Origin of the sequence: Lactococcus ileimucosae, from assembly GCF_943193185.1 — a bacterium.
In the GTDB taxonomy this organism is placed as follows: domain Bacteria; phylum Bacillota; class Bacilli; order Lactobacillales; family Streptococcaceae; genus Lactococcus; species Lactococcus ileimucosae.
The window spans coordinates 1-103,643 of sequence record NZ_CALPDE010000005.1; the positions used below are offsets into that span (position 1 = coordinate 1).

The following is a 103,643-nucleotide window of genomic DNA, read 5'->3' on the forward strand; positions in this document are numbered from 1 at the left end:
ACTTTTAGATTTTCATTACAACTACATTTCTAATGTTACGTTTACTTTCTGAGTCTATAGTATAAAAAAAAAAAAAAAGGTCAAATGAAATGAGTGTTTGATGAGAAAAGCGAGGAAGAATTTGACGAGTTGGTGACTTTGTAGCAGTTAAAAAAGTAAATTTATCGGAGAACAGTAAAACGCTCAAACTAGCTTGAGCGTTTATTTATAGCTTATAGACGATAGAAAATTCAGTTCACCTTTACTTCATGAGCATTCACTACAGCTTCTGCTTCAGGTTTAGAATTTAGAATTAAGTTAAGAAGAATGGCTGAAACTGTACTGACGACAATCCCATTAGACAAGAAGATTTGAGCCCAGTTTGGCAGGCTAACAAATAGATTACTTGAGTTAAATCCAACCCCCATGCCTACTGAAATAGCAACAATAAACAAGTTTTGGTTGTCCTTGTAATCAACTGTCCCAAGCATTTTTATCCCTTGCATGGCAACCATACCAAACATAATAAGCATAGCACCACCAAGCACAGGTACTGGAATAAGTTGTGCGATAGCAGCAAATTTAGGAATCAATCCCAAAGCAATTAAAAAGACTGCGGTAAAATAGATTGGCTTACGTGATTTGATTCCTGACATTTGGACCAAACCTACATTTTGCGAGAAACCAGTATAGGGGAAGGTATTGAAGATACCGCCAAGCAAAACAGCAAGCCCTTCTGAACGGTAGCCGTTTCGTAAACGTTTCTCAGATAACTCTTCACCTGTCAAATCAGATAAGGCCAAGTAAACGCCTGTTGACTCCACCATAGAAACAATAGCGATGATAATCATCATCAGGCAGTCGATTAAATAAAAGCGGGGCATCGCTATACGGAAAGGGACTGGCAAGTGTGCCCAAGGGGCTTGATTAATGGCTGAAAAGTCAACCATATGTAAGCCAGCTGCTAAAACAGTACCTGCAACTAAACCAATCAAGATAGATATCGAGCGAATAAAGCCTTTAGCAAAAATGTGAACAAGGAGAATCACTAATATAGTAAATCCTGCAAGCAGTAAACTGTTAGTTGTCGGTGCTGCTTCGTTATTTCCCATATTTCCAACCGCAACAGGAATCAAAGTCAGTCCTATCGTTGTAATAACTGAACCTGTGACTAAAGGAGGGAAAAATTTCCTTATTTTAGAAAAAACACCTGCAACTGCAATAACAAAGACACCTGATGCGATTAAGGCACCAAACATAGCGCCATCACCATGTTTTTGCCCAATAATAATGAGTGGAGCAACAGACTGAAACGCTACGCCCAGAACAACAGGAAGACCGATACCAAAATTCTTGGTCATCTTAAGTTGAAGCAGGGTTGCCAGACCGCACATAAAGATATCCGTTGAAATCAAATAAGTCAACTGCATTGCACTGTAGTTGAGAGCAGAAGCAATCATAATAGGTACCAGAATTGAGCCTGAATACATCGCAAGGAGATGCTGTAAACCTAAAACTGCTGCTTGACCGTTGGCTTGTCTTTTTATCTTAAACATTATCTTTTCTACTCCTTCTTAATCCCAGACAGCATCATCTGCTGGCGCAAATACAACTTTGCCTGACTCAAATTTTTCGATGCGAGCCAAGGAAGTTACTGTTAAACCTTTATCAATCAGAAGTTGCCGCCCTGTTTGAAAGCTCTTCTCGATGACAATACCAATGCCTGCCACTTGCGCCCCTGCTTGCTTGATGAGCTCCTCTAACCCTAATGCAGCTTGACCATTGGCCAAAAAGTCATCAATAATCAATACATTATCCTCTGAAGAAATAAATTTACGAGAGATTGAAACTGTAGAAGTCACTTGTTTCGTAAATGAAAAGACTTCTGTTGTCAGTAGCTCTTCGTTCATTGTAATATTTTTTGATTTTTTTGCAAAAACCATTGGTACACCGAGTGCTTCAGCAGCATAGAGTGCTGGCGCAATGCCACTGGCTTCGATAGTTACAACTTTAGTAATATCTTGGTCTTTATAGACCTGAGCAAAACGTTGTCCGATTGCTTTCATCAGTTCATAGTCAACCTGATGAGTAAGAAAGCTATCAACTTTTAAAACTTGATCTCCAAGGACTTGTCCATCACGTACGATACGATTTTCCAATAACTTCATGATTTCTCCTAAATGTTTATACCTAAGAACTGCTCGTCTCTAGCAAATACAAAAGCCCTACCTGGTAAGGTAGAGCATTTCTAAACGACAAAAGAAGATATGATTTATAAGGCATCACTCAAGACATGAACATTTACATTCAAAGCCATACTGCACAAATAAAAAACCCTCTTATTGTCCTGCTTTTACGGTGCAGGGTAGAGACACTCAGCCATATTCTAAGTATAAATAAGATTTTTTAATATTGATATAGTATAACGTATTTTATTTTTTTAATCAAGAAAAGATCGCGATAAATAAATTTTTTTCAAATATTTATAAATATTGTTCGGAAATCACTTATTGTTTAACTGCATTCATCAGTTGAGAAACTTCTTTTTTACTTAAACGACGGTAACGACCTGGTGCTAGTCCCTCTAAATTTAAGGGGCCATATTGGACGCGGCTTAGTTTTTGAACCGGTAAGCCAACTGCCGCAAACATTTTTTTAACTTGATGATTTTGTCCTTCATGGATAGTCAAACTAACCAGTGAACTATTCTTCACCTTATCTTGTCTCATAATTTCATAACGTGCTGGACTTATTTTTTTCCCGTCAATAGTCATCCCCAGAGTTAAAGGACGAAGATTTTCTTTATTGGCTTGCCCTTCAACTTTAGCAATATAAACCTTTTCAACACCGTGTCGAGGGTGTGTCATCAGGTTTGTAAATTCTCCATCATTTGTTAAGAGTAAAAGACCGCTCGTGTCCCAGTCCAGACGACCTACAGGATAAATGCGTTCTTTTCCTTTAGGAAGCAAGTCCATAACGGTTTGACGTCCCTTGTCATCGCTTGAACTAGAAATATAGCCACGTGGTTTATTAAGCATATAATAAACAGGTTCTTCATTATAAACGGCAATACCGTTGACTTCCACACGATCTCCTGCCTCGACTTGATAAGCCAAGTTGGTCATTATGACGTTATTAACAGATACTTTTCCTGATAAGATGAGCTCTTCTGCCTTACGTCTACTGGCTACACCTGCATGCGCCAAAAATTTATTGATTCTCATTTATTTCCCCATTTTCATTAAATAATACCTGCTGCTCCCCCACAAACTGACTTTCATCAACTTCTGGTAACTCTGAAAGATTATTGATTCCGATATAGTCTAAAAAGAATTCTGTCGTCTCATACAGCCCTGGACGCCCAACAACCTCAAGCGTGCCTGTCTTTTCTACTAAGTTGTAGGCCCGGAGAGTAGAGAGGGCTCCGCTGGAATTCACACCGCGTAACTGGTCAATCTCTAACCGTGTGATTGGCTGTTTATAAGCAATAATCGAAAGAACTTCCAAAGCAGAGCGTGAGAGACTTTGGTTAAGTGGTGTTTTGGCATAGTTTTTAAGAATATCAGCAAATATATCTTTTGTGGCTAGCTTATATTTTCCAGCTGTTTCAATAATCGTCAATGCAGATTCTTTGTCTGTTTGATATTTTTCAACCAAACGCTCTATTTGTTGTTCACAAGCAAACTTACTCATACCAGAAAGCTCTGACAGCTGATTCAACTCAAGTCCTTCTTCACCTGCAACGAAAAGCAAAAGTTCTAAAACAGCTGTTTTATTTAGCTTGTCCATCTTGACCTCTTTCTAATAGAATTTCACCAAAAACTTCATCTTGCCTGAACGTGATTTGTTGTGTTTTTATTAACTCCAAAAGTGCCATAAAAGTAGTAAGCAATTCTTCCTTGGATGTTTTTTTCGAAAATAATGAGCTAAAGGTGTAAGAGCTTTTCTTCAAAAAGAGACCTGATAATTCGGCAATTTTGTCAGAGATGGAAAATTTTTCTGCTTCTATCTTTGTGTTTTCATCTGTGAAAGACTGTTTGTGCAACTCCAAAACATTGTTAAAAGCCAAAAACAAGTCCAAACTGCTATAATCTTGTAAAAGTACAGCATCTTCACCAATAATTTCTGTTTTTTCTTTGGAGTAAAATCGGCTACGTTCTTCATGCATTTGTGCAATATCTTGTGACAAGGCCTTGTATTTTCTATATTCATCAATTTGAGCCAAAATATCCTGTTCAAGCTGTTCCGTATCTTCGATGAACTCTTCTGCAACTGTAGGCAAAAGACGGCGAGACTTGATGAGCATAAGTTGGCTCGCCATTACCATATATTCACTGGCAACTTCTAACTCTAAAGTCTTCATTGTCTTCAAAAAATTTAAATACTGCTCAATAATCGGAACCAAAGGCACTTCAAAAATATCAACTTTATATTGTCCAACCAAATGCAAAAGTAAATCGAGAGGACCTTCAAAATCATTGATTTTTATCTTTATTTCTTCAATCATTTATAGTATTTTTCCAAAGTTGTAGTTGTAGATAAACCTAGAGCTTCTGCCAACTCATAGACATTTTTCCCCGCTCTAACCTGCTTCAAGATATACTGTTCTCGTAACTCTTTTGCCGTCAAATCTGTATACTTTCTAAGCTCAAGATAGAGAAACTGACGTGACTTGACAAAAAGTTCATCTGCATTAGTAATTCTCTGTGTATAGAGAGCAAACTTATCCCGAATGGGTAATACTCTCTTCAAGCCCGCTTTTTCTACCGTCAAAATTTTGAATTTCCAGTTGAAATTTTCCCAACGTAATTGCTGAATTTCTGCAAATGTCAAGCCAAATTCCAGAATGAGAAAAGCTAAAAAGTGCCCTGGCGAGATTACTGGTCGATAAATCTCTGACAGGTTCTTGAGCTCAGCTTTTTGTTTTGTTGCTTTCTTTTTTGTGCTCACTTGCTGAATCTTATGAGATTCTTTCAGCAAATTTTTTTCATACAAGTAAGACAGAAACTGATTAGCGCTTGATATTTTACGGCGTTGTGCAGCTACTGCCAATTTTTTTAAGGACTGACGATAAAGTAAGAGCGACTCTCGAGAAATGCTTTTCTTTTCAAAAAATTCTGCAAAATTTCGTAGATCGTAAAGATAATTTGATTTTGTATTTTCTGAGAAGTTTTTACTGGCTAAAAAATTAGGGATTTCGTTTGATAATATCATAGTCTTTACTAAATTCATGGGCAAAAGCATTGATAGCTTTCAAGATTTCTTGGCGTGCAATAATACCAACAAATTCTGTTCTTTTTACTACAGGTAAGAAAGGTTCTTTAACTAACTTATGTAGAATTTCCTCAAGTGATGCAGACGGGCTCACTGTTTCTACTCCAGTATCTACAATTTCTGAAATAGGTGTGCTCATTGATTTTTCATAAAAGAAATCTTCTCCCATTTCGAATTCAACGATATCTGCAAGACCTACAACTCCAACATACTCTTTATTTTTATTAAGCACTGGAACCCTAGAATATTTGTACTGACTTAGTAAAAGTTTTGCATGTGAAACATTGTGCTCATCAAACAAGACAGCAACATCATCAGCAGCTTTTATAAAAGTTTCACTCTGCCCCAAGAAATATTTTTCAATAGCTTTATCAATCATTTTTACCCTACCTATTTTTCTACAGATTAAAAGTAAACTGTAAGTCTGGAATTTTCTTATGCTCCAAATCATGATAAGAAACGTTATAACCGTTGTTAAATATCGTAACAACAGCATACATTTTTATATTTATTTCCCCACGCGGCTGACTGACAGAGCCTGGGTTAATAAACAAAGTCTTTCCTATAATCTGTGCAACAGGTTGATGTATATGTCCAAAGAGCGCAATATCGGCTTCCTTCTCTTCAGCAAAATAGGAATAACGTTCAAGTCCAAATCCAACATAAAATTGGTGTCCATGAGCGATAAGGACTTTCTTTCCTTCAACCTCCACCATTTTCACTTCTGAATAGCCGTCATCATAGTCACAGTTTCCTGAGACTACAGTAATGCCTTTCCATATTTCATCATTGCTCGGTAACTCAGAATCGCCACAATGAAATAAAGCTGAAGCTGTACCTTCATACTTTTCTTTGATTTTTTTAACTGTCTCACGATTAGTGTGTGAATCACTCATTACGATAAACATCAAGAAGACTCCTTTCAGCTAACTTCACACCCGTTCTATTTTTTAAGGCTTTCTAGCCATTTTGGCAATTCAGCCATTAGTTTTTGCAAAGCTTGCCCACGATGTGATGCTGTATTTTTTTCCTCAGCAGAGAGCTGAGCAGCTGTTCTATCGGACTCTCCAACTAAAAAGATAGGATCGTAGCCAAAACCATTTTTTCCTTGCGGTGTTAGACCAATACGACCTTGCCAATCTGCTTCAACCACTAAACTTTCATGTCCAGGATAAGCAGCAACTAATGTCGTATGAAAATGCGCGATACGCCGTTCTGGCGTAATTGCAGTTGATGCAAGCTCATGGAGAAGTTTTGCAATGTTTTCCTCATCCGTAGGATTGGGACCAGCAAAACGATGGCTCCAAACTCCTGGTAATCCTCCGAGAACATCGACACACAAACCCGAATCATCACCGATTACGACTTGACCAGTGATTGCTGCAATTTGCTCTGCTTTCAAGCGTGCATTTTCTTCAAAAGTCATCCCAGTTTCTTTGATATCTGGCAGTTCTGGATAATCTTTGAGATTCTTGATTTTATAACCAAACTCTTCAAAGAGACGCTTAAATTCTTGTGTTTTTCCATCATTCCGCGTTGCGATAAGTAGCGTTCTTTCTGAAGAAAGTTCAGTATGTTCTGCTCTTATCTTTCCTGCACCGAGCCACCGGTCAGCCATTACTTGGAAAGCTCCTGCATCACCCGTTGTGTAGAAACAATGTCTAATGCTGTCGCGTTCCTCACCATTGAGAGCAAAATAGTTAAGTAAAACAGTAACATCACGCACGGTTTCTGAACCACTGTCGATGAGTTGAACATCCTGTCCCATCTCTTTTTGAATAAGCTTGCGTAGCAATGGATAGTGGGTACAACCTAAAATCAAAGTATCCACTTTACCAACCATTGGTTTCAGAGTTTCTGCAACAATGTTTTTCGCGGCTTCTGTGTCAACCTGGTTTGACTCAACCAAGGGGACAAAGTCTGGGCACGCTAAACTGAGGACCTCAACACTAGATGACTTAAACTGAATAACTTTGCGGTATTGTCCAGAATTAATTGTCGCTTGCGTTGCAATCACGCCTACTTTCTTATTGACTGTTTTCTGAATTGCACTTGAAGCACCCGAAAGAATAACGCCAACAACAGGAATATCCAAGGCTGCTCTGACTTCATCCAGAGCTACCGCTGTTGCTGTGTTGCAAGCAAAAACAATCATTTTTACATTTTTGGAAAGCAAAAAATTGACCATATCCCAAGTGAAAGCAGTAATCTGCTCATTTGAGCGTGACCCATAAGGCGCACGTTGCGTATCACCGATATAGACAATTTCTTCGTTTGGTAATTGACGGAGAATCTCTCGAACAACGGTCAAGCCCCCAACTCCTGAGTCTAGTAAGCCAATAGGTCTGTTGTCCATAAACACCTCCAAAATTTACTTTTTCTTAGTGTCTGCTTGCTTTGCTGCACTACGAATTTGACGAAGTACTTGCTGTACTTGTGTTTCTGATGGTTTGCGTCCCATAGATCCCATCATCATACGCACTGCATCTTCATTCAATGGTGGATTTTCCATCAAGAGCTTTTTAGTTTGCTTTTGTGTAAACCAAGCACCACCTGCAAAACCTGCAACAGCAAAGACAAGCATAAGTAAAATTGCAACAAATAAATTCATTAATACTCTCCTACAAGAAAGCTATAAAATCGCTTTCGAAATTTTTCTCCTTATTATATCAAATTTAGGCTCATTTGTCGTGTTCTTTGTATGTTTCAATTGTTCATTGGAGCATACCACAGCCCACAACAACTACTCCTTCTATCACTTCTCACAGAAAGAAACTTTTCGCTGAGGCCTAGTAAGACTCTAAGCAAAGCCCCAGAGGGCTTTGCGTTTGACCGTTCTCGCTTTAGCGGGTTACGGGCATTGAGTATTAATCCACCTTATAAATCCAGCCCTCTGGCGCTTCTTTGTCACCAAACTGTATCCCAACTAACTCATCATAAAGCTTTTGAGTCACAGGACCAACTTCTGTTTCTGAATAGAAAACATGGCGTTTTCCTTGGTCATCAATAGCACCAATAGGAGAAATCACGGCAGCTGTCCCACATGCCCCCGCCTCAACAAAATCATCAAGCTGATCAACAAAGACATCTCCCTCAATGGCTGTCATTCCTAAACGTTCTTCTGCCAGTTGTAACAATGAATATTTTGTAATTGAGGGCAAAATAGAAGGGCTCAAAGGGGTAACAAATTCATTATTTTTTGTGATACCAAAGAAATTAGCAGCGCCAACTTCTTCAATTTTAGTATGTGTTGCAGGATCAAGATAAATCACATCTGAGTAGCCTGCTTCATGTGCTTTTTGTCCTGGCTCGATGGATGCAGCATAGTTTCCACCAACCTTAGCTGCACCTGTACCATGTGGCGCTGCACGATCATAATCTCTTGAAACTAAAAAGTTTGTCGGAGTAAGTCCACCTTTAAAGTAAGAACCAACAGGAACGGCAAAAACAGTAAAAATATATTCATCCGCTGGTTTTACACCCACAAGACCGCCAACACCAATTATTAAGGGGCGAATATAGAGTGTAGCTCCTGTTCCGTAAGGAGGAACAAACTCTTCGTTGGCTCTTACCACTTGCTTGACAGCATCAATAAATTTTTCTGTAGGTACTTCTGCCATACGCAAGCGACGCGCTGTTGCTTGGAGACGCTCGGCATTGCGGTCAGGGCGAAAGAGATTAATGTCCCCTGACTTTGTTCGGTAGGCTTTCAGTCCTTCAAAGCCTTGCTGACCATAGTGAAGCGCAGGTGAAGCTTCTGACAAATGCAGTGTTGCATCACCTGTTAGTTTCCCTTCATCCCACTTTCCATCCTTAAAGTGTGATATATACCGAAATGGCAGTTCTCGATATTCAAAACCTAAGTTTTCCCAATCCAATTTAATTGTCATTGTATTCTGTCCTCCCTCATTTTTCCATAGGTGCTTTAATAAAAAGTTCATCACCTAAAATTTTTTTAGTATTTGCTATAATTATTAATTATAAGCTATTTTGAATGTGATTTCAATGTAAATTCAGAAAATTACAGAACAAGCACATGAAGAATTTATGAGAACCCGAAAACCTCTCTCATGTTGTTTCATTCTAAAACCATGAAAACTTGTCCCTCATAAAATAATCAAATTCCGCCAAAATCGTTCTTCATGCGTTTGTCACAAAAAATTATAGAAATGGAAATAAAATGAATACTTTTAGAATTAATTTTCAAGATTTAGGGCAGCTTCTTCTTGATAAACTCATTTACGTTGTTTTAGTCAGTCTTTTGTTCTTTATCTTATATCGTATCAGTATCCGAATTGTCGACTATCTTTTTAAAAATTACAGCAAGCGCTCTTGGGCTGACTCTTCTCGCATCATGACCTTGGCTCGTTTAAGCAAAAGCGCCTTGACTTATCTCACAGCCTTTCTATGGATCTATACAATCCTTTCACTTTTAGGTGTCCCTGTAGCTAATGTTCTTGCTGGAGCCGGGATTCTAGGTGTTGCGCTTGGTTTTGCTGGTCGAGATTTGGTGGCTGATATCATCAATGGTTTTTTCATTATTGTCGAGCATCAAATTAATGTTGGTGATTGGATTCGGTTTGAAAACTTGGATATTGAAGGGGAGGTCACATCTGTAGGTATCCGGTCCATTACCTTAATTTCAGATGATGGAGCGACAGCCTTCATACCTAATCGTAATATCGAATCATTGAAAAATTTTTCTTATAAAGATCGTACAATGAATCTTGATATCCCTGTAACCGCAGAAAATTTGGAAGAAATGAAAATCAAAATACTTCAGGTAAATGCTGACTACTCTCAAGTTATTTATGATGGCATCATCACTCGTGGTGAAAGTATTTTCCTTAGAAGCCGTTTAACTGCTGCCTTAGATGAAATAGATGGCTTGAGATTAGAAATCATGGATAAATACTATACAAAATAAGCAAGTCATTCTGTAGTGACCTGCTTATTTTTCTATCATTGTTCTAACGGGCTCATAAGTTTTACGATGTATAGGTGTAACACCGAAGGTTTTAAGCCCAGCCAAGTGTTTGGCTGTACCATAACCGGCATTATGTTCAAAGTCATAATGTGGGTACTGCTGCGCATACTGTTCCATGATACGATCTCGTGTCACTTTAGCGATGATGCTTGCTGCTGCAATACTTGCTGATTTGGCATCTCCTTTAATAAGGCTAAGTTGTGGTGTATCAATGTCCAACTCCATTGCATCAATCAAAAGGTAGTCGGGTTTCAAGTCTAACTTTTCTACTGCTTGTAGCATAGCTATTTTAGTTGCTTGATAAATGTTCACTCGGTCAATTGTTTCATTATCCACTAAGCCTATACCTATAGCCAGTGCTTTTTCTCGAATTTCATTAAAAATGGTCTCATGTTTAGATTTAGGAATTTTCTTGCTGTCATTTAGCCCCTTGATTTTACAGTTTTTAGGTAGGACAACAGCGGCTGCTACAACTGGACCTGCTAGAGGTCCCCGCCCAACTTCGTCTATTCCTGCGACTAAATTAAAGCCTTGCATATAGGCTTGTCGTTCAAAACCAAGCATTATTTCAAGACGTTCTTCTTCGGCTTGTTCTGCTAAAATCTCTTTTTTACGGCGTTTAACAGCTGCTTTAACCCCTGCGCGAGGATCTTCAAGAAAAGCCTCCACATCACTAATGCACGTTAAACGAGCTAAATGTTCTTTTATTTCTTTAATCGTGTGCATAGTCATCTACCTTGTCCAAACAGTATTCGCCCATCCTGCCATCCCGAACATCTTTAACAAACATCTGATAAAATCGGTCATAGTCATCACGAAAACCGAAACGCTTTGTGAGCTCCATAATCAACTCTGGCATTTCCAAGACTGTGTCTTCTTCTTTCATTCGGAGCTGTTTCATTGTTGGCTCTTTATAATTCTTCAAAAAATATTGCAGTCCAAAGATAGTAACGTCATCCATTGGCAAAAGTTGATCTTTAATGGCTCCTGTTAACGCAAGCTTCAGGCCCACTTGCTCATCTTCAAATTTTGGCCAGAGTATCCCTGGCGTGTCAAGAATTTCCAGTTCTTTATTGGTACGCAACCATTGCTGTCCTTTTGTGACCCCTGGTTTGTTTCCTGTAACAGCGACCTTTTTTCCTGCCAAGCGGTTCATCAAAGTTGACTTCCCGACATTAGGGATACCAACAATCATCGTACGTAATGCACTGTTCTGAATGCCACGTTCAGCATTTCGGGCAATCTTTTCAGCCATTAACGTTTTTGCAGCAGTAATCAAACGTTTTACTGTATGTTCTTCTTTCGAGTTAATAGCTAGGGCGATAACGCCTTGCTTTTCAAAAAAGTCGAGCCAAGATTTCACGGCATTTCTGTCAGCTAAGTCCGCTTTGTTTAAAGCGATAAGCCGTGGTTTATCCCCAATGATTTTATCCAACATCGGGTTACGTGAACTGATCGGCAAACGTGCATCTACCAGCTCAATCACAAAATCAACATATTTTAAATTTTCCTGTACTTGACGGCGGGCCTTGGACATGTGCCCTGGGAACCATTGGATTGTACTCATATCTAAACCTTGCTGTAACAGGAGTTACAGCCTTTCATTTTTTGTTTTTTCAAGCGAGGAATTGTTTTTTCACAACCTCTTTTTCTTTCAAATCATTCTCTTGCAAAGAGCTGCTAATGCTCATCCAGTTAACACATTCCTCGTATTGCTTAAAATATTCTATCCACTACATAGTTTTGTTTCAACCCTATTATTCTATCATTTTTCAGCACCCTTCGCCATTATGTATTTGTGTTATTTTTGACGCAATAGATTTTCCAAAATTATCTCACAGTATCTCTAAACAAAATTAATAACTTCTTGCTCCAAATATTTCTCATTACGCTTTTTCATTTGCTAATATTTCACCCACTGGCTTCTTCTGCATTAAAAAGCACTGATTTTTACCAGTGCTCCAAATCTGTTTTCTCCCAAAGTTTTCTTGTAACTAAACGCTCTCTCTCTAATTATTTTTCCTTCCTAACTCCATAGGCAAAGCGAGCACTTCCAATTTCAGCAGCATTTTTCATTAACTCTAAGTTCAACCAACCTGCAAGCTCATAAAAAGGCTTATTTTGAAGCGGCCATTGTCCTACTTTGGAACGTGCAAACTCTTCCTCTGACATTTCGGCTATACACTTGACCCACTGACTTTTTAGGTCTGCCAAGTGTGAAAATGCTGTACTCGCATCTCGTGGCCAGTCAATTTCCTCCATCGTCAAGCGCCCATTGCCAAAATTATAGTCCAGCGCCATTGACCACCAAAAATCTATGTGCCACAATGTCCAAGCAATGGTTGGCATGCCAATATCATAAGCTTCTGTCTCTGGAAACCCTTTGGTTGATAAACTCGGACGTGTTACTTCAAAATTCATTTCATCCACAGATAGATCTTTCAAATGATACTCCAATAAAGCCCATGAAACCTCAAGTTGCGACAACAAGCTTTCTTTAATCATCTTAAAACTCCCTTTTTTAAGCAATTTTTCATATTTTGATCCTTCTATACTGGCCTCTTTTCAGAGATTAAAAACAATAAAGTCCTTCCATCGAAAGACTTTACTAACGCTCATTTATTCTGGCAACTCTGATTCAGCAAAAGCATAGTAATTTCCATCTGGATCTTGAAAGTTAAAGTTAACCATACCTTGGAAATTATTGATAGCGCTGACTTTATCCGTAGCGGCAGAGACACGCGCATGCCAGTCTTCTAAATCATCTACAGTAAAAAGGAGTGAGCCTTTCATATCGGCCACCTCAGGTGAATTTTGTCGAATAAATTCAAGATTCCAAAGTTGAATACGTGCACTTGGAGCTTGTGAATCTACAGCAAAAATCACAGTTTCTTCTTGGCCTGAACCTTGCCGTCTGAGCTCAGTTAAGCCAATCTTAGTCCAAAATTCGGAATGCTTTTGTACATCTGATACATAGAGCATATTACAGAGATTGATCATTATGTTTTTCTCTTTCCTTAAATAAATTATTTCTTGCAACTCTTGCAAATTCCAAAACAATACTCATCTACTTATTTAGCCGCTTCATAAAAGCAGCGTTTAGGAGAAACCAGTTCTCCTTCTTTTTTCAGTTTAGCAATATGTTTACTTACTTCTGATTTTTCAATTCCAGTCACGTCAGCTACAGCTTTTGCATCTAACATTTCTGATGAGTTTTTGAATGTGTGAAGCACTTTTTCCTTATTATCCATACGGGACTCCCTTCTTTATACATTTCTTTTTTTGTAACACAAACGTCACAATAATATTATATCATTTTTCAGTATAAAATTGACAGTGTTTTCACCCACTGGTAAAAATAAAATTTTTACCTTGATGCTTGTTTTTTCTTCAAAAGTTTTCACCTCCATTTCTTTCTAAACATTCTCTACTCACTTATTTTTCAGACAATATCTTCCTCAAGAGCTTTCTTCCTGTGCTATACTAAAATTATAAAATTTCGCGATTAATGAAACGGAGGTTATGATTTGACTCAATTTAATTTTCTGTCAAAAGGTTTTAATGTCATCATAAAAGTTTGTTTAAGTTTGCTCGGACTGGTTATTACCTTTCTTATGTTTAAAGAAATCTGGATGCTTCTTTCATCCTTTTCTACAGGCTTTATTGATTATAGCTTCTATGACATTATTGATCGTATCTTGACCTTCTTCCTCTTCTTGGAATTTCTAGAGTTAATTATACATTATCTCGCTGATAACGATCACCCTACAATAAAAAAATATATCTATATTGCTATAGCTTCTATCGTAAGACTCTTGATTTCAAATCATGAGACCTCTCAACTGAGCCTGTTTTTGCAATGCTCCGCAATCCTAGTCCTCATTATCGGAACTGTTCTTTTGAATCGCTGGGGTGACCTAAAATAAGCACTTAAAAGAAATTGGGAAAAATTCTAAGAACGAAAAACGCTTAGTCATCTGCATGAAACTGCGAGAGCTAAGCGTTTTTGTATGTCATTTGAGCTCAGAACGGTTAGCTTTTTACTTCTGTCCCAAACTTTTTATTTGCTTATTTCGTGCTGCTCTGTGCGATAGTCAAAAGTACGGCTGGCACACGATATGGTGAGCAGGAAACATAGTCTAAACCTATTTTTTTGAGGAAAGTTACAGCTTCGGGATCCCCCCCAACTTCACCACAGACACCAAAGCTGATTTCAGGATGTTCTGGTTTCACAAGTCCAATCGCGGTCTTCATCAATGCTCCAACACCGTCCTGGTCCAAATGTTGGAAAGGATCATCCTTCAAAATCCTTTTTTCGATATACTCAGGCAAGAATTTCACAGAATCATCGCGTGAAAAGCCATAAGTAAGCTGCGTCAAGTCATTGGTACCAAAGCTAAAGAACTGTGCAGCCGTTGCCAACTTGTCAGCTGTCAAACAAGCTCTTGGTATTTCCAGCATAGCACCGATTTTGTAGGCAACCTCGCTCCCTCTTTCCTTAAAAAGCTTTTGAATTTTACTTTCAAGAAGTGCCTTAAGATAAATTAGCTCTCTTTCCTCTGAAATTAAAGGAATCATTATCTCAGGTTTCACTTGCTTTCCTGCCTGAGCCAGGTCTAATGCCGCTTCAATTATTGCTTCAACCTGCATCTCATAGATCTCTGGATACGTCACAGCCAAGCGGCATCCTCTGTGTCCCAACATCGGATTAAATTCTTCTAATTCTTTTCCTCTTTGAACAATAAAATCTACAGACTGACCACACGCCTTTGCAACTTCCTCAAACTCCTCTTTCGTTTTAGGCATAAATTCATGAAGAGGGGGATCTAAAAGTCGAATCGTGCACGGCATACCTTCCGTTAGACTTAAAATTTCTAAGAAATCCTTTTTCTGATACTCTTTTAAAGTTTCAAGGGATTTTTTGCGCTGCATCTCTTCTTCAGACAGAAACATTTTACGCATCTCAAGGATACGTTCTTTACCGAAGAACATGTGCTCCGTCCGTGCTAAACCAATTCCACTGGCACCAAAATCCAAGGCTGTCTTGATATCCTCAACTGTTTCTGCATTGGCTCTAACTTTCATATCGCCTATTTCAGTGGCCCACTTTAGAACTTTTCCTAAAATTTCTAAATCTTGTGCCTTATCAAGTTTAATTTCACCTCGGTAGATATTTCCTGTTGTACCATCTACCGAAACAATGTCTCCTTCCTTTATAATTTGAGCGCCGTACTGCGCCTGCTTCAGTTTTTCATTGACATTAAGTGCTTCACACCCAACAACACAACAAACTCCCATCCCACGCGCAACAACAGCAGCATGCGAAGTCATTCCTCCACGAGAAGTCACAATAGCTTCGCTCACAAGCATGCCTTCTATATCTTCTGGAGAAGTTTCTGTTCTGAGAAGGACGACTTTCTGACCAGATTCATGTGCGTTTTGAGCATCTTGAGCGTTAAAATAAACCCTTCCATAGGCTGCACCTGGACTGGCTGGCAACCCTTTTGCAATTGCTTGATTTTGCGCAAGTGACTGTTCATCAAATACTGGATGTAAAAGCTGAGTAATCATAGAAGGCGCTAAACGCTTCAAACTTTCTTTCTTACTTATTACACCATCCTCTGCCAACTGAGTCGCAATTTTAAAAGCTGCTTTGGCAGTACGCTTTCCATTTCGTGTTTGTAAAATAAAGAGTTTACCTTCTTCTATAGTAAATTCTATATCTTGCATATCTTGATAATGCGCCTCTAGTTGTTGACAGATTTCTTCAAATTGTCTATAGATATCAGGATTATCCTCCTTTAGTTCCTGGATAGGTCGCGGTGTCCGGATTCCTGCAACAACGTCCTCTCCTTGAGCATTCATCAGAAACTCTCCAAAGACACCTCCTTCTCCAGTAGCTGGATTACGTGTAAAAGCCACACCTGTTCCACTTTTTGATCCTGTATTGCCAAAGACCATTTCCTGAATATTCACTGCCGTCCCCAATGTGTCTGGAATATCATGAATACGGCGATAAGTGACTGCTCGCGGATTGTTCCAAGAAGTAAAGACTGCTTCTACTGCTGCATAAAGTTGTTCAGCTGGCTCTTGCGGAAATTTTTCACCGACTTCCTTCAGGTAAATTTCACTAAATTGCTTAATAATCTGTTTCCAGTCTACTGCTTGCATTTCGGTATCAGATGTATAGCCATGTTTCATCTTATAGTCCGTTAAAGCTTCTTCAAAAAGATTTTTATCTACAGCTTTGACAACATCTCCAAACATCTGAATCAAACGACGATAGCAGTCGTAAGCAAACACTGGATTGCCTGTTTTCTGGGCAAGAATTTCAACACTTTGATGATTCAGCCCTAGGTTCAAAATAGTGTCCATCATACCCGGCATTGAAAATTTTGAACCACTTCGTACAGAAACGAGAAGGGGATTTTCATTATCCGCAAATTTTTTCCCCGTTTCTTTTTCTAAAAGTGCAATATGACTTTCTATTTCCTTGATTAGTTCTGCATCCAATTTTTTTGAATTCAGATACTCTAGGCAAGCTTCCGTTGTGATTGTAAAACCTCGAGGAACAGGCAAACCAATGCTGGTCATTTCAGCTAGATTCGCTCCTTTTCCGCCCAAGAGATCTTTTTGTTCTTTTGATCCCTGAGTAAAATCATAAACACGTTTTTTTCCCATTGACATAATTGTCTCCTCTATAAATGTGATATACTATTTAACGAACAATCACATTATATAGTATGTCACATATATTGTCAAGTTTTATGTAATCGCCTTCTTTTTTTGTAGACTTCTATTCATTATCTCCTGCATCTCTATATATTGCTTTTCTACAACAATTCCCCTATAATATATAGTATGTCCTATTTATTAAGGAGCACGTATTGAAACTCACAAAAAGACAAACTGAAATTATTAATATTGTAAAATCAGAACAACCCATTAGTGGTGAAAGAATTGCTCAAACTCTCGGCTTAAGTCGTGCAACATTGAGAAATGACCTGTCTATTCTTACGATGACTGGCTTACTTGATGCAAAGCCAAAAGTTGGCTATTTTTACACCGGTCAGAAGATGCATTCTCTTTATTTAGAAAGTTGCTATTCACAAAAAGTAGAAGACTTTATGATATCACCGTTGGTTATCGATCAGGGTATGTCTGTCTATGATGCCGCCACAAGCCTTTTTTTATATGATAGTGGCAGTATCTATGTGAAGAACGAGGAAGGAGAGCTCGCTGGGCTTCTTTCTCGTAAAGACCTCCTACGATTTTCCATTACTGGGAACAATCTGGAAAAAACACCGGTCGCTGTCATAATGACACGGATGCCAAATATTCACACAATCAGTCCAGGTAAAACCCTTCTTGAAGCTGGAAATATTCTCTCACGCTATGAAGTTGACAGCTTACCCGTCGTCGAAAAAGAAGGCTCAAAAAAGGTGGTCGGCAAAATTTCAATCAAGCATATCATGAAAGCCTTCATTCAGACAGGCAATAAGATTCAAGATGAAAACTAAAGGGGACAAAATGCAAAGTATAAAAATTTATTTAATCACAGACTCTGTCGGGGAAACTGCCAAAAAAATTATTTCTGCTGTTGTGGCTCAATTTCCAACTGTGGACTTATCAGATGTCCACCTCTATCCTTTTACAAATGACAAAGAATCACTTCTGGAAATATTAAATGATGCGAAAAAAGAGCAAGCTATCGTAGCGATTACTCTCGTGGATAAGTCTTTAGTAGACTTTGTAGAAGCGTTTTCCAAAGCGCATAACTTGCCCTATGTGGATTTCATGTCTCCTCTCATCCAAATCATCGAAAAGCTATCTGGTGAACATCCCACTCAAGAATCTGGCAGTGTTCATCGCCTGAATCAAGCTTATTTCAATCGTGTATCTGCTATTGAGTTTGCTGTAAAATATGACGATGGCAAGGATCCTAAAGGTTTTTTAAGCGCTGATATTATCCTTCTGGGAGTATCACGTACCTCTAAAACTCCTCTGAGCATGTACTTAGCTAACAAAGGATACAAGGTTGCAAATCTACCGATTATTCCTGAAGTTGAAGTGGCAAAAGAGCTTTTTAAAGTTGATCCTCATAAAATTATTGGCCTAACCAGTACCTCCGAAAGTCTAAGCAATATCCGAAGCTTTAGAGAGCAGACTTTGGGCTTAAAAACAAAATCAATGTACTCTGATGAAAAACGTATACTTGAAGAACTTGCTTACGCTGAAACTCTTTTTGAACAGTTAGGGATTGAAACTATTGATGTCAGTAAGCGTTCAATTGAAGAAAGCTCTATGCTGATTGAGAATCTTATTCAAAAATAAACCGCACGATTGTGCGGTTTATTTTATCTTACAGAAGAGTAAGTTTTTTAGCAGCAAATCTTGTTAAACTAAAGATAAAGAAAACTTAAAAAAGGAGCTTTACATGTCGAAAAAGAAAATCTGGATTATTCCTGTCTTAATTCTATTCATCCTTGGAGGATATTTTACTGTTAGCAAGGTCGTAGCCTTATTTCATCAGCCTGTCCATGGCATAATTTTATACAGCAAAGAGAAAAAAAGCTTAGAAAAAGGACTAGAAAACAATCAATCCTCCATCAAAACTCACATCAATGTCCAAGCAAAATACAACGCCAAAACAGATACATTGGTCTTGAGTAAAAATTCAGCTGAGAAGTTAATAGATGCTCACGCAATTAATTATGTAAATAAAAAAGGAAATGATTTTACTTTCAAACATGTAACATCACTTTCAAAAACTCCCGCACTATGGACATCTGATCTTAAAGCAGTAAGTACTACAGATGAGCGAGGGAAAATTTTTACTGCTGCAACAACAGAATATATTGTCCTGGGCGAGTCAAGTATTACTAAAAAAACACTTGTACTAGACGATAATGATTTCCAAAATTTTCAATCAGCTGCTGAATATATTAGCGTGATTGAAGAAAAACGAGATGCAGCACATGCATTAGCAGCATATAGCTTTGACAAGGCTCAAATTTTCAATTTTACTCAAAAATAAAAACGCTTAATTAAGGTGTTCTTTTACATCTAATTAAGCGTTTTTTAGACCTTTTGTCTCAGTCTTTTTTATTTATTAAAGCTGCCTTCTCTTACCAAAGGCAACCAATAAAACATGTCTATGATTACATCGTGCTAAATATTAGTTTTTAGTTTTTTAATCAAAAAACTCCCAGCACTCCAAAGTAGCAATACGATAATGATAAAAAGAATCAATAGACCAATGGAACCATTCGCAATCGAACGGAAAAGTGTCAGCCCCCCAGCGGCATAGACAAATCCCCAAATTAAATATCCTGGAAGAGCCACAAGTGTGTATTTGCTCCATTTCCAGTTCAGCATACCTGCTCCAAGCTGCACTACAGATTGGAAGCCCACTGTTAAGAAACTTAGAGGAATAACCGGCCAACCATATTTTTGGAGCGCACGCATTCCTGCTTGATTTTCCTCTGATTTCTCTGCATTTTTCCCCCATTTTGTCTTTAGTATTCCCATATGAATGAGTTTTCCTAGTCCAAAAGTCATTTGTGCTCTAAAGAAAACAACAATAAACAAGAATAAAGTTGCTTGCCAAAGCGGCAAACTTGCCACCCAATCGAGCATATTTTCAATCATCTGTTTGTCCTCTCTCATTTATACATCAGCTCAATAATCGAGCCTATTACTATTGAACCATAAAAAATTAAAAAGTCAAACTTTTCCAGCATATTCTACACGGAGATTCTGAAAATTAAACATGCGCACAATAGTTTTTTCTCACCTGAATCCCCGACAAAGTAATGCAGGTAAGATTTTTGCTTTCATTTATATTTTTAGGAAAGTGTGCCATAATCGCCCCTAAACAACATTTTCGTATCAAAGTCTTCTCCACTTTGCACACATGCAAAAAAGCTTCCACCTCGGGAAACTTGAACATTTTATCAAAATTTTATTGGAAGAAAAACTGGCTAAATTCTCTTTCTCAGAGGAAAGAAATTGCTTTTGCTTCCTATTTTTTGACTACGATAACATTACAGGGTGCGTGATTAACGACATAATTCGTTGTTGAACCTACAAGCAAACGGTCAAACATGTCTGTACCCGTTGCACCGATTACAATTAAATCAATCTTATGCTCCTCTTCCTCAGCAAAGTTAACAATACTTAGCTTAGGCTTGGCTGCAACTTCATAAGTTTCATATTCAACTTGCTCGCGGATAATATCTGCACAGTTTGCTAGAATATCTTTCGCCAGTTGATCCAAGCCCGGTGTTTCCAAAATTCCTTTATGAACTGCGCCATAATACTTATTGAGGTCTTTTACTGTAAGTACATGCAATTTGGCCTGATTCAGGCGAGCGATACGCACCGCCTCATCTACCGCTTTATAGGACTGTTCCGAGCCATCAACTGGAACCAAGATATTTTTATAATACTTATCCATTTTATATTCCTCCCTTTGATGTTGTTATCTATAGTTCTATTGTACATTTTATTTTTCCAAAAACGAAATTATTTCCTTTAAAAAAACTTTCATACTCATCGTCTCAAGAATTTTAATCTTGATTTCTTTACAGTAACTTCAGAAAATTTGCTAACAATTTTGTCACTTTATTTTAGTGGATTGTAAACATCATAGAATTTATCTGAATTTTCAAGACCGCTTTTTTGTGCTTTTAAAAAGAATGTGTTACAATGTTATTGGAATTTCGTTATGTTCGTTATAGTGTCCTTTCGTCAATATGAAGAGAAAGGAGAATGCATTATGACATTCACTAACAAAAATAAAAATTTCAAGTATACTGTATCTCTAGATACTTCAAAAGATATTTTTAAAGTATTTTTGGCCAATAATCCAGAAGTCTATGGTCTTGGTCGTACCATTGAAGAAGCAATACATAACTTGGAAGAATTAGCATAAGGAGCTCATAGCAATGGATGAATATTCCTCGTGATGGTATCTACTTCACCGTTTAAGTAGATGCCTTTTTGTTACTTAAAATTTTGACTTTCCTTATAGCTTGTCTTAAATAGATTTACTTCTTCTTAAAAATATGGTTTAATTACATCATGAACACTGGTGAAGAAAAGAGCTTATACAAATGATTTCAAAAAACCTTCAAAGAGCACTACTCAAAGCTAACCAAATTCAGCCAAAAGTCAATAGTTTCCCCTATCTTGTGGAATGCTTTAGGCAAGAAGGCATCGTTAAAAACATTTGGCATCTTCCCTCATGTGATAGCTTCTATTTTTCCGAATCAGAATCACTCATAAATCCTGGCACACCACTAATTGGTCGTGTTGGTCCATGCCCAACATTTGATCAAGCAGCACTCATCAAAGCATTACGTGCAGATCAAGCAGGAAAAACGACTTTTCCTGAATTCCTATCTGCTGCTTGGAAAGCTGGGGTTATCAGATATGAAGTCGACTTTATCAAACGTCAAGTTACTTACTTTAGCGCTTTTGGTGAAGAATATAGAGAAGATTATCCTGCTGTTACTCTTGACAGAGAGGCCACAAAAAACAACCTTTAACATAATTATCTGTAATATATTGATTTCTAACTGGCTCTTCTTCAGTTAGTTTTTTTATTTTTTTTGAGATCTGTTTTTGGGCCTGTCTTTTTTAGTTTTTAACTATTTATATCTATTTTAAAATTAAAAACCGCTCTATTGAGCGATTTCCAGACTTATATAAAGTAGTAAAAACCATACAATGGAGGCGAGGGGAGTTGAACCCCTGTCCAGACACCTTGCTACATCAACGTCTACAACCATAGGACTTTCTCTAGTTTAACAAATTTCCAAAGCCAGTCTCAAACAGCAGAAATTTGCGGTGCTTTGAAATCTCTTTTTTTATGTAAAGCCACCATAAAAACGTATCCGACTAAGGTTTAAAGCTTCAGAACGCCATCGGCGAACGTTCATCAGCTACGCAGGCTGGTGTTTAGGCAGCGAGTGCGTAAGAAGTGTTATTTTTAGCAGTTATATTTATCTGCGATGGATTTAGGTGACATCACCACCAGTTGCAGTTTATGCGCGACAATGCCTGTCGAATCCGTAACGCCCCCGTTACGGTGGAATGAATTCCAGACATTCATTATATCACAAGTTATCTAATATTTCACGCGCAGCGGTCGTGCTAAGATAGCCATAAGTGATAAAAATATAATGCCTAAGCAAAAACCGACTGTCACGAAATTTACTTGGTCTGGCGCATTTAAAACATCAATGGGTGAAAGCAAACTGAGCGGCAGCCATTGAGAAGCATCACTCAAGGTCTGTAGGATAGAGCTGATGACCACGAGCACAAGCACAGAAACAACTGCCAGAAAAGTTTTTCTTGCCCAAACAACAATAGCACTACCAAACACCACCAGAGTAAGTAAAGCCAAAGTTTGAAGTGCACTTGCCGAAAAAACTCTCCCAAAATCCATAGCCGGAAAGAAAACCCAAGTTACATAGACTGCACTGGCAAGGCCCGCAAAGTTACTCAACACAGTTACAAAAAAAGCAAGAATAAGTTTTGGCAATTGCAATATAAAGGAATTTCGCGCCACTGTCGAATAATAAAGTCCTAAAGCACTCTCTTTCTTTATCTTAAAAGTATCAGCAACAAAATAAATTAAGACAAACAAGCCAATTTGAGAAATATTACTAAAATAAGATTCCATCAATGATTTCCAATTAGGGTCTGGCATAAGAATAATCGTGCCCTCTGTCCCACTAAAAGTTGATAAAAACTCTTTCATGTAGTAAATTAAAACAGGCGAAGTAATACCGAAAAAGATAAACAAAAAGAAAAGAATTCCCAGACGACCACTGCGCCACCATATCTTTGTTTCAAGAAAAATTAATCTTTTCATTTTTCGCCTCCCATAATGGCCCGCTCAAAAGCCAGCTCTAGGCTATTACTTGTTGCCCGATAGACACCTATCTTTCCACCTATGTCAGGGAAAATTTGTAAAAGCTTCTCAGTGTATTCACCTTTAACCATCAATTTTCCAGTAATTTCAGGATAAAACTCAATATCATTAACTTGAAGAATGTCCATTACTTCTTGCTTGACTTGTTCACTTTTAATTTCGAGTTCTGCAAAGTCATCCATCTGGCTGTTTTCAATAAATTGATGAAGCTTTCCTTGAAAAATCAATTGACCATGATCCAACACAAGCAGTCTGTCCGCGATATTCTCTATATCTGCAAGGAGATGACTCGAAACAACCACAGTTTTTTCTTGTGCCACTTTCATAATAAGTTGTAAAATTTCAATGCGACCAATAGGATCTAGGGCACTTGTCGGTTCATCAAGAAAAATCAGTACCGGATCAAGCAAGAGCGCAACTGCTATACCCAAGCGTTGCTTCATCCCACGTGAATAGCCTCCGACCTTTTTACTGGTGTAATCTGCCAAACCTACCTTTTCAAGCGTTGTTTCAATTTGTTCTGCATTTTCTGGTTTTTTGTGTAAAGCACAGCTTTGTTGAAGAACTTCTCTTGCAGTAAGATGGGCAGGAAATTCTGGTGTATCTGGACAATAAGCTAGAGCTTGGTTAGCTAACTTTATTTTTCCTCGACTGGCTTTATGCTGACCCAAAATAGCATGAATCAAGGTTGTTTTTCCAGCACCATTTGGACCAATCAAACCAATAATTCCAGGATAAGCCTCAATAGAACAAGTAACATTTTTTAATGCTTCAAAGTTTCCAAACGAAACCGTCAGGCTTTCAATGTCGATGATTTTATTCATGCATATCCCTTCCCAAAGTAAAATAAACTATCCCTCCTAAAGGTATAGAAATAATACAGATTAGTGCCCAGCCCCATTTAGGGAGATATTTCACTTTCGGCCTTGTCAGAAGACTGTAAAAACAGACTCCGAAGTAGATAGCTGTCAAAAGAATAAGCGGTATAATAATGCGTATATCCATTTTTAAACTCCTTTGAATATTTCTTTAAAATTCGTCTTCATCAATTTTCTGGATTTCATGTAAAAGCGCAGTTAAATGTTTATCAGAAGCATATTCTTCCAAAAGTTTATCAATGAGCTGATTTCGAACGACATAATTGGAATAGAGATGCAGTTTTTCTTCATAACCTTCCAAAACTTTTTCTGTACGCTTGATATTATCATAGACGGCTTGACGACTCACATCAAACTCTTCAGCAATCTCAGCCAAACTGTAATTATCTGCATAATACAGTTCAATATAATTCATCTGTTTATCTGTCAAAAGCGTCGCATAAAACTCAAAAAGCGTATTCATACGATTTGTTTTTTCGATTTCCATAATTCCCTGACATTCTAAGAAAATTCCTGTTTTTTTAACATTCATTTTCAAATTTATTCATAACATAATTTCCCTTATCTTTTATAATTTTATCATAATTTTTGCTGTAATCATAAGTACATTGTAGATGTTAGGCTCTTTACAGCTATAACTTGCTCAGCCAAACACAAACTTCTAGCTTTTATTGACAACGTTCTGGCTAAGCATTCATTAAAAAATAGTATCTGCGTTTCAAATGAGATAATAATCAATGATCGTCATGCTACACATATGCTATAATAGAGGAATGAAAAAGATTCTAATTGCGGATGATGATCGTTCGATTTTAACCTTACTTTCTTACAACTTTAGACAGAATGATTTTGAGGTCACAACTGTCAGCGATGGAAAGCAAGCCTTAGAGAAAGCCAAGAAAAATCATTACGACCTCATCTTGTTGGATTTGATGATGCCTGAGCTTTCTGGTATTGAGGTGACAGAGATTTTGCGTAAAAAGCAGAATTTTACACCTATTTTGATACTTACCGCACGAGATGATGAGGAAATGAAACTGGCAGGACTCAATTCAGGTTCTGATGAATATTTGGACAAAGCGACACCTCTAAAAGAGATAATCGTAAGGGTTAATGCGCTCATTCGTCGTCATCAGTACTACAACCAAACTTTGGGAAGTGAAAAGGTTTTGGAAAAAGCCAGATTAAAGTTTGATCGTCTAGAGATAGACTTTACAAAAAAAGTTTGTATATTTGATGAAAAACCTTTAGATTTGACCAAGCGGGAATTCGAAATTTTGGAACTTTTGATTGAGCGCTCGGGCGATGTTATTTCGCGTGAAGAATTGCTTCAACATTTTTGGGGAATATCTTCTGCTGCAGAAACACGAACTATTGACGTTTTAATCAGTAAGATTCGTAAAAAATTAGACAATCAATTTATAAAAACAAAACGAGGATTTGGGTATTACTTCTCTGATGAAAAAAATAAAGCTTAAAAACATTGTAATTTCGACAGTTATTTATCTTGTTGCGACTGTAACTTTGCTCGTTTTTCTCAACATACAGATTCTAAAAACAGATACAAACCGTGTTTTACACGCAATTGAAACGACTAAAGCATTCCTTTCAGAGCACCCTGACGCGGCTCTCCCTAGCAAGTTCCAGTACTGGCCTGCACGCACACAAAATGAGGAAACTAAAAAGATTGATGCAGGAGCTGAATATGCACAATCGGTCACTCGTCACTCTATCGAAATCACCAGTCCGATACGTAAAGACGGTGTAATAACTGCATATCTCCATGCTGTTGATAGCCGTACCTCCCCTTGGTTCACTAATCTGATGGTAGGAGGTTTTGCTACACTCATCTATCTCGCTTGTGCCTTCTATGTTTTTGTTCACGCCAGACGTAACTACCTCTTTACACAGGATATTGTTGCCAAAATAAAGAATATTGAACGTAGTCCTCTGACACAAAGTTATCTGATGAGTGAAAATGACGACAAAGTGACATCTGCTCTCAACTCTTTAGGCGAATATATTCAAAATCAGATTTTATCGCACAGTGAGAAGAAAGAAAATATTTACGAATTTATTGAACTCTTCCAATTTCCCATCTTTATTTACAATGCTAAAGGAAAGATTCGTAAAACAAATGCTGCTTTTAAAAATGAATTTGCAGATACACACAATCTTGATATTTTCAGTCCTTACGCAGACTTCTTAACTTTCTTGGTGGATAAGATGCTTAATCCAACAACTCAAGAAAAAGATTTCTATTTCGAAAATATAAATGCCTATTATCAAGTCCGTATTTCGCCGCTTCCGGATTTGGACAATCGTTTCTTAGTTACCCTACTTGATATCACAGCTTTTAAGCGCACACTTAATGCACATAATGAGCTTATTGCGAACGTAAGTCATGAGTTAAAAACACCGCTGACCTCAATCAAAGGCTTTGCTGAGCTGCTTAAAGACAACTCTCTTTCTGAAGCTGAACGGCAAGAATTTTCGAATATAATCAGTAAGGAAAGTGCGCGCTTGATCGCCTTGGTTCAAGATACCTTACTCTTGACCAAACAAAACATCCATATTGAAAAGAAAAAAATTAATCTTGCAGCTCTTGTCGAGGAAATTCTAAGTTCATCTCAACCGCTACTTGATGAAAAGCACTTGCTCCTCCAGACAAAAATTTCGAATATTTCCCAAGTGACAAATCGTCAAATGGTACACAGTATTTTTGAAAATCTGATTGAAAATGCTATAAAATACACCGATGAGCATGGAAAGATATTTGTCGGTCTCCACAAAGACAAGAAAAAAGTTATTTTTACCGTAACCGATAATGGTCCTGGTCTGACAGAAATCGAAAAATCTAGAATCTTTGAGCGTTTCTATCGAGTGGATGAAAGTCGAACACAAGTGACAGGAACAGGACTTGGATTATCAATTGTTGATAAAAACGTAAGAGAGTTACAAGGACATATCGATGTGATTAGTGTTCCCGGTAAAGGAACAACTTTCACCGTTACCTTGTAAAAAACTTGTGAAAATAAAAAATGGAACCACATAAGCTTATGTGGTTCCATTTTTTATGCGCATGAATAAACCAAGATTTTGCATCAGCGACACTGATAAAGGGCTTTTTGCCCTATCTTTCAAGATAAAATTCGAAACGATCGCCAACATATTGCGACAGCACATACTCAAAGGCACGGCCATCTGATAAGTATGAAATTTGAGTCAATCCTAAAATAGCATCTCCAGATTTTATTTTTAAATATTCAGCTACTTCTGTACTTACCTTTTTAGCTGAAATAATTTGCTGACTATGCTCAATCACATATCCTGCCTGAGTCAAAGTATTAAAAAAGTTAGAAGTGATACTTTTCTTTTCGAAAGGCTCCACCAAATCATAAGGGATGCTTGCTACTTCATAACAAATAGGCACTTGATCTGCATAGCGGACACGCTCCATGCGAATAATTGTCCTGTCTTTAGTAATGTGTAACTTTTCGCACTCAACTTCATTAGGCAATGTCTTAAGGTAACTTAGAAGTTCTGTAGAAGGTGTTTTCCCCTGAGCAGTGACAATCTCTGTAAATGAAGTTGTCCCACGCATCTTTTCGCGCACACGCCGACTCGCTACATAAGTACCGCTTCCCACACGGCGCTCTAAAATTCCTTCGTCAACGAGTGAAGTCACCGCTTGACGTGCTGTCATACGACTCACACCAAACCGTTCAGCCAAATCTCGTTCGCTCGGTAAGCGTTCTCCAATCTTCCAAACTGACTTTTCAACCTCTTCTTTTATCTCATCATGAATCCGTACATAATTCGGAAGGTTACTTCTCTGCATGCTGTCTCCCTTTGCTCCGTTTTCTACTTATTATATACCAATTTCAAATAAAAAACCAGCTACAACGGCTGGTTTACATAATTGGTATAATTATTATTTAGCTGGAACTGTTATTTCACCATCAATAATCTTTTGTTTGGCAGCCTCAACAGCTTTCCATGCTTCGTCTGAGGTATTGTTACGTGCAAGGTCAACACCTGAGTTTTTCAAATCGTATTTAAGAATTTCGCCACCAGGGAATTTGTCATCTTTTACCTTGTTTGAAACGTCTTTAACGACATTTCCAACTTCCTTAAGTGTGGAAGCTAGGACAAAGTTAGATTCTTTACCGTCTTTCGATTTGAAGTTTCCATCTGCTTCTTGGTCGCGGTCAACACCAATCACCCAAACTTTATCTGCTTCGTTTTTTGTTTCATTGAGTACACGTGCTTCTGTAAATACACCTGTTCCTACACCACCTGCAGCTTGATAGATGATATCTGCACCGCTAGAGTACATCGCTGATGCGATTGTTTTACCTTTACCAGCATCACTAAATGATCCTGCATATTGAACATCTACTTTAATGTTTGGATTGACAGATTTAACACCTTCTTGGAAACCGACTTCAAAAGCTGTGATGATGTCTGAGGCGATACCTCCGATGAAACCAACGTGATCTGTCTTGGTTGTTTTAGCTGCGGCAACACCAGCAAGATAAGCAGCTTCTTGGTCAGCAAATGTTGCAGAAACGACATTTTGCTGGTTTTCAATCACAGAGTCAATAATGGCAAACTTAGTGTCTGGATTGTTTTTAGCAGCCTGTGAAGTTGCTTCTTGAAGACCAAAACCAATACCAAAAATTAAGTTATAACCACCAGAAACAGCTGAATTAAAGTTGGCTGTGTAATCAGAGGCTGAATTTGATTGGAAATAGTTGATACCTTTACCTCTTGAAAGGTTATTCTCTTTACCCCAAGCTTGCAAACCTTCCCAAGCTGATTGGTTAAATGAACGGTCATCAACACCACCAGTATCGGTAATCATCGCGACATTAAGATCTGTTTTTGCTTCACCGCCTGAAGCTGCATCACGCCCGCGACAACCAGCCAAAACTGCTACTGATGCAAGTGCCAAGGCACCAACTGCGAAAATACGTTTTTTCATGGAAACGTTTTCCTCCAAATTTAAATTTTTTTAAACTCTTACAAGTAAGAGCTTTTATCTATAAGTTTATTTTAAGCTATTTTATATATTAATTCAAGCTAAAAACAAAAATGCGAAATTTATCCGCATCTTTGTTCGGAAATAGCAAATTTACAGGTAATTTTAGCTTATTATTCCAACTCTTGGAACGAATACGGCAATAATTCTCCAACAGTCGTTGCTTTCACTTCTCTTGACTTCGACAATAAGTAAACAGGCATATCTGTATCACAAAATTCTGAAATCACTTGACGACATGCACCACAAGGACTAATCGGAGCGGCCGTTTCTCCATAAATATACAGACTTGAAAATTCCAAATGCTCTTCGGATACAGCCTTAAAAATAGCTGTTCTCTCTGCACAATTGCTCAAGCCGAAGCTCGCATTCTCAATATTACAGCCTTGATAAACTTTACCCTCCTTAGTTACAAGTGCTGCACCTACAGGAAAATTGGAATAAGGGACATAAGCATGACTGCTCGCTTCACGTGCTGCTTCAATAAATTCTCTAGTAGCTGGCATTGGCAGTTTCACCCTCCATAATTGCGACACCTGATGAACAGCCCAAACGGTTTGCACCAGCTGCAATCATAGCCTTAGCATCTTCAAGATTGCGAATCCCACCTGAAGCTTTGACACCCATGTCAGGTCCAACCGTTTCACGCATCAATTTTACATCTTCAACTTTAGCACCAGCTGTTGAAAAGCCTGTTGATGTCTTGACAAAATCAGCACCAGCACGTTGTGCTGCTTGACAAGCTTTGACTTTTTCTTCATCTGTCAAAAGACTTGTTTCGATAATAACTTTAAGGATGCGGCCATCCTTAACAGCATTAACTGCTGCAATATCACTTTCCACCAAGTCCCATTTACCGTCTTTAGCTGCACCAATATTAATCACCATGTCCACTTCGTCTGCACCTTTTTTGATTGCGTCTGTAGCTTCAAAGGCTTTGACTTCTGAAGTGTTTGCTCCGAGAGGGAAACCGATAACTGTACATACTTTTGAAACTTCATCTTTGAGTTGTTCAGCAGCAAATGCTACCCAGGTTGGATTGACACAAACACTTGCGAATTTGTATTTTTTTGCTTCATCAACGATAGCTTGGACTTTTTCTTGTGTCGCATCTGCTTTGAGGATTGTGTGGTCAATGTATTGATTGATTTTCATTTTTAGGTCTTCTCCTAGTTATTATTTATAGTGCGGGCAAAGTCCGCTTTATTTGTAAACGTTAAAAATTATTTGGGCTTGCGATTTTTAAGGTAAAGCATACCAATCATCGTATAAACCAAGACAAAGATAAGGATAAAAAGTGCTATTTTGAGCAGCGTATTCTGTGCCCAAAGATTCATTCCAATTGCGCCAAGTACAGCCGCTGCTACACTTTAGAGAGCTTTTATTCCGTTAGGAATAGGGGGAAGTTCATTTTTCATCAGCGAATAACTTCCAAAATTTCAGGTGCATGAACTTGCTGGTCAGAAATTTCGATACTGTCCTTAAACTCCGCAATCAATTCTGGTGAAATTTCTTGATTACTGTAAAGTGTAGCGATAAGGTCACCCTTTTGGACGAAGTCACCAACTTTTTTTGCGAGATTAATACCGGCTTCAAAATCGATTGTATCTGTCTTGGTTGCTCGTCCTGCACCTAACTTCATCGCAACCATACCAATACCCATTGCTTTTTCTTGTGAGATAAAACCTTCATGCTCAGCATGAATCTCCACAGTATGTGCCACGTTTAATTCTGCAGTCAAATGATTAAATGCTGTTGCATCCCCGTGTTGTGCTTCACACATGGCAAGGAATTTAGCATAAGCTTTACCATTATCAAGGTTTTCGATGATTTCTGGAACAGTTTTTTCTACACCTGCTAATGCAAGCATAATTTGAGCCAGTTCCGCGATAAAGTGACGGAATTCCGATGTACCTTTGCCATTTAGCGTATTCACAGCTTCCGTAATTTCATTACGATTACCAATAGCATGTCCTAGAGGTTGGTTCATATTAGTCAAAACTGCTACCGTCTCACGTCCGACAGCCTTCCCTAAGTCAACCATGGTACGCGCTAAGAGACGCGCATCTTCGATATTTTTCATGAAAGCACCGTCGCCAACAGTTACATCAAGCAAAATGGCATTTGATCCCGAAGCAATTTTCTTAGACATGATAGAGCTTGCAATCAATGGAATAATATCAACTGTGGCTGTCACATCCCGAAGGGCATAGAGAAGCTTGTCTGCTTTGACCAACTCGTCAGACTGACCAATCACCGCGATTCCTGAATCTTTTACTTGGCTGATAAAGTCTTCTTCTGTTTTTTCAATTTCAAAGCCAGGAATGGATTCTAACTTATCTAATGTTCCACCAGTATGTCCTAAACCACGACCAGACATTTTAGCGACAGGGACATCAAAACTCGCCACTAAAGGTGCTAAAATAATTGTTACTTTATCACCTACACCACCCGTCGAATGTTTGTCTACCTTAACTCCAGGAATGGCAGACAAATCAAACTCTTTACCTGAAGCAACCATAGCCATGGTTAAGTTGGCTGTTTCTTCTGTCGTCATTCCCTTAAAATAGATGGCCATAGCAAGTGCTGCCATTTGGTAATCCGGAACTTCACCCGTTGCATAACCAGAGATGAGCCAATCGATTTCAGCTTTATCAAAGTGGCCACCATCACGTTTTTTTTGAATCAGGTCTACCATTCTATAGGTCATAGTTTCTCCTTGTAACTTCTTAAAATATAATATCCTTTGTCTTTAGCAACGACTTCGCAGTTACCAAAGACCTCATTCATTTTCTTTTGCGCACTCGGCGCGCCCTGTTTTTTCTGAATAACGACAGTCAAATGGCCATTATCATTTAAATGCCTATAAGCATCAGATAAAATAGCATGTACCACTTCTTTTCCCGCACGAATAGGGGGATTTGAAATAATAGCATCAAAGCTTTGTTCAACATTATCATATATATTTGATAAAAAAATACCGTCAACTTCTATATTATTTTTATCTGCATTTTTCTTGGCTAAATCAAGGGCACGGCTATTTACATCTACAAGTGTGGCTTTCAAGCCATATTTCTTTGCTAAGGTTAAAGCCAGTGTCCCATAGCCACAGCCAACATCAAGCAAAGTCTCTGCCTCCTCTGGTTGAAAGTTGTCCAGTAAAACACGTGAGCCATAATCAATAGCGTTTTTAGAAAAGACACCTGCATCTGTCAGAAAGCGCAAGGGAAGCCCCAAAAGTTCAACCGATAATTCCTGCACATCATGTGCTAAATCTCGGTTGTCTTCATAATACATATTTGTTTTTACCATCACAGTTTATTTTATCACAAAATATTTTATTTTTTCTCAGAAAACCTTTACAAACAGAAATCAGAGTCTTAAAAAACTTACTTTATGACTCTACTCTCTTCCTTTCTGCAAATTTTCTAAACAAAGAGAAAATGTGCTAAAATATCCTTATGAATAAATTCATTAATTATGATGAAATCTCACGTGAAACTTGGCAAAATTTATACCTGTCTTCCATAGTCCCCTTGACAAATAGAGATCTGGATGCCATTCGTTCACTCAATGATGAAATTTCACTGCAAGACGTTATTGATGTCTACCTTCCCTTAATCCATTTGGTACGCTTATATAAAAAGAACATCGAAGATTTAAGCTTCTCCAAAGGCTTGTTTTTACAAAAAATTGTTCAAACACCACCATTAATCATTGGAATTTCTGGATCTGTCGCTGTCGGAAAATCCACAACTGCGCGCCTCGTTCAACTGCTTCTTTCCCGTGAATTTAAAAAACTAAGTGTTGAACTTGTAACGACAGATGGTTTTCTTTACCCTACATCTGTTCTAAAAGAACGCAAAATACTTGAGCGCAAGGGTTTTCCCGAAAGTTATGACATGGAACGACTCTTGGACTTTCTCTATCGTGTAAAAAACAGTGAGCGCTGTGAAATCCCCCTTTATTCCCATGAAACTTATGACATCATCGAAGATAAAACCCAAATTATCGACCAGCCTGACATTTTGATTTTAGAGGGAATAAATGTTCTCCAAAATCCGCAAAGCGAACTTCTTTATGTCAGTGATTTTTATGACTTCTCTATTTATGTCGATGCTGATGAGGAATTGATTGAAAAATGGTACTTGGAACGGTTTGACAGTCTACTCAAACTTGCCGAAAATGATCCCCATAACTATTATCACCAATTCACAAAAATGCCTTACGATGAGGTAATGCAGCTCGCTCGTCAAACATGGACAAACACTAATCTGCCTAACTTGCGCGACTATATTGAGCCAACACGTAACCGCGCCGAAGTCATCTTGCACAAAACTGCCAATCATTACATTGATAAAATTTATTTGAAGAAATTTTAAAGTAGCATAACAACAACTTACTCTTTAATTAAAATAACTGTTTTTTTATGTCAAACATTTTTATAATCAACTCTTTTATGATAAAATATTTTAATATTAATTTTTAGGAGGCCCCCTTGTCTGATAAACAACTTGAAAAAATTATCGTTCTTGACTACGGTAGTCAGTATAACCAATTAATTTCTCGTCGCATCCGCGAAATAGGTGTTTTCTCGGAGCTGATGAGTCACAAAGTCACAGCTCAAGAAATCCGTGAAATAAATCCTGTGGGAATTATTCTTTCTGGGGGACCTAATTCTGTTTACGATGAAGGTTCATTTGATATTGATCCCGAAATTTTTGAGCTCGGTTTACCTATCTTAGGCATCTGCTATGGCATGCAACTGATTAGTCACAAATTAGGTGGTAAAGTTGAAGGTGCCTCTGAACGAGAATATGGTGTTGCTCCCATTGAGTTAAAAGCTCCGTCTAAACTCTTTGCCAATACACCTAACACACAAGATGTGCTCATGAGTCATAGTGACCGTGTTGTTAAACTTCCAGAAGGTTTCCACGTTGTCGCAACTTCCCCAAACAGTCCATTTGCTGCCGTTGAAGATACAGAGCGCAACATTTACGGTATTCAATTTCACCCTGAAGTACGTCACTCCGTATACGGTACAGACATGCTCCGTAACTTTGCCTTGAATATCTGCGGTGCTAAAGGTGATTGGTCAATGGAAAATTTCATTGACATGCAAGTCAAGAAAATCCGAGAACAAGTTGGTGATAAAAAAGTCTTGCTTGGCCTCTCTGGCGGTGTTGATTCTTCAGTTGTAGGTGTGCTTTTGCAGCGTGCAATAGGTGATCAATTGACTTCTATCTTTGTGGATCATGGTTTTCTCCGCAAGGGAGAAGGCGACCAAGTTATGGATATGTTGGGAGGCAAATTTGGCTTAAACATTATCCGTGTAAATGCGGAAGAACGTTTCATGAATAAACTAGCTGGTGTTTCTGATCCAGAGAAAAAACGTAAAATCATCGGTAACGAATTTGTTTATGTCTTTGATGATGAAGCATCTAAACTTAAAGACGTGAAGTTCCTTGCACAGGGAACGCTCTACACAGATGTGATTGAGTCAGGAACGGATACAGCTCAAACAATCAAGTCACACCACAATGTCGGTGGGTTGCCAGAAGACATGCAGTTTGAATTGATTGAACCTTTAAATACACTGTTCAAAGATGAAGTACGCGCCCTTGGTACGGAACTTGGTATGCCTGATGAAATCGTTTGGCGGCAACCTTTCCCAGGACCTGGTCTTGCCATTCGTGTCATGGGAGATTTGACACCTGAGAAGGTCGCGGTTGTTCGTGAATCTGATGCCATCCTCCGTGAAGAAATTGCTGCCGCTGGTTTAGACCGTGACGTATGGCAGTACTTCACTGTTAACACAGGCGTTCGTTCAGTTGGTGTCATGGGAGATAGCCGGACCTACGATTATACACTTGCTATCCGTGCTATTACTTCTATTGACGGCATGACAGCAGAGTTTGCGAAACTCCCTTGGGATGTTCTGCAAAAGATTTCAATACGTATCGTAAATGAGGTAGACCATGTTAACCGCGTTGTCTACGATATTACCTCTAAACCACCTGCAACTGTTGAGTGGGAATAATAGCTAGGTAAAATAGCTAAAATAGAAATTAAAAATCGCTCAACAGAGCGGTTTTTGTTTTACGAAAATCAATAAAAAACATTGATTTTGAAAAAATTGGACACAAAAAAGTCAGTGAAAAAGTGCTTAACTGTGCGCATACGACTGCTGAAGTTAAGCACGTTTTGTTTTTTCTCAGAGAAAAAATAGTTTAAATTCACCATAACGAAAAACAAAGGCCTCTTGAAAAATCACTGGATTTTTGCTGCTATATCTTTGAAGTCCATGCACCGTCTTGGTCGCGGAGGATGAGGGCGGGGGAAGATATGTGTAAGGAGGAATTGTTTACATGCGCAGCTACTGTGATAACACCTGTTGTATTTCCTATGAGCCAAGGTCTTTCTGCATTAAAAGGGGTTCTGGTTCCATCAAGTGTCGTTGTTCGGCTTACTGCTGTTGGGTAGGCTTTCCCTGGTCCCGAAAGATGATTGACCTCCGCAAGAGATAGCATAAAAGCCTTTCTTTCACCACTTGGATCCACCTCCGCAAAGTCATTGCGCAAAGCATCTGTAAAGGCATTATAAGTTAAGTCTAGCGTAAATCCAATAGTATCTACCCACGGCATATCTGGCCAAGAACCTCCTCCTGCTCCTACCCACTCCGGATGCCCTTGAATATACGCATCAGGTCCTGTACCCGTAAATTCTTTTTGCACAGGTTGAACTTGACGGCGAATAACAGAAGGCAGATTGTCATGCCAGTTTCGTGCGGCAAGGTCAGCTGTTGAACCATTATAACTATTAATACCCGGAATAGTGTTCCAAGCAACTGAAGGACCTCTATGTGAGATGACCAAGTGATTCCCATCCCCCTTGTTCTCAAGATAGCGGTACTGTGTCCCACGCATAGAGAATGTTTGACCCGGCTCCATCTCACCAAGGATAGGCAAGCCATTACGTACTTCATCCACCAACTTCTTGGCAAGGTCGCTATGGTTTTCTGGGGCTTCCTCCCAAAGAGCAGACACATCACCATCTGTGTTGGCAACCATATTAGCAACGGCCTTAATCCCATAATAATAATCTCCCCGAATCCCGCTCGTAGAAAAATTAGCCTGATCGAGGAGGAAAGAGGTTGCCTCCTCTGGGAAGAGCAGATTAGCCCAGTAAGCCCAACCTGTTTGAGGATCCACCACCCAGAAGTTCCCCACACGGTCTTGCACTGGAAGAGCATTCCACTGGCTGAGCAACATGACCGGCTGGTCTTGGATGACGGTCTGGCGAGCCGTGTGTGTCCCGTCTTCTGTATCGGGCGGTGTCCCTAAAATAGAAGTGGCTGTTCTGCCATTGTGCCAGTAGCCATCTGTCCCATTCCCGGGATGGGTGACCCCTGTGGCATCTGCTCCGGCATTGGTCCCATCAGGACTGGCTGAAGTATCGGCTTCTTCGCCCGACTGGGTCCAGTCACGTCCGTCGCCTGCAGCAGCTGTCTTGTGGTTGTCGCGGGCACGGTTAAAGGTCGGCATGAAGTAGGGGGCATTCAGCTGACCTGAGCCGTCTGTGGCTGCGCGGGGATTCCAACCGACGGTCCAGCGGGCACGGGCGTTGAAGGCGGCACCTGGTCCGACACGTTGGCCGACTGTGTTGCCTGAGGCTTCCGGTGTCCAAGGGGTCCATGTGCCCGTGTCTTCCTTGATGGGTTGAACCGCGTTGCCCTCTGCCACCTCTTGGGGGTCGGCTTGGACTAAGGATTCGCCATTGATTTCCATGTATTCGAGGAGTTTAACGCGCACCAAGATAGGTGCATCGCCAAAGTTCTCCGCAAAGACATCTTTGTTGCCTGAGGCGCGGTCAAAGTAGTCGTGCAGGCGCCCGACTTCTTCAAAGTTGATATTGCCACTGCGGTCATTGATGGCCCGCTGTGTGAAGGAGAACCATGCGAAGGTTCCTGAAATCAACAACAAAACCGACAATATGGCTAAAAGAACGCCTAGCTTTCTCTTTTGTTCCATTTCTATTTTTCCACCTACTCCATAAATATGATGTAACAAGAAGATTTCTTTTGTTACAAACTCTAAGAGTATTATAAAAAAAAAAGAAAATGAAAGTGAAATAGTATTTAGATGAGGAGAAAAGAGCTTTTTAAAGTGACTTCAAGCTATCCAAAGGCTGTGGCTGAGCTGCTACACAGGGGAGGGCAAGAAGATATAAGCAGTGGCTTGTGGGAGAGTCCTTTCATTTTCATCAACCACTGCAGCTATAAAAAAATGGCAGTAGATTTTCATCTAGCGCCATAGAGGATACAAGCCCCATAAAGTGTATAGATTACTTCTTAGGTCACTTGACGACCATAACATTACAGTTCGCATGATTAATAACATAGGCAGTCGTTGAGCCCACCAGTAGCCGATCAAATGCGCCCTTACCAGTGACACCAATGACGATTAAATCAATGTCATGTTCTTGGGTAAAGTCAATAATTTCTTTCTTAGGCGAACCCTCCACACGATAAGTCTTGAACTCAACCTGTTTCTTAATGATGTCAGCTGCTCTATCTATAATTGCTCGCGCTTGCTCCTCTAGATTTTCAAGAATAAGCGGTGCACCGTAGGTTGAGCCATAAAGCCGAATATCGTCTTTAACATGTAAAACAAGGAGTGAAGTTTCATTTTCTTTAGCTATCTTAACAGCCTCACGCACTGCTTTATCAGATTGTTCAGAGCCATCTACTGCGACCATGATATTTTTGTACTGTTTTTCCATAAAGACCTCCCTTATTTTAAAATTGTCAATTTAACTTTTCTATATCTATATTTTAAAACAAAAGGACAGAAAAAGACACTAATAGCATTAAAATAAACAAGTGATATTTCTTTTATTTTATAGGTCTTGTGATTTCAAATGTTTCACCTAAAGCCGTATAAGCTCTTCCAGACAAACGAGCAACAGGATCTAATGCCTCAGCTTTAATATAAAGTTTATCCTCGTCTATAACTGCGTCATCCATCAGTATATTTTTGACTTCTAAAAGCATGAGATGACTGGTTTTTCCTACAGGTATGTGCTTATAGAGTGTCACCTCTAGTCGAGCCTTAGCATTTGCGATAGCCGGTACCTCAACTTCTTGAGAGGCTGTTAAACTGATTCCAAACTTTTCAACTTCACTTTCATTAGCGGCAAGAGGGGCGGACGTTTGATTCATTGCTTCGACATTCTCAGTGTTGACCAAATGAATAACCCCTTCCTCTCTTTCTAAAAGATTTCTGACAGAATCCTTCATCTCTGTCATCGCAATAGAGACAATAACAGGCTCTTTAGAAACTACATTAAAAAAACTAAAAGGAGCGGCGTTGACAACACCTTGACTATTTTGCGTTGTGAGCCAAGCAATAGGTCTTGGGACAACAAGACCAGATATAAGCTTATACGCTTCTTTACTGTTCATATCCTTTGTTTTAAATGCCTTCATCTTCTCTCCCTATAAGTCGTTTTTTGTTTTTCCATGGATGGCACTTTTCTCTTCCTGTTTCAATGCCAAAAGCGGCACAGATGCGCCACTCTCTCTTTCTTCATTCCTAAAATAGAGAGGATTGGCAAGATATAATGACCATAACAAGGCAAATTAAATCAACACTTTGTTTACAAATGTAAATTTATTTTATTATACCATCTTCTCAATAATTTTCAAAAATATTGTACTTCAAAAGTTCTCTCCTCACTCAGAGATACAGCTTCTAAACTTTAAAATAATTCAATAAAAGTTGGCAAAACAAGAGATCTATCACCGTATCTTGGTACTGTATTTCTTTCATTTTACCTAACAGAAGGTTGAGAATTTTTTCTTTTTCTCGGTAAGTTTCTACCAAAAGCCCCTTACGAAAGAGAGCGTGTTCCTCTTGAGAAGCAAATTCGGCATGACTGACAAGTCGTTTTTTTAGTGTGAATGCTTGTTCTTCTAAAGCAGCATGTCGCGTAATATTTCTAAAAATTTCTTCTAAATATTGAATGACTTCGATAAGAAATTCTTTCTCAAGAATAACCTTTTTGCCTGACCCTATCAGCTCTTTTTCCCATAGGGCTAGAATTCTTGAAGAAGCTGAGGTAAATAACAGGCTGAACTGACTAATATCTTCTGTCCTCAAATAAAAGAGATAGGCAAGCTGTAGAGGATAGGACAAACGATAAAGTTCAGCCTTACTCCTCTCTTCTCCATTGATTTCTACGGAAGAATAGCTCGTATTGACAAACTCAAAATGCTGCTTTAACACATGAGCAATCATTTCTCGAATCATTTCATCATTTGAAGCAAGAGGTAAATATAAGCTTGCTTGCATGGCAGAGCGTTGAAGCCACTTTGTTGAACTTCCTTGCAACAATTGACACACTCTATTTTTTTCTTTGTTTTCCAAATAATCAACCAGGGGATCTTTAAAGCAATTTCTAAATACAATCGCCCATTCAGGATTAATTTCTTCACTCAGAGTTTCGATTCGAAAAATCGATTTTCTACTTTCCATCGATAATCTAATCGTGTTCATCCTCTTCCTCCCTGTTATCATTTTGATTCTCTATATCTTCAAACTTGATATTTCCGCCAGACTTTCTAAAATGTCATCTGTCAGAATTGTAATATGTCCCATTTTTCTGTCTACTTTTGCTTCTAACTTCCCATAATCATGAATGTGCCATTCTGGATGTTCACGGTTTATTTTTTCAACTTTAGTAACATCTTGACCTAAGATATTTATCATAACCGCCCTTTTTAAAAGACGAGGCTTTGGCAATTCTTCACCAAGTATGCCTTTGATATGCAAATCAAACTGTGAAAAATCACAAGCTTCTATTGTGTAATGCCCCGAATTATGTGGGCGCGGAGCAAGTTCATTAACATAAATATCTCCTGACTCTGTGAGAAACATTTCAACACAAAGAGTCCCTGAAAGCTGGAGCTTTTCTGCTATTGCTAGAGCTAAGCGTTCTGCTTTTTCGCTTATTTCAGAAGAAACGAGTGCAGGAGCAATTGTTCGGTGTAAAATATTGTTAATATGCTCGTTTTGACATAAGGGAAAGGTAACAAATTTTTTACCATTTCCACTTATAATAACCGAAATTTCACAAGAAAAATTAACGTAGTCTTCCAAAACACACTCGGCACTGCCTGCTAATTTTATTGCCGCTTTCAAATCCTCGTCACTCTTTAAGACGACCTGCCCATGTCCGTCATAGCCGCCTGTTGTTGTTTTAAGAACCTGCTTCTTGGTCACCCTTTCTGGAAGGTCTTGAGCACCATAAACCAGCTTCCATGGTGCCACCTTTACCCCACACTCTTCTAAAAACTCTTTTTCTAACTTGCGGTTCTGCGTGATTTCCAACAATCTGATGCCTTGTGGAATGTCTACACATGTTTCTAATTCATGTAGGGCTTTTGATGATACATTCTCAAACTCATAAGTTATTAAATCACAAGCATAGGCCAATTTTAGAAGGGCATCAACATCATCGTAATCAGCAATAAGCAACTCGTCCGAACATTTTGCTGCGGGACAGCTCGGATTAGGGTCTAAAGTGATTACTTTGTGACCCATATATTGTGCAGAAATAGCCATCATCTGTCCTAACTGACCCCCACCAATAATTCCAATTGTTTTTTTCTTATGTTGCATATTCTCATTATAGGTCATTTTTCTTCTTTCCCCTACTCTTTTTTGGATAGTTCAAAAATAAATCCGTTAATTATACGGATTTTTATTTACTAAAATAGAATTATTTTTACAAATATTACGCTAACTTTTAAAGTATAAGTTTACAGCAATTTTTTGGTCGATGTCACAGATATTTCTGCAGCATTTTCCCGGTATTTTTTTAATTTTTTAGTCAAACTTTTATTACCAAGCGCTAAAATCTGGACCGCATAGAGGCCTGCATTTTTGGCACCTGCTGTTCCTATAGCCATGCTAGCAACAGGTACACCTCCTGGCATTTGGACAATCGAGTAAAGACTATCCAAACCAGATAAAGCACGAGACTGGATTGGCACACCAATGACGGGAAGTAACGTCATCGAAGCAACCATCCCCGGCAAATGAGCTGCCCCTCCAGCTCCTGCAATAATTACCTTATAGCCTTGCTTTTCTGCATTTTTAGCAAAATCCAGCATTATTTCTGGTGTCCGATGTGCCGATACCACTTTTTTATCAAAAGCTATACCAAACTCTTCCAAAATCTGCGCACTTTGCTTCATTGTCTCCCAATCTGAAAGAGAGCCCATAATAACTGCAACTTCTGACATTTTCACACTCCTTTATTTCCGATATCTGTTCGGTAAAACATCCCTTTATTGTCTAAACTGTCTAATTTTGCATACAATACTTTCTGAATGCTCCCTATGTCTGTCCCTGTTTCCGTAACCATATACACACGTCCACCGCTTGAAAACAGCTGTCCCTCCCTTTCGACAACGCCAGCATAAAAGCAATTTAAATCAAACAAATCAGGTAAGGGCACACTTTCTGTTGAGGCATTAGGATAACCTTGATTCGCCACGACCACTCCTAAAGTGATTTCATCTGTATTCCAAACCAACTGTGGTTCTCTGCCTTCTAAAATATCTATTATATTTTCAGCAAAATCACTCCTTATTGTCTCCAAAACCACTTGCGTTTCTGGATCACCAAACCGAGCATTAAACTCAATTGTCTTTACACCTTGCGCCGTCCATATTAAGCCTGCATAAAGCACTCCTGTGAAGGATTTGTTTTCAGCCCTTAATCCAGCAATCGTTGGCTCAACAATTCTCTCTAAAGCTTCTTGAACAATCCTTTCTGGGATATGAGGTACTGGCGCATATGCTCCCATCCCCCCTGTGTTAGGTCCTTGATCTCCATCAAAGGCCCGCTTATGATCCTGAGCAATAGGCAGTGGGTATATCTTACCCTCATGAACCAGGCTGAAGAGGGAAAATTCCTCACCTTCAAGATATTCCTCCACAACTACTTTTGCTTCATTCATCTGGAAAATGTCTCTTAAAGCAGCTCTTGCTGTTTCTAAATCCATTGCTACAGTGACACCCTTGCCCGCAGCCAATCCATCGGCCTTAATAACAATAGGAGCACCTTTTTTCTCAACATAGTTTAGGGCTTCTTCCAAGTCTAAAAAGCTTTCATAGTCTGCCGTTGGCACACCATATTTTTTCATAATGGATTTAGCAAAGCTCTTACTTCCTTCAATCTGTGCTGCATCAGCTCTTGGGCCGAATATACGCAAGCCTTCTTCTAAAAATACATCAACGATACCGTTCATTAATGCTGTTTCTGGACCGACAAAAGTCAAATCAATCTCTTCTTTTTTGGCAAAATCAACCAAAGATTGATTGTCAAGTTCGGAAATAGCTACTATTTTTAGCTTTTTTTCTGCCATTCCGACATTTCCAGGGCAAATAAAAACTTTATCTACCTTCTCACTTTGAGCAAATTTTCGCGCAATTGCGTGTTCACGCCCACCTGAACCAACGACTAAAACCCTCATGTTACCTCACTTTCTTTCTCACTTCTATCTTAAGATATTTGGAGGAAAAGAAAAAGCCCTAAAGGGCTTTTTAAATATATTCTTGTTCAAACGTTCGGAATTATCAGGAAAAGACCGGTAAAAAAGGGATTTCCAATAAGTCTTCAATCTCACAGTCTGGCGTCAACTCCTCTTGAACACTTAAATGTTTAGGGTTATACCAAATCGTTTTTATTCCAGCATTTTTTCCACCTAAGATATCTGTCGTTAGAGTGTCACCAACGATTGCAAAATCTTTCTCCTCCGCATGGTCAATATGAGCAAAAACATAATCAAAGAATTCTTTTGAAGGTTTATGTTTTCCAATTTCCTCACTAATAAAAATATCTTTAAAATATCGAGCAATACCGGACTCTAAAATACGCGGGCGTGATACTTTAGACGTTCCATTGCTGACGATATACATTTCTGTTTTTTCCTGTTCCAGTCTATCCAAAAGTTCTTTCGCATGAAAAATAAGTTCATGACCTTGTGCAAGATAACGCTGATAAGTAGCATCAACGGCAGAAGCATCGTAAACTTCGGTTACACCCAAGGCCGTAAAAGCTTTGGCAAAACGTGTGGCAAGCAGCTCTTCACGACTGATTTCTCCTGCTTCATGACTGCGCCATAAGGCTTTATTTTCACGCGAATAGATAGCCCTATTTTCCTCTGTATCTTCAATATGATACTGTTCAAAAATTTTTCCCAAAGCCATATATTCTGCCTTATCAAAATCAAGAAGCGTATTGTCTATATCAAAAAGTAGTACAGTCATTTTCTCTCTTCCTAAAAAATATATGAATCTAGTTTAACGATTTGTTGAAATTTTTTCAACAAAAGAGTTTTTTCACGAAAATAAGGCAGCACTACTTTGTCAACAGAGCTACAGATTGGTATGGAGCAAGGGTCTCGCTTTCATATGAACCATAATTATTGACAAAAACTTCTGCTTTTTCAAAACCTTGCGAAATTTTAAAATTCACACTATGATTTGCGAAATTATTAAGGACAAGCAGACGCTGCTCACCATATTCACGGACAAAGGCATAAATGTGCTCAGAGTCTTCAAGTGCAGGTTTGTAACTTCCTTCAGCGATGATTTTTTCAGACTTGCGTAAATCAATTAGTTTCTTATAGAAATTGTAGATTTCTCCATCCTTGTCTTTTTTCACATTGATATCCGTATGTTTCCCCACTTTAAGCCATGGTTCACCCTTTGTAAAGCCTGCATTTGCAGTATTGTCCCACTGCATTGGTGTTCGTGAATTGTCTCGAGACTTGCTGCTGACTATGTCAAAAGCTTCTTCTTCTGATTTTCCTTGCTTTATCAGCATTTCATAAGCGTTTCGTGCCTCTACATCTTTGTAATCTGCTACAGAATCATAGTCTGGGTCTATCATTCCAATTTCTTCTCCCATATAAATGAAAGGTGTCCCTCGACTAAGATGAATTGAAGCTGCGAGCATCGTTGCCCCTTTCACTCTAAAATTCTTCACATCAACAAAACGGTTAAGGGCGCGAGGTTGATCATGATTATTCCAGAAGTTTGCATTCCAGCCTCCTCCTTTCCCCATTTTTTCTCCCCACTCATGGAAAAGATGCTTCAGCATTTGAAAGTTAAAGGGAGCTTTGGTCCACTTATTTCCATCTTTATAGTCCGTTTTAAGGTGATGAAAATTAAAGACCATACTCAGCTCTTTTCGATCAGACCGTGTGTAAAGAATGCTGTTCTCAATCGTTGTTGAGCTCATTTCCCCTACTGTTATGGCATTCTCATCCTGTCCAAAAGTCTCTCGATTTAACATTTGGAGATATTCATGAGTTATCGGCTTATCTGTATACTCAAATTTCCCCTCAAATTCTGGATTGTTTTTAAGAATTTCGTCTTTTCCAATTACATTAATCACATCGAAACGGAAACCTGAAATTCCTTTTGAGCGCCAAAAATTAACGACTTTGAACAACTCTTGACGCACATTTTTATTGCGCCAATTTAAGTCAGCTTGGGTCACATCATACAGGTGAAGGTAGTACTTTCCTGTATCCCCAAAGGGAGCCCAGGCACTGCCACCAAATTTAGAGCGCCAATCTGTCGGTTGGTCTCTTAAAATGAAGAAGTCTTGGTAGTATTTATCACCGGCTAAGGCCTTTTTAAACCATTCATGTTCTGTTGAAACATGGTTCAAAACCATATCCAGCATAAACTCAATACCTAGTTCTTTCCCTCGGGCAATCATTTGGTCAAAATCTTCAAAATCACCGAATACAGAATCGATATTCATATAATCAGATATATCATAACCGTTATCTTTTTGAGGACTAGGGTAAAAAGGATTGAGCCAAATCATATCAATTCCCAACTCTGCCAGATAGGGCAATTTTTCCGTGATCCCTCTAAGATCACCGATACCATTTCCCGTTGTGTCTAAAAATGATTTAGGATAAATCTGATAGATGACTTTCTCGCTTAATGTCATAATCTTCTTCCTTTGTTTTTTATTTATTTATAGCTGATTTAAATACGTTTTTCTTTTCAAGACCTGTTCCCATTGTATCTGAGTCTTTGAAACCAAAGAACCACACCAATGTCATTGAAACAACGATACACACTGCTGTTGCAATCCAGAAAACAATGAAGTTATTAGGGTTACCTGCAGCATGCGTCAGTGGATTTGTCGTAGCCGCAAAGTTAGGGAAACCAATAAGTGAGCCGGAGAAGCCATACATATGCAAGTCTAAGAGACCTGCTACAGCTGCACCTGCTGCTGCACCGATTGAACTCATAATAAATACGCGCATATACTTCAAGTTAATACCGTACATGGCTGGCTCTGTTACACCACAGAAAGCCGAAATAGCCGCAGGTAATGCTAAACCTTTAAGACTTTGCTGACGTGTTTTGAGGAAAACAGTTAAAGCTCCTGCACCTTGTGCTAACATTGTGAAAGAAACAATCATATTAATATTTGATTCTCCCGTTGTCACAATTTGCTGTGTCAAAATAGGAATAACGAGCCAGTGAAGACCAAAGATAACCAAAACTTGATAAAGACCACCAATAATTGCTCCTGCTATAGTGAGGTTAAGGTTAATCAATCCAGTAATAACCGAAGCAAGCGCTGATGAAACAATACTAATCACAGGTCCTACCAACAAGAGAACCAATGAAGCAACGATAAAGAAAGTAATCATTGGTACAAAAATTGAACGAAGTGCCAAAGGCATATGCTTTTTAAGCCAAGAACCAATAGGTTTTGCTAACCAAGCAGCTACAATGATAGGGAAGATGGTATAAGCATAGTTAGGAAGGCTTACTGGGATGTTAAAATAACTTGTATTAAAGGTAACACCAAAGAACTCCATAACAACAGGGGCTTTTCCTGCAACAATCTCACCATTTTGAATAATATTTGGTGCCGCTACAAGACCTTGTAATGCGGGGTGAATCATAAAGCCACCTACCGCAGCTACAACGTAAGGATCTGAGCCTAGCTGTTTCGCAGCTGCGTAACCAACTAAAACCGGCAAGAAATAGAATGGCGCCATTGCCAATGTTGAAATAATAATATAAGTCGGGTCAGTAGGACTAATAAGTTCAAAAATGTGATTTCCCTTAACAAACATGTTAAGGATACCATTAATCATACCACCAGCAGCTAGAAGACCAATGATTGGCATCATTGAGCCAGTGATTGTTCCGACCACAACTTGGAAAGCACGCGCAACTGGGTTTTTCGACACGTTATTTTCTTCAATTACTGTGTGATCATCAGCACCCTCGACTACACGACTGCCAAGTTGCGCCACAATTTCATCATAAACATCTGCAACAGCTTGACCAATAACTACCTGATATTGTCCCAAGTTAGCATTATAAACAACGCCAGCAACACCGTCCATAGCTTCTAATTTTTCGCTATCCGCCTTATCTTTATCTACTAAATAAAAGCGTAAGCGTGTGATACAATGAATAGCTTTTGTAATATTTTCTTCTCCACCAACAGCTTCGATAATATCTGCTGCAAGTTTTTTGTAATCTGCCATGATTTCTCCTTTTTATTTTGCCTTTGCTTGGCCAAGCTTGTCGCCTGCCTGAGCTTTTCCTTTTTCAATAGAAAGACTGTCCAATTTTTCAGAAGTATTGGTGATTAAAATCATACTTGTTAAAGGAAGACCTGCAGCTTCAACCTGTTGCCAATCTACACGTCCAAGCTTGTCTCCCCCTTCAACTTTATCCCCTAGCTTTGCCTTAATGTGAAACGGTTGACCGTTTAGGCTTACTGTATCAATCCCCAGATGAAGCAGGACTTCTAAACCATCAGCACGCTTAAACCCTAAAGCATGTCCTTGAACCAAGGTAATCTCCCCTGCTACAGGACTAACAATTTGATTACTCGTTGGCTCAATCGCATAACCATCTCCCATCACTTTTTTTGAAAATACGGGATCCGCAACCTGTTCTAAATCAATGACTGTCCCTGATAGAGGTGCATATAGACCTGTATCATCACTCAAAGCTTTTTTCTTGCCAAAACCTAGCATCTTTCTCTCCTTAAATATAATAAATTGATAACTTGTACGTACAAGTTAATGATAACAAAATGAAAGCGGTTTTGCAAGCGTTTATATTTTTACTTTATCTTAAACTTCTTTTTTGCTACACTTATATTATGAAAAAGTATGAAATCATCCTTCGAGATTTAGAGAAAAAAATAATTGAGGGAAACTATCCCGAAAATGAACTTTTACCTAGCGAAAATCAGCTTACAGAAATCTATCAAACCAGTCGTGCAACAGTAAGACAAGCTTTAAAAATCTTGGAAGAAAGTGGCATTATCCAGCGGCGGCATGGCTTTGGTTCCATCGTTATTCCACGTGAAAGATTAATGTTCCCCATATCTGGTTTAATCTCTTTTAAAGAGTTAAAAGATTCTTTAAACTTTGTCTCTACTACGGAAATCCTAACTTTTGAGAAAATTACTGTAGATAAGCAGCTTTCAGAGCTTTCTTTTTTTGAAGAAGGAGCCCAGGCCTTTCATATCTTGCGTCGCCGAAATATTGATAATAGTTTTGTCATTCTTGATCGTGACTATATCTTGGCTTCTATTGCACCAAATATGACAGAAGATATGATTCAAACCTCCCTTTATGCTTATCTTGAACATCAGCTCAATTTAGATATCTCCTATGCTCAAAAAGAAATTACTATTGATTTTGTTAACAATGAAGACAAAGACTATTTGGACTTGAACCCTAAAGATCGCCATGTTGTGAGCGTACGCAGCCACGTTTACCTCTCCGACAATAGTATTTTCCAATATACAGAAAGCCGCCATCAGGTGGACAAGTTCCGCTTTACTGAGTTTTCTAGACGGCAAAAGCATTAATATAAAAAGTCGAGGAATTTATTCTCTCGACTTTTTATATTAGTATTAATGGCGGAAATGTCTCACACCTGTAAAGACCATCGTGAGGCCATACTTGTCACACGCTTCAATGACTTCTTGATCACGAACGGAACCACCCGGTTGTACAATTGCTTTGATGCCAGATTTGGCAATCTCGTCAATATTATCTGCAAAGGGAAAGAAGGCGTCAGAAGCAATCACAGTATTATCTAGACCTTTTTCTTGAGCGGCTTCGATTGCTATTTTCACTGAAGCTACACGGTTGGTTTGACCAGGTCCAACCCCAAGTGTTTGATGCTCATTTGTAACAATGATACCGTTAGACTTCACATACTTGACCGCTTTCCATGCAAATTTTAAGGCTTCCCATTGTTCCTTATCTGGTTGGGCTTGCGTTGCTACTGTCCAACTTTCTGGTTGTTCTGCAACAACATCTTGCTCCTGTACTAAAACACCACCAAGCACACCTGTAATCATCGCTTCTCTTTCTGATGCTACAATTTGTGCAAAATCAAGCGTAAGCAAACGGATATTTTTCTTTTTTGTCAAAATTGCCAGAGCCTCATCAGAAAACGTTGGGGCGATAATGATTTCTAAAAAGATTTTGCTCATTTTCTCAGCTGTTTTTTGGTCGACTGGGCGATTTAAAACGACGATACCTCCGAAGATAGAGACAGGATCGGCCTCATAAGCGTAATCCCAAGCCTGCTCAATCGTTTCCGCCTGGCCAATGCCGCAAGGATTCATATGCTTAAGCGCCACAACGGTCGGTTGCTCCGTAAAATCACGCGCAATCTGCAGTGCTGCATCCGTATCACGCACATTGTTGTAAGATAATTCTTTGCCGTGCAATTGCACACTTTGCCCAATCGAATATGCAGTTGGAAGGGCATTTTCATAAAAATCTGCATCTTGTTGTGGATTTTCACCATAACGCATCCCTTGTTTTAAATCATAGGTCAGTGTCAACTTTTCAGGCTTTTCCTCTTGATCAGAAAACTTTTCTGTTAAATATTGTGCAATGAGCGCATCATAAGCAGCAGTATGTCGAAAAACTTTGGCAGCCAAACGTTGACGAAGCTCTAAGCTGGTTTCCCCAGCTTTTTCGAATTCTTCGAGAACTGCAGAATAATCTTCTGGATCAACAAGAACAGTAACGTCTGCATGATTTTTAGCTGCAGAACGTAACATTGAAGGACCACCAATATCAATATTCTCGACAATTGTTTGATAATCAGCTCCTGACAAGAGCGTCTCTTTGAAAGGATAAAGATTGACAACAACCAAGTCAATGGGTGTAATATTGTGCTCTTCCAAAGCAGCTACGTGACTGTCCAAATCACGTCGGGCCAAAAGTCCGCCATGAATCATTGGATGCAATGTTTTCACACGGCCATCCATCATTTCCGGAAAATGCGTGACTTCTTCAATCGCTAAGGTTGCAATACCTGCTTCATCCAAAGCCTTTTTTGTTCCGCCGGTTGAGATAATTTCAAAACCGAGTTTACTTAAAGACTCCCCCAATTCAACGATTCCATTTTTATCCGACACACTGATAAGCGCACGTTTAGTCATTTTTATTCCTTTTCTATTTTTAAGTTTATAATAGCTCTTACTATTTTTTGATAAGGCTTCGCACTACTTTTATATACAATTCATGCTCTGTTTGATGGAGCTTTTTTTCATATTCGACGAGTTCTGGATGATAATCAAGCTGCTGCTGGGCTAAAATTTCTCCTGTATCGACTCCAGAATCCACCCAATGAACGGTGATTCCCAAGCCTTCTTGAGCTTGCCAGGATTCCTCTAACGCATGAGCTGAACCCGCAAAAGCTGGCAGATAAGAGGGATGGATATTAATGATTCGGCCTTCATAAGCTTGCAAAAGAGTGGGACCAACAATTTTCATATAACCTGCAAGACAAACCAAATCAATCTGATGCTCACGGAGCAAAGCAACTAAGGCTTCTTCGTAACTCTGCTTATTAGCAAAAGATTTTAGTGTAAAGCTGACGGCAGCTATATTGAGCTTCTGAGCTCTTTGTAGAGCATAAGCCTCAGTCTTATCCGAGAACAAAAGCTGAATTTCTGTGGGAAAGGCTTGGGCAAGGGCTTGAAAGTTAGATCCTGAGCCAGAGGCAAAAACGGCAATCCTCATTTTATAATTACCGCTTGTTTCACACGAGGAGTAATTTTTCCGATTTCGTAGCATTTTACTCTTTGCTTCACTTCTTCAGCCTGTTCTGGGGCAACAGCGAGGACCATGCCAATTCCCATATTGAAAATCTGGAACATTTCGTCATGAGGAACTTGACCGTATTTCTCCAAAGCTTTGAAAATAGGCAAAATCTCCCAGCTCTCTTCTTTAATTTCAGCTGCTAATTGATCACTAAACATCCGCGGAAGATTTTCATAAAAACCACCTCCTGTAATATGTGATATCCCCTTAATCATGTTGTCCTTTATAAGTGGCAACAGCTCTTGAACGTAAATATGAGTGGGTTCAAGCAACTCTTCTTCGAGGGGACGTTCCAGCTCAGGAAGAATTTCTTGTTTATCAAAATCTTTAAAGATTTTCCGAACGAGTGAGTAACCGTTCGAATGAATGCCGGAGGAAGGAAGTCCTAATAAGATATCACCTGCCTCAACATTCTTGGGGCCATCAATTAGGGCTGACTTTTCGGCAATACCGACAGCAAAACCTGCAAGGTCATAGTCATCTGTATCATACATATCTGGCATTTCTGCTGTTTCGCCACCAATCAAGGCTGCACCTGACTGCAAACATCCTTGGGCAACACCTGCGACCACTTTTTCCAGCTTTTCCGGTTGGTTTTTTCCAGTAGCGATATAGTCAAGAAAGTAGAGAGGCTCAGCTCCTGCTGCAATGATATCATTGACACACATGGCTACACAATCAATCCCAATCGTGTCATGTTTATCTGCTTCAATAGCCAGCATCAGCTTTGTGCCTACACCGTCCGTTCCAGAGATGAGTACCGGCTCCTTAACATCAAGGCTTGAAAGATCAAATGCCGCTCCAAATCCTCCAAGTCCTCCAAGAACGCCAAGTCTCTTCGTTTTTTCGGCATGTTTTTTTATGCGATCAACCACTTGGTAACCCGCTTCAACATCAACTCCAGCCTTTGCATAAGCATTTTTAGACATTTTTTCCTCCTAAAGATTTCAGGTAATTTTCTTCGTAATCGTAAAGTGGCGTCGGATATATACCGTCAAAGTAAGACAGACAGAGATTATCGTGGCCAATGGCCTCAACTAACCCTTCTTGACTTAAAAAAGTAAGACTATCTGCTCCAATAATTTGGCAAATTTCATCGACTGAGTGATTGGCTGCAATCAACTCTTCTCGCTTTTGAATATCGATACCATAAAAGCAGGGATAAGCAAGCGGTGGGCTCGCAATTACAACGTGGACTTCAGCAGCGCCAGCATCTTTAAGTAAACGCACGATTCGTCTGCTTGTCGTTCCACGTACAATAGAATCGTCTACCATGATGACCTTTTTACCTTCGACTACACTGGAAACAGCCGAGAGCTTCATCCGTACACCTTGTTCTCTTAGTTCTTGTGTAGGCTGAATAAATGTACGTGCCACATATTGATTCTTAATCAAACCCATTTCGTAAGGTAATCCAGATTCTTCTGCATATCCTGATGCTGCTGAGAGCGATGAGTTTGGCACACCAATGACCATATCTGCATCTATTTGAGCTTCACGTGCCAGAATACGTCCTGATTGTTTACGTGCTGTATGGACATTGACACCTGCAATAACACTGTCCGGACGTGCAAAGTAAATATACTCCATTGAACAGATTTGTGTATTGGTCTTATCTGTAAACTGCTCAACATGCAAGCCTTGATCATTAATTTGAATAATCTGACCCGGTTTGACTTCCTGAACAAACTCTGCACCTATAACATCAAAGGCACAGGTTTCACTGGCTACAACGAGCGCACCGTTAGACATTTTCCCAATAGATAAAGGACGGAAGCCATTAGGATCAAGAGCTGCAATCAGCGAATCTTCTGTCATTAAGAGATAAGCAAAGCCACCTTTCACAGTATTCAAAGCTTCCTTTACTTTTCCCATAAATTCAGGATGATGGCTACGTCGAATCAAATGCGCCAAAATTTCCGTGTCTGAACTTGAAGAAAAGATTGCACCTTGTGCTTCTAACTCACGTCGTAGCGACAGGGCATTGGTCAAGTTGCCGTTATGGGCTAAACCAAGTTGCGTGTCTTGAAATTTAAAGTGGAAAGGCTGAATGTTGTTTAATTCTGCTGAGCCTGCTGTGGCATAGCGCACATGCCCCATAGCTGCTTTCCCTGACAATTTTTGCAAATCTTTTTCGTGACGAAAAACTTCTGTCACTAAGCCTAAATCACGATGTCGCTGAAGTTGCCCTTCATTATTTGACAGAATGCCAGCACCTTCTTGTCCTCTGTGTTGCAAGGCATGAAGCCCAAAATAAGTCAGTTGTGCAGCTTCAGGATGTCCCCAGATGCCAAAAACACCGCATTCTTCGTTTAAGGACTTTACTTCATAAGGCATGGAATCGCTCCTTCATAAATCGCTTTTGCTTCTTCAGTCGATAGGAAAATTTCGCCGTCTTTTGCCGAAATTTTAATTTCTGACTTCTCTGTAACCTGCCCTAACTTGCTTGCTTTACCTGCCATCAGTTCTTCAAAGTTCTTTTCATCTTCTGGATGAACCGAGAGGATAAAGCGCCCTTGACTTTCAGAGAAGAGTTGTGATGCATTGCCATCAAAATGAACCGAAATTCCTTTATTGTTTGCAATAGCCGACTCGACAAGAGCAACGGCTAAACCACCTTCAGACAAATCATGCGCTGATTGAATGAGACCCGCTTGGATTGCTTTTAGTACGCATTCCTGATTTTCTTTTTCAGCTTGCAGATCAAAGTTCAGCGTACCTGAAAGCTCTCCTGTCATCATTTTTTGAATTTCAGACCCAGAGAAATCATCTGCAGTATCCCCGATAAGATAAATTAAGTCACCTGTTTCTTTAAAATCCTGTGTCGTAATATGTGCAACATCTTCAATCAGGCCAACCATCCCAATCATTGGTGTCGGTAAAATAGATTGACCGTTCGTTTCGTTATAGAGGGAAACGTTGCCCGAGATAACCGGGGTGGATAGGACACGGCAAGATTCCGAAATGCCATCACACGCCTTGCTTAACTCATAAAATTGCTCCGGCTTTTCTGGATTACCAAAGTTCAGGCAGTCTGTAATAGCTAAAGGTTTCCCTCCTGAAGCGATGATATTTCGTGCTGCTTCTGCGACCGCTATTTGCCCACCAATTTCGGGATTCAGGTAGAGATAGCGCGCATTACAGTCTGTTGTCATCGCTAAAGCTTTATTGGAATGGCGGAGGCGAATAACTGCTGCATCAGAACCTGGCGCAACAACTGTATTTGTCATTACACGGCTATCATAAGTTTCGTAAATACTGCGCTTGCTCGCAATTGTTGGTTGATTCAGGAGTTCTTTGAGAACCTCTGTTGCGTTTGCGATTTCAGGGATAAATTTTTCAGCTTTTTCAAATTCAGCAATGCGTGCGGGCTCTTTCATTTCACGATAATAAACCGGTGCATCCTCAGCTAAAGAGTCTACTGGAATTTCAGCAACCTTTTCTCCTTGATGGAACAATGTGTACATCCCGTCGTCAGTGACTTCACCGATATTTACCGCATCAAGTTCGTATTTTTTGAAGAGGTCAACGATTTCATCTTCATGTCCTTTTTTAATGCAAAGCACCATACGTTCTTGCGATTCTGAAAGCATCATTTCGTATGGTGTCATATTCGTCTCACGTTGTGGCACTAAATCTAAATTAAGTTTCAAACCCGATCCAGCTTTCGAAGCCATTTCCGAAGTTGAAGAAACTAATCCAGCAGCACCCATATCTTGAATGCCGACAAGAATATCCGAATGATTATGAATGACTTCGAGACAAGCCTCTAACAAAAGTTTTTCCATAAAAGGATCGCCCACTTGAACGGCAGAACGTTGTGTTTCAGAACCTGAACCAAACTCCTGAGAGGCAAAGGAAGCACCATGAATGCCGTCACGTCCTGTTTTCGCACCGACATACATGATTGTGTTGCCCACACCTTTGGCTTGTCCTTTTTGGATGTGCTTATGCTCAATCAAGCCCACACACATCACGTTCACTAAAGGATTTCCCGCATAAGATTCATCAAAAGCTACTTCTCCACCTACTGTCGGAATACCGATACAGTTACCATATCCTGCTATTCCAGCTGTCACACGGTCAACAATGTGACGCGTTTTAGCATTATCAATCTGACCAAAGCGAAGGCTGTCCAAAAGAGCAACTGGACGTGCGCCCATCGAAAAGATATCTCGAATAATGCCGCCAGAACCTGTTGCCGCACCTTCATAGGGCTCAACATAGCTCGGGTGGTTGTGTGATTCTGCCTTGAAAACAACTGCCCAATCGTCACCAATATCAACGACACCTGCACCTTCACCTGGTCCCATAAGTACTTGTGGGCCTTCTGTTGGAAATTTTTTCAAGACAGGTTTTGAATTTTTATAGCAACAATGCTCTGACCACATCACGGCATACATGCCTGTTTCTGTAAAGTTAGGCAAGCGACCACTAAGAATCTCATTTTTAATTTTAGAGTATTCTTCATCAGTCAAGCCCCATTCACGATAAATTTTTGATGTTTGGATTTGTTCTGGACTCATTTCACCGCTCATTGTGGTGCTCCTTCTTCTACAAAATTTTTTAAGATACTGGCAAACATTTTTCTACCATCATTTCCACCCAATAGGGATTCTACAGCGCGTTCTGGATGGGGCATCATCCCCAAAACATTCCCTTCTTGATTACAAATACCAGCAATATCTAAAGCTGAACCGTTAGGGTTTCCATTTGCATAAGTGAAAACGATTTGTCCGTTTTCTTTTAAATCTGCCAAAGTTTGTTCATCCGCAATATACTTCCCTTCCCCATGTGCGATGGGCAAACTAATCACTTCATCTTTAGAAAATTCCGTTGTAAATTTTGAATCATTATTTACTTTTAAGTTTTGCCACTTTGAAACAAACTTTAAGCTGTCATTTTGAATCAATGCTCCAGGTAAAAGTCCTGCTTCAATAAGAATTTGAAAGCCATTGCAGGTACCAAAGACAGGTTTCCCCTCTGCTGCCAAACGTTTAATTTCAGGCATAACATTAGAAAAGGAAGCAATAGCCCCGCAACGTAGATAGTCACCATAGCTGAACCCACCAGGGATGAGCACCGCATCAAATCCAGCAAGAGAACGTTCTTCATGCCAAACAAACTCGGCTTCTGCCTGCATGACATCACGAATGGCCCAGAGGAGGTCAAAATCACAATTTGACCCAGGAAATTGAATAACTGCAAATTTCATCACTGCACCACCTCAACCTTGTAAGTTTCCATGTTTGGATTTGCTAATAATTTTTCAGCTATCTCTTCCACTTTCTTCACGGCAGTTTGAGGCTCATCATCAACTTCGATTTCAAAATATTTTCCAACGCGAATATCTTGAATTTCAGAGTAGCCCAGCTTTTGAGTTGCTGCCTTGATGGCTTGTCCTTGCGGATCCAAAATTGATTTTTTATAGGTTACGTAAACTTCTACTTTGCTCATTTTCTCTTTCTCATTCACTTTCTTTTATTTTTCTCTATGGATATAGCTTAAATCTTACAATTCTTTTTCTTCTTGAAGGGCTGTGAGTACGCGACTGTATACTTCAATCAAATCTCCAATATTACGACGGAAAACATCTTTATCCAAATGGTTCCCCTCCGCATCCCAAAGGCGGCAGGTATCTGGCGAAATTTCATCTGCCAAGATAATTTCGCCTTCTGCTGTACGACCAAATTCGAGTTTGAAGTCGACCAGACTTAAGCCGATTTTTGCCCATATTTTTTGGAGAAGTGCATTGATTTTTAGTGTTTCTGTCTTGATGAATTCCAATTCTTCTGGTTGGGAAAGTTCAAGAAAATAGACATGTGCATCATTGATAAAAGGATCATCCAGTGCATCAGATTTGTAATAAAATTCAATAATGGGTTGCGGAAGAACTTCGCCTTCTTCCAAACCAAATCGCTTCGCAAAGGAGCCTGCAACACGATTTCTCAAAACTACTTCCAGAGGTATAATTTCAACCTTTCGGTTCAATTGTTCGGTTTTGGACAATTGTTCGATAAAGCTTGTCTGTATTTGTTCGGCGTTTAATTTTTGAAAAATCAAGGATGTGATTTGATTGTTCAATGCTCCTTTGCCTTTAATTTCTTCTTTTCTTTTACCATTAAGTGCCGTAGCGTTATCACAATACTCCACCCAAACCAGCTGTTTATCCTCTGTTTCATAAAGCTTCTTAGCTTTACCTTCATAAAGCAAGCGTCCCTTTCTCACGATATGCCTCCTCTTTATTTTATAATTTCATTCTAACCTTATTTAGAGTACAAAAAAAGATATTACTTGTGAAAGCAATATCTTTTTTGAATATCGTTCGCTTTTTACGAACGTTTATATAAAAGTTCAAATTCTTCACAGACAATATCCATATCCGGAGAAAAACAACCTATCTCCCGGAAAAAGTTTTCGTGGGCTTGACGCCAATAGGCCAGACTCCTATCTCCCTCCCCCTCTTTGAAAGCATGCTCCTCTGTTACTTTATTGAATTTAGTAATATAAACTTTGCTCGTTTGAATTGCCGCTCGGGGGCAACCTTTGCTGTCTAATAAAAGTTCATATTTCCCATCAACTTCGGGCAAATCTTCATCAGGACCATAGTCCAGTAAAGCACTCGCTGTTGCTCGTTTTTTACCTTGAAGGACAAGTTCCAATATCTCATCAGCCATTTGGGGATTATCTCCAAAGGCCCAAGCACCACCAAAGTTCTCAGGATTTAAATTTGCTTCTTTGATAAATTCTTCGTACATTCTTCCTCCCAGTCTTTTTCTTATAACTTTCAGCAGCCTATTTTTCTCGGGGCAAGCTATTCTGTCAAGGGAAAGTATCCTCTAGATTCGAAACATACTCTGCAGCCATAAATCAACGTGAAGTCTGATAAAGACAGACCCCTTAAATTGCCAAATCAAATTTTAATTGCGGACCTACTGGTTCATAATCCACCAGTTCAAAATCTTCCGGCTTAATGTCAAAGAAATTTGTTCCATCTGGCACATTTAAAATCAAACGCGGTTCCTTTTCTGAACCCGTACGTGAAAGCAACTCATTCGCTTGCTCAAATTGATTATCGTAAATATGCAGGTTATTGACAAAGTAGAAAAACTTGCCGACTTTCCAACTGAAGTGTTTAGCCAACATCATTTGCAAAGCCACATATTGCATCGCGTTAATGTGATGTGCTACAAGCATATCGTTAGAGCGTTGAATCAAAGTGGCATCCAGATATATCTGACCATCGGCTTCACGTCTTACATCAAACATGGTTTGAAACGCACAGGGCAAAAGTCCTTCTGTTTCTTCAAAGTCTTCATATTGCCAAAGGTTAATGATATTGCGGCGGTTCCATGGATTTTTTTCCAAACCTTCGAGAAGCTTACCAATAATATTGTACTTTTTGACTGTTGCACCGTAACGCTGCCCGATGGTACCATCACCGATTCCCCATTCCGCCCAATATTTTACACCATATTTTTCTTCTAGAACATCAAGTGCACTTGTCTGATCTTGGTAAATCCACATGAGTTCTTTGATTGCCGTCTTGATCGGAATACGACGAAGAGTTGTGATAGGAAATTGGCCTTTTTCAAGATCATAAGTGACAAAAGAGCCTGTAATATATTTACTGTTGGCTGTTTGGCCGTTTTTATATTTGGGACGTGCATTTTCTGAAAACACGCCATTTTCGAGGATATTACTGATGTTTCCTTTGAAGATTTTATCTGCGTAAGTCATATTTCCCTCACTTCAATTATTTATTTATGACTAACATTATATCATATTATGAATTGAGCGTTTGAAGAAAGAACTCGTTTTAAGGCTCCTTCCTGTGCAGCTTTCCTCTCTAGAAAAGTAATCAGAGAAGCCTCAAAAGAATAATTTTCAGCACAAAAAACAGAATATCTTTTATAGCTTCTCACTCAAATACTCCCAACGCTCATACTTTACTTCCAGCTCAGCAGTAACTTGATCTAATTTCTTTTGTAACTCAGAAAGCATGCCAGCGTCTGAACCATTTTCATTCATCTCGGTGTCGATTTCTTCTATTCGTTCTTCTAATTTGGCAATATCATCTTCAATCGTTGCCCATTCTTGTTTTTCGGCCCAGGTCATGCGTGGTTTCGCATCTTCACGTACCCGTGTATCATCTTTCGGCGCTACCACCTCCACAGGAGCGGCTACTTTTGTCGCCAAGTAGTCACTGTAAGCACCAAAAAGATGGTTAATTTTTCCATCTTCAAAAGCCAAAAGTTCATTGGAAACCTTGTCTTGGAAATAACGGTCGTGACTTACGGTAATTACAGAGCCAGGGAATTTTTCAAGAAAATCTTCTAAAACTGTTAAAGTTGCAATATCCAAATCATTGGTCGGTTCGTCCAAGAGCAGAACATTAGGTTGTGTTAATAATATTTTTAAGAGGTAAAGCCGCTTCTTCTCACCACCAGAAAGTTTACGAATCAAAGTACCATGTGTGCTTCTCGGAAAGAGGAATTGTTCCAAAAGATTAACAATCGAAATTGTCTCTCCGCTAGTATTTTGGCTAGCTGAAGCTACTTCTTCCAAGAAATTAATAATTCGTTTATCCTCTTCAAGTCCACGTATTTCTTGACTGAAGTAACCAATCTTAACAGTCTCACCGATATCCATCGTTCCTGACGTCAACTCAAGTTCTCCGGCGATAATATTGAGCAAGGTTGATTTACCTACACCATTATCCCCAACGATCCCGACACGACTTTTATTCTGTACGATCCAGTTCAAGTCAGAAAAAATTTGACGCTCAGGAAAGGCAAAAGCTGCATTTTCAAAGTTTATGACTTTTTTCCCCAAACGTGTCGTCGCCAAGCTGATGTCTACATCGCCCAAGTCTTTATCCGTGCGCACCTCCTCTTTCAGACTTTCAAAACGGTCAATACGTGCCTGCTGCTTGATTGCTCGTGCTTGCGGAGACTTACGTATCCAAGCCAGCTCTGATTTGTAAAGCTGTTGGTTTTTATGCAGACTTGCAGCTTCACGCTCCTCTGCTTCAGCACGCTGTGCTAAATAATCTTGATAATTCCCTTGATACTCTTTGAGTTTCGACTTGTCTAGCTCAAAGATACGTGTCACCACATTGTCCAAAAAATAACGATCATGTGTCACAAAAAGCACTGTTCTCTTGCTGTTTTTTAGGTAGTTTTGCAGCCAGGCGATAGTGTCCACATCAAGGTGGTTGGTCGGCTCATCTAACAAAAGCAAATCAGACGGATTTACCAGCGCTTGGGCCAACTGCACGCGGCGTTTTTGTCCCCCTGAAAGCGAGCCTATCTTTGAAGAAAAATCAGGCAGTTTAAGTTTTGTTAATACTGTTTTCACATCTGCTTCTACTTGCCAAGCATTTAAAGCATCCATATCGGATTGAGCACGTTCAAATTTGCTTAAGTCTTCAATATTTAAAAGTGCAGTTTCATATCTTTTTATGGCTTTCATTTGTGGGAGTGAATCATCCAAAACAGTGTCCATGATGCTTGCCGTATCATCAAAATCTGGTTCTTGCGTCAAATAGGTAATTTTATAATCTTGTGGGTGAGTAAAAGGAGAAATGTCTCCATCAAAACCTTGAATGCCCGCAATCGTATTAAGCAAGGTTGTTTTACCTGTACCATTTGTCCCTAATAACCCAATGCGATCCAGGTCATGTATAATAAATGAAATTTTATCAAAAAGTGTTTTATCTCCCACGCTTTTTGTTAATTCTGATGCTAAAAAATCTGCCATGTTCACTCTCAATCCTATCATTTTCTCTGAATACTCTTATTTATTATAGCACAAGTTAAGAAAGGCAAAGAGCCTTGACCCTTTGCCTTTAAACATTGAAGCTAGAAAAACTATTTGAACTTAAATCTGTTAAGTCTGCATTTCCTAGATCCAATAGGTAAATGCGAAGTTTTTGAGAAAATGTCATACTTTTTCGCGTATTTTCAATCGTTTTCTTCACCACAGATATATCATCTGTGATTAAGCCATCCACATCATATAGGCGCATACGTTGTACAGTAGTTGGAGTATTGACATCCCAAGCATATACTTTTTTACCGTAGTCGTGCGCTTTTTCCACAAATTCCGAATCCAATGTCGATATTTCAACAGAAAAGGCGTCCACATTACTTTTAGGTACCCCGATAAGGTTGTAGGTCATAATGTAAGATACAAAAGTAGACGAATCATGATTTTTTAAGCTCCGTGCCAAGTCAAAGCTTAAAGATTGTACCTGATGGTGCTTCATCTCAATATCTTTTTTATAACGTTGCAAGAAATTTTTACTCACTGCATCTGCATCATCATTAAGTGGAATTTTAATCTCAACCAGCAATTTTTGATGAAGTTTATCTGCTTCTTTAAGGTATTCATCAAAGCTTGGCAATGGAGCAGATTTGCCATTTTCTCGGACAGTGAGTTTTGTGAGTTCGGCTAAGGTCAACTCATTTACTTTCTTGTTAACCCCAGCTAAATGCCGTAAATTTTCATCATGCATAACAACAAACTGTTTATCCTTGGTCTCACGGACATCCATTTCGACATAATCTGGATGATAAGTTTGGCTTGTTTCAATCAAGGCTGGAATCGTATTTTGAACGCCATTTTTCTCTGATACACCACGATGTGAAATAATAAGAGGGTCTGATAGCGTGTCCTGACTAAGATAATAAACGTTAAAAACACCGATGAGCACAATAAACAGCGCTGTAAAAATCCCCAATAAACTACGGCTCACCCAATGCCAACCTTTAGGCAACAGACGGAAAGCTTTTAGCTCTACATCTATTTCCTCTGGCGTTAATTCCTCTAACAGATTAATGACCACGTAGAAAATCAAAATCAGTGACAAAAGCATGTGTAATAAAGCTGAAACTTGGATTATAAACATAATCACTGTTGCTGATGCTAAAGCTATCTGTGGCATGTGATGATCAATTGCAGATTGCAACAGAATCAAAAGTTGACTGATAACCCAGAAAGAGGCCAGTAGACTCACAAAAATTGCTGTGAAACGGAAAAAGAAAACTTTAAATGTTCCTTTGCTCATCTGCCAACTGGCGCTCAATGAAGTTCTGAGTTTTTTTTGCTGCAAAATCATGAGCGGCAAAACAAAAATCAAACGATATCCAATAAAAATGGATAATATAGTCAGCAAAATGTAGGCTACTAAAAGCCACCAATTATTGGTTGCAATAAATTCCAGTATGAAGTTGGGCACTTGAATAGCAGAAATAATATCTATACCACTTGCAAAGCCACTCAAGGGCAAGACCAACATAAAATAAAATAGGAAAAACAGAATGAGGGAAGGTCGAAGGTGTATCAACCTTGAAAATGTTGCATAAAGCAACTCAGGAATTGTAACCTTCTCCTTTTTCCTCACAAAGTGGACCAATATCGTAAGAAAAGTAAACTCCAAAAATATAGCTACTAAGGTCAACACCAGAATCCCAGCCAAAGCGAGTGCCGTTAGAGGATGCTTGCTGAAAATGGAAATAACATTATCGTAAGCAAGATAATCAATTTCCTTACGACGGAGTAAAAAATTAGTGGTTGCAGTTAATGTCGGAACTACGACCAGTAAGAGTAGGAGGTGAAAAAAGATTACGGGACCAAAATAGTTAAACGTATTTTTAAAAAAATCTTTTGTCATCTGAAACGTTTTACGCATTTTCATTTCCTTTTTAGTAATATATATAATAATTGTCTTCTTATTTTAACATAATATTTTCTGAACACTAAGGATATGCTTCACACTCTTTTACAGGATAGACATTTTTAGATATTTTCATAGGCATCAAAAAAAGCACCTCAGTGCTTTCTCTCTGTATTATCAGTCGTTAAAGTCATAACGGAGCTTCATACGATTTGAACCTGAAATTACCATACGACCAAGCATCTCCGTCATTGCTTTTAAGGCAAAGGCTGCCAATTCTTCATTTGCTGCTTGTGGGTCTGCAGCAGCACCAGCTTTATCCGTTTTATTTTGGATTTCGCGGAACTTGCCGACAGTTGCTAATTCATAAGTATCGCGTAAATCAACGTACTTGCTGTAATCTGTATCGCCAAGAAGCGCTGCTGTACAACTGAGCCAGTACATATTATTCAAGTCAAATGTCGCTGTTGCATCACGATAGCAAGCTGGTGTATCTTCAACATTTGTGTAGAAGGGAACGACATGGTTGAAAGTATTTGCACCGAATGCCAACCATTGAATACCTGCAAGTTTTTCATCCACATGATTACGGATTTGCAAAATGTGGACACTGTGGTTACGATTGATTCCAATAGGGCGGAAAAGTTGTGCTTGTTCCGGCGTATTTGTTGTGCCGTAAGTATCAAATTCCGTATTTTCAAAGTGGCTCGAAAGTACAAATTTCATGTCTTCTACTGAAATTTTGCGTGTCGCTTTACAGATAAATGGCAATTCTTGATTTTGAGGATCATCACTCGGAGTTCCCAAAGCATTTTGACCGTACCAAGTACGTGGATTGTTATATACACTATCTTTTACTGAGCTAGAGCCAAAGATATGGCGTAAATTGTAGCCTTCAAAATCTGGATTAAGATGGTTTTCATCAATCAATGCTTTCAAATCTTTTGAACAAAGTGTATCTTCACTTTCAAAATCAAAATGATCAATGTTCATGCGGTTAGGCGCAACCACGTAAGAATCATCTGGAATGCGAACCGCTGCCCAATGATGGCCACCAATCGTTTCCAACCACCAAACTTCTTCTTTATCAGCAAAAGCAATACCGTTGGGTTCATATGTTCCGTATTGTTCAAGAAGGGCACCTAAGCGCTCAACACCTTCACGTGCACTGTGGATGTAAGGTAAGACAAGAGTAACATAGTCTTCTTCTCCCATACCGCTTTCTTCATTGTAGGGGTCAAGTCCCAAGATACGTGGGTTGGTTGTAATTGTTTCTGTTGCTGACATGGCAACATTTGCAGCATTGATTCCTGCAGCTGCCCAAGTTCCGCTTGTTAAAACAGCGTTTGGCGTTGCTGTATAACGCATTGGATTTTCTGGAAGGTCCAGCTCCAAAGCACTCAGCACAGCTTTATAATGACGCGGTTGTTCCTCTGGTTGAACAACAACAAAGCGTTGTGGATCTAGCGCTTCATGCCCATCGTCATTACGAGCGATAAGTGTAGAACCATCAATTGAGGCTTTTTTCCCCACCAAAATAGTCGTACATGAACCTTGTTTACGAGTAATCATAGTATCTCCTTAATATATATTAAAATTTTGTTTCTATCATTTTTTAACTGATTGTTGACGACTTGTTCTTCAATCTGATGAAGCAACTTCCCTAAAATCGGACCTGGCTTGATATCAAATGTTTGAATAATGTCATTGCCAGTTACTGCGAGCTCTGACTTACTATGAATCTGGAGCTTTTTATCATAAAGATAAGCCTGTTCACGATCAACTTCTTGGCCTGCAGCAACTTTAAGCTGATCAATCAGCAGTGCTTTTTCTAAACCATAGCGATAAATACTCTCTAGACTCCAACTCTCAAGTTTGTAGGCCTCAGTCAAATCATACACATACTTGATAAAGTCGTTAGACACTTTCCATTTTTTCAAGAAAGTTTTAACATTTATTTGATCACTATGGACTAAGAGCGCAGCCCAAGCCTGTGCTGAATTTGCAAAAATAAAGTCCGACTTTAGAGTTTGAATCAAAGCGTGTATAGCTTTTTCTTGCAAATCAGGCAAGAAAGTATAAGCTTCCGATGCAAGCAATATTTCTAAGCCTTTTTTCCAATCTTTAGCCAGAAGTAACTTGTCGAGTTCAATGAAGATACGTTCAATCGAAATTTTACTTAGAAGATGGGCACGTGCTTGCATGGCTTTAAATGTTTCTGCTTCAACATCAAAATTCAGAGTCGCAGCAAAACGCATTGCCCGCATAATCCGAAGCGCATCTTCATTAAAACGTTCCGTTGCAATTCCGACAGCACACAAGCGTGACTCTGCTAAATCGGAAAGGCCATCGAACAAGTCAATAATCTGTCCCTCAGTATCCATAGCAAAGGCATTAATCGTAAAATCACGGCGTTTCAAATCTTCGGAAAGTTCTCGAACAAAATCTACAGAATCTGGACGGCGATAATCTGTATAGGTGCTTTCTGTACGGAAGGTAGTAATTTCATAATGTTCAGCTTCAGATTGACCGGCTAAGACCAACACGGTACCGTGATCAATTCCCACATCGATGGTATGCGGAAATATGGCTTTGGTTTCAGCTGGATATGCGCTGGTTGCGATGTCCACATCATGGATTGGCCTTTGCAAAAGCGCATCACGAACGCTTCCTCCTACAAAATAAGCCTCAAAACCATGTGCCTGTATTTTCTCCAAAACCGGCAAAGCTTGTACAAATTCTGACGGCAAATTCTCTAGTTTCATACTTCTATTTTAGCACTTTTCAAATGAAAAAGAGTCGCTGAGTAGATTTTTTTAAGATAAAAAGATTTGGTACAGGCTAGCGATGAAAACACAGCTGTTTGAAAATGAAAAGTAATTGTTTATTCAAAGCTCTTCTTGTAAAAAAATGATTCATGAGAGAATCATTTTTTCTTATAACATTAGATTACTTCACTGCACATAAGCGATAAATAGCTTCAGCATATATCTCCATCGTTTTACGCAAGTCCGCAATTGCCCATTGTTCATTGGCTTGGTGCATATAGTCAGGCGTATCAGGGAACATAGCTCCGAAGGCCACACAATTTTGCATCGTCCGGGCAAAGGTAGCTCCTCCAGAAACCATCGGCTCCGTCATATCTCCTGTGATTTCACGGTATGTTGCAAGGAGGGTTTGGATAAGTTCACTTTCTACTGGTACATAAAGAGGATTTAACCAATCATATTGCTTGTATTTCAGTTGATAGTCCGCTGCTTTAGTGGCTAGCTTTTCAGCAAGTTCGTCTTTATCAATGGTTACAGGGATACGCATATCCACACCAATTTTTGTATGTTCAGGAGTGATTTCAACATCCGTGAAATTCATGGTTAATTCACCGGATTGTTCATCCATGACTTTACCCACGACATTTTCACCAGTGGCATCTTCTTGAACACATTTACCCAAGAAATCAAGTGGTTTGAAGTCAAATACTTCTGCCAAGGCAATCGCCAAACGTAGGGTTGCGTTTACTCCTTCTGGTGCAGCCATCGCATGTACGCTTTTGCCTTTTACCGAAATTCCTTTTTCTGTTTCTTCATAAGCAAAGCTATGCGCTGTCAAGGCGGCTTTTACTTCTGCTAATTTTTCCGAAGTATAAGCCGCACGATCGGGTACAACATTTAGTGCGCCAGCTGCGTGCAATTCGAATTCGTTTGTGCCAGGTCCAGTAAGATAGGCTTGAAGTAAACCTTTTTCAGCATAGTTGAGTGGAAAATGAGAATCAGGAGCAAAGCCCATAGTGATTGCTTCTTCTTTTTCATTATATTTATCCAAACAACGCCAAAGTGTTTCTTCATCTGTACCAAAGATAAAACGAATGCGTCCGTCAAATGTCACACCAGCATCCATTAAGGCTTTTACCGCATAAAGCGCAGCCATACTTGGACCTTTATCATCCTGTGTTCCCCGGCCAATTAAAAGTCCATCACGTTCAACCATCTCAAATGGATCAGTTTCCCAGCCTGCTTGATCCGCTGCAGGTACAACGTCCATGTGACAAAGCAGGCCAAAGAGTTTTTCGCCCTCACCAGTCTCAGCGTAACCATAATAGCCTTCAGGATCCTGGAAAGTCTTAAAACCTAATTCTTGGCAAAGCTCCAATACTTCTTCTAAAGCACCCAAAACTTTTTTACCAAAAGGATGCCCTGCTCCAGAATCACTCTCGTCTAATACAGAAGCATGTTTGACTAAACGTCCGAGTGCTTGTACTGCTGCTGTTTGATATTCGTCTGTAATAAAAGTTTTCATGTGACCTCCAACAAAAGCTCCCCCGATGGAAAGCTTTTTATTCATTTTTTATAATACTGCGGCAACGCCAAGGATAACCATGATCACAACTAACTGGATTACAATCAGCTTGGCCATGAATTTCCACCATGTTCCAATGTTAAAGCGGGCGATAGCGAGTGCCCCCATAACAACGGCAGATGTTGGTGTAATCAGGTTCAAAATACCTGATGCAGATTGATAAGCAGTAATGACTAAGTCCTTTGAAACATTGGCGAATTCGCCCATTGGGCCCATGATTCCCATCGTAGCAGCTGCAAGTCCAGATGTTGATGGAATCAAGAAACTCATTGGCAGATAGAAGATGAATGTTAAGATAATAAATAGACTTGATGAAAGACCTTGAAGTCCTTGTTCACCCCAATGTAAGATTGTATCTGTAATCATCCCGTTGTTCATCACAACCTGAATCCCACGTGCCACAGCTACAACAATCGCGACCCCAATCATATCTGAGGCACCTTCGAGGAAGGCAGAGATAAATTCAGATTCTTTCATACGGTAAACGAAAGCAACCACAACAGCCATGACGATGAAGAGCATTGTAATTTCCGGGAAATACCATGCTCCAAAAGGCACCATGCTTTTACCAAGAACAACGCCTAAACCTGGGATTGATGTTAACCAAGTGGTAAAGTCGTTAAAGAAAGTAAAGTGCTCATTCAACATGTCCCAAGGAACAAGCGACATAATCATAATGACAAAGCTTCCGAAGAAGACAACATTTACCCATTTTTGACGTTGCGTAATATTTTCCTGTTTTTCAATAGAAGCAATGTCGAAATGTTGGATATCGGCTTCACGATTTTTGTAAACTAAAGATTTTGTCGGGTCCTTTTCAATCTTTGAAGCATAACGATAAACATAGACAATCGAAATCCCTGTAAGCACAACCAGCATGAAGAAACGTAGCCCCATACCTTGTCCCATGGAAATTCCCACCGCCTGAGAAGCAACTCCTGTGGCAAATGGATTCACAGTAGATGCTAAACAACCCACTTGGGAGCCGACTAAAACGATGGCAACAGCCACGACCGTATCGAAACCAACCGCAATCATGACAGGGATAATTAAAGCATAGAAAGCCAATGTTTCTTCTGCCATCCCGTACGTGGAACCACCAAGTGCAAAGAGGATCATTAAGACTGGAATCAACATCTTCTCTTTACCCTTGAAGCGCTTGACAATCGAAGCAATACCTGCTTCAAGTGCACCTGTTTTATTCACTACACCTAAAAAGCCACCAACCATTAAAATAAAGAATGAGATAGGAATAGCCGCTGGTGTAGCAGGTACGTTTCCTTTTGCTTCAATGCCTAACATCCCATTAACTGGGGCCATAAGCATATCCCAGATTCCTTGGGGATTTGAAGCAACTTGTGTAAACGACCCAGCAATAATATTACCTGCATCATCTACCTTGTAGTGACCTGCTGGAATAAACCAAGTCAAGATTGCAATAAGTACAATGATAATGAAAAGAATCGTGTATGCCGATGGCATTTGGAATTTTTTCTTTTCTGCTTTTGTTTCCATATATACCTCCTTTGTATATTTATGCATATAACAACAACTTTAGTTTAATGCTTTTTCAGACTAAAGTCAAACAAAAGCTGAGAATTTTTGTTCGCTCTTCCAAATTATTTTTTAATGTTTCCGGTTACATTGGCTATACATTCCTGTTTCTTTTTTTACAACAAAATAAAAAAACATGCTATACAATGATAACATCTTTTTTTATTTTTATACAGTTTACCCTTTCTTAGGAGAAAAGCCGTAAGCAATGGCTCCCAAGCCAAGATGTGTTGCAATAACTGGACCAAATGTTACAATCTCTACATCGTCATAGCCATGCTTTTTGGCAAAATCGTAAAGCTCCTCTGCACGTTCCTCTGCATCAGCATGTAAAACATAAACTTTGTGAGTTTCGGGATTACTGTTCGCAAGCATAAGTTTTTTCAATTCTGATATAGCCTTTTTGCTTGTTCGTACCTTGTCATAGACTACAACTTTACCATCTTCTGAGAATTGTAGAATGGGTTTGATATTGAGCAGTGTCCCAAGAAGTTCGCCTCCACGTGAAAGACGTCCTCCTTTAGCTAGCCAGTGCAAATCATCTACAAGCATAAATGCATTATCATGTTCCCTTTGGTACTCGAACTGTTCAACAATCTCTTCAAAAGATTTTCCAGCATCAGCTGCATCTAAAGCTGTTTCAATCATATAGCCAAGAGGACTAGATGTAATAAATGTTTCAGGGAATTTAACAACCATATCTTCAAATTCATCCTGTAAGTAAAAGGCATTCTGGAAAAAGCCAGAAATCCCTGAGCTCAAGAAAATTCCCAAAACATGAGTATATCCCTCGTGTTTAAGCTTTTTCAGTATTTCTTCTAACTCAAGAACACTGGGCTGGGAAGTTTTAGGAACTTCTGAAGTCTCTCTCATGAGTTTGTACCACTCTTGATGTGTCATTTCACTCGGTTGATACTCTTTTCCCTCAATAGAAATAGGGATTTCCAAAATGATCAAGTCGTCACGATTTTTATATTGTTCAGCAAAATCTGCTGAAGTATCTGTAATAATTGCTAATTTCATAATAAATAATCTTGAAAAATCCTTAAAATTGAAGGTTAATGCCCGGTTGATCAAGGGCAACCTCTGTTGTTTCGTATACTAAACGTTTCAATAAATCAAAAAGCGGAGCAGCAAGTTGTGCCATTTCTTCCTGAGCCAACTCTGACTGTTCTTTTACTTGACGTCCGCGAACATAGTTAAGCTGGCTCAACATACCTGACAATACAATATTCTCCAATGGAATCATGTATGTTAAAATCGCATAAATTGCTGTATCCTCTGCCGCAACTTTTCCTTGGGGAATCTGCTCATGCGGAAGTAGCTGAAACTGTACATTAATGTTTGTTTCAGGTGTTCCATTTTCTTTTTCCCACTCATAATTACGTGCGTCATAGTGAAATTGATTTACAAATTCCTTGTCGCGTTCTAATGTTAATGTCATCTCCATTCACTCCAATTTTTTATTTTTTTATCGGCAATGTCTCCAAAGTACTCTTTCTCATCTAGGAGCACTGTTGCAATGCCTGCATTTCTTCCTGCTTCAACATCCAGCGGGCGATCACCAACCATAACAGTTTCTTCAGGAGCAAGTTTATATTTGTTGAGTAGATATTCCAAGGCTTCAGGACTTGGTTTACGTTCAAAATTTTGCTTGCTAGTAATTACTTCCGTGAAATATTTTTTTAAATCACCTAGATATTCAAAAGTAGAATTATCGCGGTGGCTAAGGACAAAATTTTGTCCTCCATTTTCAACAATTTCTGACAAAATTTTAGGAATTTCGGCATAAGCTTGAGGATTCTTTTGGCGCTCTGCTTCTATTTTGTGATACAGGTCCAAAAAATCCTGATGAGCAAATTCGTGTGCAAATTTCTGAATCGAGAAACGCTTGATATAAGCTTCTAAGTCTCCAGGAAATTCTACGGAAGACTGCTTCATAGCTTCATCCAACGCTTCTAACATAACAGGATAAGTATCAAAAAGTGTTCCATCAAAATCCCAAATATAATTTTTCCACATCATCAAGAACTTTCACTTTCCCGTTTTAGCTGATTCAAAATTTGTTGTTCTTCCTCATTAGCCTCATATTTCTCCAACAAGTCCGGACGTCGTGCTAAAGTTTTTTTCAAGCTCTCTGTCAAGCGCCATTTACGAATATTTTCATGATGACCAGACATTAACACACTTGGCACTTTTTTTCCTCGAAAATCTTCTGGTCGTGTATACTGTGGGTACTCAAGTAATCCTGACGAAAAAGAATCGTCTTCATGACTCGCCGCCTTACCCAAAGCGCCCGGAAGTAAGCGTACGACTGAATCAACAATAACTGTCGCTGCTACTTCCCCCCCTGTCAAAACAAAATCGCCAAGAGAGATTTCATCAGTTACTAAGTCTTTGATACGTTCATCATAGCCTTCATAATGCCCACATATAAAAATCAAATGCTCCTCTTTGGCCAGTTCTTCAGCCATTTTTTGATTGTAACGTTTTCCTGCTGGATCTAGCAAGATGACACGCGCATTTTCATGAGGAATTTTATCCATTGTATCATAGATAGGTTGAGGCATCAGTAGCATCCCCTGACCACCGCCATAGGGCATATCATCTACATGCCGTTGCTTGTTGCTCGCATTTTCACGAAAATCATGCGTATGGAGTTCAAGCAATCCTTTCTCCTGAGCTTTACCGACTATAGACTGGTTAAGCGAGTCAAACATGTTTGGAAAGATTGTTAAAATATCGACTTTCATCTTAATCGTCTAAACCTTCCATAATTTCTACATCAACTCTTCTCGCTTTTAAATCCACATTCAACACCACTGGTGGAATGTAGGGAAGAAGCAAATCACGTTTTCCTTTACGCTTGACCACCCAGACGTCATTAGCGCCTGGTTGCAAAATTTCTTTAATTTGACCAATTAATTTGTCCTGCTCATAAACGTCTAAACCAATGATTTCGTGATAGTAAAACTCGCCTTCATCCAGTTCTGTTAGCTTATCTTCAGCTATTTTCAAACTAAATTCTTTAAAGGCTTCAACTTCGTTGATATGATATAATCCTTCAAATTTAATAATATAAAAATTCTTTTGTTTACGCGCAGTTTTAACCTTCAAATCTTGGACATAATTTCCTTTTTTGTCAAAAAGGGCCAAAACTGTATTTTTTGCAAAACGTTCTTCAGCAAAATCAGTAACTGAAATTACACGTACTTCTCCCTGAAGTCCTTGTGTATTCACTATTGTGCCTACATTGTAAAATTTTGTCATACCAATATTTTAACACAATTCATGTATTATTTCCTTATATGCCGCAGGTCATGTTTTTTAATGCAACTATTTTAGACTAATTTCTGCTCTCACGTCACTCCTTTATATTTATTATTGCTACAGTAATACAGTAAAAAACCATTGACAGTTGGTGTGACTCTAAAAAGTTGGACTAACATTTTAAGTTTTGAGTGCACATAATTTTTCTAATGGTTTTTTATTCTTTATTTTTTCGGTTCCCAGTTCTTCTTGATAAAAGTTACAAAATCTGCCCATTGTCCATTTTCAAGCCAGTTTTTGCGCAAGATTATTATTTGATTCGTTGCCAAATAGATGTAGATTTCCCGAGCATTATTATAAGCAATCTTGTAGACCATGTCAGGTGTTATGGTCATGGTCGAAAAGGATGTACTTTGTTGGATTTCCTGCTCAGTAATGTGGATTTGACGGGGGGAAAGCATGCAGCTTTATACCGCTCCTGTAGGCTTTCCTGCTCTTGATTTTGAGGGTATAACCCATCAAAAAATAGAGTAAAAAATTAAAGGCAAGGAATAAGAAAGCAGTAAAAATCCAGAAAGACAAAGATTCGTCAGTATTGTCCCACAAAAACACAGCTAACGCAAAAAGGTTAAAGACAAGTAAAGATACAAGCTTTGCTTTTCGCACATTGAAGCGCTGCATCTCATAAAAAGCTCTCTCGCTGATTTTTCCGCTTAGTCTGTATTCCACGGCATTTTCTTCCTCTCTCATCTTCACATATCTTTTTTCACAGACCAAGCAAGTCCTTAAGACCTTCTACTGCTCCCCCTGCTTGTTCACCCAGTTCTGGCAACTGCTCAGAGGCAGTGTCTAAAAGACCACCCGCATTTTCATGCGCCCCGTCTACTAGATTTCCTGCTTGGTCAGCTAAGTCTACTGGGACATTTTCCGCCACATTATTGGTTACTTCTGACAAGTCTCCGCCGACTGCATTGGAGAGTGTTTCGACAACATTCCCGCCCAAAAGCTCTTGTGCTTGATCGGTCAAGCTCCCCAAATCTAAGTTTTTTGCAAAATCAAAAAGTCCCATTTTTTGCCTCCTTTGTTTTTTATTATTTTATCACTTTTCATCAAAAAGACCACATGATTTACGACTGAATCAGCTTACCGCTTCACTATCTTATAGTAAACCCGGCTGGTTGCCTTATAGACTTATAGATAAGATAGTAGATTGCGGATAGGAAAACTAAAGTAATCAGGCTGATGATGAGTGTTAATCGACTGTCCGTCACTCCAAAAAGCATAATCATCTGACTAATCATACGATAAGCACCTGCAAAATGCAGGCCAGTGACCAGCAGCGGCAAGAAGAAAATCATACGGACCTGCGAACGGATGGTTTTTTGAACCTGTTCTTTGGAAAAGCCTGCTTCTTGAAGGATTTTGAAACTGCGCTTGTCTTGAGTCCCCTCAGATAGCTGTTTATAGTAGATAATCAAGGCTGCACCGAGGATAAAGCTTATCCCTAGGACGAAACCAATAAAGACAAAGCCTCCAATCTGTGCTTTTTGATTTTGCAAGGCTTGGCTACGGAAAGTGAGGATATTATGAGCCCTCTGCGCTTCTTGATTTTCATTAAAAGCTGTTTCAAATCTTGCTTGGTCTGCTTCTGGAAGGTCAAACAGGGTTAAAGTCATGGCTAATTCGTTCATGTTTGGTGTATTCTCGGCATAGTTGGACCGATTATAGGCTGCTAAAGCCCGGTTGAGCACGGCTTCATTTGCAAAGACCAACATGAGTGAGTTCGACATGGTCATCTCTGCGGGGAAGTTTTTCAATTCTGTCAAATGACCAGCAACTTGATAGGTCTGTCCGTGCCAGTTGACTGTCTTGATACTGGCGGATGATGCTTTCCCCTCTGATAAATCAACCAGCAGCACTTGATTTTCAGACAAATGCTGCACATTTTCATTCCCTAACGATATCAAACTCTCCGCAGTCGTCATGGTCATCAAATAATGGTTTTCATCCAGCATACTGCCCAGCTCTTCTTGCGTGACAAATTGGTCCGCGCTTGAAGTTGCACGACTGGCTTCGACGTCTTGCGAGACATAAATGCTGGAAAGGTGTTCAAGATTAACACCACTCTCCGCAGCAATCTGCTCCGTCAGAGCCGTCAATTCTGCACGAGAGTTGTTTTCTTGCAGCGAGATAATCTGTGCCTCTTTTGGAAACTGCTTTTCTACCATATCTGCTGTTCCAAAAAAGACCCCTAAGCTGACAACCACTGTCACTACCGTCATTGACAGTAAAATTGTGATATTTCCAAGTCCGACAGCATTAGCCTTCATCCGATAAAGCATTGAACTGATGGTAATAAAATGATGCGGTTGATAGTAAGCGTCCTGTTTTTTCTTGCGTTTGAGGTACCAAATGGTAAAACTCACATAGAAAAAATAAGTCCCAAAAATCACCAAAAGAACAGCAATGAAAAAGCGTAAAAGTGCCACGATAGGATTATCCACCGTCAAGGCGATAAAATAACCCGCAGCTAAAAAAAGCAAAGCAAGAAGCGCTGTGAAGACATTGGACCTGGGCTCCTTCTCACCTTTTGTCTCTTCCCGAAGCAGGTCCAAGCTTGAACTTTTAAGGATAAGCACAGCTCCAATAACAAGCAAAAGTGAGAAAAAGAGCAAGTAAATCCCTGCCACCAAAGCAACTGCTAAAGGACTAATTATTAGGTTAAAATAGTCACCACCGATAAGATTGACAAAAATCAAGTAAAGGAATTTAGCAAAAGCAATCCCCACAATTGTACCGATAAGAGTCGCTATAAGATAAGTCATTAAAAGCTCCCAAAAAGCAACCTTGATAATACTGATTTTGCCAAAGCCTAAAATATCATACAAGCCAAACTCCCGGGAGCGCTGCAACTGGAGAAATCGATAGCTGTACACTAAAATCATCAGAGAAAAAATGATAAGTACGAGTAAAGCAAAACCCATCAACTGAGCGACAGAATCTCCACCCGGAAGCTTTTCAATGGTTGGGGACAGTCCAATCGAGGTCGTCACAAAAAGCATGACAAACATCGTGACAGAAGCCATCAGAAAGGGCGCAAATGCTTGAAACCCCTTTTTCATGTTCTTCTGAGCCAATTTAAAACTAAGCATCTTGAACCCCTTTCGTATCATGTACTTCTGTACTGCCGAGGAAAGCTGTCATTGAGAGCGTGATTTCTTTAGCAAAGGCTGTTGACGTTTTTTCTCCACGATAGAGTTGATGATACAGCATACCGTCCTTGATAAAGAGCACACGCTTGGCATGGCTAGCCGCCAAACTCGAGTGGGTAACCATAATAATGGTCTGACCACTCTTGTTAATTTCTTCAAAAAGATTGAGAAGCGCTTCTGAGTTTTTATAATCCAAAGCGGCCGTTGGTTCATCAGCCAAGATAAGATCAGGCTGTGAGATAAGCGCTCGCGCTACAGCAACCCGCTGCTTCTGTCCGCCAGAGAGCTCAAAAGGTTGTTTTTCAAGCAGGTCGTCAATCTGCAGTTTCGGTGCCAGCAGCGCCAGTCTTGTCTGCATCGTTTTGATATCTTCTTTCGAGAGGACAAGCGGCAGAAAAATATTGTCACGAACATTGAGCGTATCCAGCAAGTTAAAATCTTGAAAGACAAAGCCCAAATGACGCCGACGAAAAGCAGACAAGTCCTTATCCTTGATGGCGGTGATATCTTTTTCGTGGAGTAAGACTCGTCCTGAAGTCGGTTTTTCCAGCGTGGACAGAATATTCAGCAGGGTCGTTTTCCCAGAACCTGACTCTCCCATGATGGCGATATACTCGCCTTGATTCACGGTAAAGTCAACATCACTAAGGGCTGTTGTCTCTTCCTTAGAGAAACGTGTCTTGAAAACTTTTTTGAGGTGTTTTACTTCTAAGAGCATGGTTTAATGTATGAATCCAATCTTTAAGTGACTAGATTTCTTCCTTTCTTGTCTGTTTGTCTTTACTTTTCAAGCTGTTCCAGAGCTTTTTCTGGAACTTGTGCTTTGCTGATTTCTGACCAATTGGTGATGAGCTTTCGTTTTTGATTATAAGTCACTTTCAGATAAGCGCCTTGGCGGAGTTGCTTGCTGGCCATGAGTGGAACCTCCTGAGCTTGCCCTTCTTCATCATACTGTGTCCCAGCATAATCATAAAGAACACTCAGACCTCCGCCCTCTTGCTTCCATGGTTTTTCAATGCCTGCACTGGTAATTTGGGTGTAGGTTACGTCACCACCGCGCCACACATGATTGTAGTAGAGATAAGCACCTGTCGGTAAAACTATAGCCAGAGCAAGTATTCCGAGCATTAATTTTATAGTTTTTTTCATTGTCACTTTCTTTTCCTTCATTATTTACTGTTTTTACGTGTCCGAAGCAGCCCCCTATTCTCTGAATTATTTCAGTGAAATATATTTCCCACTTCATTCAGGCACAATTTTATCATAAAGCAACATTAAAGAAATGACGCTTACACTTTTGTAATGTTTTGTATGAAAAACGTAAAACTAAAAAACAGCTTCGTATCAAGGAGCTGCTCGCTATATTTATTTAAAATTTTTAGGGCACATAATAATAAAGAAAAAGCTGTATCATCGCAATAATAAACAGAAGTCCAATAATTGTTGCCACCCAAATCATATGTTTCTTCTTCTCGGTATTTAGCACCGCAATAAACTCACGGATAAATGCCGGAACACGATAATACATTGCAGTTTTTCCACCTCTGCCACCCTCTGCCTCTAAGCCAAGAGCTGCTGCAAAAAGAGCTGCTCGAAAAACATGATAATCTGATGTAAAGAAAAGAAATCTCGCCTTGATTAATTCTGATGAGAAAACTAGATTTTCATATGTTGTGCGTGATTTTTCCTCCAAAAGCGTACGCTCGGGTGGAAAACCAAGCTCTTCGTGGGCATATTTTTGCATAGCTGAAGCTTCCGATATTTTCTCATCTGTTCCTTGACCTCCAGAAAAAACCACGATAGTTTGGTCATCACGAACAGCTTGAACTGCTGCTTTAATACGGTTTCCAAGTAATATTCCGACACGTTCACCATCAATCAAGCCTGCGCCGAGTACGACATGAAAAGCTGCTTCAACTTTACGTGTGCGTCTGCCATACACCCAACTTGATAGAAAAAATACTGTAAACTGCCAAGTCAAATAAAGCGATAAGAGAGGAAAAACCCAACTCAAAACTGCAAGCCATTGCCAATGCTCTGGTAAATTACCCATAGCAAGAAAAATACCATCAATAACTAAGAAAAAAAGAACAACTATTGGGAGGAGAAGATTAGCCACAGTCCTCGTTTCACGCCGCCACATCTTTACTGTAAGAATAACGATACCAAGAGGAATAACTAGCCCAAGAAACATTGAAAAAATCATAAAAACTACAACTTCAATACCCAATAAAAACAGCCAAATGCTGCGCCCACCATCGGTCAAAACAAGCATTGATCCAAGTAGACCATTTAGTGATACAAGCAGGCAAAATAAATATAAAAAAGTCAAACGTCCTAGTGTCAAGGTTCGTAAATCGCGCAGTCGCTTTCTTTTCCACCAAAAAAAGAGTGACATAAAAGCAAAAATAGCAGTCAAAATCAAACCGACAACAAAAAAACCAAAGTCATTATTGTTCACAATATCATTTCCCATAGTTTTATTTTAGCAAATAAGAGAACTGAAACCTAATGCAATCAGAAAGACGCTTAAAAATCAGCGTCCTTACTAGAAACGATAAAAAAAGCGCAACTTATGTGACGCTTTTCTTACTCTATGTTCACAAAGTTTTGCAAACTTCTCTGTATGTGAAATCTCTGAGCCGCTCATGGTTTAACATAAGCAAAACCCAAATGCTGTTTTTGGACAAGTTCTACGATACCAGCTGGGACAACTGTGCAACCTTCTTGCAGCATTTCTGGTGTATAAGCGCACGCATTTAGAGAATTTTGGCACACAGCAACTTTTACACCTGTTTTTAAAACTTTCGAAAGGTTTACGGATGAGTCCTGAAGAACTTTGTCGACCGCTTCTCCATTCACTAAAATTTCAATATTCCCTGCTTCCTTGTGCTCTGCCAGCCAGATTTGAAAGTTTTCTACATTAGACAGAAGGGCTTGCCATTTTTGGTTCTCATTGATATGCAAAACGACTTGTAACATTTTTATTTCTCCTATTAGATATATTTTGCAGTAAGTGAGGCTACACACTCTTGTAATCCTGCTGGTGGTCCTGCATAAATCACCTCGCCACCTGCTGAACCGCCTTCTGGCCCCACGTCAATAATCCAATCCGCCTGACGAATAATGTCCAACTGATGCTCGATCACAACCAAGGTATTGCCTTGCTCAACAAAATGATTCATAATCTTCATCAGACGACTGATATCAGACAGATGCAAGCCTGTTGAGGGTTCATCAAGGATAAACAGATTTCCTTTTTGATAAAACTCATTGGCTAATTTCAAGCGTTGGCGTTCACCACCAGATAAAGTGCTGGTGGACTGTCCCAGAGTCAGATAACCAAGTCCTACTTCGTTCATGGCTTTTACTTTTTTCTTGATGGCTGGAATACTCTTGAAAAAGTCTAGAGCTTCTTCAATCGTTAATTCCAGTACTTCCGTGATATCTTTCTCTTGATATTTAAAGGCAAGAGCCTCTGCCTTATAACGTTTGCCTTGGCAAAGTTCACAGGTTTGTTTTACTGTTTCCATGAAGGCTAAACTAGACTCAATAGAACCACGACCTTCACAAGCAGGGCAAGCCCCTTCTGAGTTGTAGCTGAAAAGACTGGGCTTCACATCATTTGCTTTAGCAAAAGCTTTTCTAATCGCATCCATAATCCCGATAAAAGTCGCTGGGTTGGAACGGCTATTGGCAGCCAAGCTGGCTTGCGTCACCATGACAGCTTCAGGGTATGCTGCTCTAAGTGAATGCTCCACCAGGGTTGACTTCCCTGAACCTGCTACACCTGTCAAAACGGTAAGCAGACCTTGAGGAATATCAAGTCCTTGCTTTTTAAGATTGTTGGCGCTGGAAACTTTCCCTTGATAAAAGTGAGTCGCTTGTCGAGGTGTCGCATTAATCGGTGTCATCTGAGCAAGATGTTGCCCTGTCAAACAGTCGGACTGAAGCAGTTGCGCATAGCTGCCTTCAAACATAATCTCACCGCCATGAACGCCAGCTGCCGGACCGACTTCTACCACCCAATCCGCAATCTTAATCACATCTGGATCATGCTCGATGATTAGGACAGTATTGCCTTTATCTCGTAGCTTCGTAAAGATGGCATTAATCCGCGCTACATCTCTCGGATGTAGACCGACAGAAGGTTCATCAAAAATATAGAGCATGTCCGATAAAGCGTTATTGAGATGTTTTACTAACTTGACACGCTGGGACTCCCCTCCCGACAAAGTGGACGTTTCACGGTCAAGACTAAGATAGCCCAGCCCAAGCTCGATAAGATGATCAATCTGTTGTTTGAGATGTCCTGTTCCCTCAAGTTGAGCCAGAACATCGCTTAAATCTGTGAGTTCCATACTCATCAAGTCCGCAAAACCATAGCCAGACCAACGTACCGCTAGAGATTCTTGATTTAGCCTTTTGCCTTGACAGGTCGGGCAAAGGGCTTCATGCGTGTAAGTTGCCAGTGTCTTTTGCGCAGCTGCGGATAAATCTCCTTCTTTCTGCAAAAAGCCACGGTTAAACTTATCAACTACACCCTCATAGGTAAGATTGTATTCTCCCATCTTAATCTTGCCGACTTCTTTGCCGTGGTAAAGGCGTTCTAACTCTTCTTCTGTGAAGTCTTTTAATAACTTTTCACCATCAAAAAGACCATTTTCCACATACATTTTGACAATTTTTTGATAGGGTTTAAAGAGTACTGCTCCATCATTGAGGGAGCGTTCCATATCGACAAAAAGCTCCATTTTAAGCTCTAGTTTTTTACCAATACCTTGACAGTCTGGACACATTCCTGCTGGTAGATTGAAAGAAAAATGATCAACACCAAGTTTAGGCTGCCCACCGCCTGCAAAAAGCTGACGAATAACCGGCGCAATGTCTGTAATGGTCGCAAGAGTGGACCGTGCATTGCCACCCAGAGTTTTTTGGTCAATCACGATAGAGGCTGGAAGATTTTCAATCCGCTCAACATCGGGCCGTTCATATTTAGGCAAAAACTGCCGAACAAAGGCTGGCAAGGTTTCGTTTAAGAGGCGCTGTGACTCATCGGCAAGCGTATCAAAAACAAGGCTTGATTTTCCTGAGCCAGAGACACCAGTAAAGACGGTGATCTTCTTCTTTGGAATCTCAAGCGATACATTTTTTAAATTATTGACATTATCTGCAATCACACGAATCGTCTCAGGCATGGTTTTCTCCCTATTTTTTATTTTTAAACATTTTTATTCGTTGCTCATCCAGTATAGCAATTCTCAGGGTATCTGCAAAACAATATCAGAAAATCAGCATTAGACCTCTGGACTAAAAATCAGCTCTGCCACAAATAAATCGCCTGTAACTTGAACTTTAAATTGCCCTTGCATGAGTTCGACCAGATTTTTCGAAATATAAAGTCCTAACCCGTGTCCCTCCTGTGTACGTGCACGTTCTCCACGGATAAACTGTTCGGTTAGCTCTGAACTTTCTATATCTATAGGAGCCTTGGAAGTATTCTTGAGCTGAATCTCAACTTGTCCTTCTTTTTCTCTTAATTCTAGAAAAACACGTGTTTTTTCCAGACTGTACTTCAAGCTGTTGCTCAAGAGATTTTCAAGTACACGATAAAAATGTTGGCTGTCAATGTTTAAAAAACAGGGATAATCTGGCAAACGCAGAACAAGGGTTAATTCTTTCTCGAGAAAATCTTCTTCAAACTCACCTGCGATTTGACCTAGCATTTCGGTCACATCGATAACCTCAAAATTCAGCTGAACATTGCCTGTTCCAATCTTTGAAGCTTCAAGTAAATCGACAATCAAGTGTTTGAGGCGAAGGGATTTCCGGTCCAAAACCTCTGTATATTCCTTAAATTTAGGCTGGTCAATAGGTAGTTTTTTCAGTAAATCCACGTAGTTAATCAAACTGGTCAAGGGTGTTTTCATATCGTGCGACATATTTGTAATCAACTCTGCTTTAAAGCGTTCGGCACGCAGTTTTTCTTGGTTAGTCTTTTCATAGTTTTGATCTTCTTTCAAGATAAAATCCATTAAAAAAGTCATAGCAGCAAACAAAAGAGCCAAAAAAGAGGAGAGCAGTAAATGATTAAAAATCGTGTGATTGTTAGGCATGCGCACAATCAATCCACTGTTGGTCCGCATCACAGGGATAATAAACCAGGTCAAAACAGAGACTAAAAAATAAAGGAAAATCACTGCCAAAGGAAGCCCCATCGCGAATAAAAGAGCTTTTTTCTCAGCCATTCTTCTAATAAACGTCGGCCACAGAAAGTGTAGATTTCTCTCTTTTATGCGCAGAAAAACTTCCCAGAAAACTAGACCCGTAAGGAACATGGTAAGCAAGGAGAGAATGAAGGTCAAGCTTCCTGACTCATAGTTCCTTAGCAAGTTATAAGTCATAAAAATGCTAAAGAAGCTAGTGAAGAGCAGTAAGGACAAGTCAAGCTGTCGTAAAGAGGGAAAGATTGGCTTTGTCCGCTTATCTCTGACGATTGAAAGTACAAAAAGAAAGGCAAAAATAAAGCTCAAAAAGGCTGAAAGCTCCGCATTGAATGTAAGAAAATTACCCCAAAAGGAAGCCATATAATAATTATAAGTTGTGCTTAACCCCCGGAAAAAACTTTGAGCAAAGATAAAGGCAAGGAAAAGAAGAAAAATTTTGGTAAAATTGGCTGTCATTATCTTTTTCATTTTATCGTTACCATTTTATAGCCCAGACCATAGATAACTTTGATGTACTGTGGCTCTTTCGGATTAATCTCAATTTTTTCACGCAGATGGCGAATATGCACAGATACTGTTTTACTAGCTTGAAAGGCTGATTCCTTCCAAACCTTCTCATAGATTTGTTCTGAGCTGAATACCTGGTCTAAGTGCGTTATTAGAAGCTGTAAAATCTTGTACTCTATCGCCGTCAGAGTCAACTCTCGCCCGTCAATCCTCGCTTGCTTCTGAACAGTATCCAGCACTAATCCGCCGTTTTGATACTGACTTTCTGCTTTTTCCTCAGAAAGCGCTCGCCCTTCTAAACCGCCTAAACGTGCATAGCGCCGCAAGGTTGCATCCACGCGCGCCAGTAATTCAATTGGGTTAAAAGGCTTATTGACATAATCATCAGCTCCCATCTTCAGACCTAGAACACGGTCTGTATCCTCTGCTTTAGCTGATAGAAAGATGATAGGAATATTTGAAGTTTCCCGAATCTTCACGGCTGTCGAGATTCCATCTAAAACAGGCATCATCACGTCAAGTAAAATCAAATGGACTTCATGTTGAGCGATAATTTCTATGGCTTCTTTGCCATGACTGGCTTGCAAGACCTGATAATCTTCTTGCTCCAGATATATTTTGAGGGCATTGCGGATATCTTGGTCATCATCACATACTAAAACTGTATACACCATGTGCCTTCCTTTCGGACTTTTCTTAATTTCTATTTTATCATGTTTCCTTTGATGCTCAGTCTAATTTCTGAACTTCCTATTTCCAACTCGTGATAATGTAACCTCCTGTATTATCGCTTGAAATTTCATATTGCGCATCATTTGGTAACTGTAACTGGTTATCATGTGGGCTTTCGTAACGAACTGTGTAGTTCTTTCCCCCTTTATTCAAACGATAACTTCCTACCTTTTTTAGTCTTTCGATATATTCTTCAAGGACAAGCTCGTGCTCTGTCATGTATTGGGCGTGCACTTCTCCCACATAACGGAAGTGCCAAGGTTCGTTTGCAATGCCTGTTATTGCTGTCTTATCTCCAGGATAACGCAGAATAAAACCGTACTTCCAAGCATTTTTGATAAGGTACTGTGATTGAGGTGAGTTTTCAACATCAGCGACATTTTGAATCGCGATATCCGCAGCAAGACCTGTCTCATGTTCACTATGTCCAGCTTCTTGTACATAGGCTTTATCTGCTGTATTAAAATAAAGTTGCTCTTGTTCTTCAGCCGTTCGGTAGCCGCTATTAAGGATGAGCTGTCCCCCTACCGTATTACGCGTATCATTGAGAAGGCTAGAAATAGCAGTTAGAACATCTGTTCTTAAAAAAAGACCGTTATTACTACTGACCAAATCTGGTACAGATCCATTAGAAGCAAAAGCATATTCACTATTCACAAGTTGTAAATTTTTTGTATCAACTATGTCTGACAGAGATATCGTAATCATAGTCGCCTCTTCTTGTAACTCAGCTTCTTGTTGCTCACCTGCTAGAACAGGTAGAACAGTAGTTTGTACTTGACTAAAATATGACCGCAGACCAAAGACAACAGCAATAGCTGATACTAGAACTAAAAGAATTACGTGGTCTTTTCTTTTTCGACTTTTATTTTTACGCATCATAAAACTCCTTTGTATTTAACGCTAACCTTAATTTATCAAAGAAGCTTTAAGTTTTTTCAAGTGAAATCTTAAAATTTATCAAAGAATAGGAAAGGCTATCAAATTTTTTAACAAAAAGAGCTTGGGATGATGGTACAAAAATAATGAAAAAACGCTCAACCACGGCACATAAAAATTCCATGGTCAAGCATTTTTTCTTTTATGGGTTTGAGTAAAATCAGTCTCTCTCGGCTTTTGTTTCACCCCCTTCTATGCCAATATTCTTATATCATTTCATAGCTTTCCTTTTTTTAGCAAAATCCTTAATCATCACTTTACGAACTTCTCGAGGCAAAAATTTACGGATATCCTCTTCATGGTAACCCACCTGAAGATGATTATTATCAATGATTAAGGGTTGACGGAGTAACATCGGGTTATCAACAATGGCTTGTATGAGTTCTTTAATGGTCAGTGAGTAAAAGTCCTCCTTTAGACTTTGTATTGCTTTCCCTCTACGCGTAATCACGTCGTCCGATCCTTCCTCCGTTAAAGAAAAAATAGCAAGCACTTCTTCTTTTGTCAGTTCATCTTTTGTTAAATCTATTTCCTTGTACTCAAGTTGATGCTCTTTAAGCCATCTTCTTACCTTTTGTGATGATGAGTTGGCTGCCGCCGTATATAGCTTAATCATAGATTTCCTCCTCTTTTCATTATTATTAATTATTAGGAGCTTTTTAGTAAAAATTTTAAAGCAGTACTTTTAATGTACTATTTTTTTCTTATTCCTGAGTTAACCATTCCTTAAACTAAATTTAAACATTTTAACTGTCTTCTTTAATAAGCTACTGTCTCAACTCTAGAGAAAACGGCTATACAATCAGTCTATCACTACAATTCAGACACTCTTTCTCAAAAAAATTTTGACTTACTCTTCACTAAACATGACACATCTACTTAAAATCTAGGGACGAAATAAACAGAATATCAAGCCAAAATTGGCATGTTTTTCAAATATTTACTCAGTGATTCTTCTCAAACAATAAAACAGCTCCGAATTTCGGGGCTGTTTATCTACAATCATATAAAATATCTTTACAAGCTTATTTTATTGGTCAACCAAAAGACGAACTTTCTTCCCTTCAACAGGTACAAAGTAAACTACTGTACGGATGGCTTGGATAATACGGCCTTGACGGCCAATAATACGCCCAATGTCTCCTTCAGCCACTTCTAAATGATACTCCATAAATTCTTCGCCCTCGATAATTTCCAGCGAAACTGCATCTGGATCAGTAACCAAAGGTTTTACAATCGTCATCACAAGTTCTTTCACATCTTTTTGCATTTCTTACCTCTACTCTGACTAAAATAGTCCAAATTATTGTGAAATTGACAAAAAACGGCCTCTGCCGCTTTTATAATTATTTGCTGAATTTTTGTTCGTGGAATTTTTTCATAATACCAGCTTTTGAAAGGATGTTACGAACAGTATCAGAGGGTTGTGCACCATTGTTAAGCCATTCCATAACGCGCTCTTCTTTCAAAGTTACTTGGTTTTCAGCTACAAGTGGGTTGTAAGTTCCAACTGTTTCGATGAAACGACCATCACGTGGTGAACGTGAATCAGCAACATTGATACGGTAGTAAGGTTTTTTCTTTGAACCCATGCGAGTTAAACGAATTTTTACAGACATGTTATATTTCCTATTTCTATTTTTTATTACTTAACCATTATAGCATAAAATTTTATCCTGTCAAGAAAAAAACTTGACAGCACTTTTATTTTTTATTCTGACGGATCTCCAGCAAAAGTTTTTCAGCTATTGCTTGATTCATTACTTTTTCTTGACGGAGTTTTTCACTCAAAATAGTGATTTCTTCGTCTTTGGCGCCAACTGTCATTGCTAAGGCACGGACTTGTAAACTCATATGTCCTTGCTGTATTCCCTCAGAAACTAGAGCACGCAAAGCAGCCAAGTTTTGCGCTAAGCCAACTGCAGCAATGACTTGTGCTAATTCTTTTGCCTCTGTAATTTCCAAAAGTTCTAACGCAGCTTGAGCTTTGGGTAAAACTTTTACTGCGCCGCCAACTGTTGCCACTGGCAAGGGCAGCTCAAGACTTCCAAATAGTGTGCCATCTTTTGTATGCCATTCCGCCAGACCTTGGTAGCTCCCCTCCTTGCTTGCATAAGCATGAATTCCTGAGGCTACGGCACGTGTGTCATTTCCTGTGGCGAGAACAACTGCATTGATACCATTCATAATTCCTTTATTATGTGTGGCTGCACGGTAAGGATCGATTTTAGAAAAACGTGAAGCTGCCTGAATTTTTTCAGCAACTTCTTGTCCATTATTTCCCTTACTCAGTCGCTCAACGGGAATTTCACAACTGACTTTAACCAAGGACTCTGTAGCATAATTGCTCAAGATACTGAACAAGATTTTTTGCTCTGGAAACCATGTGCGAAAAAGGTTAGCAACACCTTCCAAAATAGCATTCACAATGTTTGCTCCCATTGCATCTTTCACATCCACTTTAAAATCAACGGATACGAAACCTTCAGCTTCGAAAGCTCTGCTGCTCACATGTCGCAAACCGCCGCCACGTTTAAGAATGGAAGGATAAGCTTCTTTTGCAGCTCGAAAAATCCCCGCTTGATTTTCTTCAATAGTCTGCATTAATTGTTCCGCCTGCTCGACATCATAAAAAACAATCTGCCCCCGCATTAGCCGCTCTGCAAGCACCGTTTGAAAATTACCAGCTATTTTTGCACCATTACTCGCAGCTGCAATCACGGAAGGTTCTTCGGTAACCATTGGGATGAGGTATTTTTTGTCATTAATGATAAAGTTTTGCGCCAAGCCCATGGGGAGCTGAAATTCACTGATTTGGTTTTCGATGAGATTGTCTGCTAAAGCCACATCAAGCACTGTTTCTTCTAAACTTTGTCGCGTTTCTGACTTTAAGTTAAGAAAATCCAGACGCTCTGCTGGACTCATTTGGTAAAATTTTTTCTTCATATTCATTGACTAAACTAAATTAGGATTTTCCAAGAGAACAGCTAAACCAAGACCACCACCGATACAAAGACTAGCAATACCATAGCGCTTATTTTCGCGTTGAAGCGCATAAGCTAAAGTAGTCAGGATACGTGCGCCTGATGAACCAACAGCATGCCCTAAAGCAATGGCACCGCCATAAATATTCACTTTTTCTTCTGGAATATTGAGTTCCTGATTTACAGCAACACTAGAAGCAGCAAAAGCTTCATTGATTTCGAACAAATCAATGTCTTCAATATCCAGATTTGTACGTTCAAGCAACTGACGAATAGCCTTAATCGGTGAAACTCCCATAATTTCAGGATCAATCCCAACTTCTTCACTGGCCAATAATTTTGCCAAAACTGGAAGCTCTTTAGTTTCGGCATAATCATTGCTTGCCAGAATCAGAGCAGAAGCCCCATCATTGACCGGAGATGAGTTACCTGCAGTTATACTGCCCTTCTCACTGAAAGCGGTACGAAGAGAAGAAAGTTTTTCTAATGACGAGTTTGCACGAATCGTTTCATCTTCTGCTAAATCTGAAAAAGGAACAATTTCTTTTTCAAATGCACCTGCTGTACGTGCAGCTAGGGCTTTTTCTTGCGAACGTTGCGCAAAGCGATCTTGTTCTTCACGACTAATTTCAAACTGCTCAGCAATAGTTTCGCCAATCAAGCCCATAGACTCACCATTAAAGGCATCTATCAGGCCCTCAGACATCATCGTAAGAATTTCTTCCCCAGATTTACGGTGACGGATGATTGGTGACTGAGACATTGATTCCGTCCCCCCAGCAATCACAACATCCGCTTCATCAAGTTGTAAAAGTTGTTTAGCCAGAATCACTGCTTTCATACCAGAACCGCAGACTTCATTAACGGTTGAAGCTGGAACATGGTGAGAAAGACCACTGTTAATTGAAATTTGACGTGCAATATTTTGCCCTGTACCAGCCTGTAGTACATTGCCAAAAATCACTTGTCTGACGTCCTCTTTAATATCCTCATGGCGCTCAAGTAAGTTTTTAACGACATGAACACCGAGTTCTGCAGCTGTCTTGTCTGACAGCGCACCATCATATTTTCCGACAGGCGTACGAAGCGCATCGATAATTACTATTTCTTTCATAAGCCAAGTATAGCACATTTCTCGCCCAAATAGTCAAAAGTTTTTTCCATTTTTTAATCTTTTATGTTAAAATTGGAGCCTAAGCACACAAATTTATCAAGCTTATAAACTGGAGGATAGATATGAATATTGGTATTGACAAGCTTGCCTTTTTTGTTCCTGGAACTTATGTAGATATGACTGATTTAGCACATGCGCGTGATACTGCCCCTGCTAAATTTCATATCGGTATTGGACAAGATCAAATGGCCGTCAATCCGATCAGCCAAGATCTCATCACTTTTGCGACCAACGCAGCTGCTGAAATTTTGACTGAAGAAGACAAGCAAGCAATTGACATGGTCATTGTGGGGACAGAGTCTTCCGTTGATGAGTCAAAAGCCTCTGCTGTTGTTGTTCATGGTTTACTTGACGTTCAACCTTTTGCGCGTTCTATTGAACTTAAAGAAGCTTGTTATGCCACAACTGCTGGCTTGCAAATGGCTAAAGACCATGTTTATCGCCATCCAGAGCGTAAAGTTCTCGTTATTGCGACAGATATTGCCAAATATGGCTTAAATACAGGTGGGGAACCCACACAAGGCGCTGGTGCTGTGGCGATGCTAATCACAGCTAATCCTAATATCTTAGCACTCAATGATGATTCAGTCAGTTTGACACAAGATATTTATGATTTCTGGCGTCCTTTTGGTGATATTTATCCAACTGTTGATGGTCAGTTTTCAAATGCCACTTACATTGATGCTTTTGCTAAAGTTTGGCAAGAGTATGCACGTCGAACTGGCCTTGGTTTCTCTGATTTTGCTGCCTTGGCCTTCCATACACCTTATACCAAGATGGGAAAAAAAGCACTTCTTCCTCAACTTGAAAAGGAAAGTTCTGAAGTGCAAGAACACCTTCTTGCACAATATGAAAAAGGAATCATCTACAATCGACGTGTAGGAAATCTTTATACAGGTTCTCTTTACCTCAGTCTGATTTCTCTACTGGAAAATGCTGAAAACCTAAAAGCAGGTGATAAAATCGGTCTTTTCAGCTATGGATCTGGGACAGTAGCCGAATTCTTCTCTGGGCAATTAGTCGAAGGCTTTGAGCACCATCTCCGTAAGTCAGAACACCAAGCTCTCTTGGATAATCGCAGAAAACTTTCAATTCCAGAATATGAAGAAATGTTCTCAGAAAGTCTGGACATCCATGTAGACCAAACCTTCTCTGATCCTACGCCTTACAGCCTTGCCGAATTAAAAAATTCAACACGACTTTATCGCAAATAAAAATAAAACATTGGTCCTAACCAATGTTTTTTGTTTGTTTAAAAAATTGTTGGAACAAGTCCGCCATCCATTCGAAGGGCTTCGCCCGAAAAAGCACCTGCAAGAGGGCTTGCCACATAAGCAACAAAATTGCCAATTTCTTCGGGACGAATCAAACGTTGAATGGTCGAGGTTGGACGATTGTTCAACATGAAGGCGCGGCTTCTTTCTTCGACGGAATCCAGCTCTGGATAAAGTGATGCCAATAGACTTTCGACACCTTCCGTTAATGTCGACCCTGGCATTACCGTATTAACCGTTACTGTAGTACCTACTGTTTCACGACTTAAAGATTTTGCCAAAGACAGGTTCATCGTTTTGGTCATAGAATAATGCGGCATTTCTGGGCTTGGCATAATCGCTGCTTCTGATGCAATGAAAATGATGCGACCATCCAAATTTTTAGCAAGCATTTTAGGAAGATAAAATTTTGCCAAGGCAATACCAGAGATAGAGTTGATCTCAAAATACCGGCGCCATTCATCTAGACCTATTTCTTCAAATTTTGCATCATTAAATATAGCCATATTATTGACTAAAATATCAACTTCTGGAAAAGCTTGGAAAAGGGCTTGGCGTTCTTTTTCTACTGATAAATCATAAGCAGCTGAATAAAAAGCGCTTTGCGGGTATTTCTTACTTAAGTCTTCAATTACTTTTTCAACAACATCCTGTGATCTTCCATTGATAATAACATTAGTGCCTTCAGCTGCAAGACTCTCTGCAATCGCACGACCAATCCCTTTGGTTGAACCGGTCACTAAAGCCAACTTATTTGATAATTTTAAATCCATAAATTCATCTTCTTTCTTCTCAGTATATTGTTTATTATAAAACACGAAAATATTTTTGTACAGTACCTACTTTGAAGTTCCATGAGCACTAAAAGGTATCCAAAAATTGGAGCAGAAGGACTGATTCATTCTTTTTAATCGTTGAAAACACCCGTTTTAAAGTCAAAAGTCTCTCTAGCTCATCATTCTCATATAAGGTCATCACCCTCTATAGATTGGCTTTAAGTTCTAAAAGCAAAAAACAAGCCTTTCACGATGGAGGCTTGTTTTTTTGCCTGATTTCAGACGGTTACTTCTTCTTTCATCGCTTTTTTAGCCGTCGCCATCATTAAGCGAATACGATTAAGCTGGTTGACCGCAGAAACGCCTGGATCATAATCAATAGGGCTAATATTTGCTCCCGGATATTGGCGACGTAACTCTTTCAGCATACCTTTTCCGACGATATGGTTAGGTAGACAGCCAAAAGGTTGGAGACAGACGATATTTTGAACACCGTTTTGTAGGAGTTCAATCATTTCCCCTGTTAAAAACCAGCCTTCACCTGTATGATTTCCCACTGAAACAATACTTTCTGTATTGGCCGCTATTTCATAAATGGACTCAATACCCTCAAATCTCGCAGAAGCTCGCAGAGCCTTATCCATAGGTTTTTCAAGCATATTAATAATAGAGAGCAGTGTTTTTGCCATCAATTTATTTTTCTTAGCAAAACCAATCTCATCCGTTTTCCAGATTTGATTATATAGAGAATAGTTCATAAAGCCAATCAAATCCAGAACAACTGCTTCACCACCTTCTTCCTCGATGATACTCACAATATCATTGTTGGCCGTTTTACTGTATTTAACTAAAATTTCGCCGACAACGCCCACACGGGGTTTTTGAATATCAAGGAGTTCGATGTTGTCAAAGTCCTTAATTATCTGTTTCATGTTCTTGTTGAATTCAAAAATCGAAGCAGATTTAACATTATGTTGCGCTTTTTCTAACCATTTCGCATGAAGTGCATTGACCGAACCTTTTTCAGCTTCATAAGGTCGTGTGCGATAAACCACGCGCTCAAACAAGTCACCATAAAGTACAGCAATCATGAAACGCGTCAAAAGTGGCACAGTAAACTTGAAGCCTTTTTCTGTCCCTTGATTGCCCATAGATAAACTCACCACCGGAACTTGTGGGAAGCCTGCATCGACAAGTGCCTTACGGAGTAAAGGAATATAGTTTGTTGCACGACAACCACCACCTGTTTGGGTCATCATGACGGATGTATTGTTCACATCGTATGCGCCAGATTGGAGAGCTTCTATGAGTTGACCAATTGTTATGATTGCGGGGTAGCATGAGTCATTATTCACAAATTTTAGGCCGTTGTTCACCGAGCTTTTTGTCTCTGGCAAAACAACCACATTATAGCCGGAAGCTGCAAAAGCATTTTCAAGCAAGCCTTCTTGGTGAATCGGCGATAACATTGGCATGAGCAACGTGTGTTTTTTAGCCATTTCTTTTGTAAAGACCGGATGTGTTTCAACAATTTCTTTGATTTGGATATTTTCTTCAACACCGTGTCGACTGCGTTCGGCTACCGCCGCCTTAAGTGAACGTAAACGGATACGTACTGCTCCCATATTTGAGCCTTCATCAATCTTAAGGACTGTATAGAGTTTATTATGGTTGCGCATAATTTCTTCCACCTGATCCGTCGTCACTGCATCTAAACCACAACCAAATGAATTCAATTGTACTAATTCTAGATTTTTATTTTTACACACCACTTGTGCTGCGGCATATAGGCGTGAATGGTAGACCCACTGATTGACAACACGTAGCCCTGCAACTTCTTCGAGATGCGCAATGCTGTCCTCTGTTAAAACATGAAAGCCTTCTTGCGTAATAATGTCAGCAATACCATGATTAATTTCAGGGTCCAAGTGATAAGGACGGCCCGATAGAACAATAGCTTTTTCCTTGTTAAGGTTAATCTGCATGAGCAGCTCTTCAGCCTTATTACGGATGTCTTGCTTGAAGTTCTCCATTTCTTCGAAACCGTGGAAAACAGCGGATTGAACCTCGGACAAGTCTACGCTAAAACCTTGGGCCAGCAAAGCTTTATGAACATTTTTTGCCACACCTTCAGGATCTGCTAAGTTAATAAATGGCTGAAGATATTTGACTTTTCCCTCTCGAATTTCATCAATATTGTTACGAATCACTTCGGGATAAGACTGAACAATCGGACAATTATAATTATTTTCCGCTTGAGCCTGTTCTTTTTGTTCATAAAGCACTGAAGGATAAAAGATAGCCGGAACATCCTTTTGAATCAAAGACATAATGTGTCCATGGGAAAGCTTGGCAGGATAACAAACTGTATCAGAAGGGATTGTTTCAATTCCTTTCTCAAAAAGTTCTTTATCAGACTTAGGGGATAAAACTACTCGGAAACCCAGATCCGTTAACATGGTGTGCCAGAGTGGATAATTTTCATACATGTTTAGGACACGAGGAATCCCTATTTCTCCACGGGTCTGTTTTTTCTTGGTTAAGCTCCGGTATTTGAAAAGTTTCTTGTATTTATAGTCAACAAGATTAACCTTTTTATCACGTTTGTCAACTTTTACTTGCGTTGCTTTTTCTGCACCTCGTTCACAGCGGTTTCCTGTAACAAACTTACTGCCGTCATTAAAGACCGTCAACGTCATTTTACACTGATTTTCGCAAAGCCCACAAACCATAAATTCTTTTTGTGTACTGAAAGCTTCCAGATCGTGCAAGTTCAGTATTCTTGATTTTTGCCCAAACTCTTCATTTTCTAGCGAAATTAAAGCACAGCCATAAGCGCCCATAAGTCCTGCTATAGAAGGACGGACAACTTCACGTTCGGAGATTTTTTCAAACGCACGAAGTACAGCTTCATTATAGAAAGTCCCGCCTTGAACGACAATCTTTGTTCCTAATTCTTCAGGACGTTTGACTTTGATGACTTTATAGAGGGCATTTTTGATTACAGAGTAACTTAAACCAGCAGAGATATCACCTACCGTCGCACCTTCTTTTTGGACTTGTTTCACTTTCGAATTCATAAAGACTGTACAACGTGATCCAAGATTTACTGGGTGTTTTGCTAATAAAGCAATTTCGGCAAATTCACGCACATCGTATTTCAAAGAATGAGCGAAGGTCTCAATGAAAGATCCACATCCGGAAGAACACGCTTCGTTTAAAGATATTGAACTTAAAGCACCATCGGTGATCCGCATGGCTTTCATATCTTGGCCGCCAATATCTAAAATAAAGTCGACACCAGGATTAAAATAATCTGCGGCCTTATAGTGCGCCATCGTCTCAACTTCCCCGTAATCAACACGGAGCGCAGCTTTAATAAGGTGTTCGCCATAGCCGGTCACTGTAGATTTGGCAATATAGACATCTTCCGGCAGTAAACGATAGACTTCTTTCAAGACAGCAATGACCGACTCTAAAGGTTCACCATTATTTGAACCATAGTAGTCAAAAAGAATATGCCCCTCACCATCAATCAGTACAATTTTTGTGGTAGTTGATCCTGCATCAATTCCTAAAAAAGCTGCACCTTGATGCTCAGAAAGCTTTTTATAGCTTGCTTTTGCCTTAGCATGGCGTGCTCGAAAATCTGCTAACTCTTGTTCATTTTCAAAAAGCTGCTCCAACGTATCCTGCGGAATCAAGCTGTCACTAGTGTCATTTTCTAGATGATCAATTAAAGTACGAATCGTACTTGTTCTTTTTTCCTCAGCCAGAGCAGCCCCCATTGCCACAAAAAGTTGAGGATTTTCGGGAAAAATAACATCCTCTTCTGCGATATCCAGTGTTTCAATAAAACGCTTGCGCAATTCGCTCATAAAATAGAGTGGCCCGCCGAGAAAAGCGATTTTCCCCGTAATCTTACGACCCGAAGCTAAACCAGCAATCGTTTGATTCACCACGGCTTGGAAGATTGAAGCGGCTATATCTTCTTTACGCACACCTTCATTGAGAAGGGGCTGAACATCTGTTTTGGCAAAAACACCACAACGGCTAGCAATGGGATATATTTTTTCATAGTCTTTAGCTAATGTATTGACACCCGCGGCATCTACTTTAAGTAAAGCCGCCATCTGGTCAATAAAAGCTCCTGTCCCACCAGCACAAGTTCCATTCATGCGGAGTTCTTGTGTACCTGCGTCAAAGAAAGTCATCTTGGCATCTTCACCACCAAGTTCAATCATGACATCTGTCTCAGGGATGAATTTCTCGATTGTAATTGAGCTTGCGATAACTTCTTGTATAAACGGTACATCAATAACATCCGCAAGCCCCATACCACCAGAACCTGTGATTGCAAGGTTAAGTGAACACTCACCTTGTTCTTCCAACAATTCTTTTAATACTTTTATAGTTGCGGTTTTCACATCTGAAAAATGACGCTCATACCGGCTAAAAATGAGCTGAAAAGCCTCATCAAAGACAACGAGTTTTACTGTTGTAGAACCAACATCAATCCCAGCCTTATAATTTTTCATAATATTTTTTCCTTCTCTATTTGACAGGCTGTTGCTTATCTTATTCATTGTCTATTTTATCACTAATTACTCATTTTTCAATCATCAAGTTACAAGTTAATGTCATTTAAACAACATTTAGATATTACATGTTGCTTATGTCAAAAATGTTTTACAGGGCTTAAAACGGCAAATTTTATCATAAAGGACTATAATAAACAACAGATACTACTATTTTGTTGTTTAAGATACAAGTGAAGGAGGATTGTATTAATTTGGCTAAAACAAATGATTTACGTATCTTAAGAACACGAAAAATGATTACTCAAGCTTTCTTTTCGCTATTAAGAAATAAAAAATTTGAAAAAATTTCTATTCAAGAAATTGCTGATGCTGCAATGATTAATCGCGCAACTTTTTATGCACATTATGCCGACAAGCAGGATCTTTATGACAGTCTAATTGACACTTTTATCATGGATTTTATTAAAATTTTAGATGAGCAAAATCCTGTGGATGGCACTGACGTTTATGTCAATGATATTGAGAAGATGTTGGCCCGCTTCTACGACTTTGTACGTCAAAATCCAGAAGTGGCTCAGATTGTCATTGATAAATCACAGGATCAAACGATTATTAATCGCTTTATTGAAATATTAACCGAACGTTATACCGAGCTTTTCGATAAGCTGGAAATTCGTGAGCATGATGTATTAGTACCTAGTGATTTTGTCATCAGCTATATTACTTCTATCTTAGCTGGGACGCTTAAATGGTGGGTTTCTTCGCCAAGTACTATGAAATCAAGTGATTTTGCGCATCTTATTGTTAAATTGATTTCCAATGGTCATTTGACTGTTTTAGGTGTTAATATAAAGTCATAAAATTTCTTTTAGATTTAGAAAAAGCAGATTTTATCAGTAAAAATCTGCTTTTTCTTCATCAACTTCTTTATAAAATTGCGCAAAAAATAAGGTTGTTTTACGCACCAGAGTAATCTGTCTCTTATTATTTTATGTGTTATTTGCTCAACAAAGCGACTGCCGCCTCATCAGCAATAACAACAACATCTGCATGTTTTTGCAAGATTGATGCTGGCATGGCTTCCGTGATTTCCCCTTCAACCATACCTTTGATTGCTTCTGCTTTTGATTCGCCGTAAGCCATCAAAACGATAGCCTTAGCTGTCATGATTGAAGCAATTCCCATAGATATAGCCTTACGTGGCACATCTTCCTCGTTTTTGAAGAAACGTGCGTTTGCTTTGATTGTACTTTCTTGAAGGTCTACAACATGTGTTGTCTCTCCAAATGATGTCCCCGGTTCGTTGAAACCAATGTGACCATTTTGACCAATACCAAGAATTTGGAAATCGATAGGATGTTCAGCTATGATTTGATCATAAGCTTTCGCTTCTGCTTCCAAATCTGATGCTTTACCATTTGGCAAAAAGTTTTCTTTGAAGGGTTTTTCGTTAAAAAGATGCTTGTTCATGAAGTAATGGTAGGATTGTTCGTCAGCTCCATCAAGTCCAACATACTCATCCAAGTTTACTGAGGTCATATCTGAAAAATCCAGGTCCGATTTAACGATTTGATTATAAAATTCAACCGGTGTTGACCCTGTAGCAAGACCCAAGGTTTTAGCACCATTGTCCATGGCTTCTTTCAGTAAGTCAAAGCCGACTTTTGCACCTTCAAGTTGATTTTTAACAGTGATAACTTTCATGAGAGGGGCTCCTTTTTCAAATTGGTATATACATATTATAGACTTAATTCATTTTCTTGTCAACCATAAAATTATGTTTTTAAATAATTTTTCAAAAGCAAACTTTTCTAAAAGTGGTATAATATGAAGCAGCTGCATATTTCATATCTCCTGAAGATGGGAGGTGAAGTATGTCATGTATCTTCTCCCTCAAATAAGAAAGGCTGTTTTAAAAGCTTTAACTTTTATAAATGACAAGGAAAATATATTTTGAATATTAACGATTTTGACTTTAATTTACCCGAAACACTTATCGCACAAACACCACTTGAAAAACGTTCTGAATCACGTCTTCTAGTACTTGATAAGGAAAGGCATTCTATGGAAGACAAACACTTCTACGATATTGTGGATGAGCTTAATCCCGGAGATGCACTTGTGCTTAATAATACACGTGTTCTCCCCGCACGTCTCCACGGTATCAAGCCTGAAACTCAGGGGCATGTTGAGCTCTTACTGCTCAAAAATACAGAAGGAGATCGCTGGGAAACTTTAGCTAAACCAGCCAAACGTATGCGCATTGGTCAAGAGCTTTCTTTCGGAGATGGTCGTTTGAAAGCAACCGTTGTTGAAGAACTGGAACACGGTGGCCGTATCGTCGAATTTAGTTACGATGGTATCTTTCTTGAGGTACTAGAAAGCTTAGGCGAAATGCCACTTCCGCCATATATTCATGAAAAATTGGAAGATAAAGAACGTTACCAAACTGTCTTTGCAAAAGAAAATGGCTCTGCTGCTGCACCAACTGCTGGCTTGCACTACACTCCTGAGTTATTGGATAAAATTCGTGCAAAAGGTGTTCATGTTGTGGAGCTTACCTTGCATGTAGGTTTGGGAACCTTCCGACCAGTGAGCGTGGACAATATTGAAGAGCATCATATGCATAGTGAGTTTTATCAACTTTCTGAAGAAGCCGCTGCAACACTTCGTGCTGTTAAGGCTTCTGGACATCGTATAATTGCTTGCGGTACAACTTCTATTCGTACTTTAGAAACTATTGGTACAAAATTTAACGGGGAGATTCAGGCTGATTCTGGTTGGACAGATATCTTCATCAAACCCGGGTATCAGTGGAAAGTTGTTGATGCTTTCAACACAAACTTCCACTTGCCAAAATCTACACTCGTCATGCTGGTCGCTGCCTTTGCAGGTCAAGAATTTATCCTAGAGGCCTATCAACATGCAATTGATGAGCATTATCGCTTCTTTAGTTTTGGTGATGCCATGTTTGTAAAATAAATGAGTTTCCTTAATTTAGCACTCACTAAGAATTTTATTTCTATCCTTTCAGATGGGCAAATTACAGAAAATGGACGGGCTATTCGTACGCATTTTAAAAAATTTTATGTGAGTCCCAATGGCTTTTTAGTAGGAATTACAGGTTTCCACAAGATAAGTGAAGAAATTTTGGTGCAGCTCCATTATCAACCACACTTAAAGCCCCTAGAAGCTCAGGAATTCCTTCTCAGTGCCTTGCTTCGCTATAAGGATAAACGCTTCAGTTTAACTAAAAAAGTAGCTTACAATGCTGTGATTGCCTTTTTTAGTGATGGACAGCCACAAGCAAGAACCTATCATATAGAAGAGGGGCGTCTTACGACCCAAGATTACCTCGGTTCAAGTTTGATTTCCTTTCCTCCTGATGATATTGACTTTGACCCTAATAAACTGATCAGCACTTATCTTAAAGAGGGACAATTTCTTCTTCCTAAAATACAGTTACTGCAGCGCAATGCCCTTTACCGGGTAGCAGAAAGTTCCCAAACCGTCAACAAAATTATTTTTCAAGAAATAATAAAAAGTCGAGAAAAATGAGTTTCTCGGCTTTTTAAGTCGCCTTAATCAAGGGTAGAGAACTTTTTTCTTGAAATTGTTAAGATAAATACGATTGTGAACTTTTACACATTACCTACAATTCAACAATATTTAAAAATATGTGATTTTATCACTTCTTTTTCTGTTATAATAAAATTGAAAGCGCTTTTAATTATTATAGGGTTGTTCAACCAGAAAAAATTTTATTTCTGAAAAGAAGGGAAACACATGCGCAAAATTTTAAAGAAAACTATTATTCATTGCCTAGCTTCAGCTGCTTTTCTGTCAGCGATAGCTCCAGCAACAGTAAAAGCTGTTCAAACTGATGAAGTAGATACTTCCACCAATGCAGTAGCTTTACAAAAATTAACCAAGCAGCAACAAGAAATTATGGATGGCATGCGGCAAAAAGAACAAGAATATGCCGCATATGGCGATGCAGCTTCCGTTGTAGCTGATGAAAAAGCTACCGCTCGTTCAGCATATGGGGCTTGAAGTTGGCGTGATGGGGTAATAGCTGTAACAGATGCAGGTTCTAGTCTATTAATAACAAATTCGTGGCATGCAGGGATTGTTGCACCACAAAAAAATATGTGGTTGCCGGAGCAGAAAGTGTTGGTAAAAAAGTTAGGCTGGCAAGTGGAGATTGGGGGGACGAAATTTAGAAATAACAGAGTATGGCAGATGGGAGTCAAAAAAAAACAAGTATCGCACAAGATTACAATGCAGGAAAGTGGGCTGGTCAACAGGTTGGAAAGCCTTATAATTTAAATTTTTGGAATATTAAACAAAAAAAATAGTTTTACTGCTCTCAATTAGTTTGGGCTGCATATTATTACACTGCAAGAGTAAATTTAGATAAGACTGATAATAATATCGGTTCTGCTTGGGCAGTGCACCCAGGCGAATTTGTCTTAAATCCACTTACAGTTTTAATCTATAGGAATAAATAAATGAAGAAAAAAATATTTAATTCTTTACTTCTTTTATCATGTTTAGCCGCAGTGGTTCTGGGAATCAAAATCTTATTTTTCAATAACAAAGAAGCTAACTTTAAAATTGCAAGCAATGCTGATTTCTATATCGTATCCAATAACAATATCAAATCATATAAAGTTGAAAATAATAAACCAAAATTACTTCATACTGACAAATTAGCTATTGCAGAAGATGTAAATGGTTGGTTTTCAAAAGGAGAAATTCAAAATAGATATCTAATTTTTTCAGAAGGGCATTCTAAGAGTGCTAAAAAAAAATGAAAACATCTTATCAATAGACTTTGAAAAGGGCGAATTAATTAAACGTGGTTCAAATAAATATGCCTATACAGGTGCAGGTTACACCACTGATTATTACTATACTTTCCAAGCAACAGGAGACGATGGACTTCTCTACCCTTTTGACAAAAATGGAAAAGAAATTGATTCATATAAGTTTACTTCATCAGCGTTACCCTCTACACAATTTACTGGAAGCAATGGAAAATTGTACATGGTAATCACGCAAGAAAATCGAAAAAGTAAAATATTTGAAAGTTCTTTATATACTTTCAATGATGGAAACAATCTAAAAGTACTTGAAAAACAGAACATAGATGATCATAGTCAGTATCTTTATGCTTTTACTTCTTTAGAAAAAATTAAAGAAAATTTATATTCGCCTGTTACCTCTCGCCGTAACAGGAAAACTTTCGAGGTTACACCTGATAATAGAATCATGAAATTTGATTTGAAGAGCAAGCAAAAAAGTTTTATCACGTTAAAAGAAAATTATCCTAATCTCATTTATAAAAGTAAATCTGAAAACTATTTGATAACTGTGCATGAACCTAATATGCTACAAAAATCAGGATTTTCAGTTATAAATACAAAAAATAACGAAAACTATTTTGTTGCTGTTAGTGATATATTAAATTCTAAAATCTATGAAGAAAGTAATATTTGGACTTTAAATACTACAAAAGATAATAAACTAATTATTTTAGCAGGAAATTCAGTACTCTTTTATGATTTAGATAATAAAACATTACTGTCTGAAACAAAAATTTTTAATGATAATACAGAAACTCCCTTACATGTTTGGACAAAATGATGCCACAATTAGACTATAATATCTGGATTATTTTTGCTCTCTCCTCTTGAACTTTGTCGCTTGGCTTGTGCATTTCTCAATCTTCTCTAGTAAGTTTTCGCCCCAAGTAGTAATTCTCGCTAGCAGGCAGTCACGTAACAAGGATTATATAGAGCTTCTCGTTCGTCGCGCGCAGTATTTCTAAAATCGCTTAAGACACAAAATATGAAACCCTAAGTATAAAAAAGCAGCTGAACTCCTTTCATTCAGCTGCTTATAATTTTATTTCAAATTGTATAGTTTTTTATAAGTGCCTTCCGTTAGGACTAAGCTACTCAAAAATCAAGAACACTTGGTAAATGATAAACAACTTCCCAAGAACTTGGAAAAGCTTTATCAATTGTTATTTCGAAAAATAAGGATTCGTTTTGAAAAGAATGTCGAGAAGCGCGACACTGACTGCTGCCACAATAACCGCTTTGATGATAGCTCCAAGAATAAAAGGAGCAAAGCCGGTGCCAAAAGCTGTTCCCCAAGATACGCCGATAAAGAATTTCAGCCACACAGTACCTAGAACAAGAATCAAAAACTGAGCAAGAAGATTCATCAGTAAAATGGAGAAAAATTTGCGTTCAGTTTTTTGTAAGAAATATGAAAGGAGAGGGGCAACTATTGCAAAGGAGAATAAAAAACCTCCTGTTGGGCCAAATAAAGCGCCAATCCCTGAAGCTCCTCCTGCATAAACAGGTAGACCTACCGCTCCTAACACGAGGTAGATAAGCAATGCAAAAAAGCTCTCACGGGGCTGCAACAAGGTAGCAATGAGCCCAACAGCTAATGTTTGAAGTGTAATAGGTACGATTCCCACAGGAATTGCTAAAGGAGAAAGTACTGCAAGGATTGCCGCTCCCAAGGCGATAAGAGTAATAGAGTAAGTTTTGGAAATCTTCATGAAAAAGTCCTTTTTGTTTTATGAGTAAAATTATATCAGCTTTTACACTTGGTTTCAAGAAACTACACGTTTTTTAGTCCCACAATTTCCAATCTTGCTAGAAGAAGCCCTGTTTAGGATAAAAAAGCTTGCATGGCTATTATGAATGGTCAAAAGCTTTCTTAATTAATAATAGGACCAGAATTTACAATAGCACCTTTGCCGTCTAATTCGATGACATAATCGCTAATTTTTCTTATAAAAGGATCGTGAGTCACTATTATCACTGTTTTTCCTTTTGTTACTTCATTACTTAGTAACTTTAACATTATGTTTCGATTTTCTATATCCAAAGAACCTGTTGGTTCATCTGCTAAGATCAGCTCGCTCTTTTTTAGTAAGGGTCTAGCTAAGGCAACCCTTTGCTTTTCACCACCAGATAAACGAAATACTTTTGTTTTTAACGGGTGAGCTATGTTAACTTGATTTAAAACCTCTCTTATTTTTTCCCTTTTCTTTTTAGAAGGCAGTTTAGTATAAAATAAGGCTGTTTTCAAATTTTGCTCGATACTCTCATCTTCAATCAACGCAAAGTTTTGAAATAAATAAGAAATTTTATTCCGACGATATAACAATGACTTCTTACTGTTTACAATGGGAGCGAATTTTCCGAACAAATAATAACTTCCTTTGTCATAGTCATCTATCATGCCGATAATATTCAAAAGTGTGGATTTTCCTGACCCACTGGGACCATAAACTACAACGAATTGGTTTTCTGGAATTTGTAAATTAATTTTATCAAAAAGTATTTTTTCACCATAGCTTTTTTCCATATCTTTTATTTCTATCAGCATGCATTTACTCTCCTTTGAGAATGTTCAATAAATCTTTTTTCTCTGTCCTCTTTAATACCCCTATGACTATAGCAAACTCCATAAATAGATAGAGCATAAGTAGCTCTAGGAGGGTTTGATCTGCTCCGTTCATTTTAGCATTTATAAATCCAATGATATATTGAAGGACAATTAAAGTGACGAGTGGTAGGTAAGTTCTTAACCAAGAACAACCGAGTGAGCGATACACCACTATCTTTTTTCTGTATGTTATGACATAAAAAACTACTGTAGAAATTATCATGCAGGCAAATAATATTACTGAAAATAAATTAATAAAGAAGTAATTTATCGGATTACCTACTGTCAGTAATAAGGTAGTTCTCTTTATATCTTTTGCATTAATGAATGATGGGTACCTAGATAGATGACCATCATCTTCTAAAGCAAGTCTTAATTTTTTATAAATACTTTCTTTCGGTTCTGTTAGGGGAATTAACATCGCATAGGGATTTTCTAAGGAGGGGACAAGATTTTCTCCCGTATCATTCTCTGGTGTATACAGGATAACAATATCAGCTGAAACTTTTTTTATCTTATTGGCATATATAATTACTTTCTGATTCTCTTTAATTTCATAAAATTTTATTGAAGAGGTAAAACCAGGTCGCGCTTTAAATGTATCCACTATCCTATCTTTTATATCGGTTGTTTTCATCAGCTTATCTGCGATTAAAAGAACCATATTTTCTTCTTCACTGGAAATATTTATGGCTTGGTTATGCTTGTCTAAGATAGGATGTTTCTTTAAGTAGTTTATATTAACATCCGATGTTTTAAGACTTTCTAAGCCTATTTGCGAAGACAAATTATTTTCGGAGGCATGAATTCCACCTAACTCTTCTTGCGCGCGTATCAATTTATTATAATAAGTCGGTTCAGCTAGATTTTCTTTGAAACCAATCATTGGTGCATATAAGGCGCCATAATCGGAGTATTCTGTTTTGCTTAAGTCTAGTGACTGGTGAACAAGAGTGAGCAAACCAGAGAGAGTGGAAAGACTTATGGCGAAGATTATTGTTTTTACAAGGTAAAGAAAGATATGACTATATTTAAAGAATGATTTATTATTGACCTGATTAACAATAGACACTCTAGCCACAATCCACACTGCGAATAAAGTTATGATTGTGCTTATCATAAAGATTAATAGACTAACTTTAGTATAATCAAAACTAAGTTTTTTTAAAATAAAAATTGTTGCCACTGCGTATGTTGTGGCAAATACCCAAAACATCTTTTTTATAAAGATAAGATTGGCTATATCAATATTCTCAAAACCACTAAGTTTATAAACGGCTATTTTCTTATTATTTTCAGCCAGCCAAACAAATAAAAATATAAAATAAAAGATCAGCGAAACGGTAATAACAATGCTCAAATTATCATTGGTTAAGATTAGAGGAGGATTTTTAGAAAAGTCAGTGGGATTCTTTTCTAAGGTTTCTGACGTAATCTCAATGCCATATTTTTGACTTAATGCTTGAGATAAATTAGTCACAAACTTACTTTTTCCTGAATCCGCTGGCTTATAAAGAAAGCTTCCTTCATGAAATTCTTCAAAGCTTAAACTGCTGAATTTTTTATAGTTAATAAAAGAAGTTACACCATGGGCTGATAATTTTTTATCTTCATGCTCTAAACCATAGAAAGTAATTCTAGATATATTTGATAAAAAATTGGCCGTTCCCTTGTTATCATGTTCAACCCCGATGTAAGATGTTCTAATACAAAAGAGAGCATCACTTTCTTTTGATACTCTCTCAATAGTATTTACTATATCTTGATAGTTTTCCTTTGAACTTGGAATAGAGCTAACATAAAACTCCTTATAGCCACTCAGATTGTATTCTTTCTTGATTTGGTTGTCTACCCACTCATTTTTAATCATAAAGGCCAATGATAAGCTCATTATTACATATAAAGCCAGAATCATTCCTTTTAAAAGTTTACTCAGCATCTGTATAGTTTACCTCATAAATCTAAATTCGATGGATTACACTTTGCCTCCAGGTGCGATTGGTCCACCATTGTAGGCGCCGTTCCATGCGCCTTTTACCCAAGTAACAGAAGTTTTTTTAGGTGTTACCCAAGAACTTCCTCCTCATTATAAGCATTCCCGACTCTAGCCCAGCCCGTATGTGAAAATGAGTAGTTCGTGTACTTGGTCGTTGCAGTTCTATTCCCCCAGGTCGTGTTGGGATAAATAGATGAAGTGACCCAATAAACTCCAAATTTGGTATGGATAGCTGCAAATGCTATTGTTTGAACGAGAAACAAACTGAGAATTAAAGCTGCGAATAAGGTTCTTTTTTTATTTCTTGCTTTTAGGTCTTCTCTGGTAATCATTATAATGCTCTTCGTTAAATTATATAACCATCCTCATAGTAACACATACGAAATCATAATGCAAACGCTAACAAAAAAAATGAAATCGATGAAACTCTCGACTGTCAAGCACCAAATAAAACGGACAGTAAAAAAACAAATTAATGTTCAATGAGGTATGCCATCCGATATTCCATGGGTGTCATGCCTTTTAATTTGACTTGAGGGCGGTCATAATTGTACCAGAAAATGAAATCCTCAATTTGTTGTCTTAAAGACTGCTCGTCTTCAGGAACAAAAAGTTCAAGGGATTCGCTTTTGA

Annotated in this window: 104 protein-coding genes, 1 other RNA gene and 1 riboswitch; of the genes, 19 read left to right on the plus strand and 86 right to left on the minus strand. The window is 39.0% G+C overall.

What is annotated here, in order from left to right; translation table 11 throughout:
* Window positions 1-230: 230 nt before the first annotated feature.
* The 11 genes from NFR51_RS03540 to NFR51_RS03590 all read right to left on the minus strand — a co-directional run bounded on the left by NFR51_RS03540 (window position 231) and on the right by NFR51_RS03590 (window position 9,143).
* Window positions 231-1,535, minus strand: coding sequence for a nucleobase:cation symporter-2 family protein (locus NFR51_RS03540; RefSeq protein ID WP_251712367.1), 1,305 nt, complete (start codon window positions 1,533-1,535; stop codon window positions 231-233).
* 18 nt (window positions 1,536-1,553) lie between these two features.
* Window positions 1,554-2,147 (minus strand): xanthine phosphoribosyltransferase, encoded by a 594-nt coding sequence (locus NFR51_RS03545; protein ID WP_251420547.1) that lies wholly within the window; start codon window positions 2,145-2,147, stop codon window positions 1,554-1,556.
* 154 nt (window positions 2,148-2,301) lie between these two features.
* A riboswitch (purine riboswitch) is annotated at window positions 2,302-2,399 on the minus strand.
* Window positions 2,400-2,486: 87 nt separating this feature from the next.
* Complete coding sequence (locus NFR51_RS03550) at window positions 2,487-3,203, minus strand: pseudouridine synthase (RefSeq protein ID WP_251712368.1); 717 nt, start codon at window positions 3,201-3,203, stop codon at window positions 2,487-2,489.
* Entirely contained in the window at window positions 3,190-3,768 is a 579-nt protein-coding gene (gene scpB, locus NFR51_RS03555) for an SMC-Scp complex subunit ScpB (RefSeq protein WP_251712369.1), read from the minus strand. Before scpB ends, NFR51_RS03550 begins: the two co-directional genes overlap by 14 nt.
* Window positions 3,752-4,486, minus strand: a complete 735-nt coding sequence (locus NFR51_RS03560; RefSeq protein ID WP_251712370.1) for a segregation/condensation protein A — start codon at window positions 4,484-4,486, stop codon at window positions 3,752-3,754. The genes scpB and NFR51_RS03560 overlap by 17 nt, the downstream gene beginning before the upstream one ends.
* Entirely contained in the window at window positions 4,483-5,211 is a 729-nt protein-coding gene (xerD, locus tag NFR51_RS03565) for a site-specific tyrosine recombinase XerD (RefSeq protein ID WP_277613147.1), read from the minus strand. Before xerD ends, NFR51_RS03560 begins: the two co-directional genes overlap by 4 nt.
* A complete protein-coding gene (gene cbpB, locus NFR51_RS03570; RefSeq protein ID WP_251712371.1) occupies window positions 5,168-5,632 on the minus strand; it encodes a cyclic-di-AMP-binding protein CbpB in 465 nt (154 codons plus the stop codon). Before cbpB ends, xerD begins: the two co-directional genes overlap by 44 nt.
* A gap of 19 nt (window positions 5,633-5,651) precedes the next feature.
* Entirely contained in the window at window positions 5,652-6,161 is a 510-nt protein-coding gene (locus NFR51_RS03575) for a metallophosphoesterase (protein WP_251712372.1), read from the minus strand.
* 35 nt (window positions 6,162-6,196) lie between these two features.
* Window positions 6,197-7,609 (minus strand): glutamate racemase, encoded by a 1,413-nt coding sequence (racE, locus tag NFR51_RS03580; RefSeq protein ID WP_251712373.1) that lies wholly within the window; start codon window positions 7,607-7,609, stop codon window positions 6,197-6,199.
* Between the two features lie 15 nt (window positions 7,610-7,624).
* Entirely contained in the window at window positions 7,625-7,864 is a 240-nt protein-coding gene (locus NFR51_RS03585; RefSeq protein ID WP_251712374.1) for a YneF family protein, read from the minus strand.
* A gap of 256 nt (window positions 7,865-8,120) precedes the next feature.
* Entirely contained in the window at window positions 8,121-9,143 is a 1,023-nt protein-coding gene (locus tag NFR51_RS03590; RefSeq protein ID WP_251712375.1) for a branched-chain amino acid aminotransferase, read from the minus strand.
* A gap of 290 nt (window positions 9,144-9,433) precedes the next feature.
* Between NFR51_RS03590 and NFR51_RS03595 the strand changes: the two genes are divergently transcribed.
* Window positions 9,434-10,180, plus strand: a complete 747-nt coding sequence (locus NFR51_RS03595) for a mechanosensitive ion channel family protein (RefSeq protein WP_251712376.1) — start codon at window positions 9,434-9,436, stop codon at window positions 10,178-10,180.
* A gap of 24 nt (window positions 10,181-10,204) precedes the next feature.
* Here NFR51_RS03595 and rnhB read toward each other — a convergent pair whose 3' ends face one another.
* From rnhB to NFR51_RS03620, 5 genes are all read right to left on the minus strand, one after another.
* On the minus strand, window positions 10,205-10,966 hold the full coding sequence (gene rnhB / locus NFR51_RS03600; RefSeq protein WP_251712377.1) for a ribonuclease HII: 762 nt from the start codon (window positions 10,964-10,966) through the stop codon (window positions 10,205-10,207).
* On the minus strand, window positions 10,953-11,807 hold the full coding sequence (gene ylqF / locus NFR51_RS03605; RefSeq protein WP_251712378.1) for a ribosome biogenesis GTPase YlqF: 855 nt from the start codon (window positions 11,805-11,807) through the stop codon (window positions 10,953-10,955). Before ylqF ends, rnhB begins: the two co-directional genes overlap by 14 nt.
* Before the next feature lie 446 nt (window positions 11,808-12,253).
* Entirely contained in the window at window positions 12,254-12,745 is a 492-nt protein-coding gene (locus NFR51_RS03610) for a DinB family protein (RefSeq protein ID WP_251712379.1), read from the minus strand.
* A 114-nt stretch (window positions 12,746-12,859) separates the two neighbouring features.
* The gene (locus tag NFR51_RS03615; RefSeq protein ID WP_251712380.1) at window positions 12,860-13,240 is read right to left on the minus strand and encodes a VOC family protein; all 381 of its coding nucleotides are present in this window, start codon (window positions 13,238-13,240) and stop codon (window positions 12,860-12,862) included.
* 71 nt (window positions 13,241-13,311) lie between these two features.
* Window positions 13,312-13,491 carry a MarR family transcriptional regulator gene (locus NFR51_RS03620; RefSeq protein ID WP_251712381.1) on the minus strand — a complete coding sequence of 60 codons (180 nt, stop codon included), beginning with the start codon at window positions 13,489-13,491 and terminating at the stop codon, window positions 13,312-13,314.
* Window positions 13,492-13,767: 276 nt separating this feature from the next.
* Here NFR51_RS03620 and NFR51_RS03625 point away from each other — a divergent pair, with 276 nt between their 5' ends.
* Window positions 13,768-14,166: a phosphate-starvation-inducible PsiE family protein gene (locus NFR51_RS03625; protein ID WP_251712382.1), complete on the plus strand. Its 399-nt coding sequence runs from the start codon at window positions 13,768-13,770 to the stop codon at window positions 14,164-14,166.
* A gap of 142 nt (window positions 14,167-14,308) precedes the next feature.
* Here the strand turns inward: NFR51_RS03625 and ppdK are convergent, their stop codons facing one another.
* A complete protein-coding gene (ppdK, locus tag NFR51_RS03630; protein WP_251712383.1) occupies window positions 14,309-16,927 on the minus strand; it encodes a pyruvate, phosphate dikinase in 2,619 nt (872 codons plus the stop codon).
* 200 nt (window positions 16,928-17,127) lie between these two features.
* On the opposite strand from ppdK, the gene NFR51_RS03635 reads away from it, so the two are divergent.
* The 3 genes from NFR51_RS03635 to NFR51_RS03645 all read left to right on the plus strand — a co-directional run bounded on the left by NFR51_RS03635 (window position 17,128) and on the right by NFR51_RS03645 (window position 19,277).
* Window positions 17,128-17,760, plus strand: a complete 633-nt coding sequence (locus tag NFR51_RS03635; protein WP_251712384.1) for a helix-turn-helix transcriptional regulator — start codon at window positions 17,128-17,130, stop codon at window positions 17,758-17,760.
* A gap of 10 nt (window positions 17,761-17,770) precedes the next feature.
* Window positions 17,771-18,574 carry a pyruvate, water dikinase regulatory protein gene (locus NFR51_RS03640; RefSeq protein ID WP_251712385.1) on the plus strand — a complete coding sequence of 268 codons (804 nt, stop codon included), beginning with the start codon at window positions 17,771-17,773 and terminating at the stop codon, window positions 18,572-18,574.
* 103 nt (window positions 18,575-18,677) lie between these two features.
* Window positions 18,678-19,277, plus strand: a complete 600-nt coding sequence (locus NFR51_RS03645; protein ID WP_251712386.1) for a lipoprotein BA_5634 family protein — start codon at window positions 18,678-18,680, stop codon at window positions 19,275-19,277.
* 134 nt (window positions 19,278-19,411) lie between these two features.
* Here the strand turns inward: NFR51_RS03645 and NFR51_RS03650 are convergent, their stop codons facing one another.
* Both NFR51_RS03650 and NFR51_RS03655 read right to left on the minus strand, forming a co-directional pair.
* A complete protein-coding gene (locus NFR51_RS03650) occupies window positions 19,412-19,891 on the minus strand; it encodes a VTT domain-containing protein (protein WP_251712387.1) in 480 nt (159 codons plus the stop codon).
* A 373-nt stretch (window positions 19,892-20,264) separates the two neighbouring features.
* Window positions 20,265-20,699 (minus strand): universal stress protein, encoded by a 435-nt coding sequence (locus tag NFR51_RS03655; RefSeq protein ID WP_251712388.1) that lies wholly within the window; start codon window positions 20,697-20,699, stop codon window positions 20,265-20,267.
* A gap of 321 nt (window positions 20,700-21,020) precedes the next feature.
* Here NFR51_RS03655 and NFR51_RS03660 point away from each other — a divergent pair, with 321 nt between their 5' ends.
* Window positions 21,021-21,176: a hypothetical protein gene (locus tag NFR51_RS03660; RefSeq protein ID WP_251712389.1), complete on the plus strand. Its 156-nt coding sequence runs from the start codon at window positions 21,021-21,023 to the stop codon at window positions 21,174-21,176.
* Window positions 21,177-21,357: 181 nt separating this feature from the next.
* Window positions 21,358-21,792, plus strand: a complete 435-nt coding sequence (locus NFR51_RS03665; RefSeq protein ID WP_251712390.1) for a DUF1398 family protein — start codon at window positions 21,358-21,360, stop codon at window positions 21,790-21,792.
* 179 nt (window positions 21,793-21,971) lie between these two features.
* Here the strand turns inward: NFR51_RS03665 and ssrA are convergent.
* From ssrA to NFR51_RS03690, 5 genes are all read right to left on the minus strand, one after another.
* Window positions 21,972-22,328: a transfer-messenger RNA gene (gene ssrA, locus NFR51_RS03670) on the minus strand.
* A gap of 45 nt (window positions 22,329-22,373) precedes the next feature.
* Complete coding sequence (locus NFR51_RS03675) at window positions 22,374-23,123, minus strand: hypothetical protein (protein ID WP_251712391.1); 750 nt, start codon at window positions 23,121-23,123, stop codon at window positions 22,374-22,376.
* Entirely contained in the window at window positions 23,120-24,007 is an 888-nt protein-coding gene (locus tag NFR51_RS03680; protein ID WP_251712392.1) for an ABC transporter ATP-binding protein, read from the minus strand. Before NFR51_RS03680 ends, NFR51_RS03675 begins: the two co-directional genes overlap by 4 nt.
* Window positions 24,000-24,188 (minus strand): PLDc N-terminal domain-containing protein, encoded by a 189-nt coding sequence (locus NFR51_RS11095; RefSeq protein ID WP_251712393.1) that lies wholly within the window; start codon window positions 24,186-24,188, stop codon window positions 24,000-24,002. Before NFR51_RS11095 ends, NFR51_RS03680 begins: the two co-directional genes overlap by 8 nt.
* A 24-nt stretch (window positions 24,189-24,212) precedes the next feature.
* Window positions 24,213-24,548, minus strand: coding sequence for a putative DNA-binding protein (locus NFR51_RS03690; protein ID WP_251712394.1), 336 nt, complete (start codon window positions 24,546-24,548; stop codon window positions 24,213-24,215).
* Window positions 24,549-24,834: 286 nt separating this feature from the next.
* Here NFR51_RS03690 and NFR51_RS03695 point away from each other — a divergent pair, with 286 nt between their 5' ends.
* Window positions 24,835-25,539 carry a response regulator transcription factor gene (locus NFR51_RS03695; protein ID WP_251712395.1) on the plus strand — a complete coding sequence of 235 codons (705 nt, stop codon included), beginning with the start codon at window positions 24,835-24,837 and terminating at the stop codon, window positions 25,537-25,539.
* Window positions 25,502-27,082: a sensor histidine kinase gene (locus tag NFR51_RS03700; RefSeq protein WP_251712396.1), complete on the plus strand. Its 1,581-nt coding sequence runs from the start codon at window positions 25,502-25,504 to the stop codon at window positions 27,080-27,082. The genes NFR51_RS03695 and NFR51_RS03700 overlap by 38 nt, the downstream gene beginning before the upstream one ends.
* Window positions 27,083-27,194: 112 nt before the next feature.
* On the opposite strand, the gene NFR51_RS03705 is transcribed toward NFR51_RS03700, so the two are convergent.
* The 6 genes from NFR51_RS03705 to NFR51_RS03730 form a co-directional block, all read right to left on the minus strand.
* Complete coding sequence (locus tag NFR51_RS03705; protein ID WP_251712397.1) at window positions 27,195-27,902, minus strand: GntR family transcriptional regulator; 708 nt, start codon at window positions 27,900-27,902, stop codon at window positions 27,195-27,197.
* 93 nt (window positions 27,903-27,995) lie between these two features.
* Entirely contained in the window at window positions 27,996-29,048 is a 1,053-nt protein-coding gene (locus tag NFR51_RS03710) for a BMP family lipoprotein (protein WP_251712398.1), read from the minus strand.
* A gap of 170 nt (window positions 29,049-29,218) precedes the next feature.
* A complete protein-coding gene (locus NFR51_RS03715; protein ID WP_251712399.1) occupies window positions 29,219-29,611 on the minus strand; it encodes a cytidine deaminase in 393 nt (130 codons plus the stop codon).
* Window positions 29,598-30,260 carry a deoxyribose-phosphate aldolase gene (deoC, locus tag NFR51_RS03720; protein ID WP_251712400.1) on the minus strand — a complete coding sequence of 221 codons (663 nt, stop codon included), beginning with the start codon at window positions 30,258-30,260 and terminating at the stop codon, window positions 29,598-29,600. Before deoC ends, NFR51_RS03715 begins: the two co-directional genes overlap by 14 nt.
* 262 nt (window positions 30,261-30,522) lie before the next feature.
* Window positions 30,523-31,815 (minus strand): pyrimidine-nucleoside phosphorylase, encoded by a 1,293-nt coding sequence (locus NFR51_RS03725; RefSeq protein WP_251712401.1) that lies wholly within the window; start codon window positions 31,813-31,815, stop codon window positions 30,523-30,525.
* Window positions 31,812-32,417 (minus strand): class I SAM-dependent methyltransferase, encoded by a 606-nt coding sequence (locus tag NFR51_RS03730; protein ID WP_251712402.1) that lies wholly within the window; start codon window positions 32,415-32,417, stop codon window positions 31,812-31,814. The genes NFR51_RS03725 and NFR51_RS03730 overlap by 4 nt, the downstream gene beginning before the upstream one ends.
* A 149-nt stretch (window positions 32,418-32,566) precedes the next feature.
* Between NFR51_RS03730 and coaA the strand changes: the two genes are divergently transcribed.
* The gene (gene coaA / locus NFR51_RS03735; protein WP_251712403.1) at window positions 32,567-33,487 is read left to right on the plus strand and encodes a type I pantothenate kinase; all 921 of its coding nucleotides are present in this window, start codon (window positions 32,567-32,569) and stop codon (window positions 33,485-33,487) included.
* A gap of 116 nt (window positions 33,488-33,603) precedes the next feature.
* The gene (gene guaA / locus NFR51_RS03740) at window positions 33,604-35,145 is read left to right on the plus strand and encodes a glutamine-hydrolyzing GMP synthase (RefSeq protein ID WP_251712404.1); all 1,542 of its coding nucleotides are present in this window, start codon (window positions 33,604-33,606) and stop codon (window positions 35,143-35,145) included.
* Between the two features lie 247 nt (window positions 35,146-35,392).
* Here the strand turns inward: guaA and NFR51_RS03745 are convergent, their stop codons facing one another.
* The 11 genes from NFR51_RS03745 to NFR51_RS03795 all read right to left on the minus strand — a co-directional run bounded on the left by NFR51_RS03745 (window position 35,393) and on the right by NFR51_RS03795 (window position 47,210).
* Complete coding sequence (locus NFR51_RS03745; protein ID WP_251712405.1) at window positions 35,393-37,135, minus strand: hypothetical protein; 1,743 nt, start codon at window positions 37,133-37,135, stop codon at window positions 35,393-35,395.
* Window positions 37,136-37,460: 325 nt separating this feature from the next.
* Entirely contained in the window at window positions 37,461-37,886 is a 426-nt protein-coding gene (locus NFR51_RS03750; RefSeq protein WP_251712406.1) for a universal stress protein, read from the minus strand.
* Between the two features lie 112 nt (window positions 37,887-37,998).
* Complete coding sequence (locus NFR51_RS03755; RefSeq protein WP_251712407.1) at window positions 37,999-38,592, minus strand: flavin reductase family protein; 594 nt, start codon at window positions 38,590-38,592, stop codon at window positions 37,999-38,001.
* A gap of 265 nt (window positions 38,593-38,857) precedes the next feature.
* Complete coding sequence (locus NFR51_RS03760) at window positions 38,858-39,661, minus strand: glycoside hydrolase family 125 protein (protein ID WP_251712408.1); 804 nt, start codon at window positions 39,659-39,661, stop codon at window positions 38,858-38,860.
* Window positions 39,662-39,691: 30 nt separating this feature from the next.
* Complete coding sequence (gene purK / locus NFR51_RS03765) at window positions 39,692-40,804, minus strand: 5-(carboxyamino)imidazole ribonucleotide synthase (RefSeq protein WP_251712409.1); 1,113 nt, start codon at window positions 40,802-40,804, stop codon at window positions 39,692-39,694.
* Between the two features lie 122 nt (window positions 40,805-40,926).
* On the minus strand, window positions 40,927-41,412 hold the full coding sequence (gene purE, locus NFR51_RS03770) for a 5-(carboxyamino)imidazole ribonucleotide mutase (RefSeq protein WP_251712410.1): 486 nt from the start codon (window positions 41,410-41,412) through the stop codon (window positions 40,927-40,929).
* Between the two features lie 2 nt (window positions 41,413-41,414).
* On the minus strand, window positions 41,415-42,647 hold the full coding sequence (purD, locus tag NFR51_RS03775; protein WP_251712411.1) for a phosphoribosylamine--glycine ligase: 1,233 nt from the start codon (window positions 42,645-42,647) through the stop codon (window positions 41,415-41,417).
* A gap of 103 nt (window positions 42,648-42,750) precedes the next feature.
* Window positions 42,751-43,443 (minus strand): YjjG family noncanonical pyrimidine nucleotidase, encoded by a 693-nt coding sequence (locus NFR51_RS03780; RefSeq protein WP_251712412.1) that lies wholly within the window; start codon window positions 43,441-43,443, stop codon window positions 42,751-42,753.
* 91 nt (window positions 43,444-43,534) lie between these two features.
* The gene (treC, locus tag NFR51_RS03785; protein ID WP_251712413.1) at window positions 43,535-45,145 is read right to left on the minus strand and encodes an alpha,alpha-phosphotrehalase; all 1,611 of its coding nucleotides are present in this window, start codon (window positions 45,143-45,145) and stop codon (window positions 43,535-43,537) included.
* Between the two features lie 19 nt (window positions 45,146-45,164).
* Window positions 45,165-46,712, minus strand: coding sequence for a PTS transporter subunit EIIC (locus NFR51_RS03790; RefSeq protein ID WP_251712414.1), 1,548 nt, complete (start codon window positions 46,710-46,712; stop codon window positions 45,165-45,167).
* 12 nt (window positions 46,713-46,724) lie between these two features.
* Window positions 46,725-47,210: a PTS sugar transporter subunit IIA gene (locus NFR51_RS03795; RefSeq protein ID WP_251712415.1), complete on the minus strand. Its 486-nt coding sequence runs from the start codon at window positions 47,208-47,210 to the stop codon at window positions 46,725-46,727.
* Window positions 47,211-47,338: 128 nt separating this feature from the next.
* Between NFR51_RS03795 and treR the strand changes: the two genes are divergently transcribed.
* Entirely contained in the window at window positions 47,339-48,055 is a 717-nt protein-coding gene (treR, locus tag NFR51_RS03800; RefSeq protein WP_251712416.1) for a trehalose operon repressor, read from the plus strand.
* 45 nt (window positions 48,056-48,100) lie between these two features.
* Here treR and purH read toward each other — a convergent pair whose 3' ends face one another.
* From purH to NFR51_RS03985, 37 genes are all read right to left on the minus strand, one after another.
* The gene (purH, locus tag NFR51_RS03805) at window positions 48,101-49,651 is read right to left on the minus strand and encodes a bifunctional phosphoribosylaminoimidazolecarboxamide formyltransferase/IMP cyclohydrolase (RefSeq protein ID WP_251712417.1); all 1,551 of its coding nucleotides are present in this window, start codon (window positions 49,649-49,651) and stop codon (window positions 48,101-48,103) included.
* A gap of 40 nt (window positions 49,652-49,691) precedes the next feature.
* A complete protein-coding gene (purN, locus tag NFR51_RS03810; protein WP_251712418.1) occupies window positions 49,692-50,234 on the minus strand; it encodes a phosphoribosylglycinamide formyltransferase in 543 nt (180 codons plus the stop codon).
* Window positions 50,231-51,244 (minus strand): phosphoribosylformylglycinamidine cyclo-ligase, encoded by a 1,014-nt coding sequence (gene purM, locus NFR51_RS03815; protein ID WP_251712419.1) that lies wholly within the window; start codon window positions 51,242-51,244, stop codon window positions 50,231-50,233. The genes purN and purM overlap by 4 nt, the downstream gene beginning before the upstream one ends.
* Window positions 51,237-52,652 (minus strand): amidophosphoribosyltransferase, encoded by a 1,416-nt coding sequence (gene purF / locus NFR51_RS03820; protein WP_251712420.1) that lies wholly within the window; start codon window positions 52,650-52,652, stop codon window positions 51,237-51,239. The genes purM and purF overlap by 8 nt, the downstream gene beginning before the upstream one ends.
* The gene (gene purL / locus NFR51_RS03825; RefSeq protein ID WP_251712421.1) at window positions 52,637-54,853 is read right to left on the minus strand and encodes a phosphoribosylformylglycinamidine synthase subunit PurL; all 2,217 of its coding nucleotides are present in this window, start codon (window positions 54,851-54,853) and stop codon (window positions 52,637-52,639) included. Before purL ends, purF begins: the two co-directional genes overlap by 16 nt.
* On the minus strand, window positions 54,850-55,530 hold the full coding sequence (purQ, locus tag NFR51_RS03830; protein WP_251712422.1) for a phosphoribosylformylglycinamidine synthase subunit PurQ: 681 nt from the start codon (window positions 55,528-55,530) through the stop codon (window positions 54,850-54,852). Before purQ ends, purL begins: the two co-directional genes overlap by 4 nt.
* Window positions 55,530-55,772 carry a phosphoribosylformylglycinamidine synthase subunit PurS gene (gene purS, locus NFR51_RS03835; protein WP_251712423.1) on the minus strand — a complete coding sequence of 81 codons (243 nt, stop codon included), beginning with the start codon at window positions 55,770-55,772 and terminating at the stop codon, window positions 55,530-55,532. Before purS ends, purQ begins: the two co-directional genes overlap by 1 nt.
* 54 nt (window positions 55,773-55,826) lie before the next feature.
* Window positions 55,827-56,543 carry a phosphoribosylaminoimidazolesuccinocarboxamide synthase gene (purC, locus tag NFR51_RS03840; RefSeq protein ID WP_251712424.1) on the minus strand — a complete coding sequence of 239 codons (717 nt, stop codon included), beginning with the start codon at window positions 56,541-56,543 and terminating at the stop codon, window positions 55,827-55,829.
* 104 nt (window positions 56,544-56,647) lie between these two features.
* Window positions 56,648-57,073, minus strand: a complete 426-nt coding sequence (locus NFR51_RS03845) for an ASCH domain-containing protein (protein ID WP_251712425.1) — start codon at window positions 57,071-57,073, stop codon at window positions 56,648-56,650.
* Between the two features lie 142 nt (window positions 57,074-57,215).
* A complete protein-coding gene (locus NFR51_RS03850; RefSeq protein WP_251712426.1) occupies window positions 57,216-58,055 on the minus strand; it encodes a thymidylate synthase in 840 nt (279 codons plus the stop codon).
* Between the two features lie 171 nt (window positions 58,056-58,226).
* The gene (locus NFR51_RS03855) at window positions 58,227-60,077 is read right to left on the minus strand and encodes an ABC-F family ATP-binding cassette domain-containing protein (RefSeq protein WP_251712427.1); all 1,851 of its coding nucleotides are present in this window, start codon (window positions 60,075-60,077) and stop codon (window positions 58,227-58,229) included.
* An 88-nt stretch (window positions 60,078-60,165) separates the two neighbouring features.
* The gene (locus tag NFR51_RS03860; RefSeq protein WP_251712428.1) at window positions 60,166-62,010 is read right to left on the minus strand and encodes a glycerophosphoryl diester phosphodiesterase membrane domain-containing protein; all 1,845 of its coding nucleotides are present in this window, start codon (window positions 62,008-62,010) and stop codon (window positions 60,166-60,168) included.
* Between the two features lie 162 nt (window positions 62,011-62,172).
* The gene (locus NFR51_RS03865; RefSeq protein WP_251712429.1) at window positions 62,173-63,567 is read right to left on the minus strand and encodes a C69 family dipeptidase; all 1,395 of its coding nucleotides are present in this window, start codon (window positions 63,565-63,567) and stop codon (window positions 62,173-62,175) included.
* Complete coding sequence (locus tag NFR51_RS03870; RefSeq protein ID WP_251712430.1) at window positions 63,564-64,760, minus strand: CCA tRNA nucleotidyltransferase; 1,197 nt, start codon at window positions 64,758-64,760, stop codon at window positions 63,564-63,566. The genes NFR51_RS03865 and NFR51_RS03870 overlap by 4 nt, the downstream gene beginning before the upstream one ends.
* 184 nt (window positions 64,761-64,944) lie before the next feature.
* Window positions 64,945-66,288, minus strand: a complete 1,344-nt coding sequence (locus NFR51_RS03875) for a M20 family metallopeptidase (RefSeq protein WP_251712431.1) — start codon at window positions 66,286-66,288, stop codon at window positions 64,945-64,947.
* Between the two features lie 48 nt (window positions 66,289-66,336).
* On the minus strand, window positions 66,337-67,863 hold the full coding sequence (locus NFR51_RS03880) for a YfcC family protein (RefSeq protein ID WP_251712432.1): 1,527 nt from the start codon (window positions 67,861-67,863) through the stop codon (window positions 66,337-66,339).
* A gap of 216 nt (window positions 67,864-68,079) precedes the next feature.
* Window positions 68,080-68,925 (minus strand): DegV family protein, encoded by an 846-nt coding sequence (locus NFR51_RS03885; RefSeq protein ID WP_251712433.1) that lies wholly within the window; start codon window positions 68,923-68,925, stop codon window positions 68,080-68,082.
* A 22-nt stretch (window positions 68,926-68,947) separates the two neighbouring features.
* A complete protein-coding gene (locus tag NFR51_RS03890) occupies window positions 68,948-69,346 on the minus strand; it encodes a DUF1149 family protein (protein ID WP_202229320.1) in 399 nt (132 codons plus the stop codon).
* On the minus strand, window positions 69,343-69,927 hold the full coding sequence (locus NFR51_RS03895) for an HAD-IA family hydrolase (protein WP_251712434.1): 585 nt from the start codon (window positions 69,925-69,927) through the stop codon (window positions 69,343-69,345). The genes NFR51_RS03890 and NFR51_RS03895 overlap by 4 nt, the downstream gene beginning before the upstream one ends.
* Window positions 69,927-70,655 (minus strand): tRNA (guanosine(37)-N1)-methyltransferase TrmD, encoded by a 729-nt coding sequence (trmD, locus tag NFR51_RS03900; protein ID WP_251712435.1) that lies wholly within the window; start codon window positions 70,653-70,655, stop codon window positions 69,927-69,929. The genes NFR51_RS03895 and trmD overlap by 1 nt, the downstream gene beginning before the upstream one ends.
* 1 nt (window position 70,656) lies before the next feature.
* The gene (rimM, locus tag NFR51_RS03905) at window positions 70,657-71,172 is read right to left on the minus strand and encodes a ribosome maturation factor RimM (RefSeq protein ID WP_202229314.1); all 516 of its coding nucleotides are present in this window, start codon (window positions 71,170-71,172) and stop codon (window positions 70,657-70,659) included.
* Window positions 71,173-71,396: 224 nt separating this feature from the next.
* A complete protein-coding gene (locus tag NFR51_RS03910) occupies window positions 71,397-71,633 on the minus strand; it encodes a YcxB family protein (protein WP_251712436.1) in 237 nt (78 codons plus the stop codon).
* A gap of 305 nt (window positions 71,634-71,938) precedes the next feature.
* Window positions 71,939-72,241 (minus strand): hypothetical protein, encoded by a 303-nt coding sequence (locus tag NFR51_RS03915; protein WP_251712437.1) that lies wholly within the window; start codon window positions 72,239-72,241, stop codon window positions 71,939-71,941.
* Window positions 72,242-72,326: 85 nt separating this feature from the next.
* The gene (locus tag NFR51_RS03920; RefSeq protein WP_251712438.1) at window positions 72,327-74,324 is read right to left on the minus strand and encodes an FtsX-like permease family protein; all 1,998 of its coding nucleotides are present in this window, start codon (window positions 74,322-74,324) and stop codon (window positions 72,327-72,329) included.
* Window positions 74,317-75,102 carry an ABC transporter ATP-binding protein gene (locus NFR51_RS03925; protein ID WP_251712439.1) on the minus strand — a complete coding sequence of 262 codons (786 nt, stop codon included), beginning with the start codon at window positions 75,100-75,102 and terminating at the stop codon, window positions 74,317-74,319. Before NFR51_RS03925 ends, NFR51_RS03920 begins: the two co-directional genes overlap by 8 nt.
* 62 nt (window positions 75,103-75,164) lie before the next feature.
* A complete protein-coding gene (locus tag NFR51_RS03930; RefSeq protein WP_251712440.1) occupies window positions 75,165-75,533 on the minus strand; it encodes a YxeA family protein in 369 nt (122 codons plus the stop codon).
* A gap of 229 nt (window positions 75,534-75,762) precedes the next feature.
* Window positions 75,763-76,860 carry a YdcF family protein gene (locus NFR51_RS03935; RefSeq protein ID WP_251712441.1) on the minus strand — a complete coding sequence of 366 codons (1,098 nt, stop codon included), beginning with the start codon at window positions 76,858-76,860 and terminating at the stop codon, window positions 75,763-75,765.
* A gap of 170 nt (window positions 76,861-77,030) precedes the next feature.
* Window positions 77,031-77,366 carry a DsrE family protein gene (locus NFR51_RS03940; RefSeq protein ID WP_251712442.1) on the minus strand — a complete coding sequence of 112 codons (336 nt, stop codon included), beginning with the start codon at window positions 77,364-77,366 and terminating at the stop codon, window positions 77,031-77,033.
* Between the two features lie 14 nt (window positions 77,367-77,380).
* On the minus strand, window positions 77,381-79,582 hold the full coding sequence (locus tag NFR51_RS03945; RefSeq protein ID WP_251712443.1) for an ATP-binding cassette domain-containing protein: 2,202 nt from the start codon (window positions 79,580-79,582) through the stop codon (window positions 77,381-77,383).
* A gap of 99 nt (window positions 79,583-79,681) precedes the next feature.
* Complete coding sequence (locus tag NFR51_RS03950) at window positions 79,682-80,632, minus strand: sensor histidine kinase (protein WP_251712444.1); 951 nt, start codon at window positions 80,630-80,632, stop codon at window positions 79,682-79,684.
* A 443-nt stretch (window positions 80,633-81,075) separates the two neighbouring features.
* Window positions 81,076-81,792, minus strand: a complete 717-nt coding sequence (locus NFR51_RS03955; protein ID WP_251712445.1) for a response regulator transcription factor — start codon at window positions 81,790-81,792, stop codon at window positions 81,076-81,078.
* Between the two features lie 76 nt (window positions 81,793-81,868).
* Window positions 81,869-82,732, minus strand: a complete 864-nt coding sequence (locus NFR51_RS03960) for a M15 family metallopeptidase (protein WP_251712446.1) — start codon at window positions 82,730-82,732, stop codon at window positions 81,869-81,871.
* 268 nt (window positions 82,733-83,000) lie between these two features.
* Window positions 83,001-83,405, minus strand: coding sequence for a Spx/MgsR family RNA polymerase-binding regulatory protein (locus tag NFR51_RS03965; protein ID WP_251421013.1), 405 nt, complete (start codon window positions 83,403-83,405; stop codon window positions 83,001-83,003).
* A gap of 414 nt (window positions 83,406-83,819) precedes the next feature.
* Entirely contained in the window at window positions 83,820-84,059 is a 240-nt protein-coding gene (locus tag NFR51_RS03970; RefSeq protein WP_251712447.1) for a KH domain-containing protein, read from the minus strand.
* A 76-nt stretch (window positions 84,060-84,135) separates the two neighbouring features.
* The gene (rpsP, locus tag NFR51_RS03975; protein ID WP_096368116.1) at window positions 84,136-84,408 is read right to left on the minus strand and encodes a 30S ribosomal protein S16; all 273 of its coding nucleotides are present in this window, start codon (window positions 84,406-84,408) and stop codon (window positions 84,136-84,138) included.
* 85 nt (window positions 84,409-84,493) lie between these two features.
* Complete coding sequence (locus NFR51_RS03980) at window positions 84,494-85,735, minus strand: hydroxymethylglutaryl-CoA reductase, degradative (RefSeq protein ID WP_251712448.1); 1,242 nt, start codon at window positions 85,733-85,735, stop codon at window positions 84,494-84,496.
* 9 nt (window positions 85,736-85,744) lie between these two features.
* A complete protein-coding gene (locus tag NFR51_RS03985; protein ID WP_251712449.1) occupies window positions 85,745-86,887 on the minus strand; it encodes a thiolase family protein in 1,143 nt (380 codons plus the stop codon).
* Window positions 86,888-87,009: 122 nt separating this feature from the next.
* Here NFR51_RS03985 and NFR51_RS03990 point away from each other — a divergent pair, with 122 nt between their 5' ends.
* Window positions 87,010-88,161, plus strand: a complete 1,152-nt coding sequence (locus tag NFR51_RS03990) for a hydroxymethylglutaryl-CoA synthase (RefSeq protein ID WP_251712450.1) — start codon at window positions 87,010-87,012, stop codon at window positions 88,159-88,161.
* A 38-nt stretch (window positions 88,162-88,199) separates the two neighbouring features.
* On the opposite strand, the gene NFR51_RS03995 is transcribed toward NFR51_RS03990, so the two are convergent.
* Complete coding sequence (locus NFR51_RS03995) at window positions 88,200-88,994, minus strand: SDR family NAD(P)-dependent oxidoreductase (RefSeq protein ID WP_251712451.1); 795 nt, start codon at window positions 88,992-88,994, stop codon at window positions 88,200-88,202.
* A 281-nt stretch (window positions 88,995-89,275) separates the two neighbouring features.
* Entirely contained in the window at window positions 89,276-93,535 is a 4,260-nt protein-coding gene (locus tag NFR51_RS04000; protein WP_251712452.1) for a 2-hydroxyacyl-CoA dehydratase, read from the minus strand.
* 254 nt (window positions 93,536-93,789) lie between these two features.
* On the opposite strand from NFR51_RS04000, the gene NFR51_RS04005 reads away from it, so the two are divergent.
* Entirely contained in the window at window positions 93,790-94,398 is a 609-nt protein-coding gene (locus NFR51_RS04005) for a TetR/AcrR family transcriptional regulator (protein WP_251712453.1), read from the plus strand.
* 136 nt (window positions 94,399-94,534) lie between these two features.
* On the opposite strand, the gene nagB is transcribed toward NFR51_RS04005, so the two are convergent.
* On the minus strand, window positions 94,535-95,242 hold the full coding sequence (gene nagB / locus NFR51_RS04010) for a glucosamine-6-phosphate deaminase (RefSeq protein ID WP_251712454.1): 708 nt from the start codon (window positions 95,240-95,242) through the stop codon (window positions 94,535-94,537).
* A 249-nt stretch (window positions 95,243-95,491) separates the two neighbouring features.
* On the opposite strand from nagB, the gene queA reads away from it, so the two are divergent.
* From queA to NFR51_RS04035, 5 genes are all read left to right on the plus strand, one after another.
* On the plus strand, window positions 95,492-96,520 hold the full coding sequence (gene queA, locus NFR51_RS04015; RefSeq protein WP_251712455.1) for a tRNA preQ1(34) S-adenosylmethionine ribosyltransferase-isomerase QueA: 1,029 nt from the start codon (window positions 95,492-95,494) through the stop codon (window positions 96,518-96,520).
* Window positions 96,521-97,096 (plus strand): hypothetical protein, encoded by a 576-nt coding sequence (locus NFR51_RS04020; RefSeq protein WP_251712456.1) that lies wholly within the window; start codon window positions 96,521-96,523, stop codon window positions 97,094-97,096.
* A 228-nt stretch (window positions 97,097-97,324) separates the two neighbouring features.
* Window positions 97,325-97,591, plus strand: coding sequence for a hypothetical protein (locus NFR51_RS04025; RefSeq protein ID WP_251712457.1), 267 nt, complete (start codon window positions 97,325-97,327; stop codon window positions 97,589-97,591).
* A 458-nt stretch (window positions 97,592-98,049) separates the two neighbouring features.
* Window positions 98,050-98,355: a hypothetical protein gene (locus NFR51_RS04030; protein WP_251712458.1), complete on the plus strand. Its 306-nt coding sequence runs from the start codon at window positions 98,050-98,052 to the stop codon at window positions 98,353-98,355.
* Complete coding sequence (locus NFR51_RS04035) at window positions 98,339-99,187, plus strand: hypothetical protein (RefSeq protein ID WP_251712459.1); 849 nt, start codon at window positions 98,339-98,341, stop codon at window positions 99,185-99,187. The genes NFR51_RS04030 and NFR51_RS04035 overlap by 17 nt, the downstream gene beginning before the upstream one ends.
* A gap of 382 nt (window positions 99,188-99,569) precedes the next feature.
* Here NFR51_RS04035 and NFR51_RS04040 read toward each other — a convergent pair whose 3' ends face one another.
* The 5 genes from NFR51_RS04040 to NFR51_RS10830 all read right to left on the minus strand — a co-directional run.
* Window positions 99,570-100,118 (minus strand): biotin transporter BioY, encoded by a 549-nt coding sequence (locus tag NFR51_RS04040; protein ID WP_251712460.1) that lies wholly within the window; start codon window positions 100,116-100,118, stop codon window positions 99,570-99,572.
* A gap of 161 nt (window positions 100,119-100,279) precedes the next feature.
* Window positions 100,280-100,951, minus strand: a complete 672-nt coding sequence (locus NFR51_RS04045) for a putative bacteriocin export ABC transporter (RefSeq protein WP_251712464.1) — start codon at window positions 100,949-100,951, stop codon at window positions 100,280-100,282.
* 7 nt (window positions 100,952-100,958) lie between these two features.
* Window positions 100,959-102,953, minus strand: a complete 1,995-nt coding sequence (locus NFR51_RS04050; RefSeq protein ID WP_251712461.1) for a DUF1430 domain-containing protein — start codon at window positions 102,951-102,953, stop codon at window positions 100,959-100,961.
* 125 nt (window positions 102,954-103,078) lie between these two features.
* Window positions 103,079-103,342 carry a hypothetical protein gene (locus NFR51_RS04055; RefSeq protein WP_251712462.1) on the minus strand — a complete coding sequence of 88 codons (264 nt, stop codon included), beginning with the start codon at window positions 103,340-103,342 and terminating at the stop codon, window positions 103,079-103,081.
* A gap of 140 nt (window positions 103,343-103,482) precedes the next feature.
* Window positions 103,483-103,643: IS3 family transposase (locus tag NFR51_RS10830; RefSeq protein WP_369127877.1), on the minus strand; the 161-nt coding region annotated here is incomplete at its 5' end.

What these genes read in the sequence shown, in the direction of transcription:
- NFR51_RS03910 (WP_251712436.1), bottom strand. Translation starts at nt 71,633, where the DNA reads ATGCTTTCCCCCCGTCAAATCCACATTACTGAGCAGGAAATCCAACAA.
- NFR51_RS03925 (WP_251712439.1), bottom strand. Translation starts at nt 75,102, where the DNA reads ATGCTCTTAGAAGTAAAACACCTCAAAAAAGTTTTCAAGACACGTTTC.
- NFR51_RS03845 (WP_251712425.1), bottom strand. Translation starts at nt 57,073, where the DNA reads ATGTACGAAGAATTTATCAAAGAAGCAAATTTAAATCCTGAGAACTTT.
- NFR51_RS03930 (WP_251712440.1), bottom strand. Translation starts at nt 75,533, where the DNA reads ATGAAAAAAACTATAAAATTAATGCTCGGAATACTTGCTCTGGCTATA.
- ylqF (WP_251712378.1), bottom strand. Translation starts at nt 11,807, where the DNA reads ATGAGTACAATCCAATGGTTCCCAGGGCACATGTCCAAGGCCCGCCGT.
- NFR51_RS03715 (WP_251712399.1), bottom strand. Translation starts at nt 29,611, where the DNA reads ATGCCAGCTACTAGAGAATTTATTGAAGCAGCACGTGAAGCGAGCAGT.
- ppdK (WP_251712383.1), bottom strand. Translation starts at nt 16,927, where the DNA reads ATGTCAATGGGAAAAAAACGTGTTTATGATTTTACTCAGGGATCAAAA.
- NFR51_RS03890 (WP_202229320.1), bottom strand. Translation starts at nt 69,346, where the DNA reads ATGACATTAACATTAGAACGCGACAAGGAATTTGTAAATCAATTTCAC.
- treC (WP_251712413.1), bottom strand. Translation starts at nt 45,145, where the DNA reads ATGACATTAAGCGAGAAAGTCATCTATCAGATTTATCCTAAATCATTT.
- NFR51_RS03660 (WP_251712389.1), top strand. Translation starts at nt 21,021, where the DNA reads ATGACATTCACTAACAAAAATAAAAATTTCAAGTATACTGTATCTCTA.
- purQ (WP_251712422.1), bottom strand. Translation starts at nt 55,530, where the DNA reads ATGAAATTTGCAGTTATTCAATTTCCTGGGTCAAATTGTGATTTTGAC.
- NFR51_RS03940 (WP_251712442.1), bottom strand. Translation starts at nt 77,366, where the DNA reads ATGTTACAAGTCGTTTTGCATATCAATGAGAACCAAAAATGGCAAGCC.
- NFR51_RS03780 (WP_251712412.1), bottom strand. Translation starts at nt 43,443, where the DNA reads ATGACTGTACTACTTTTTGATATAGACAATACGCTTCTTGATTTTGAT.
- NFR51_RS03690 (WP_251712394.1), bottom strand. Translation starts at nt 24,548, where the DNA reads ATGGAAATCGAAAAAACAAATCGTATGAATACGCTTTTTGAGTTTTAT.
- NFR51_RS03585 (WP_251712374.1), bottom strand. Translation starts at nt 7,864, where the DNA reads ATGAATTTATTTGTTGCAATTTTACTTATGCTTGTCTTTGCTGTTGCA.
- NFR51_RS03915 (WP_251712437.1), bottom strand. Translation starts at nt 72,241, where the DNA reads ATGGGACTTTTTGATTTTGCAAAAAACTTAGATTTGGGGAGCTTGACC.
- NFR51_RS03955 (WP_251712445.1), bottom strand. Translation starts at nt 81,792, where the DNA reads ATGGTGTATACAGTTTTAGTATGTGATGATGACCAAGATATCCGCAAT.
- NFR51_RS03850 (WP_251712426.1), bottom strand. Translation starts at nt 58,055, where the DNA reads ATGACTTACGCAGATAAAATCTTCAAAGGAAACATCAGTAATATCCTC.
- purS (WP_251712423.1), bottom strand. Translation starts at nt 55,772, where the DNA reads ATGAGCAAAGTAGAAGTTTACGTAACCTATAAAAAATCAATTTTGGAT.
- NFR51_RS11095 (WP_251712393.1), bottom strand. Translation starts at nt 24,188, where the DNA reads ATGGATATACGCATTATTATACCGCTTATTCTTTTGACAGCTATCTAC.
- NFR51_RS03640 (WP_251712385.1), top strand. Translation starts at nt 17,771, where the DNA reads ATGCAAAGTATAAAAATTTATTTAATCACAGACTCTGTCGGGGAAACT.
- NFR51_RS03560 (WP_251712370.1), bottom strand. Translation starts at nt 4,486, where the DNA reads ATGATTGAAGAAATAAAGATAAAAATCAATGATTTTGAAGGTCCTCTC.
- NFR51_RS03575 (WP_251712372.1), bottom strand. Translation starts at nt 6,161, where the DNA reads ATGTTTATCGTAATGAGTGATTCACACACTAATCGTGAGACAGTTAAA.
- NFR51_RS04025 (WP_251712457.1), top strand. Translation starts at nt 97,325, where the DNA reads ATGCGCAAAATTTTAAAGAAAACTATTATTCATTGCCTAGCTTCAGCT.
- NFR51_RS03875 (WP_251712431.1), bottom strand. Translation starts at nt 66,288, where the DNA reads ATGAAAACTTTTATTACAGACGAATATCAAACAGCAGCAGTACAAGCA.
- NFR51_RS03710 (WP_251712398.1), bottom strand. Translation starts at nt 29,048, where the DNA reads ATGAAAAAACGTATTTTCGCAGTTGGTGCCTTGGCACTTGCATCAGTA.
- NFR51_RS04030 (WP_251712458.1), top strand. Translation starts at nt 98,050, where the DNA reads ATGAAGAAAAAAATATTTAATTCTTTACTTCTTTTATCATGTTTAGCC.
- NFR51_RS03730 (WP_251712402.1), bottom strand. Translation starts at nt 32,417, where the DNA reads ATGGTAAAAACAAATATGTATTATGAAGACAACCGAGATTTAGCACAT.
- NFR51_RS04050 (WP_251712461.1), bottom strand. Translation starts at nt 102,953, where the DNA reads ATGCTGAGTAAACTTTTAAAAGGAATGATTCTGGCTTTATATGTAATA.
- purH (WP_251712417.1), bottom strand. Translation starts at nt 49,651, where the DNA reads ATGACTAAACGTGCGCTTATCAGTGTGTCGGATAAAAATGGAATCGTT.
- NFR51_RS03750 (WP_251712406.1), bottom strand. Translation starts at nt 37,886, where the DNA reads ATGGAAAAACAGTACAAAAATATCATGGTCGCAGTAGATGGCTCTGAA.
- purF (WP_251712420.1), bottom strand. Translation starts at nt 52,652, where the DNA reads ATGCCTTATGAAGTAAAGTCCTTAAACGAAGAATGCGGTGTTTTTGGC.
- scpB (WP_251712369.1), bottom strand. Translation starts at nt 3,768, where the DNA reads ATGGACAAGCTAAATAAAACAGCTGTTTTAGAACTTTTGCTTTTCGTT.
- NFR51_RS03795 (WP_251712415.1), bottom strand. Translation starts at nt 47,210, where the DNA reads ATGCTAGGTTTTGGCAAGAAAAAAGCTTTGAGTGATGATACAGGTCTA.
- NFR51_RS03615 (WP_251712380.1), bottom strand. Translation starts at nt 13,240, where the DNA reads ATGATCAATCTCTGTAATATGCTCTATGTATCAGATGTACAAAAGCAT.
- NFR51_RS03950 (WP_251712444.1), bottom strand. Translation starts at nt 80,632, where the DNA reads ATGGCTGAGAAAAAAGCTCTTTTATTCGCGATGGGGCTTCCTTTGGCA.
- NFR51_RS03620 (WP_251712381.1), bottom strand. Translation starts at nt 13,491, where the DNA reads ATGGATAATAAGGAAAAAGTGCTTCACACATTCAAAAACTCATCAGAA.
- NFR51_RS03645 (WP_251712386.1), top strand. Translation starts at nt 18,678, where the DNA reads ATGTCGAAAAAGAAAATCTGGATTATTCCTGTCTTAATTCTATTCATC.
- NFR51_RS03880 (WP_251712432.1), bottom strand. Translation starts at nt 67,863, where the DNA reads ATGGAAACAAAAGCAGAAAAGAAAAAATTCCAAATGCCATCGGCATAC.
- NFR51_RS03870 (WP_251712430.1), bottom strand. Translation starts at nt 64,760, where the DNA reads ATGAAACTAGAGAATTTGCCGTCAGAATTTGTACAAGCTTTGCCGGTT.
- NFR51_RS03920 (WP_251712438.1), bottom strand. Translation starts at nt 74,324, where the DNA reads ATGCTTAGTTTTAAATTGGCTCAGAAGAACATGAAAAAGGGGTTTCAA.
- NFR51_RS03540 (WP_251712367.1), bottom strand. Translation starts at nt 1,535, where the DNA reads ATGTTTAAGATAAAAAGACAAGCCAACGGTCAAGCAGCAGTTTTAGGT.
- NFR51_RS03935 (WP_251712441.1), bottom strand. Translation starts at nt 76,860, where the DNA reads ATGGGAAATGATATTGTGAACAATAATGACTTTGGTTTTTTTGTTGTC.
- purL (WP_251712421.1), bottom strand. Translation starts at nt 54,853, where the DNA reads ATGAGCGGTGAAATGAGTCCAGAACAAATCCAAACATCAAAAATTTAT.
- NFR51_RS03865 (WP_251712429.1), bottom strand. Translation starts at nt 63,567, where the DNA reads ATGATTACTCGTAAACAAGGTTCATGTACGACTATTTTGGTGGGGAAA.
- NFR51_RS03655 (WP_251712388.1), bottom strand. Translation starts at nt 20,699, where the DNA reads ATGGATAAGTATTATAAAAATATCTTGGTTCCAGTTGATGGCTCGGAA.
- NFR51_RS03860 (WP_251712428.1), bottom strand. Translation starts at nt 62,010, where the DNA reads ATGCGTAAAACGTTTCAGATGACAAAAGATTTTTTTAAAAATACGTTT.
- purK (WP_251712409.1), bottom strand. Translation starts at nt 40,804, where the DNA reads ATGACCTATAATGAGAATATGCAACATAAGAAAAAAACAATTGGAATT.
- NFR51_RS04055 (WP_251712462.1), bottom strand. Translation starts at nt 103,342, where the DNA reads ATGATTACCAGAGAAGACCTAAAAGCAAGAAATAAAAAAAGAACCTTA.
- rimM (WP_202229314.1), bottom strand. Translation starts at nt 71,172, where the DNA reads ATGACAAAATTTTACAATGTAGGCACAATAGTGAATACACAAGGACTT.
- NFR51_RS03665 (WP_251712390.1), top strand. Translation starts at nt 21,358, where the DNA reads ATGATTTCAAAAAACCTTCAAAGAGCACTACTCAAAGCTAACCAAATT.
- NFR51_RS03985 (WP_251712449.1), bottom strand. Translation starts at nt 86,887, where the DNA reads ATGAAAGAAATAGTAATTATCGATGCGCTTCGTACGCCTGTCGGAAAA.
- purE (WP_251712410.1), bottom strand. Translation starts at nt 41,412, where the DNA reads ATGTCAGAAGTTGCAGTTATTATGGGCTCTCTTTCAGATTGGGAGACA.
- NFR51_RS03960 (WP_251712446.1), bottom strand. Translation starts at nt 82,732, where the DNA reads ATGATGCGTAAAAATAAAAGTCGAAAAAGAAAAGACCACGTAATTCTT.
- NFR51_RS04040 (WP_251712460.1), bottom strand. Translation starts at nt 100,118, where the DNA reads ATGAAGATTTCCAAAACTTACTCTATTACTCTTATCGCCTTGGGAGCG.
- NFR51_RS03790 (WP_251712414.1), bottom strand. Translation starts at nt 46,712, where the DNA reads ATGGCAGATTACAAAAAACTTGCAGCAGATATTATCGAAGCTGTTGGT.
- NFR51_RS03945 (WP_251712443.1), bottom strand. Translation starts at nt 79,582, where the DNA reads ATGCCTGAGACGATTCGTGTGATTGCAGATAATGTCAATAATTTAAAA.
- NFR51_RS03970 (WP_251712447.1), bottom strand. Translation starts at nt 84,059, where the DNA reads ATGCAAAAAGATGTGAAAGAACTTGTGATGACGATTGTAAAACCTTTG.
- purN (WP_251712418.1), bottom strand. Translation starts at nt 50,234, where the DNA reads ATGAGGATTGCCGTTTTTGCCTCTGGCTCAGGATCTAACTTTCAAGCC.
- NFR51_RS03855 (WP_251712427.1), bottom strand. Translation starts at nt 60,077, where the DNA reads ATGGCAGATTTTTTAGCATCAGAATTAACAAAAAGCGTGGGAGATAAA.
- NFR51_RS03610 (WP_251712379.1), bottom strand. Translation starts at nt 12,745, where the DNA reads ATGATTAAAGAAAGCTTGTTGTCGCAACTTGAGGTTTCATGGGCTTTA.
- NFR51_RS03965 (WP_251421013.1), bottom strand. Translation starts at nt 83,405, where the DNA reads ATGATTAAGCTATATACGGCGGCAGCCAACTCATCATCACAAAAGGTA.
- trmD (WP_251712435.1), bottom strand. Translation starts at nt 70,655, where the DNA reads ATGAAAGTCGATATTTTAACAATCTTTCCAAACATGTTTGACTCGCTT.
- rpsP (WP_096368116.1), bottom strand. Translation starts at nt 84,408, where the DNA reads ATGTCTGTAAAAATTCGTTTAACTCGCATGGGTTCAAAGAAAAAACCT.
- NFR51_RS03695 (WP_251712395.1), top strand. Translation starts at nt 24,835, where the DNA reads ATGAAAAAGATTCTAATTGCGGATGATGATCGTTCGATTTTAACCTTA.
- NFR51_RS03745 (WP_251712405.1), bottom strand. Translation starts at nt 37,135, where the DNA reads ATGGAACAAAAGAGAAAGCTAGGCGTTCTTTTAGCCATATTGTCGGTT.
- NFR51_RS04000 (WP_251712452.1), bottom strand. Translation starts at nt 93,535, where the DNA reads ATGAAAAATTATAAGGCTGGGATTGATGTTGGTTCTACAACAGTAAAA.
- NFR51_RS03705 (WP_251712397.1), bottom strand. Translation starts at nt 27,902, where the DNA reads ATGCAGAGAAGTAACCTTCCGAATTATGTACGGATTCATGATGAGATA.
- xerD (WP_277613147.1), bottom strand. Translation starts at nt 5,211, where the DNA reads ATGAATTTAGTAAAGACTATGATATTATCAAACGAAATCCCTAATTTT.
- NFR51_RS03650 (WP_251712387.1), bottom strand. Translation starts at nt 19,891, where the DNA reads ATGATTGAAAATATGCTCGATTGGGTGGCAAGTTTGCCGCTTTGGCAA.
- racE (WP_251712373.1), bottom strand. Translation starts at nt 7,609, where the DNA reads ATGGACAACAGACCTATTGGCTTACTAGACTCAGGAGTTGGGGGCTTG.
- NFR51_RS04020 (WP_251712456.1), top strand. Translation starts at nt 96,521, where the DNA reads ATGAGTTTCCTTAATTTAGCACTCACTAAGAATTTTATTTCTATCCTT.
- NFR51_RS03885 (WP_251712433.1), bottom strand. Translation starts at nt 68,925, where the DNA reads ATGAAATTAGCAATTATTACAGATACTTCAGCAGATTTTGCTGAACAA.
- coaA (WP_251712403.1), top strand. Translation starts at nt 32,567, where the DNA reads ATGAATAAATTCATTAATTATGATGAAATCTCACGTGAAACTTGGCAA.
- NFR51_RS03675 (WP_251712391.1), bottom strand. Translation starts at nt 23,123, where the DNA reads ATGAAAAGATTAATTTTTCTTGAAACAAAGATATGGTGGCGCAGTGGT.
- NFR51_RS03755 (WP_251712407.1), bottom strand. Translation starts at nt 38,592, where the DNA reads ATGAAGGCATTTAAAACAAAGGATATGAACAGTAAAGAAGCGTATAAG.
- NFR51_RS03760 (WP_251712408.1), bottom strand. Translation starts at nt 39,661, where the DNA reads ATGAACACGATTAGATTATCGATGGAAAGTAGAAAATCGATTTTTCGA.
- NFR51_RS03595 (WP_251712376.1), top strand. Translation starts at nt 9,434, where the DNA reads ATGAATACTTTTAGAATTAATTTTCAAGATTTAGGGCAGCTTCTTCTT.
- cbpB (WP_251712371.1), bottom strand. Translation starts at nt 5,632, where the DNA reads ATGATTGATAAAGCTATTGAAAAATATTTCTTGGGGCAGAGTGAAACT.
- purM (WP_251712419.1), bottom strand. Translation starts at nt 51,244, where the DNA reads ATGTCTAAAAATGCTTATGCAAAGGCTGGAGTTGATGTTGAAGCGGGT.
- NFR51_RS03990 (WP_251712450.1), top strand. Translation starts at nt 87,010, where the DNA reads ATGAATATTGGTATTGACAAGCTTGCCTTTTTTGTTCCTGGAACTTAT.
- treR (WP_251712416.1), top strand. Translation starts at nt 47,339, where the DNA reads ATGAAAAAGTATGAAATCATCCTTCGAGATTTAGAGAAAAAAATAATT.
- purD (WP_251712411.1), bottom strand. Translation starts at nt 42,647, where the DNA reads ATGAGGGTTTTAGTCGTTGGTTCAGGTGGGCGTGAACACGCAATTGCG.
- NFR51_RS03550 (WP_251712368.1), bottom strand. Translation starts at nt 3,203, where the DNA reads ATGAGAATCAATAAATTTTTGGCGCATGCAGGTGTAGCCAGTAGACGT.
- nagB (WP_251712454.1), bottom strand. Translation starts at nt 95,242, where the DNA reads ATGAAAGTTATCACTGTTAAAAATCAACTTGAAGGTGCAAAAGTCGGC.
- NFR51_RS03590 (WP_251712375.1), bottom strand. Translation starts at nt 9,143, where the DNA reads ATGACAATTAAATTGGATTGGGAAAACTTAGGTTTTGAATATCGAGAA.
- NFR51_RS03995 (WP_251712451.1), bottom strand. Translation starts at nt 88,994, where the DNA reads ATGGATTTAAAATTATCAAATAAGTTGGCTTTAGTGACCGGTTCAACC.
- rnhB (WP_251712377.1), bottom strand. Translation starts at nt 10,966, where the DNA reads ATGCACACGATTAAAGAAATAAAAGAACATTTAGCTCGTTTAACGTGC.
- NFR51_RS03725 (WP_251712401.1), bottom strand. Translation starts at nt 31,815, where the DNA reads ATGACCTATAGAATGGTAGACCTGATTCAAAAAAAACGTGATGGTGGC.
- NFR51_RS03545 (WP_251420547.1), bottom strand. Translation starts at nt 2,147, where the DNA reads ATGAAGTTATTGGAAAATCGTATCGTACGTGATGGACAAGTCCTTGGA.
- NFR51_RS03980 (WP_251712448.1), bottom strand. Translation starts at nt 85,735, where the DNA reads ATGAAGAAAAAATTTTACCAAATGAGTCCAGCAGAGCGTCTGGATTTT.
- NFR51_RS03895 (WP_251712434.1), bottom strand. Translation starts at nt 69,927, where the DNA reads ATGATGTGGAAAAATTATATTTGGGATTTTGATGGAACACTTTTTGAT.
- NFR51_RS03680 (WP_251712392.1), bottom strand. Translation starts at nt 24,007, where the DNA reads ATGAATAAAATCATCGACATTGAAAGCCTGACGGTTTCGTTTGGAAAC.
- deoC (WP_251712400.1), bottom strand. Translation starts at nt 30,260, where the DNA reads ATGAAAATCAATCAATACATTGACCACACAATCCTCAAAGCAGATGCG.